Below are 81,503 nucleotides of genomic sequence, written 5' to 3' on the forward strand. Positions count from 1 at the left end.
GCAGGGCGGGCAACAGGCCGATATCGGGCAGCCGGTCCGGCCCTAAGGGCCATTTCACCACGCGCGCACCGCAGGCCTGGGCGGCCATCAGCCAGGGCACCAGGTTTGCGTGATGCTCTGCTTCGCTGACCACAATCTCGTCGCCGGGCTGTAAGCGCGGACGCAGCCAGCTGTTTGCCACCAGATTGATCGCTTCGGTGGTGCCGCGTGTCCAGACGATCTCACGATCGTCCGCGGCGTTAAGCCAGCGGGCAACCTGAGATCGCGCCTGCTCATAGCGCTGGGTCAGGGCCTGCGCGGCGGCAAACTGACTGCGGTGCACCGTGCCCGCACTCAGGCTGTAAAACTGCTGCATACTCTCAATAACAGCCTGGGGTTTCAGCGTGGTCGCTGCGCTGTCGAGATAGACACCGGCGTCGGCGAGTGCGGGAAACTGCTGGCGAAATGCGGTGGGATTAAATGCGGTCATGCCTGGCCCATAGTGTGAATAATCAGGACCACACTGAAAGCGTGGTCGGCGTCTGGCAAAGCTGGAAAAGCGCGTTATGCTGAATATTGCAAGGTTTGAACCAAACCCGCATAACGATCGGACGTTCACTGGTCGATCTCACTTATCGGCTGCCTCTGGTTAGCGTAACGCGGGTGGTTTGATGCAATCAATCTACAAGGAGATAGCAGATGAATAAACTTACCGCAGTGCTGGCCGTGTGTACTCTGGCTTTTACCCTGGCGGGCTGTTCAAGCAATTACGTGATGCATACCAATGATGGACGCACCATTGTTGCTGATGGCAAGCCTAAGGTTGATGATGATACCGGTATGATCAGCTATAAAGATGCGAATGGCAACGAGCAGCAGATTAACCGTACTGACGTCAAAGAGATGGTTGAGATGGGCCAGTAAGCAGCAAAAAAAAGCACCGCAATTTGCGGTGCTATTTAAAATCACTATGGACAGACAGGGTAAATCTACAGGAATTAAGAGTTCGATCCGCAATCGTCGGATCAAAAAATTGCAAACACAACATCACGACCACAAGCCAAAAGCTTTCAGAAAATCTGCGAACTCACTCACAAATCTAAAAACTTTTCGTTCCGGCTCAGGAAGTGCGGCAACTATAGGTATTTGCTGGTGGTTCCTCAACGGACAAATTATAATGCCTCGGATTAAAAATTCTAATACGTAAGCGCTTTGTATAAGCCCGCGTATTTTTCGCCGATCCGGATACGGAAAACCATGTCGAAACGCCTTCCTCCTCTCAACGCACTGCGTGTTTTTGACGCGGCTGCGCGTCATCTCAGCTTTACCAAAGCCGCTGAAGAGCTGTTTGTCACCCAGGCAGCTGTAAGCCATCAGATAAAGTCTCTGGAAGATTTTCTCGGGTTAAAGCTGTTCAGACGGAGGAATCGTTCGTTATTACTGACGGAAGAAGGACAAAGCTACTACCTCGATATCAAAGAGATCTTCTCGGCGATAAACGAAGCGACCCGCAAGCTGCAGGCGCGCAGCGCCAAGGGGGCGCTGACCGTCAGTTTACTGCCGAGCTTTGCCATTCAGTGGCTGGTTCCCCGTCTCTCCAGCTTTAATATGGCTTATCCGGGGATCGATGTGCGCATCCAGGCCGTAGACCGCGACGAAGAGAAACTGGCCGACGATGTTGACGTGGCGATCTTTTACGGACGCGGAAACTGGCCGGGGCTGCGGGTGGAAAAACTCTATGCCGAATATCTGCTGCCGGTCTGTTCACCGTCGCTGATGACCGGCGATAATCCGCTGAAAACCCCGATGGACCTGTCGCGCTTTACGCTGCTGCATGACGCCTCCCGCCGTGACTGGCAATCCTATATCCGGCAGCTCGGCCTGCAGCATATTAATGTGCAGCAGGGGCCGATCTTCAGCCACAGCGCCATGGTGCTGCAGGCGGCGATTCATGGTCAGGGCGTGGCGCTGGCAAATAACGTCATGGCGCAGAGCGAAATCGAAGCGGGGCGGTTAATCTGTCCGTTTAATGATGTCTTAGTCAGTAAAAATGCTTTTTATCTGGTTTGTCATGACAGTCAGGCAGAACTGGGTAAAATAGCGGCCTTCCGACAGTGGATCCTGGCAAAAGCCGCAACCGAACAAGAAAAATTCCGCTTTCGTTACCAACAATAACATCTTGATTTATTTGCATTACGATGCAAAAGCACCCTGAGGATCGGTTAATGTCCAGTCGTGCCATGTTTGTTTTTGCGGCTATCAGCGGTTTTCTGCTGGTGGCTTTTGGCGCATTTGGTGCCCATGTTTTACGTCAGTCGCTGGGCGCGGCTGAAATGGCCTGGATTCATACCGGGCTGGAATATCAGGCTTATCATACGCTCGCGGTGATGGGCCTGGGGGCGGCGATGTTGCGCCGTGCCAATATCTGGTTTTACTGGAGCAGTGCGCTGATGGCGCTCGGCACCGTGCTGTTCAGCGGCAGCCTCTATTGTCTGGCGCTGTCGCATCTGAAGTTTTGGGTTTTTATCACCCCCGTGGGCGGAATCTGTTTCCTCGCCGGTTGGGTATTGATGTTGATTGGCGCGCTGCGTCTTAAACGAAAGGCAGAACGCCATGAATAAAGTTTTACTCTATTGTCGTCCCGGTTTTGAAAAAGAGTGCGCGGCGGAAATCAGCGCCAAAGCGGCAGAACGTGAAGTTTACGGTTTTCCGCGGGTTAAAGAGGATGCCGGCTATGTGCTCTTTGAGTGCTATCAGTTTGAAGATGCTGAGCGTCTGGTGCGGGAACTGCCGTTCCAGGAGCTGATCTTTGCCCGGCAGATGCTGGTCGTGGGCGAACTGCTGCGCGACCTGCCGCAGGAGGATCGCATTACGCCGATTGTCGGTATGCTGACAGGCGTTGTTGAGAAGGGCGGTGAACTGCGTGTTGAAGTGCCGGACACCAACGAAGCCAAAGAGCTGACCAAATTCTGCCGTAAGTTTACCGTGCCGCTGCGCGCGGCCCTGCGTGAAAGTAAGATCCTGCTCAACTATGAAAGCCCGAAACGGCCGGTGGTGCATGTCTTCTTCATCGCGCCAGGTACCTGTTATGTCGGCTACTCCCTGCCGGAAAACAGCTCGCCGTTTTACATGGGGATTCCGCGCCTTAAGTTTCCATCGGATGCGCCAAGCCGCTCCACCCTGAAGCTGGAAGAGGCGTTTCACGTCTTTATTCCGGCCGATGAGTGGGATGAGCGCTTAGCCAGCGGCATGTACGCGGTCGATCTGGGTGCCTGTCCGGGCGGCTGGACCTATCAGCTGGTCAGACGCAGCATGATGGTTTACGCGGTCGACAACGGTCCGATGGCCCCGAGCCTGATGGAAACCGGTCAGGTGATGCACGAAAAAGCGGACGGTTTTAAGTTCCGTCCGCCACGCACCAATATCAGCTGGCTGGTGTGTGACATGGTGGAGAAACCGGTTCGCGTGGCAAATCTGATGGCCGACTGGCTGGTCAACGGCTGGTGCCGTGAAGCGATCTTCAACCTCAAGTTGCCAATGAAAAAGCGTTATGAAGAGGTAACGCAGAATCTGGCGATGCTTCAGGAGAGGCTGAATGAGAACGGCATCAACGCTCAGATCCAGGCGCGTCAGCTCTATCACGATCGCGAAGAGGTGACGGTGCATGTCCGTCGCATCTGGGCCGCCACAGGAGGGCGTCGCGACGAACGTTAATCACCGGGCTGAGTGTTGCGGCACTCAGCCACGATAACGCAGCGTGTTCAGATTCCCTGCCAGCAGCAGATCCCGTTTCAGCGTCGCGACCTGACGGCTGATTTCAGCCATCTGCTGTCCTTCCGCAAGCTTTTCACGCCATTTAGCCGGCACCTTATCGAGTTGCTGATAGATCCCCTCCAGCGTGTGAAACTCTGCGAGCAGCTGTTTCGCGCTTTTCGGGCCGATACCGCTGACACCCGGGATCTTACTGCTGCTGATCCCGCACAATCCCCAGAAGTCGGGCAACCGCTGCGGGGGAACGCCAAATTCGGCGTCGATAAAGGGCTGGTCGAGCCAGCGCTTCTGGAAGTAATCGCGGATGCGGATTTCCGGGGCCAGCAACTGGCAGTAGCCTTTATCCGTGGAGACAATAGTGGCCTGATGGCCAGCCTGGGCCATTTTGACCGCCAGCGTCGCCGCCAGATCATCTGCCTCATCCTCACCCGCCATCCAGCAGCTTACCCCGGCGGCACGAAAGGCTTCCTGCAGCGCCGGCATCTCCGCCTGCAAATCCTCAGGCATCGGCGGACGCCCGCTTTTGTAATCGGCTAACAGCTGATGACGCCAGCCCTGATGACGCGCGTCGCCATCAAATACGGCCACGGCGTGCGTCGGGCGGGTGTGGCCTAAGACCTGACGCAGCGCGGCGACGCAGCCTTCGACACAGGGGGAGCCCTGAACCGCATGGAGACGGCGTATCAGGTTCAGCGCATCAACAATAACAAGATGAAGAGCCATGAGAGTCCGGGCAGCCCGACGGGCTGCCTCCTGGTTTATTTAATGATTTCGTAGCAGGGGATGTAGGCGGTGCCGGGCAGTTTCATACGCTGCTGAGCAACGAAGCCCTGCAGCAGCTCGTCCATGCGGTGCATGATGTCGGCATCGCCATGCAGCCGGTAACGTCCCTTCTCACGGATTTCGCGGATCCCGATCTCTTTCACGTTACCGGCTACGATGCCTGAGAAGGCCCGGCGCAGGTCAGCAGCCAGCTTTTCAGGAGGCTGGTTGGTGTAGAGATTGAGGTTCGCCATGTTTTCATGGGTCGGCAGGAAAGGGATCTGCAGATCGGGCTCGATGCGGATGGACCAGTTGAAACTGTACGCATCGCCGGTTTCGCGACGATTCTCTTTGACCTGCGGCATCGCTTTCTTCATCAGACGCGCCACTTCGGCTGCATCATTAATGATGATCTGATAATGCTTACGCGCCTGCTCGCCCAGCGTGTTAACAATGAAATCATCCAGCACGCGGAAGTAGTCGGCACTCTCTTCCGGTCCGGTCAGGATCAGCGGCAGCACCTGGTCCTTGTTCTGCGGGTTCATCAGAATGCCCAGCAGGTAGAGCAGCTCTTCGGCGGTGCCGACCCCGCCCGGGAAAATGATAATGCCGTGGGCAATACGCACAAAGGCTTCCAGACGCTTCTCAATGTCCGGCATGATGATCAGCTCATTGACCAGCGGGTTGGGCGGTTCCGCCGCAATAATTGAGGGTTCGGTGAGACCAATAAAGCGGCTGTCACGGTAGCGCTGCTGCGCATGGCCGACGGCGGCCCCTTTCATCGGTGCTTCCATGACGCCGGGTCCGCAGCCGGTACAGATATTCAGCTCACGCAGGCCCAGCTGTGTGCCGACATTACGGCAATACTGATATTCAACCGCATTAATGGAGTGACCGCCCCAGCAGACCACGGTGTTGGGGTACTCACCGATGTGCAGTGCCCGCGCATTACGCAGAATGGAGAAAACGGTGTTGGTGATCGTGGCGGAGTCATTCTCTTCACCCGCGGTTAAGCGCCCCGGCATGGCGAGCTGGCCGCTGACAAACAGGATGTCGCGCAGTACCGCAAACAGGTTCGCCTGCAGGGACCGGATAATGCGGCCATCCACAAAGGCCTCTTCCGGTGGGTTGATCAGCTCCAGTTTGACGCCACGCTCACGGCGCAGCACGTTGATGTCGAAGTTTTCAAAGCGGGAGAGCAGTTCGTGGCTGCTGTCAGTCTGGCTGCCAGAGTTAAGCACGGCCAGAGAGCAATTGCGGAACAGCTGATAGAGGTCGCTGCTGGCGGTGCGCTTGAGCATATCGACTTCCAGCTGCGAGAGCAGATCCATTGAGCCAAGGGGGCTGATATGGGTAATCAAATGAACTCCTTTACACCCGCCTGGGTGCGTGTTGGCACTGCAACGGCAGTGACGAAAATCCCTGGTCGGCAACCCGCAGATTGCCGCCATCACCAGATTAGCCTTGTCGGCCCGCCCAGCTCAAGCGGAACTGCGCTTCCTTCATGCAGCCTGCGAGAGCTCTCGCAAACTACTGACGCACCAGACGCGAAAAACCGGGCGAGAAGGGCACATTCGTGCGCCATGGGTTGATATCCAGCCCGCCGCGCCGCGTGTAGCGCGCATAGACCGTCAGCGCTTCCGGGTGGCAGAACCGCATCACATCGTTAAAGATGCGTTCGACACACTGTTCATGAAATTCGTTGTGCTGGCGGAAGGAGACCAGATAACGCAGCAGCGCTTCGCGGTGAATGCGCGGACCTTTGTAGCGGATCATCACCGAGCCCCAGTCGGGCTGATGGGTAATCAGGCAGTTTGATTTGAGCAGATGGCTGACCAGCGTCTCTTCCACGATTTCGCTGCCTGCGGCATCGGCCAGATAGTCAGCGTTGAAGCGATAATCCTCGATGGCGATATCCTGCTCATCAATGCAGGTCCCCTCAAAATGGCCAATAGGCTGTCCTTCGATTTCATTCAGACGGAACAGCGCCACCCGCACGTCACCTTCAGCACAGGCGCGGAGATCGCGCTCCAGCGTCTGACGCACCTCACCCCAGTCGGCAAAGCGGGTCTGGTTGAAGCTGTTGAGATAGAGCTTGAAGCTTTTCGACTCGATGAGGTTGCGGCTATGCGCATCCAGCACCACTTCGCCCACGGCAACCTGCGGCAGCCCCTTGCTGTTCAGCCAGGAGAGCTCATACAGCGTCCAGATATCGCCGCCGGTAAACGGCAGACTTTCAGGAAACAGGCTAAGAGGTTCGCGGTTCAGGCTGCGCGGCACCGCCTGCAATAAGCCATTGTCATAGCGATCGTGATAGGCTGTGGGCTTGCCCAGCGTCAGGTTGCTGAGTGCCTGATCCTGTTCGTGTGTAGTCATTGCGGTTACCACCAGAATTCATCAAAGTGGCTAAGTGTAACCCATCAGAAGTGAGAATATGAATGATGCAGCAAACTGCCGCCGCGTTGCGCGACTTTACCACCCGTTACTGCCAGCACTGGCTGGCGCAGACGGGGCATGCTCCGGCCAGCTGCGATCTCGCTGGCGTCGCGTCGCCCTGCGCACTGGAGGAGCGCGAGGAGCAGGTCATCTGGCAGCCGCAGCCTTTTAGTCTGCCGCCGACACTGGATGGAGTAGAGCGGGCCGTGGATCTGCAGCTGCAGCCGTCAGTCACTGCCTTCTATACCACGCAGTTTGCCGGCGACATGTCGGCGCGTCATGGTGAGAATCAGCTGACGCTGTTGCAGGTGTGGAGTGAAGAGGATTTCCTGCGGCTTCAGGAGAACCTGATTGGGCATCTGGTTATGCAGCGCCGCCTCCGACAGTCACCGACGCTGTTTATCGCCACGACGGCGTCAGACGAGGAGATCGTCTCCCTCTCTAACCTGACTGGCGAGGTGATGCTGGAGCAGCCTGGCCGTAAACAGCGCCAGATTATTGCGGGAAATCTTGAGATGTTTCTTAAGTCATTACAACCGGTTATCATCTGAATTGCAGTGATTTGCCGCCTCGCTTGTGAGAGATCTCTTACATGTGGTGTGAGAGATCGCTATATAAAATCTGAGCCATCCGGAAGGCTGCAATGTAAAAATATTGTGAATCATAAACTTAATGGCGATTATCTGAATTTGTGCCGCACATTTTGTAAAGTTCAGCTGTAAGTCACTTGTGCGCGTAACGAGTTCTGTCAAAATATTTCCCACTGCAGGATGCTCAGGAAAAAGATATCGTCAGGATGATGATAAGCCATGAGGCAGGAACGTAACGGAGCTTACGGCACACGGAAGGTTTCAGGATGAAACAGGATCGCTCAGGATTGAGTCAGGGACACCTCCAGGATGGAGAACGGGAGCCCCTCGGACGAGGTGGCGGGCCAGGATGCTTAGGAATCATCAGGACGATGCGCGACAGGAGTTCGCACTGGACAAGTTGTCACGGAAGAGCAGGGAGCATTAACGTAGCAGGATGGCTGCAAACGAACCGGGAGCACTGTTTATACAGTGCTCCCTTTTTTTGTGCCTGTGCCAACAAGTGATATGCTTGCCGCCCATTTTTTGACGGCTAGCCGGAGGTGGCGCATGACGCCTGAACAATTGATTACGCAGCGGCTGGAGCAGCTGGAAGCGGTGATGCGTGAGTACCAGCTCTGGCAGAGCACGCCGCCTGCCGCGGAGGCGCTGGAGAGTCGTGAACCCTTCTGCCTCGATACGCTTGAGCCGCTGCAATGGCTCCAGTGGGTGCTGATTCCGCGGATGCACGCCCTGATGGCGGCCGGCCATCCACTGCCGCAAAACTTTGCCATCGCGCCCTATTATGAGGTTGCGCTGGTGCCTGACCAGCCCGGCATTGCGCCGCTGCTGCTCACGCTGCGTCAGCTGGATGCGTTGCTCAGGGATGCGGCCCACTGATGCTGGAGATACTCTATCAGGATGCGTGGCTGGTTGCGGTCAACAAGCCCAGCGGCTGGCTGGTGCATCGCAGCTGGCTGGATCGGCATGAAACCGTGTTTGTGATGCAGACTGTGCGGGATCAGATCGGCCAGCATGTCTTTACCGCCCATCGTCTGGACAAGCCGACCTCCGGGGTGCTGCTGATGGGCCTTTCGAGTGAGGTTGGCCGCCAGCTTTCTCAGCAGTTTGAACAGCATCAGATGCAGAAAACCTATCACGCCGTGGTGCGTGGCTGGCTGGAGAGCAGCGGGACGCTGGACTATCCGCTGGTTGAAGAGCGGGACAAAATCGCGGACAAGCACGCCACTGAAGCACGCGCCGCACAGCCCGCGGTCACCGACTATCAGTCGCTGGCCACGGTCGAGATGCCGGTCGCCATCAGCCGTTACCCCACCTCGCGCTACAGTCTGGTTGAGCTTTCACCTAAAACCGGTCGCAAACATCAGCTGCGCCGTCATATGTCCCACCTGCGTCATCCGATTATTGGCGATTCGGCGCATGGCGACCTGCGTCAGAACCGGGGCGCCGCGCAACATTTTGGCGCGGACCGGCTGATGCTGCACGCCAGCAGTCTGGCCCTGACCCACCCGGTGACCGGCGAGCCACTGGTGCTGCGCGCCGGGCTGGATAGCGTCTGGCAGAGGCTGATGACGCAGTTTGGCTGGCAGGATTGCATTCCTGAGGTGCCGCGGGTTGAGTTTGACGCCGCGCCAGGACAGGATAACGTTTCAGAATAAGGGAGAGATCAGATGGCAAAGATTGGCATTTTTGTGGGGACGGTTTACGGCAATGCGCTGCTGGTGGCGGAAGAGGCCGAGCCGATTCTGCAGCAGCAGGGGCACAGCGTGACCCTGTTTGATGACCCGACGCTGGCGGACTGGCAGGCCTTTGCAGGCGATGTGGCGTTAATCGTCACCTCAACGACCGGGCAGGGCGATTTTCCTGACACCATTTCCGGTCTGTTCCATGCCATAAAGGATCAGCTGGGGCACCAGCCCGCGCTGCGCTATGGCGTCATTGCGCTGGGCGACAGCAGTTACGACCACTTCTGTGGCGCGGGCAAAGCCTTTGATGCGCTGCTGCAGGAGCAGGGCGCACAGCGGGTCGGTGAGGTGCTGCTGGTGGATGCCACCGAAAATCCAGAACCGGAAGCGGTGACCTCGCCCTGGGTCGATGCCTGGGGTGCGCTGCTCTGATCGCCTCGCCCGGGCTCTCTCTGCCAGCCGACGGCAGGGAGACGCCGGGCACGGCTCACGTCACCGGTGCCGGATTAAAGACCGCCAGCTGATTACGGATGCCCCATCGATCGGACCAGGTCTGCTTCCTGCCACTGGCGATATCGAGAATCAACGCAAACAGCCGCCAGCCGACCTGCTCAATACTCTCTTCTCCGGTGGCAATCGTGCCGGCATTGATATCCATCAGATCGTGCCAGCGTTCGGCCAGCGCGTTACGGGTTGCCATCTTGATGACCGGAATGGCCGCCAGCCCGTACGGGGTGCCGCGACCGGTGGTGAAGACCTGCAGCGTAATGCCGGAGGCGAGCTGCTGGGTGCCGCAGACAAAATCGCTGGCGGGCGTTGCCGCGTAGATCAGTCCGCGGCGGGTGGGGCGCTGACCGGGGGACAGCACTTCCACAATGGCGCTGCGTCCCGATTTGGCGATGGAGCCGAGCGCTTTCTCCACCACGTTCGCCAGTCCCCCTTTTTTATTGCCCGGTGATGGATTGGCGCTGCGGTCGGTATTGCCCTGGTCGAGGTAATTGTCATACCAGGCCATCTCTTCAAGTAAACGCCTTCCGACCTCCTCATTAATGACCCGCGGCGTCAGCAGATGAATGGCATCCCGCACCTCCGTGACTTCAGAAAACATCACGGTAGCCCCGCAGCGCACCAGCAGATCCGAGGCGAACCCCACCGCCGGATTCGCCGTCACGCCGGAAAACGCATCGCTGCCGCCGCACTGCATGCCGACAATCAGTTCCGAGGCGGGACAGGTTTCGCGCTGACGCTGATTCAGCCGCTGAAGATGACGCTCTGCCACCTGCAGAATCGCCTTTACCATCGCACCAAACCCCACCAGCTTTTCATCCTGCAAACGCACGATGTCATCATCATCCAGCGAAATCGCCTGCACGTCGGGGGTGCCGGTCAGCAGACGCTCCGGCTGTAACTTTTCGCAGCCGAGGCTGATGACCATCACTTCACCGCCGAAATTCGCATTCAGCGCCAGGTTGTGAATGGTGCGAATCGGCACCACCGCTGCGGGGGCGTTGATTGCCACGCCGCAGCCGTAGAGGTGATTCAGCGCGACCACGCCATCCACATTCGGATAGCGCGGCAGTAACTCCCGTTCGATGATCTGCACCACATGATCCACCACACCCGCCACACAGTGGACGCTGGTGGTGATGCCGAGCAGGTTACGGGTACCCACGCTGCCATCCGCATTGCGGTAGCCCTCAAAGGTGTAGCCCTCCAGCGGCGGCAGGTCGGGCGGGACCTGGGTGGCTAACGGCAGGCTCGCCAGCGGCGGCGCCTCCGGCAGCGCCACCAGTGACTCATCGATCCAGCTGCCGCAGGCAATATCCCGCACGGCATAACCGATCACTTCGCCATAACGCACGATCGCCCCTCCCTGGTGAATCGTCTGCAGCGCGACTTTATGCCCCTGCGGCACATGTTCCGTCAGCGTCAGGCCATCCGCAAACTGCGTGCCAGCGGGCAGACCCAGCGTGTTGACCACAATCGCCACGTTGTCATGCTCATGGACTCTGATGCAGAGCGGCTGTTCATCTGTTGTGGGGTTCATCGCCTATCTCCTGTCGGGCGCACCGGCTTGTCCGGCTCGCATAATCTGACCTGTTACCTGCGGTGTATTAGCCAGCTTCAGTATAAAGAGGGGAAGCAGGCCACACATTGTGCAACTGACCACTATTACGCCGATCTGCCGCGCTGTTTTGGGTCGATTCTCCAGAAGCAAGTGAAACGCCTCACAAAGCGGAGGGGAAAGGGCGACCCGGCACGGTTTCGGCGGCGCTATTTGCCGCTTTCGTGAGCCATGCCGCAGGGTTTCGTGCATCCGCCAGACAATCACTTCATAACGGCCGTTATTCCAGGGCGATACGCCAATGTGCTCGCCACAGGCTGTTTTTATACTGAGCGCCGTTAGCCAAAGTCAGGTTATCTGTCACGACGTATTAGCCCGTCCTGAACCAAAGAGATCGCCGTGTTTAACCCAACTTCTCTCTGATACCCAACGCGATGTGTATGCAGTCAGAGCGAATGTAGCTCACGCTATATTTCAGGAGTGCATCATGAATAGTTTCAGCCAGACTGCGGAAGCGGTGCAGAAGCGCACCAACGCCCGTTACTGGATTGTGGTGATGTTATTCATCGTCACCTCATTCAACTACGGCGACCGCGCCACCATTTCGATAGCCGGTTCGGCGATGTCTAAAGATATCGGCCTCGATTCGGTCGGACTGGGCTACATCTTCTCTGCTTTCTCATGGGCGTACGTAATTGGTCAGATCCCAGGCGGCTGGCTGCTCGATCGTTTTGGCTCAAAGCGCGTCTACTTCTGGAGTATTTTTACCTGGTCGCTGTTTACCCTGCTGCAGGGCTTTGTCGATATCTTCAGCGGCTTCGGCATCATCGTGTCACTCTTTCTGCTGCGCTTCCTGGTGGGGCTGGCTGAAGCCCCCTCTTTCCCTGGCAACAGCCGCATCGTGGCCGCCTGGTTTCCGGCGCAGGAGCGTGGCACCGCGGTGGCGATCTTCAATTCAGCGCAATATTTCGCCACGGTGATCTTTGCGCCCATCATGGGCTGGCTAGTGTCGGAAGTGGGCTGGGCACACGTCTTCTGGTTCATGGGCGGGCTGGGGATCATCCTGAGCTTCATCTGGCTGAAAGTGATCCACGATCCCACCGATCACCCCGGCGTAAACAAAGCCGAACTGGCCTACATGGAGCAGGGCGGGGCGCTGATCAATATGGATGTCAAAAAGGAGAGCCGCAGGGTGAGCTGGAGCGAAAAGTGGTTCCAGATCAAACAGCTGCTGACCTCCCGCATGATGCTCGGCATCTATCTCGGCCAGTATTGTGTTAACGCCTTAACCTACTTTTTTATCACCTGGTTTCCGGTCTATCTGGTGCAGGCGCGCGGCATGTCGATTCTCAAAGCGGGCTTTATCGCTTCGGTGCCGGCGGTGTGTGGCTTCCTCGGCGGGGTGCTGGGTGGGGTGATCTCCGACTGGCTGATGCGCAAAACCGGCTCGCTGAATATTGCGCGTAAAACGCCGATTGTGCTCGGCATGCTGCTCTCTATCTCAATGGTGATGTGTAACTACACCGAAACCGAGTGGCTGGTGGTCTTCTTCATGGCGCTGGCGTTCTTCGGTAAAGGGATCGGCGCGCTGGGATGGGCGGTGATGGCGGATACCGCCCCCAAAGAGATCAGTGGCCTGAGCGGCGGCCTGTTCAACATGTTCGGCAACTTCTCCGGCATCGTGACGCCCATCGCCATCGGCTACATCATCGCCACCAGCGGCTCCTTTGAGGGTGCGCTGATCTATGTCGGTATCCATGCCTTCGTCGCCGCCTTCAGTTTCCTGGTGATCGCCGGTGATATCAAACGTGTTGAACTGAAAACCCGGCCGGTTAAGGACGCCTCATGACGACGCAAAGTTCACCTGTGATTACGGCGATGCAGGTTATCCCGGTCGCCGGTTACGACAGTATGCTGCTCAACATTGGCGGCGCGCACAACGCCTGTTTTACCCGCAATATCGTGGTGCTCACCGACAGCGCCGGACACACCGGCGTGGGTGAAGCGCCCGGCGGCGACACCATCTACCAGACCCTGATGGCCGCCATTCCGCAGGTCGAAGGCCAGCAGATTGCCCGCATGAATCGTCTGGTGCAGCAGGTGCACAAAGGGAATGCGTCGGCTGACTTCACCACCTTTGGCAACGGTGCCTGGACCTTTGAGCTGCGGGTCAACGCCGTGGCCGCGCTGGAAGCGGCGCTGCTCGACCTGCTGGGACAGTGTCTGGGCGTGCCGGTGGCGGAACTGCTGGGGCCGGGCAAACAGCGGGATGAAGTCACGGTGCTGGGCTATCTCTTCTATCTCGGTGACCGCCGCAAAACCGATCTGCCCTATCAGAGTGGCGAGCAGGCCAGCCACGACTGGTATCACCTGCGTCATCAGGAGGCGCTCACCAGCGAAGCGGTAGTGCGGCTGGCGGAGGCGGCGGCGGATCGCTATGGCTTTAAAGATTTCAAACTTAAAGGGGGCGTGCTGCCGGGCGAGCAGGAGATCGCCACGGCGGTGGCGCTGAAGCAGCGTTTTCCCGGCGCGCGCATCACGGTGGACCCCAACGGGGCATGGCGGCTGGATGAGGCCATCGCCCTCTGCAAGGGGATGCAGGATGTGCTGAGCTACGCCGAAGACCCCTGCGGGGCAGAGCAGGGCTATTCGGGACGTGAAGTGATGGCCGAGTTCCGGCGCGCGACCGGCCTGCCGGTCGCCACCAATATGATCGCCACCAACTGGCGGGAGATGAACCACGCGGTGATGGTTAACGCGGTCGACATCCCGCTGGCGGACCCGCACTTCTGGACGCTGAGCGGGGCCGTGCGGGTCGCCCAGCTGTGCGATGAGTGGGGCCTGACGTGGGGCTGCCATTCCAATAATCACTTCGATATTTCGCTGGCGATGTTCACCCATGTCGGTGCGGCCGCGCCTGGTAACCCGACCGCGATTGACACCCACTGGATCTGGCAGGAGGGCGATCAGCGCCTGACGAAAAACCCGCTGCAAATCCGCAACGGAAAGATTGCCGTGCCGGATGCGCCGGGCCTGGGCATCGAGCTCGACTGGGACCAGGTGCACAAAGCCAGTGAACTCTATCAGTCACTGCCCGCCGGTGCGCGCAACGACGCCACGGCGATGCAGTATCTGATCCCCGGCTGGACATTTGATCGCAAGCGCCCGGCATTCGGCCGTGCAACAGCATAAGGAGCAGGAGATGAGTTCAACACCCAAAGTGACCGCCATGCAGGTGATCCCGGTTGCCGGCTACGACAGTATGCTGCTGAATCTCAGCGGCGCGCACTCGCCATTCTTCACCCGCAACATTGTCATTATCAAAGATAACGCCGGACATACCGGCGTCGGTGAAATCCCCGGCGGGGAGAAAATTCGTCAGACGCTGGAAGATGCCGCCTCGCTGGTGGTCGGCAAAACGCTGGGCGAATATAAAAATACCCTCAGCCTGGTGCGCACGACCTTTGCCGATCGGGATGCGGCCGGTCGCGGCAACCAGACCTTTGATCTGCGCACCACAATCCATGTGGTCACCGGCATTGAGGCAGCGCTGCTGGATCTGCTGGGTCAGCACCTGGGCGTCAACGTCGCCTCGCTGCTGGGTGACGGGCAACAGCGCGACCGCGTGGAGATGCTCGGCTACCTCTTCTATATCGGCGACCGCAGAAAAACCGCCCTGCCATATCAGAGCCAGCCGGACGATCCGTGCGACTGGTATCGCCTGCGTCATGAAGAGGCGCTGACCCCCGAGGCCGTGGTGCGCCTGGCGGAGGCCGCCTATGAGAAATATGGCTTTAACGACTTCAAACTCAAAGGCGGCGTGCTGCGCGGCGGCGAAGAGGCCGAAGCGGTGACGGCGCTGGCAAAACGCTTTCCCACGGCGCGTATTACCCTCGATCCCAATGGTGCCTGGTCGCTCAATGAGGCGATCCTGCTCGGCAAACAGCTCAAGGGCGTGCTCGCCTACGCAGAAGATCCCTGTGGCGCGGAGCAGGGCTACTCCGGGCGGGAAGTGATGGCGGAGTTCCGCCGCGCGACCGGCATGCCTACCGCCACCAATATGATCGCCACCGACTGGCGGCAGATGGGACACACCCTGTCGCTGCAGTCGGTCGATATTCCGCTGGCCGACCCCCATTTCTGGACGATGCAGGGCTCGGTGCGGGTCGCACAGATGTGCCACGACTTCGGCCTGACCTGGGGCTCCCACTCCAATAATCACTTCGACATTTCGCTGGCGATGTTTACCCACGTTGCCGCGGCCGCACCGGGCGCGATCACCGCCATCGATACCCACTGGATCTGGCAGGAGGGGAATCAGCGTCTCACCAGAGAGCCGTTCCTGATCAAAGGCGGCATGGTGCAGGTGCCGCAGAAGCCCGGTCTCGGTATCGAGCTGGATATGGATCAGGTGATGCAGGCCCACGCGCTCTATCAGAAGCAGGGGCTGGGCGCGCGTGACGATGCCGAAGCGATGCAGTTTCTGGTGCCAGGCTGGACTTTCGATAACAAACGTCCGTGCCTGGTTCGTTAATCTTTCTGGCTCACGCGGAGCCGTCGTCACAGGAGTTCAACCATGAGTAATGCAGCCTGGCCCAACGGATTTCGTCGTCGCCTGTTAGCGGGTGAAACCCTGATTGGCAGCTGGTGCGCGCTGGCCAGTCCGATCTCTACCGAAATCCTTGGGCTGGCCGGTTTTGACTGGCTGGTGCTGGATGGGGAGCATGCGCCCAACGATATCACCACGTTTGTGCCACAGCTGATGGCGCTGAAAGGGAGCCACAGTGCGCCGGTCGTACGGCCGCCCTGCAACGAGCCGGTGATCATCAAGCGCCTGCTGGATATCGGGTTTAACAACTTCCTCGTGCCCTTTGTTGAGACAGAAGAGGAGGCGCGGCGCGCGGTCGCCTCAACCCGCTATCCGCCCGCCGGTATTCGCGGCGTGTCGGTCTCCCATCGCAGCAACATGTACGGCACCCTGCCGGATTACAACCAGAGCATCAATGACAACATCACCGTGCTGGTGCAGATCGAAACCCGGCAGGCGGTTGACCACATCGACGCCATAGCCGCAGTCGACGGCGTGGACGGCATCTTCGTCGGACCGGGCGATCTCTCTGCGGCGCTGGGCTACCTCGGCCAGCCCGCCCACCCGGAGGTGCTGGAGGTGATTAAACACATTTTTGACCGTGCCAGAGCGGCCGGGAAGCCGGCGGGCATTCTGGCCCCGGTGGAGGCGGACGCCCGTCGTTATCTGGAGTGGGGAGCCACCTTTGTGGCGGTCGGCAGCGATCTCGGGGTATTCCGCAGCGCCACCCAGGCGTTGTGCGACAAATTTAAGCGCTAAGCAGCAAGGAGACACGCAATGAAGATTGGATTTATTGGCCTGGGCATCATGGGTAAACCCATGAGCAAAAATCTGCTGAAAGCGGGCTACTCACTGGTGGTGCGCGATCACCACGCCAGCAACGAAGCTGAACTGGCTGAACTGGGCGCGACCGTGGCAACCTCGCCGAAAGAGGTGGCTGAGCAGTGCGAGGTGGTCATTACCATGGTGCCCAACTCGCCGCAGGTGAAAGCGGTCTGCCTGGGAGAGGGCGGCATTATCGAAGGCGCGAAGCCGGGCCTGGTGGTGATCGACATGAGCTCGATTGCGCCACTGGCGAGCCGGGAAGTGCACGATGCGCTGGCAGAAAAAGGGATCAGCATGCTGGACGCCCCGGTCAGCGGCGGGGAGCCGAAAGCGATTGAAGGCACGCTTTCCGTCATGGTCGGGGGAGAGAAAGCGGTGTTTGATCGCTGTTACGACATCATGAAGGCGATGGCGGGATCGGTAGTGCACACCGGTGACATCGGCGCAGGCAACGTCACCAAGCTGGCCAATCAGGTGATTGTGGCGCTGAACATCGCGGCGATGTCCGAAGCCCTGTCGCTGGCGACCAAAGCGGGGGTCAGTCCGGAGCTGGTGTTCCAGGCGATTCGTGGCGGCCTGGCGGGCAGCACGGTGCTGGAGGCGAAAGCGCCGATGGTGATGGATCGCAACTTCAGACCGGGCTTTCGCATCGACCTGCATATCAAGGATCTGGCGAACGCCCTGGATACCTCGCACACGCTGGGCGCGCATCTGCCGCTGACGGCGGCGGTGATGGAGATGATGCAGGCGCTGCGTAATGATGGCCAGGGAACGTCCGACCACAGTGCGCTGGCCTGCTATTATGAGAAGTTAGCGAAGGTTGAAATCGCCCGCTAAATCCCGGTGCCGGTCTCCGCGGAAACCGGCCGGGTTCAGCGCCGTTTCAATGACTCAACTGTGCTCGGATTGCCTATGAAAATCGTAATCGCACCGGATTCATATAAAGAGAGTTTATCCGCCCTGGAGGTGGCATCGGCGATTGAAGCGGGATTCCGTGACATCTTTCCCGATGCCCACTACGTGAAAATACCGGTCGCCGACGGCGGCGAAGGAACGGTAGAAGCGATGGTCGCGGCGACGAAAGGAAACATCGTCAGGCTGAAGGTGACCGGGCCACTGGGCACACAGGTCGAGGCTTTCTATGGCCTCTCCGGCGATGCGTCCACCGCCTATATCGAAATGGCGGCAGCCAGCGGACTGGAGCGGGTGCCCGCCGCCCAGCGCGATCCGCTGATCACCACCTCGTTCGGCACCGGCGAGCTGATCCGGCATGCGCTGGATAAAGGCATCGGCCACATCATTATTGGCATTGGTGGTAGTGCGACCAACGATGGCGGCGCCGGGATGATGCAGGCGCTGGGCGCCCGGCTGCTGGACGATCGCGGCCAGCAGATTGGTCACGGCGGCGGGGCGCTGCCTGACCTCGCTTCCATTGAGATTGATGCACTGGATGCCCGTCTTCGGCAGTGCCGCATTGAGGTGGCGTGTGACGTCACCAATCCGCTGACCGGAAAAGAGGGCGCTTCGGCTGTTTTCGGTCCGCAGAAAGGGGCGACACCGGCACTGGTGCAGCAGCTCGATCAGGCGCTGACCCACTACGCCGCGATTATTCAGCGCGACCTCGATATCGACGTGCTGCATATCCCCGGCGGCGGTGCGGCGGGCGGCATGGGAGCGGCGCTGCACGCCTTTTGCCAGGCAGAACTGCGGCGCGGCATCGAAATTGTCACGGAGGCGCTGGGGCTGGCGGAGCAGGTAAAAGATGCCGACCTCGTGATCACCGGGGAAGGCCGCATCGACAGCCAGAGTATCAATGGCAAGGTGCCGGTAGGGGTCGCCAGCGTAGCAAAGCGCTTCAACAAGCCGGTGATAGGCATCGCCGGCAGCCTGACGGCGGATGTGGGAGTGGTGCATCAGCATGGTATCGATGCGGTGTTCAGCGTGCTCTACAGCATCTGCACGCTGGATGAGGCGCTCGCCACGGCCGGCAAAAATGTAACGATGACGGCGCGTAACGTCGCCGCCACGCTAAAGCTGGCTGGCTTTCACTGATCCTGCGGCCAGCCCGGATTACCCGATGCCCAGCAGCTGCCGGGCTTCACGCGCCACGTTCTCCATCTCATCCTGCAGCTCCAGCAGCTCCGGCTCCAGGGCGGCGATATCGCTGGCCTGCAGCAGCTCTCTCTCCAGCTGATGGCAGAGCTGCTTCATGCGCGGCACGCCGCTGTAGCTGGCACTGCCGTGCAGCTTGTGAATGATCTCCCGCAGGGCCGTGACCTCATTGGCGGCCATAAACTGCGCCATCTTCGCGTGAACTTCCGGTAAAAACTCCAGCAGCATCCGCAGCAGATCCCGTGCCAGGTCGGGTTTATTCGCCGCCTGCCGCAGTGCCAGCTGCCAGTCCAGCGTCGGCAGTATCGGCGGCAGTTCCGGCACGGCGACCACCGGCGCGGGCGTATAGCGCGCCAGCAGCTGCCTCAACTTGCTCTCATCAATCGGTTTGGCAAGATAGTCATTCATGCCCGCTTTGATGAGCTGCTCGCGTTCGCCATCAATGGCGTGAGCGGTCACCGCCACGATGGGGGTCGTGGCGTGCAGCGGCAGACCACGGATGATTTCGCTGGCGCGAATGCCATCAATGTCAGGCATCTGAATATCCATCAGAATCACATCCAGCGACTGCTGGCGCGCCTCGCGGATAGCGTGTTCGGCGCTGCTGCACAGCAGGATATTCTGCACCTGCTCCTCCAGCAGCGCACCGATCAGCTTGAGGTTGGCAGGGTTATCATCCACTGCCATCACCGTCAGCGGCAGGCGCGGCGAGAAGGGCAGCTCGCTGATCTGGCGGGTGTGCAGATCCAGCAGCATCGGCAGGAGTCGCGTCAGGGAGATCGGCTTCGCAATGCAGCCGTCAATGCCGCGCACCTTCAGTTCATCAGCCAGCAGCATCATCGGGCTGGGCAGGGCCATCAGCACATTGTCAGCCCGATCCAGCAGCGCATTGATCCTCCCCTCGTTCAGCAGCTCGGGCTGGCTGATACTGACCGGCATCGCCATCAGCAGCAGCGGGTAGTGGGACGCCGGCAGGCCCTCCAGCGTTTCGCTGTAGTCGATCTGCAACGGCGTGGCGCTCAGCATCTCCAGCGCCGCGCGGGCGACGGTGGCATCCGCCTCGACATAGGCGATGCGGGACTGTGACAGCGCTTCCAGCACGCGCGGCATACCGGGCGCGTTGGGGTTAAGATCCAGCTGCACGCGAATCACAAAAGTAGAGCCCTGATCCGGCTGGCTGCTGAAGGTGATATCCCCGCCCATCTCCCGCACCAGTTTCTGGGTGATGACCAGCCCCAGCCCGGTGCCGCCATGACGGCGCGAAATACTGGCGTCGGCCTGGCGGAACGCCTGAAACAGCTGCGTCTGCTGCTGCTCAGAGATACCGATGCCGCTATCCTCTACCTGAATCTCCAGCTCGACGCGCGTCTGGGTCATAACGCGTTGCGTGACGCGCAGGCCGATATGGCCCTGTTCAGTAAACTTGATGGCGTTGCCAATCAGGTTGATCAGAATCTGCTGCAGGCGCAGCGCATCGCCGATGACGTTGTCCGGCACGCTGCTGTCGCACACCACCGTCAGTTCCAGCCCCTTGTCATGCGCCGACGGGGCCAGCAGCACCAGGGTCTCATCCAGGGTGGCACGCAGAGGGAAGGGGATCGCCTCCAGCATCAGCTTGCCCGCTTCCAGCTTCGAAAAATCGAGCACGTCGTTAATGATACTGAGCAGGTTGTTGGCCGAGCGCTCGATGGTCTGCATGTAGTCGCGCTGGGTCGTGCGCAGCTGAGTTTTCAGCATCTGGCGGGTAAAGCCCAGCACGCCATTAAGCGGCGTTCGCAGCTCGTGCGACATGTTTGCCAGAAACTCCGATTTGATGCGCGCCGCTTCCTGAGCGCGCTTCTTCGCCAGATCCAGTTCGACGTTCTGAATCTCCAGCTGCTCCAGCGTTTCCCGTAGATCGTACGTCGCCTGATCGATGTTGTGCTGCATCTCTTCGTGATAGGCGGTCAGCGACATCGCCATGGCGTTGATGCCGTTTTTCAGCGTGCTGAGTTCGCCCAGCATGTACCCCTCAACGCGGCTGTCGAGCTGACCGCGGCGGATGCGGTCAACGGTGGTCACCATGTTACGGATCGGGCCGGTGACATCACGCATCAGACGATAGGCAAACAGCATTGCGAGGCAGAGGCAGAATAGCAGCATCAGGGTCGCGACAAACACCTCTTTATACTGCTGCAGGCGCACCGACTGCAGATCGAGTTCAATCGCCACATAGCCCAGGGGGTTGCCCGAGGGTTTGACCTTTTCATCGGGCAATTCATCCAGATCGTAACGCTCGGCCGTGATCGGCGTGCGCAGAATCAACAGATTACCGTGACGCTCCATGGAGACATCATCGGGCAGGGCGTGGATATCCTCCTGCTGCAGCAGGCTGAGATTCTGCCGGTTATTGGAGGTGACGTAGAGCTGGTTATGATTATCGAACACCGAGATCGCCCGGACGATGCCGGAGTGGCGGCGGTGCAGTAAACTCACCAGCTCCCGCATCGCATCGCGATCGTCCCAGGTCATGCTGTATTCGCTGGAGATCGCCAGCGGTTCGATGATATTCGCCCCGGCATCGATTACCTGGCGCTGCAGTTCATTGTAGCGATGGACCACAAAAAATGAGCTGAGCAGCAGGCCAACCATCAGCGTGGGTGCCAGAATTAAAATCATCATTCGCGCCCGCAGGCTGTATTTGGTCATAATAGTCGCCTGGCTACTCCGGCATTAACCTCCCTGCACATCCTGTCGACAGCACCGTGCAGGTCGTTTCGATAAAGAGAACTGATAACACTATGGCGCAATTTTACGTTGCAAAACAGCGCGTGGCGACACAACAGCGGATCACCGTCACCATCGATGAGCTCGATCCGTTCGGTCAGGGCGTGGCGCGTCACAAAGGCAAAACGATTTTTGTCGCCGGTGCCTTGCCGGGTGAGCAGGCGGAGATCACGCTGACAGAGGATAAACGCCAGTTTGCCCGGGGGAAAGTGAAACGGCTGCTGAGCCGCAGTCCGGCACGAGTTGCACCGCGCTGTCCCCACTTTGATCGCTGCGGTGGCTGCCAGCAGCAGCATGCAGAGGTGGAGCTGCAGCAGCAGAGCAAAGCTCAGGCGCTGAGCCGGATGCTGAGCCAGGCCGCCGCGCAGACGATCGCGGTGAATGAGGTGATCGCCGGTGAACCCTGGGGCTACCGGCGTCGCGCCCGTCTGGGTCTGCAGTGGCAGAATAAAGCGCAGCGGCTGCAGATGGGGTTCCGCCAGGAGGCGAGCAACGATCTGGTCGATATTCAGCACTGCCCCGTTTTAGTGCCCGAACTTGAGGCATTGCTGGTGCCGCTGCACCACTGCCTGAGTGCACTGCACGCCGTCAGGCGTCTCGGTCATGTGGAACTGGTGCTGGCGGATAACGGCCCGCTGATGATCCTGCGCCATCTTGATGCGCTGCACCCGGACGACCGTGAAAAACTGGAACAGTTTTCGCATAAGCATCAGCTGATGCTCTTCCTGGATGCGGGTGATGAAGGGTTAACGTCGTTAACCACCCAGACACCTTTTTATCACTCTCACCAGCTTAAGCTAACCTTCAGTCCGCAGGACTTTATTCAGGTTAACGATGCGGTGAATCAGCAGATGGTGGCAAAGGCGATAGCCTGGCTCGATCTGCAACCGGAAGACCGGGTTCTGGATCTCTTTTGCGGCATGGGAAACTTCACACTTCCTATAGGAATCTTCGTACAAAATGTGGTTGGTGTGGAGGGGGTTGCAGCATTAGTGCGGCAGGCAGCGTATAATGCTGATTCGAATAATCTTAAAAACGTCAGTTTTTTTCAGCATAATCTGGAAGAGACGGTGTCGCGCCAGCCGTGGGCGGCACAGGGATTTAACAAGGTATTACTCGATCCGGCACGCGCCGGGGCTGCGGGCGTGATGGCACATGTGGTTAAACTTGCGCCAGAACACGTGGTCTATGTGTCGTGTAATCCAACAACACTCGCCCGCGACAGTCAGGTCTTGCTGTCGGCAGGCTACCAATTGGAAAGGGTCGCGATGCTGGATATGTTCCCTCATACCCGTCATCTCGAATCCATGGTGCTGTTCAGAAAAACATAAGCGATGTATGTCGTTGTGCAGGAGAGGTTATGGTTGCGGTCAGAAGTGCGCATTTAAATACTGAGGGGGAATTTGCCCTCGACCAGTGGATCGCCAGTCTCGGTATCGCCAACCCGCAATCATGTCAACGCGTTGCCGATACCTGGCGCTACTGTGAAGCGCAGACGCAGGACCATCCCGATCAGTCGCTGCTGCTGTGGCGCGGGATCGAGATGGTGGAAATCCTCTCCATGCTCAGCATGGATATCGAAAGCCTCTGTGCGGCGCTGATCTTCCCGCTGGCTAACGATGAAGTGGTGAGTGAGGAGGAGCTGGAAACCGCCGTCGGCAAAGGCATCGTCTCGCTGGTGCACGGCGTGCGCGACATGGACGCCATCCGCCAGCTGAAAGCGATTCACAACGACTCCATGGCCTCTGAACAGGTCGATAACGTCCGCCGTATGCTGCTGGCGATGGTCGAAGATTTCCGCTGCGTAGTGCTGAAGCTGGCCGAACGCATCATGAACCTGCGCGAAATGAAAGATGCGCCGGAAGATGAGCGGGTGCTGGCGGCCAAAGAGAGCACCAACATCTATGCCCCGCTGGCCAATCGTCTCGGCATCGGTCAGCTCAAATGGGAGCTGGAAGATTACTGCTTCCGCTACCTGCATCCCGACGAATACAAGCATATCGCCCGGTTACTGCATGAGCGGCGTATCGACCGCGAGCAGTATATCGACAACTTCGTCAGCAACCTGCGCAAAGAGATGGCCAAAGAGGGCGTGCGCGCCGAGGTCTACGGTCGTCCGAAACATATCTACAGCATCTGGCGTAAGATGCAGAAAAAGTCGCTGGCCTTTGATGAGCTGTTTGATGTGCGGGCGGTGCGCATCGTGGCCGATCGCCTGCAGGATTGCTACGGCGCGCTGGGCACGGTGCATACGCTCTATCGCCATCTGCCCAGCGAGTTTGATGACTACGTCGCCAACCCGAAACCCAACGGCTATCAGTCGATTCATACCGTGGTGTTAGGCCCGCAGGGCAAAACGGTGGAGATTCAGATCCGTACCCGCCAGATGCATGAAGATGCGGAGCTGGGGGTGGCGGCGCACTGGAAATACAAAGAGGGCCCAACCTCGAGCAGCGCGCGTGGCGCTGCCGGCCACGAAGAGCGCATCGCCTGGCTGCGTAAGCTGATCAGCTGGCAGGAGGAGATGGCGGACTCGGGCGAGCTGCTTGAAGAGGTGCGCAGCCAGGTGTTTGATGACCGGGTCTACGTCTTTACCCCGAAAGGGGACGTGGTGGATCTGCCTGCCGGATCGACACCGCTCGACTTTGCCTACCATATTCACAGCGACATCGGTCACCGCTGCATCGGCGCAAAAATTGGCGGCCGTATTGTGCCGTTTACCTATCAGTTGCAGATGGGCGACCAGGTTGAGGTGATTACCCAGAAGCAGCCGAACCCGAGTCGCGACTGGCTCAACCCGAACCTGGGCTACATCACCACCAGCCGCGGACGCTCGAAGATCCACAACTGGTTCCGCAAGCAGGATCGCGACAAGAACATTGCCGCCGGACGGCAGATTCTGGATAACGAGCTGAACCAGTTCGATATCAGCCTGCGCGAGGCGGAAAAACTGCTGCTGCCGCGCTATAACGTGACCTCGCTTGAAGAGCTGCTGGCGGCGATTGGCGGCGGCGATATTCGTCTCAACCAGATGGTGAACTTCCTGCAGGCGAAGCTGAACAAGCCGAGCGCCGAAGAGGAAGATCGCGAGGCGCTGCGCCAGCTGACGCAGAAAGCCTACACTCCGCCGACGCGCAAAGAGAGCGGGCGTGTGGTCGTGGAAGGGGTGGGCAATCTGATGCACCATATCGCCCGCTGCTGCCAGCCGATCCCGGGCGACGATATCGTCGGTTTCATCACCCAGGGGCGCGGCATCTCTATCCACCGCGCCGACTGCGACCAGCTGGCCGAACTGATTTCCCACGCCCCGGAACGCATCGTCGATGCGGTGTGGGGCGAAAGCTACTCCAGCGGCTATTCGCTGGTGGTGCGGGTGACGGCCAACGATCGCAGCGGGCTGCTGCGCGACATCACCACCATTCTTGCCAATGAGAAAGTGAATGTGCTGGGCGTGTCCAGCCGCAGCGACACCAAAAAACAGCTCGCCACCATCGACATGGACATCGAGATCTACAACCATCAGGTACTGGGACGTGTCCTGGCGCGTCTGAACCAGGTCTCTGATATCATTGACGCCCGTCGCCTGCACTGATTGTCAATCAGGCCCTGCGGCAACCGGCAGCGTGCGGTTGCGCGGGCGCAATCTGCACCCCGGGGCGCTGCCGGACGCGCGTTACTGCATCCGTCAGCGCCTGTCATGCGCCTCTCTGTTTCCTGTCATCTGACCATCAATCAAGGATCTACCCGAATGAACGCTATTGAGCGCCTGCTTGGCATTATGAAAACCCTGCGCGATCCAGAGCATGGCTGTCCGTGGGATCGTGAGCAGACCTTTGCCACCATCGCGCCCTATACGCTGGAAGAGACCTATGAGGTGCTGGACGCCATCCAGCGCGAAGATTTCAGCGACCTGCGCGGCGAGCTGGGCGACCTGCTGTTTCAGGTGGTCTTTTATGCTCAGATGGCGAGCGAAGCGGATCGCTTCAACTTTGAGGATGTCTGCCACGCCATCAGCGACAAGCTGGAGCGCCGTCATCCGCACATCTTTGGCGAGGCCACGGCGGAAACCAGCACGGAGGTGCTGAAAAACTGGGAAACGATTAAGAGCGCCGAACGGGCAGAGAAAGCGCAGCATTCGGCGCTGGACGACATCCCCAAAGCACTGCCTGCGCTGATGCGCGCCCATAAGATCCAGAAGCGTTGCCATAATGTCGGCTTCGACTGGACCACCCTGGGGCCGGTGGTGGCGAAAGTGCATGAAGAGATTGATGAGGTCATGCATGAGGCGCAGCAGAGCGTGGTGGACAGCGAAAAGCTGGAAGAGGAGATTGGCGATCTGCTGTTCGCCACCGTCAACCTGTCGCGCCATCTGGGTAGCAAAGCAGAAACCGCGCTGCAGAAGGCCAACGACAAGTTTGAGCGCCGCTTCCGCGCGGTGGAAGCGATAATTGCTGCGCAGGGACTGAGTATGCCGGGTGCGACGCTGGAACAGATGGAGGCCGCCTGGCAGCAGGTCAAAGCCGGGGAGAAGTGATGATTATTCCAGCGCTGTGCATAAAGTCGCCGTTTGCGCTTACACGATTCAGCGCGCCATCAACTTTGTGACGCACGTCAACATTTCTTTGGCGGCTATCCGCTATGTTAGCCGCAGCAATGCGTTGGAGGATGGCTGTGATTCATCAATTGTGGCTGATAGCGGTTTCCAGTATACTGTTTTCCCGTCCTGGTTATTCCACCGTCTTTAAACCTAAACTCTCAGGTTCAGCATGACAACGAATTATATTTTTGTGACCGGCGGGGTCGTTTCCTCTCTGGGTAAAGGCATTGCCGCAGCCTCCCTCGCAGCCATTCTCGAAGCCCGTGGTCTGAACGTGACCATCATGAAGCTGGACCCGTATATCAACGTGGATCCAGGCACCATGAGCCCGACGCAGCACGGCGAAGTTTTCGTCACTGACGATGGCGCCGAAACTGACCTGGATCTGGGTCACTACGAGCGCTTCATCCGCACCAAAATGACGCGTCGCAACAACTTCACCACGGGTCGTATCTACTCAGATGTCCTGCGCAAAGAGCGCCGGGGCGACTATCTGGGCGCAACCATTCAGGTTATCCCGCACATCACCAACGCCATCAAAGAACGCATCATTGAAGGCGGCGAAGGTCATGATGTCGTGCTGGTCGAAATCGGCGGCACGGTAGGCGATATCGAATCGCTGCCGTTCCTGGAAGCGATTCGTCAGATGGCCGTCGATGTGGGCCGCGAGCACACCATGTACATGCACCTGACGCTGGTGCCTTATATGGCGGCGGCGGGTGAAGTCAAAACCAAACCGACTCAGCACTCTGTGAAAGAGCTGCTGTCGATCGGTATTCAGCCAGACGTGCTGATTTGCCGTTCTGACCGTGCCGTACCGGCTAACGAACGCGCCAAAATCGCCCTGTTCTGTAACGTCCCTGAAAAAGCGGTGATCTCGCTGAAGGACGTCGATTCCATCTACAAGATTCCTGGCATGCTGAAATCGCAGGGCCTGGATGACTATATCTGCAAGCGCTTCAACCTGAACGCACCGGAAGCCAACCTGGCCGAGTGGGAGCAGGTGATTTACGAAGAAGCCAATCCGGGTGGCGAAGTCACCATCGGTATGGTGGGCAAGTATGTTGAGCTGCCGGATGCCTACAAGTCCGTGATCGAAGCGCTGAAACATGGCGGCCTGAAAAATCGCGTGACCGTGAACATCAAACTGATCGATTCGCAGGATGTGGAATCACGCGGTGTCGAATTGCTGAAAGATCTGGATGCGATTCTGATTCCGGGTGGCTTCGGTTACCGCGGTGTGGAAGGCAAGCTGATGACCGCGCAGTATGCGCGTGAAAACAATGTGCCGTACCTGGGTATCTGCCTGGGCATGCAGGTCGCGCTGATGGAGTTTGCGCGCAATGTCGCCGGGATGCCGGGCGCCAACTCCACCGAATTTGTGCCAGACTGTAAATACCCGGTGGTGGCGTTAATCACCGAATGGCGTGACGAAGAGGGCAACGTCGAAGTCCGCAGCGAGCAGAGCGATCTGGGCGGCACCATGCGTCTGGGCAGCCAGCAGTGTCAGTTAACGCCGGGCAGCCAGGTTCGCCAGCTCTACGGCTCTGACACCATCGTTGAGCGCCATCGCCACCGCTATGAAGTCAACAATATGCTGTTAAAGCAGATTGAAGCAGCCGGTCTGCGCGTGGCGGGTCGCTCTGGTGATGATCAGCTGGTTGAGATTATTGAGATCCCGAACCATCCGTGGTTTGTGGCTTGCCAGTTCCACCCGGAGTTCACCTCGACACCACGCGACGGCCATCCGTTGTTTGCCGGCTTTGTGAAAGCCGCGCATGAGCATCAGAAGCGTTTAGCGAAGTAAATTTCACAAACAGCGCGCGAACTTTTCGCGCGTTGTTTGTCTTAGGATTGACTAACTTGTACTGAGGAAAATCGTAATGTCCAAAATCGTAAAAGTCATCGGTCGCGAAATTATCGACTCACGTGGTAACCCGACTGTTGAAGCTGAAGTGCATCTGGAAGGCGGTTTCGTAGGCCTGGCCGCTGCGCCATCAGGTGCCTCTACCGGTTCACGCGAAGCGCTGGAACTGCGTGACGGTGACAAATCACGTTTCCTGGGCAAAGGCGTAACCAAAGCCGTTGCTGCAGTAAACGGTCCGATTGCTGAAGCGGTAAAAGGCAAAGACGCGAAAGATCAGGCGAACATCGACAAGATCATGATCGACCTGGACGGTACTGAGAACAAATCTAACTTCGGTGCAAACGCCATTCTGGCCGTTTCCCTGGCGGCGGCAAAAGCGGCGGCGGCGTCTAAAGGTCAGCCACTGTATGAGCACATCGCTGAACTGAACGGCACCCCAGGCAAATACTCTATGCCTCTGCCAATGATGAACATCATCAACGGTGGCGAACATGCTGACAACAACGTCGACATCCAGGAGTTCATGATTCAGCCGGTTGGCGCAGCTAACGTGAAAGAAGCCATCCGTATGGGTTCTGAAGTGTTCCACAACCTGGCAAAAGTGCTGAAAAGCAAAGGCATGAGCACCGCTGTCGGTGACGAAGGCGGCTACGCACCAAACCTGGGTTCCAACGCTGAAGCACTGGCTGTTATCGCAGAAGCGGTAAAAGCAGCAGGCTACGAGCTGGGCAAAGACATCACCCTGGCGATGGACTGTGCGGCATCTGAGTTCTACAAAGATGGCAAATATGTTCTGGCCGGTGAAGGCGGTAAAGCGTTCACCTCTGAAGAGTTCACCCACTTCCTGGAAGATCTGACTAAACAGTATCCGATCGTCTCTATCGAAGATGGCCTGGACGAATCTGACTGGAACGGCTTCGCTTACCAGACCAAAGTTCTGGGCGACAAAATCCAGCTGGTGGGTGATGACCTGTTCGTAACCAACACCAAAATCCTGAAAGAAGGTATCGAAAAAGGTATCGCTAACTCCATCCTGATCAAATTCAACCAGATCGGTTCTCTTACCGAAACTCTGGCTGCGATCAAAATGGCGAAAGACGCGGGCTACACTGCGGTGATCTCTCACCGTTCAGGTGAAACCGAAGATGCGACCATCGCTGACCTGGCGGTTGGTACTGCAGCAGGCCAGATCAAAACCGGTTCAATGAGCCGCTCTGACCGTGTTGCTAAGTACAACCAGCTGATCCGTATCGAAGAAGCGCTGGGTTCTAAAGCGCCATTCAACGGTCTGAAAGAAGTAAAAGGTCAGTAATGACCCGGTGCTGATGCCACGTTGCGTGGCATCGCATAAACAGAAAGCCCCGCCCTGTGCGGGGCTTTCTGTTTATGCAGTGTACAGTCACGGATGGCAGGGCCCGATCAAGCGGCATTCCTGTCGGCCCGTGCACTTCCCTGCGCGCGGAGAAAAGGCACAACGCGTGGTTGAGCTGCGCGACAAATCTGCCATAATCAGCGCCCCGATTTATCCAGGCGAGTAAAAAATGTTCTACCCGATTAACGAAATGTTCCAGACACTGCAGGGCGAAGGTTACTACACCGGCGTGCCTGCTCTCTTTATCCGCCTGCAGGGATGCCCGGTGGGCTGTAGCTGGTGCGATACCAAACATACTTGGGACAAGCGGGCAGATCGGGAGACCTCGCTGGGCGATATTTTGATCAAAACGGTGGAGAGTGACGCCTGGGGCGATGCCGACGCGGCGACCCTGCTTCGCGCCATCGAACAGCAGGGCTGGACGGCGCGGCACGTGGTGATTACCGGCGGTGAACCGGCGATATACGATCTGCGTCCGTTAACCGCTGCGCTGGAGCAGCAGGGTTTTCAGTGCCAGATTGAGACCAGTGGCACTCACGAAATCCACTGCTCTGAACGGACCTGGGTGACGGTGTCGCCGAAGGTGAACATGCGCGGCGGCTACGACGTGCTGCCGCAGGCCCTGAGCCGGGCTGATGAAATCAAACATCCGGTGGCGCGCCAGCGTGATGTCGAGGCACTGGATGCGCTACTGGCGGGCATTGAGGACAGCAAACCGCGCATCATCGCGCTTCAGCCCATCAGCCGCAAAGAGGAGGCGACCCGCCTCTGCATTGAGACCTGCATCGCCCGCAACTGGCGTCTGTCGATGCAGACCCACAAATATCTCAATATCGCCTGATTTTCATCGCAGCGGTTTCTGCGCGCGGAGGGGAGTGCAGGGCAGGGGATGGCAGAGGTGAAAAAGGGGAGCCGCGTCGGATCGAAGGATTCGATCCGACAGGGTCAGCCGCGGTAAACGCAGCCTGCAGTGCAGGTTTCTTTGATCATGACCGCGCTTAACAGCGGCAGTTGCGGCTTCATCTGATCCCAGATCCATTTCGCCAGCACTTCGCTGGTGGGATTTTCCAGGCCGGGAATATCGTTCAGGTAGTAGTGGTCCAGCCGATCGTAGACCGGCTTAAACGCCGCTTTCAGTTCAGCAAAATCCATAACCCAGCCGGTATGCGCATCCACTTCGCCGGTAATCTCCAGACGAACCAGGAACGAATGACCGTGCAGACGGCCACATTTGTGTCCGGCCGGCACATTCGGAAGATGGTGCGCGGCCTCGAACTGGAATTCTTTAAACAGGGTGGTAGACATAGTGGTTCTCAGACATTAAAAAACCGCTGGATTCTACCTGATTACCGCTTTTTTCGCACCCGCTGCGCACGAAGCGTTCTTTTTCTTCACCCCTCTTCCTCTGATGTCCAGCTAATTAACTGATATAGCGCCGCTTTGCTTACCACTTTTGCTGATTAATCCTACCTGAAAAACCATTTAGTCATTTTGGTTATTTGATATGTCGAAGGCGTATTTAATCGTTAATATACAGCCCGGTAACCTACGCACTCTTCCGCCATTTTACGGTCCGGACTTCTGATACTGGAATTTTTAACGCGATGACGACTCAGGCACCTGGTTCAATGCTTCCGCTCTCTCCGGAACAACTCGCCCGCTTACAGGCGGCGACGACAGATTATTCCCCGACTCAACTGGCGTGGCTGTCAGGCTATTTCTGGGGCAGGGTAGAACAGGCACCGGGTAGCGCCGTCGCCAGCAGCACACCGCCTGCGGCGGCCGCTGAAGCACCGGTTATCACACTGCTTTCCGCCTCACAGACCGGCAATGCCCGTCGTCTGGCCGAGCAGCTGCGTGATGACCTGCTGGCCGCGAAGCTGAATGTCAACCTGGTGAACGCCGGTGATTACAAGTTCAAACAGATTGGCCAGGAAAAGATGCTGGTCGTCGTTACCTCGACCCAGGGCGAGGGCGAACCGCCTGAAGAGGCGGTGGCGCTGCATAAGTTCCTGATGTCGAAAAAGGCACCGAAAATGGAGGGGGCCGCCTTTGCCGTGTTTGGCCTGGGCGACACCTCCTATGAATTCTTCAGTCAGGCGGGCAAAGATTTTGACAGCCGTCTGGCCGAGCTGGGCGGCGAGCGCCTGCTTGATCGCGTGGATGCGGATGTCGAGTATGCGGAGCAGGCCACGGCCTGGCGCAGTGCGCTGACAGCGATCCTCAAAGCGCGGGTGCCGACCGAATCGCCGGCGCAGGCGGCCGCGACAGTGGCAGGCAGCGTCAACGAAGTGACCACCAGCCCCTACAGCAAAGAGGCGCCGCTCAGCGCCAGCCTGGCGGTGAATCAGAAAATCACCGGACGCGATTCCGACAAAGATGTGCGCCATATCGAAATCGATCTGGGCGACTCCGGTCTGCGCTACCAGCCCGGCGATGCGCTGGGCGTCTGGTATGAAAACGACGCGGCGCTGGTCAGCGAACTGCTGGAGCTGGTCTGGCTGAAAGGCGATGAACCGGTTGAGGTTCAGGGCAGCACGCTGCCGCTGGCCGAGGCGCTGCAGAAGCATTTCGAACTGACGGTGAACACGGCGCAGATTGTTGCGCAGTACGCTCAGCTGTCGCGTAACGCCGAACTGCTGGCTCTGGTGGATGATAAAGCCAGACTGCAGCACTATGCGCAGCAGTACCCCATCGTCGACATGGTGCGCCTGGCTCCGTCTGAGCTCAGCGCAGAACAGCTGACCGGACTGCTGCGTCCGCTGACGCCGCGACTCTACTCTATCGCCTCCTCTCAGGCAGAGACCGATACCGAAGTGCATATCACCGTGGGTGCCGTTCGCTTTGATATTGAAGGTCGCCAGCGTGGCGGCGGTGCATCCACCTGGCTGGCCGATCGGATCGAAGAAGAGGGCGAGGTCCGGGTGTTCATCGAACATAACGACAACTTCCGCCTGCCGGCCGATCCGGATGCTCCGGTCATCATGATCGGGCCGGGCACCGGCATCGCCCCCTTCCGCGCCTTTATGCAGCAGCGCGATAACGACGGTGCGGGCGGCAAAAACTGGCTATTCTTTGGCAATCCCCACTTCACCGAGGATTTCCTCTATCAGGTCGAGTGGCAGAAATATGTGAAGGATGGTCTGCTGACCCATATCGACCTCGCCTGGTCACGCGATCAGGCTGAAAAGATTTACGTTCAGGATAAGATCCGCGCGAAAGGTGCCGAAGTGTGGCGCTGGATTCAGGAGGGCGCGCATCTTTATGTCTGTGGCGACGCCAATCGCATGGCAAAAGACGTCGAGCAGGCATTGCTGGATGTGGTGGTCGAACACGGCGGAATGGATCGTGAAACGGCCGACGAATTTTTAAGTGAGCTGCGCATTGAGCGCCGTTATCAGCGAGACGTTTACTAATGAGCGATAAACACCCTGGACCGCTGGTTGTAGAAGGCAAATTAACCGACGCCGAGCGTCTGAAGAAGCAGAGCAACTATCTGCGCGGCACTATTAAAGAAGATCTGGAAGAGGGTCTGACCGGTGGATTTACCGGCGATAACTTCCTGCTTATCCGTTTCCACGGCATGTACCAGCAGGACGATCGCGACATCCGTGCCGAGCGTGCTGAGCAGAAGCTGGAGCCGCGCCACGCCATGATGCTGCGCTGCCGTCTGCCGGGCGGAATTATTACGCCGACCCAGTGGCTGGCGATCGACAGATTTGCCACCGACAAAACCCTTTATGGCAGCATCCGTCTGACCAACCGTCAGACCTTCCAGTTTCACGGCATTCTGAAAAAGAACGTGAAGCCGACGCATCAGATGCTGCACGAAGTGGGGCTGGACGCGCTGGCGACCGCCAACGACGTCAACCGTAACGTGCTCTGCACCTCGAACCCGGTTGAGTCGGAGCTGCATCAGGAAGCGTATGAGTGGGCGAAGAAGCTCTCTGAGCATCTGCTGCCGCGCACCCGTGCCTATGCCGAGATCTGGTGGGATAAGGAAAAGATCGCGACCACCGATGAAGAGCCGATCCTCGGTGAAACCTATCTGCCGCGTAAGTTCAAAACGACGGTGGTGATCCCGCCGCACAACGACGTGGATCTGCACGCCAACGACCTGAACTTCGTGGCGATCGCTGAAAATGGCAAGCTGGTGGGCTTTAACCTGCTGGTAGGCGGCGGCCTGTCGATCGAGCACGGCAACAAAGCGACCTACGCACGCACCGCCAGCGAGTTTGGCTACTTCCCGGTGGATAAGATCCTCGACGTGGCTGAAGCGGTTGTCACCACCCAGCGCGACTGGGGTAACCGTACCGACCGTAAAAACGCCAAAACCAAGTACACCCTGGAGCGCGTGGGCGTCGAGACCTTTAAGGCGGAAGTGGAAAAACGTGCCGGCGTGACCTTTGAGCCGATCCGCCCGTATGAATTCACCACCCGTGGCGATCGCATTGGCTGGATTAAAGGCATCGACAATAAATGGCACCTGACGCTGTTTATCGAGAATGGTCGCCTGCTCGACTATCCAGGCCGTCCGCTGAAGAGCGGCATTGCCGAAATTGCGAAAGTCCATCAGGGCGATTTCCGCCTGACCGCCAACCAGAACCTGATTGTGGCGGGCGTGCCGGAGAGCGAGAAAGCGAAGATTGAAGCGATTGCCCGTGAACATGGTCTGATGGATCACGTCACGCCGCAGCGCGAAAACTCGATGGCCTGCGTGGCCTTCCCGACCTGTCCGCTGGCGATGGCGGAAGCAGAACGCTTCCTGCCTGCCTTCGTGACCAAAGTCGAGGGCATCATGCATGCGCACGGCGTCGGTGATGAGCACATAGTGTTACGCGTTACCGGTTGTCCGAACGGTTGTGGTCGTGCCATGCTGGCAGAGCTGGGTCTGGTGGGTAAAGCGCCAGGCCGCTATAACCTGCATCTGGGCGGAAACCGCACCGGAACGCGTATTCCCCGCATGTACCGTGAGAACATTAACGAAAGCGAAATTCTCGCCACCATTGATGAGCTGGTGGGACGCTGGGCCACCGAGCGCCAGGCCGCAGAAGGCTTTGGTGACTTCACCATCCGCGCGGGCATTGTCGCGCCGGTGCTGGACCCGGCACGCGACTTTTGGGAGGAGGCAAAATGAGTCATCCTGACCTCGCAACACTGAATGAGATGTCCAAAGTCCAGCGTGCAATGGCGCTGGCGGCGACCAATGCGCAGCTGGAGAAGGCGTCAGCAGAAGAGCGGGTCAGCTGGGCGCTGGAGCATCTGCCGGGCGCCTATGTGCTCTCCTCCAGCTTCGGTATTCAGGCCGCGGTGTCGCTGCACCTGGTGACGCGTCAGCAGCCCGATATTCCGGTGATCCTGACCGACACCGGCTATCTCTTCCCGGAGACTTACCGTTTTATTGATGAGCTGGCTGACCAGCTCAATCTCAACCTCAAAGTGTTCCGCGCCGAAACCTCCCCGGCCTGGCAGGAAGCGCGCTACGGCAAACTGTGGGAGCAGGGCGTCGAGGGGATTGAGAAGTATAACGAGATCAACAAAGTCGAACCGATGAACCGCGCGCTGGAAACCCTGGGCGCGCAGACCTGGTTTGCCGGTTTGCGCCGCGATCAGTCGGGCAGCCGGGCGAATCTGCCGGTGCTGGGCGTGCAGCGCGGCGTCTTTAAGGTGCTGCCGATTATCGACTGGGATAACCGGAAGATTCATCAGTATCTGGAACAGCACAAGCTGAAATACCATCCGCTGTGGGATGAGGGCTATCTCTCGGTGGGCGATACCCACACCACCCGCAAGTGGGAACCGGGTATGGCAGAAGAAGAGACCCGCTTCTTCGGTCTCAAGCGTGAGTGCGGCCTGCACGAAGGCTGAATCCTGCGCCTCTTTTCTCCCCCCTGGCTGGGGGGAGAGAAGGGCGTCACTGCCCGAACTCAGACGCCGGTTAAGCCACTGAAGGCTTCCGCTGCCCGCGTGACATTCACCTTTGTCACCTCATACTGCGCCACGGCGACAAAAGGATCTTCCGCTAAGATCGCCTCCAGCCGTTCACGCTCAATATCCCTCACCAGCAGCATCCCGCCGGTGCGCGGATCTTTCCGTCCCGCCGCAATAAAAATGTCCGCGTCAAAATAGCGATTGAGCCAGTCGATATGGCCAGCCAGCAGGGTTTCAACTTCCTCTACCGGCCGAATGTAATTCAGAAAGACGACGTACATGTCAGATCCTCACACGTTGGGATTGGTCAGTTCTCTGAGCAGCGGCAGCAGCACGCTGACACTGTCATGGGTTCGCCGGGCTATCTGACCCGGCAGCCAGCGGTCAAGGTAGTTCAGATTATCCAGGTCAGTCTGATGGCGGGTGACGCCCTCGGGAAAGTGGCGGCTGCGGTGACGCTGCAGCGCGCCATCTTTATTCCCCAGCGTCCAGTTACTGGCGGTCACATCCAGCAGCGGAAAGCCCGCCCTGTCAAAGGCATTCAGCCCGCTGACATCTTTGCGGGTCAGCTGATGACTGGCGGCGGGAATGCCGAGCTGGCGGGCCAGCAGCAGCGCCCGATCGCTGGTCTGCTTGCGTACCGCCCGGGGCGTATTCATGCCGCTGTTAAAATAGAGGTGATCGCCGGTGATCAGGCTGTTGAGATCGATGACCAGCAGGGTGTTCTTCTTCTCACGCGCGCTCATCCGCTCCACGTAGTCATCCATGCCGTGCAGATCGGCTTCTCCGGCGCTCAGCGCCACAAAGCGGACGCCATAGTGCAGCGGTTTCTGACTCAGCTGCTGCGCCAGCTCCAGCATCACGCCCAGCCCTGAGGCGTTATCATCCACCCCCTGCAGACGCAGGCCGCCCAGATTGCGGTGAACCTGGGCGCTGTTCAGCGGCGTCCAGGTATCCAGATGGGCCACGATCAGGATCTCCTGCGGCACGCTGCCGGCGCGTGCGGCAATGACCGAGGTGGCGGTCAGCTTGTGCCAGCGCCGCGAGCCATCCTCTTCCTGCCAGTTGTAACCGGTGTTGAACTGGCGGGTATTGGTCTGATAACCCAGCGCGGTAAATTGCTGCTGCAGATAGTCAGCCGCCATCAGCTCAGCCGGGCTGCCACTCATGCGGCCCGGGAAAAAGGTGGCGATGTGCCGGACCTGCTGCTCGGCAAACTGGCCGGGCGGCGTGGCCAGTGCCAGCGGGGAGAGGAGTGCGCCAGACAAAAGAGTGGCAACCCTCAGACGGAGGGAACAAAACATAGTGCATCCTTTTTTTTATTTGTCCGGAGCGGGCCTGTACAGGGGCCAGGGCCGCTCATGCCGGGCGTATTATACGCTTTTTGTTCCGCAATCCTGTTAGTGGAATCGGGCGCTGTCGCCTCCGGCACAGAGAGGCAGACCTTTGCGCTGGCACTTATCTGCTTTTGCAGCGCAGCAGGTGCGGAGGAATCTGTGAGCCTGTTCACGAAAAAGCCATTACATTTCATCTGTTAAGATCAAATTGTTCTGTGCTTTGCGACACCGTTATTCCATTCGGTAACTACTCATTCCAATTCGTAATTTCATCTGGATAAACTCAGCGACGTATAGTCCCGTTAATACAAAGTTAAAACATCAGGGTTAACGTGGACTATTTGCCTCTTTTTGCCGATCTCTCTGGCCGCCCGGTTCTGGTTGTCGGCGGTGGAGATATTGCGTCGCGAAAAATTGAACTGCTGCGTCGCGCGCGCGCGCGTGTTCAGATCGCCTCTCGTGAACTCTGCCCGGAACTGCAGGAACTGCTGGATAAGCAGGAGCTGGAGTGGGTGGCGACCGAATTTGATCCGGCTCAGCTGGATGGCGTTTTCCTGGTGATTGCTGCCACCGACGATAACCATCTCAACACCCAGGTTTTTGAAGCCGCTAACGCGCGGCATAAGCTGGTTAACGTGGTCGACGACCAGCCAAAATGCACCTTCATCTTCCCGTCGATTGTTGACCGCTCACCGCTGGTAGTAGCGATCTCCTCCAGCGGCACCGCGCCGGTACTGGCACGCATGCTGCGCGAAAAAATCGAAACGCTGCTGCCCGCCAGTCTGGGTCAGATGGCGGAGGTAGCCGGGCTGTGGCGCGATAAGGTCAAACAGCGCTTCAGCCGCATGTCCGATCGTCGGCGTTTCTGGGAGCGGGCCTTCGACGGTCTGTTCGCCAGTCAGATGTCCGCCGGTAACGTCGAAGAGGCGAAGCGCACGCTGGATCGTGAACTGCTGGAAGAGCCAACCCGTCAGGGCGAGATCTTTCTGGTCGGTGCCGGGCCGGGCGACAGCGGCCTGCTGACGCTGCGTGGCCTGCAGGTAATGCAGTTAGCCGATGTGGTGCTCTATGACCATCTGGTCAGCGAAGAGGTGCTGGACCTGGTGCGTCGTGACGCCGACCGCATCTGCGTCGGTAAACGCGCCAGCGCGCATACGTTGCCGCAGGAAGAGATTAATCAGTTGCTGGTCGCGCTGGCGAAGAAAGGCAAGCGGGTGGTGCGCCTCAAGGGCGGCGATCCCTTTATCTTTGGCCGCGGCGGCGAAGAGCTGCAGGCGGCACAGCAGGCGGGGATCCCGTTCCAGGTGGTGCCGGGCGTCACCGCGGCTGCCGGTGCGACGGCCTATGCCGGGATTCCGCTGACCCACCGCGACTATGCCCAGAGCGTGATGTTTATTACCGGTCACTGCCGTCCCGATGGCGATGATATTGACTGGCCATCGCTGGCGCGTGCGCGTCAGACGCTGGCGATCTACATGGGCACGGTTAAAGCGGCTGCTATCAGCGCGGCGCTGATTCAGCATGGTCGTGCACCATCAACGCCAGTGGCGGTGATCAGTCGCGGCACCCGTCAGGATCAGCAGGTGCTGACCGGCACCTTAGAACACCTTGAGGCGCTGGCCGCCTCGGCACCTACTCCGGCGCTGCTGGTGATCGGAGAGGTGGTTAATCTGCACGGGCAACTTGCCTGGTTTAAACATTCAGCACAGCAGGGGGCTCGCGAGTCCGCCGTTGTCAATCTGGCTTGAGGGAAAATCATGGACCAAAAACGACTCACTCATCTGCGTCAGCTGGAGGCGGAGAGCATCCATATCATTCGCGAAGTGGCTGCAGAGTTCAGCAACCCGGTGATGATGTACTCCATCGGCAAAGACTCTTCGGTCATGCTGCACCTGGCACGCAAAGCGTTCTATCCGGGCACGCTGCCGTTTCCGTTGCTGCATGTGGACACCGGCTGGAAATTCCGCGAGATGTATGAATTTCGTGACCGCACCGTGAAAGCGATGGGTGCCGAGCTGATCGTTCACCGCAACCCGGAAGGGGTGGCGATGGGCATTAACCCGTTTGTCCACGGCAGCGCCAAACACACCGACATCATGAAAACGGAAGGGCTGAAGCAGGCGCTGGACAAATATGGTTTTGACGCGGCCTTCGGCGGCGCACGTCGCGATGAAGAGAAGTCGCGTGCCAAAGAGCGTATCTACTCGTTCCGTGACCGCTTCCATCGCTGGGACCCGAAAAACCAGCGCCCTGAGCTGTGGCACAACTACAACGGTCAGATCAACAAGGGCGAAAGCATCCGCGTTTTCCCGCTGTCGAACTGGACCGAACTGGATATCTGGCAGTACATCTTCCTGGAAAACATCGAGATCGTGCCGCTCTATCTCGCCGCGCCGCGTCCGGTGCTGGAGCGTGACGGCATGCTGATGATGATTGACGACGATCGTATCAATCTGCAGCCGGGTGAAGAGATCACCCAACGGATGGTCCGTTTCCGTACCCTCGGCTGCTGGCCGCTGACCGGTGCAGTAGAGTCCGAAGCGCAGACGCTGCCGGAGATCATCGAAGAGATGCTGGTGTCCACCACCAGTGAGCGTCAGGGCCGCATGATCGACCGCGACCAGTCCGGTTCGATGGAACTGAAAAAACGCCAGGGTTATTTCTAAGGAGACGCCAGATGAATACCGTAATTGCACAACAGATTGCCGACCAGGGCGGCGTTGAAGCCTGGCTGACCGCTCAGCAACACAAGAGCCTGCTGCGTTTTCTGACCTGCGGCAGCGTGGACGATGGAAAAAGTACCCTGATTGGGCGTCTGCTGCACGACACCCGTCAGATCTATGAAGACCAGCTCTCTTCACTGCACAACGACAGCAAACGTCACGGCACCCAGGGCGAGAAGCTCGATCTGGCGCTGCTGGTGGACGGTCTGCAGGCGGAGCGTGAGCAGGGCATTACCATCGACGTGGCCTACCGCTACTTCTCGACCGAAAAGCGTAAATTCATTATTGCCGACACGCCGGGCCATGAGCAGTACACCCGCAACATGGCGACCGGGGCGTCCACCTGCGACCTGGCGATCCTGCTGATCGACGCGCGAAAAGGCGTGCTGGATCAGACCCGTCGTCACAGCTTTATCTCGACGCTGCTGGGCATTAAGAACCTGGTGGTGGCGATCAACAAGATGGATCTGGTGGACTACAGTCAGGATCGCTTCGAGGCGATCAAACAGGATTATCTCGATTTCGCCGCCCAGCTGCCGGACGATCTCGACATCCGCTTTGTGCCGATGTCGGCGCTGGAAGGGGATAACGTTGCGACGGCCAGCCAGACCATGCCGTGGTACACCGGCCCGACGCTGCTGGACGTGCTGGAGACCGTGGAGCTGAAGCGCGTTGTCGACCATCAGCCGATGCGCTTCCCGGTGCAGTATGTGAACCGTCCTAACCTCGATTTCCGTGGCTATGCCGGTACCCTGGCGTCAGGCAGCGTGCAGGTAGGACAGCGCGTTAAAGTGCTGCCGTCTGGCGTGGAGTCGACGATTGCCCGCATTGTGACCTTTGATGGCGATCTGCAGGACGCGGGAGCAGGGGAGGCGATTACCCTGGTGCTGCAGGATGAGATTGATATCAGCCGTGGCGATCTGCTGGTGGACGCCAGCGAAACGCTGACGGCAGTGCAGTCGGCCAGCGTAGACGTGGTGTGGATGGCGGAGCAGCCGCTGCAGGCGGGTCAGAGCTACGATCTGAAAATCGCCGGTAAGAAAACCCGTGGCCGGGTCGAAAAGGTGCTGCATCAGGTCGACATCAACTCGCTGGCGACCCATCAGGTCGATGCGCTGCCGCTGAACGGAATCGGCCGCATTGAGATCGTCTTCAATGAACCGATGGTGCTCGACAGCTATCAGCAGAACCCGGTGACCGGCGGCATGATCTTTATCGATCGCCTGAGCAACGTCACGGTCGGGGCGGGCATGATCCATCAGCCCAACCAGGATGTGCCGGCCAGTACGGGTGAGTTCAGCGCCTTTGAGCTGGAACTGAATGCGCTGGTGCGTCGTCACTTCCCGCACTGGAACGCGCGCGATCTGCTGGGCGGTCAATAATGGCGCAGCACGACGACAACGTGGTGTGGCATGACCATCCGGTCACCCGCGCGGCACGCGAACAGCAGCACGGCCATCAGGGCGTGGTGCTGTGGTTTACCGGGCTGTCGGGCTCGGGGAAATCCACGGTCGCCGGTGCGCTGGAGCAGGCGCTGCACCGCATCGGTGTCAGCACCTATCTGCTGGATGGGGATAATGTGCGTCACGGCCTGTGCCGTGACCTCGGTTTCAGCGATGACGACCGCAAAGAGAATATCCGTCGGGTCGGCGAAGTGGCGAAACTGATGGTGGATGCCGGATTAGTGGTGCTCACCGCCTTTATTTCACCGCATCGCGCCGAGCGGCAGATGGTGCGCGATCTGCTGGAACCGGGACAGTTTATCGAGGTGTTTGTCGATACGCCGTTAGCGGTGTGCGAGGCGCGCGATCCTAAAGGGTTATACCGCAAAGCCCGGGCCGGAGAACTGCGAAACTTCACCGGCATCGACAGCGTTTATGAAGCCCCGGAGAGCCCGGAAATTCAGCTGGATGGCGAACAATTGGTTACAAAACTGGCCGCCCAATTGTTAGACCTGCTGCGTGACCGCGATATCATCAGATCCTGAAGAGACAGCGGCAAATCGTCTCTGATTTGCCGCCCTCGCACCAACAGGATGCCTATGCAGAACATAACCCCACTGCTCGCTCGTAAAGATGACACCACCCCGGATGAGCCGCGCTCACTGCTGCCGGGCTGCGTGATCGGCTTTCTCGCTTACTGGTGTGCGCTGGCGATCCCGTTCCTGCTGTTCGGTTCTAACACGCTGTTTTTCTTTCTTTATACCTGGCCATTCTTTCTGGCGCTGCTGCCGGTTGCGGTGGTCGCCGGTATTGCCCTGAATACCCTGCTCAGCGGACAGTGGCTCTGGACCGCACTCGCCACCGTGATTCTGGTGGTCTCTCTCTTCTGGTTAATGTTCTCTTTTCTCTCCGGCTGGTAAGCGCTGATGCTCCTGCGCTGATGTGCAAACGCATCGGCCGGTTACAAATCTTTTCCCCCTGGAATCGCTGCTGATTCATATTTTGTGCAGACGCGCGGCAAAGCGCGCCATTTTCTCCGCTGGTGTGGAGTCCTGTGCAAAGTTATGGGATGATTGGGCCGTTTTTAGGGGGCGGGATGGGAAAACTGACGTTACTGTTACTGGTGCTGCTCGGCTGGCTGCAATATTCATTGTGGCTGGGGAAAAATGGTATCCACGACTATACGCGCGTCAATGATGATGTCGCGGTGCAACAGGCTAACAATGCCAAACTGAAATCGCGCAACGATCAGCTGTTTGCCGAAATTGATGACCTCAATGGCGGCTCGGAAGCGATCGAGGAGCGTGCACGCAATGAGCTGGGCATGATTAAGCCCGGTGAGACCTTCTATCGTCTGGTGCCTGACCAGAACAAACGCAACGCGCAACAATCAGCGCAAAACCAACAACGATAAAACATGAATACTCTGGCCTCCCTTGCGGATGTGATTGCCGTGGTGCCCGCGGCCGGGATCGGCAGCCGCATGCAGGCAACCTGTCCTAAGCAGTATCTGACGATTGGTCAGCACACCCTTCTGGAACACAGCATTGCACGTCTGTTTTCCCATCCTGCCATTAAACAGGTTATTGTCGCCCTCAGTCCCGACGATCAGCACTTCGCCTCACTGCCGCTGGCGCGCGATCCGCGCGTGCTCAGGGTTACCGGCGGAGAGACCCGCGCCGAATCGGTGCTGGCTGGCCTGCAGGCCGCGCAGGGTGCCGCGTGGGTTCTGGTTCACGATGCTGCCCGTCCCTGTCTGCATCCCGACGACCTGCAGCAGCTGCTCAACGTGCGCGAACAGAGCCACGTCGGCGGGATTCTGGCCGCACCGGTGCGCGACACCATGAAGCGGGGCGAGCCGGGCAAAGCCGCGGTGGCCCACACGGTAGAGCGTGACGATCTCTGGCACGCCTTAACCCCCCAGTTTTTCCCGCATGCGCTGCTGACAGCCTGCCTGACGCGGGCACTGACCGAGGGCGCAACCATTACGGATGAGGCCTCGGCGCTGGAGTATTGCGGCTACCATCCGCTGCTGGTCAGCGGACGCAGTGATAACATCAAAGTCACCCGGCCAGAAGATCTGGCGCTGGCGGCTTTTTATCTGAGTCAGATTCAATTAAAGGAGAGCGCATGATGCGTATCGGTCACGGTTTTGACGTTCACGCCTTTGGCGGAGAGGGTCCGTTAGTGATTGGCGGTGTGCGGATCCCGTTTGAGCAGGGGTTTATTGCCCATTCCGATGGTGATGTGGCGCTGCATGCGCTGACGGACGCGCTGCTGGGCGCGGTCGCCATGGGCGATATTGGCAAACTGTTTCCGGATACCGATCCCGCGTTTAAAGGCGCGGACAGCCGCGGCCTGCTGCGCGAGGCCTGGCGTCGTATCGAAGCCAAAGGCTATCGCATCGGTAACGTGGATGTCACCCTGATTGCCCAGGCGCCGAAAATGCTGCCGCATGTGCCGCAGATGCGCATCAACATCGCGGAAGATCTGGGATGTCACATGGATGCGGTCAATGTCAAAGCCACCACGACCGAAAAGCTGGGCTTTACCGGGCGCGGTGAAGGGATCGCCTGCGAAGCGGTGGCCCTGCTGCTGAAAGCCGACACTCAATGACGCTTCACTATCTGCACGGCACGCCCGCTGCCACCGGCGTCATCAAAGCCAGCCCGGAAGATTTTGTGGTGGTTGAAGATCTCGGTTATGGCCCGGATGGGGAAGGTGAGCATCTGCTGGTGCGCATCCGTAAAGTGGGCGCGAATACCCGCTTCGTGGCGGAGGCGCTGGCGAAATATCTCGGTGTGCATCAGCGTGACATGAGCTATGCCGGGATGAAGGATCGCCATGCCGTGACGGAGCAGACGCTCTGTTTCCGTCTGCCGGGGAATGCGATGCCCGATCTGCGCGGTTTTGCGCTGGAGGGGGTTGAGATCCTGCAGGCGGTACGCCACAAGCGCAAGCTGCGCACCGGCGCGCTGGCCGGAAATGCGTTCCGGCTGGTCATCCGCCAGATCAGCGATCGTGAGGCAGTTGAGACGCGCCTGACGCAGATTCGTGACGCGGGTGTGCCGAACTATTTCGGTGAGCAGCGTTTCGGGCGCGGCGGCAATAACCTGGTGATCGCAGAGAAGTGGGCGCGCAATGAGATTACCCTGCGCGATCGCAACAAGCGCAGCCTGATGCTCTCTGCCGCGCGCAGTGCGCTGTTTAATCAGGTGACCAGTGCGCGTCTGGCGCAGCAGGGCGGCCTGAGTCAGGTCCTTAACGGCGATGCCCTGCAGCTGACCGGGCGAGGCAGCTGGTTTGTTGCGCAGCCGGATGAGCTGGAAGCGTGCCAGCGCCGGGTTGAACAGCATGAACTGCGCATCACCGCGCCGCTGCCGGGGCGGGGCGAGCCGGGTCCGCAGGCGGATGCGCTGGCTTTTGAAGAGCAGGTGCTGGCTGGCGAAACCCTGCTGAACGGCCTGATTGAGCGCGAGCGGGTGGATGCCGCACGCCGTGCCATGCTGGTCGTGCCGCGCGATCTGCGCTGGAGCTGGTGGGATGAGGTGACGCTGGAGCTGACGTTCTGGCTGCCCGCAGGCAGCTTCGCCACCAGTGTCGTCAGAGAACTGCTGGTTCAGGCCGACGCGTCCGATCAGATTGATGAGTAATCTTCGCCGCAACCTGACCCGCTGTGTGGGGAATGTTGCGGCAACCCCCCTCTGCTGTGTGATTTACGCCTACCACTTCCTTGCGTGCCTCGCTAGAATGCAAAAATCGCCGCCCATTCCTCACCTGTTGCCATGCCGTTCAGACAGGTTCAGTCGCGGCGACCAGTCGAATAAAAAAAGGTCAGAACGAAATGCGGATATTGCTCAGCAACGATGACGGCATTCATGCGCCAGGTATTCAGACTCTGGCGAAAGCCCTGCGGCAGATTGCTGACGTGCAGGTGGTTGCCCCCGATCGTAACCGAAGCGGTGCGTCAAACTCGCTCACCCTGGAAACGCCCCTGCGAACGTTCACCCGTGAAAACGGCGATATCGCGGTGCAGATGGGTACCCCGACCGACTGTGTCTATCTGGGGGTGAATGCCCTGATGCAGCCGCGGCCCGATATTGTGGTGTCAGGCATCAATGCCGGTCCCAACCTGGGGGATGATGTGATTTACTCCGGTACGGTCGCGGCGGCGATGGAGGGGAGACACCTGGGCTTACCGGCGATCGCCGTTTCGCTCAATGGTCATCAGCACTACGAGACAGCCGCGGCGGTGACCTGTGCGCTTCTCCGGGCGCTGACGCATGAGCCGCTGCGCACCGGTCGCATTCTCAATATCAACGTGCCCGATCTGCCGCTCTCCGAGCTCCGGGGCATTCGCGTGACGCGCTGTGGCAGCCGCCATCCGGCCGATCAGGTGATTGCGCAGCAGGACCCGCGCGGCAATACCCTTTACTGGATTGGCCCGCCGGGTGAAAAACTGGATGCCGGGCCGGATACGGACTTCGCCGCCGTGGATCAGGGGTATGTCTCTGTCACCGCGCTGCACGTCGATTTAACGGCGCACAGTGCCCAGGAGGTGCTCAGCGACTGGCTGGCGAAAGCTGAGGTGAATCTGGCATGGTGAATCGGCGTATTGAGACGTTGCTGTCACAACTGCGTCAGCAGGGCATCCATGACGAAAACCTGCTGAAAGCCATCAGCGAGGTGCCACGCGAACGCTTTATCGATGAGGCGTTCGAGCACAAGGCCTGGGACAATGTCGCTCTGCCTATCGGCTCCGGTCAGACCATCTCACAGCCTTACATGGTGGCGCGGATGACCGCGCTGCTTGGGCTGAATCCCCATTCGCGGGTGCTGGAAATCGGCACCGGTTCGGGTTATCAGACCGCCATTCTGGCCCACCTGGTTGATCACGTCTATTCCGTGGAGCGGATTAAAGGGCTGCAGTGGCAGGCCAAGCGCCGGCTGAAACAGCTCGATCTGCACAATGTCTCTACCCGCCATGGCGACGGCTGGCAGGGCTGGCCATCCCGTGGCCCGTTCGATGCGATTATCGTCACGGCGGCCCCGCCGGAAATTCCGATTGCGCTGATAGCGCAGCTGGCAGAAGGCGGCATTATGGTGCTGCCGGTGGGGGAAGATCAGCAGGTACTGAAACGGCTGCGTCGTCAGGGAAAAGAGGTGACGGAAGAGACCATCGAGCCGGTGCGTTTTGTTCCGCTGGTGCAGGGCGATCTGGCCTGACCCTCTACGTATTTCTTCACAACTGTTTCATGGCACCACGTACCTGATGTTGTTACTATCCGGTTTACCTAACGAAAACACAGCTTTTATCGCGTCACGCAGAGCATTCTGCTGGCAGATACAGTGAAACAGATAGATCAGAGTTGCCATCACGGGGGATTAATGAGCACGGGAAGCACACTTTTTCAGTTACGCCGTCTGGCGGCGCTTTCACTGGTAGGTTTCTGGCTGGCAGGCTGCAGCTCCAGCGACAACTCGCAGGCGCCCATCAGTCGCGTGGGCGACAATGGCGGCATGAACAGCAGCCCGTCTGACACAGGCATGGTTTCGGGCGGCGTACCTGCCACACCTGCCCAGGGACAAATGTTAAGCACAAATTCAGGATCTGCTCCCCGTAGCGGTGGAATGATTAGTACCAGCGATAATGTTGAGACACAAAATGGCCGGATTGTGTACAACCGCAGTTATCAGAATATTCCAAAGGGTAGTTACTCCGGTGAAACATATACCGTTAAGCGCGGTGACACATTGTTTTACATTGCCTGGATTACCGGCAACGACTTCCGCGATTTAGCCCAGCGCAACAACGTTCCTGCGCCCTATAGCCTGAATGTGGGGCAAACGCTGCAGATTGGAAATGGGTCAGGTCAGCCGATTACGGGCGGAAATCCCATTACCGTTGCTGATGCAACGCAGGGCGGTGTTCCGGCGTCGCCACAAATTAAAGCGCCTGTTGTTGCACAGCAACCTGTTATTACGTATTCTGATGATTCGGGTAATTCGGGTGGCAGCAAATTGTTGCCTTCGAAAGGAGCAAATGTTGCAACGACAACAGCTCCAGTCGTTACCGCCCCCCCAACGGTGAGCAGTACCACCAACAGTTCAACGCCGGTCGGAAGCTGGCGCTGGCCGACCGATGGGAAGATTATCGATAACTTCTCTGCCGCCGAAGGTGGCAATAAAGGGATCGATATCGCCGGAACGCGCGGACAATCTGTCGTTTCCACCGCATCAGGACGCGTGGTTTACGCAGGTAACGCACTCCGGGGGTACGGTAATTTAATCATCATTAAACACAACGATGATTACCTGAGTGCCTACGCCCACAACGATACAATGCTGGTTCGGGAACAACAGGAAGTTAAGGCGGGGCAGAAGATCGCTACCATGGGTAGCACCGGAACCAGTTCAGTCAGATTACATTTTGAAATTCGTTACAAGGGGAAATCCGTAAACCCGTTGCGTTATTTACCGCAGCGATAATCCGGCAGAACAGACCCTTTTTATGTTCTGCCCTGGAATCACGGGTAGGAGCCGCTTATGAGCCAGAATACGCTGAAAGTAAACGAGTTACATGAGAACGCGGAATTCGATGAGAACGGAGCTGAAATTTTTGACGAGAAAGCACTCGTTGAAAACGAAGCCAGTGATAGCGACGTAGCGGAAGAAGAGTTGCTATCACAGGGTGCGACGCAGCGTGTTTTAGATGCGACGCAGCTCTATCTTGGGGAGATTGGCTATTCTCCGTTGTTAACGGCAGAGGAAGAAGTTTTCTTCGCTCGCCGTGCATTGCGGGGTGATATTCCTTCCCGTCGCCGTATGATCGAAAGTAACTTACGCCTGGTGGTGAAAATCGCCCGTCGTTACAGCAATCGTGGTTTAGCCCTGCTGGACCTGATTGAAGAAGGTAACCTCGGCCTGATTCGCGCCGTTGAGAAATTTGACCCGGAGCGCGGGTTCCGTTTCTCAACGTACGCCACCTGGTGGATTCGTCAGACCATTGAACGGGCGATCATGAATCAAACCCGTACTATCCGTCTGCCGATTCACATTGTTAAAGAACTGAACGTTTATCTGCGTACTGCGCGTGAACTGTCCCACAAGCTCGACCATGAGCCGAGTGCGGAAGAGATCGCGGAGCAGCTTGATAAACCGGTTGATGACGTAAGCCGTATGTTGCGTCTCAACGAACGCATTACCTCGGTTGACACGCCATTAGGCGGGGATTCTGAAAAAGCGCTGCTGGATATTCTGGCCGATGAGAAAGACAATGGCCCGGAAGACACCACGCAGGACGATGACATGAAACAAAGCATCGTCAAATGGCTGTTCGAACTGAACGCCAAGCAGCGTGAAGTGCTGGCACGTCGTTTCGGCCTGTTGGGCTATGAAGCGGCAACGCTTGAGGATGTCGGCCGTGAAATCGGCTTAACCCGTGAGCGTGTCCGTCAGATTCAGGTTGAAGGTTTGCGCCGTCTGCGCGAAATCCTGCAGGCGCAGGGCCTCAACATTGAAGCACTGTTTCGTGAATAACTGATCTGAGCATGAATGCGAAAAGCGGTGGTGAAAACCACCGCTTTTTTTATGCCTGCAGAAAAGGTCAGGCAGAAACGTAGCGGGCCGGTCCGCGCTTTTACGCGGCACGGCGAACCTTCAGACCAGCGACTTAAGGCGATAGATCCAGTCGAGCGCCTGACGCGGCGTCAGCGTATCCGGGTCCAGCGCCTCCAGGGCTTCTACCGCCGGTGAGGTCTCTTCAACCAGCAGCGGCAGCTGAGAACCATCGACCGTCGATGAGGCGGAGTGACTGGAGACGGTCTCCAGCTCTTTCAGCTTGCTGCGCGCGCGCCTGATGACCTCTTTGGGCACCCCCGCCAGCGCTGCCACGGCCAGACCATAGCTCTTGCTGGCGGCCCCCTCCTGCACGCTGTGCATAAAGGCGATGGTGTCACCGTGCTCCACCGCGTCCAGGTGAACGTTGACCACGCCTTCCATTTTCTCCGGCAGGGTGGTCAGCTCGAAGTAATGGGTCGCGAACAGCGTCATCGCTTTAATGCGGTTGGCCAGGTTTTCGGCACAGGCCCAGGCCAGCGATAAGCCGTCGTAGGTGGAGGTACCGCGTCCAATCTCATCCATCAGCACCAGACTGTTTTCGGTGGCGTTGTGCAGGATGTTGGCGGTTTCGGTCATCTCCACCATAAAGGTCGAGCGTCCGGAGGCGAGATCATCAGCGGCACCCACGCGGGTGAAAATGCGATCCAGCGGGCCAATCAGCGTCTCATCGGCGGGAACAAAACTGCCAATCCACGCCATCAGCGCAATCAGCGCCGCCTGACGCATATAAGTACTTTTACCGCCCATGTTCGGACCGGTGATGATCAGCATTCTGCGCTGGGGGGCCAGGGAGAGCGGGTTCGCAATAAACGGCTCTTTCAGCACCTGTTCGACCACCGGATGACGACCGCCGCTGATTTTGATCCCGGCTTTATCCTGCAACACCGGCCGGCAGTAGTTCAGCGTCCAGGCACGCTCAGCCAGATTGCTCAGCACATCCAGCTCTGCCAGCGCCGCAGCACTCAGCTGCAACGCTTCAAGATGCGGCAGCAGCTGATCGAACAGCGCCTCATAGAGGCTTTTTTCCAGCGACAGCGCTTTCCCCTTCGAGGTCAGTACTTTGTCTTCGTACTCTTTCAGCTCCGGGATAATATAGCGTTCCGCATTTTTCAGGGTCTGACGACGGACATAGTGCATCGGCACCTGATGGCTCTGCCCGCGGCTCACCTGGATGAAGTAGCCGTGTACGCCGTTAAAGCCAACCTTGAGGGTATCCAGTCCCAGCTTCTCGCGTTCGCGAATCTCCAGCCTGTCGAGATAGTCCGTTGCGCCATCGGCCAGCGCACGCCACTCATCCAGCTCGGCGTTATAACCGGGGGCAATCACGCCGCCGTCGCGGATCAGCACCGGCGGGGAGTCGATGATCGCCTGCTCCAGCAGCTCACGCAGCGCGGCGAACTCGCCCATCTGGGTGCGCAGCTTCTGCAGCTGTGGCGCTTCAACATCGGCCAGCAGCTGGTTAAGCTCCGGCAGCTGCTGAAAAGCGTGCCGCATGCGGGCCAGATCGCGCGGGCGGGCGGTGCGCAGCGCCAGGCGGGCCAGGATTCGTTCCAGATCGCCGACCTGACGCAGCACCGGCTGAAGCACCTCACTGAGAGGCTGCAGTTCTGCAATCGACTCCTGACGCTGGGTGATTGTGCGTACGTCGCGCAGCGGCATATGCAGCCAGCGTTTGAGCATGCGGCTTCCCATCGGGGTGACCGTTTTGTCGAGCACGGCCGCCAGGGTGTTGTCGGTGCCACCTGCCAGGTTCTGGGTGATCTCCAGATTACGGCGGGTGGCCGCATCCATAATGATGCTGTCCTGCTGCCGCTCCATGCTCAGCGAGCGGATGTGCGGCAGGGTGGTGCGCTGGGTATCTTTGGCATACTGCAGCAGACAGCCCGCCGCACTCAGTCCGAGCTGCGCATTCTCCACGCCAAACCCGTTAAGGTCACGGGTGCCGAACTGCAGATTGAGCTGCTGCCGGGCGGTGTCGATCTCAAACTCCCACAGCGGACGGCGGCGCAGGCCACGACGCTGATCGATCAGTGACATCGCCTGGAAATCTTCAGGGTAGAGCAGCTCGGCCGGGTTGGTGCGCTGCAGCTCTGCCGCCATGGTTTCAGCATCGGCAGGTTCGCTGAGGCGAAAACGGCCCGAGCTGATGTCGAGCGTGGCGTAGCCAAACCCCCGCGGGCTTTGCACAATCGCCGCCAGCAGGTTGTCGTGCCGCTCCTGCAACAGCGCCTCATCGCTGATGGTTCCCGGCGTAACGATACGCACCACTTTGCGCTCGACCGGACCTTTGCTCAGCGCCGGGTCACCGATCTGCTCGCAGATCGCCACGGATTCGCCCAGCTGCACCAGCTTAGCCAGATACCCCTCAACCGCATGATAGGGCACACCGGCCATCGGGATCGGTTCGCCCGCCGACGCGCCGCGTTTGGTCAGCGAAATCTCCAGCAGCTGTGAGGCACGTTTCGCGTCGTCATAAAACAGCTCGTAGAAGTCACCCATACGGTAAAACAGCAGAATGTCAGGGTGCTCTGCCTTGAGGCGCAGGTACTGCTGCATCATGGGCGTGTGAGAAGGAAAGTCCTTTTCGGTTGGCTCTTGCATAAGGTTTTAACTCATCTTTGATGCGGTAAATTTCTGGCGGTCAACGCCCATGAAACCGAAAGGGATTCCAGGCGCGCGGGATAATCAGATGATAACGAATAGGGCAGGGCATATGCCAGCCTGATGCGCAGACCGTGAACCTGACCGGCCAGGAGCCATCCTGGCAAATGGCAGGGCGGCTGGCGACAGAAAAGTGTCACTTTTGCACTCTCTGATGTGCTGCTGCGAGGCGGCTCGCGATTTCTGACAGGATAGCGCACCGGGGGATTGCCGATCAGGCGGCTGCGCGCGGAGCGTGCGGTTCACCGGCAGGGTCGCGCGGATTAAAGGAAATCAGTCCGCCGTGCCCGCCTGAAAAAGAGACACCGGTCAAAGAAGCGGCACGCACATCTGCGCCCGGCGGACAAAAGTGCTTGAATCAACGGGTTACATTTTCAGCGCGCAAAATTTACCCGGCGCAGTCAGGTCAGCATCACGCCGTCATAGCGGCGACCGGGAGAGTTTGCCGGGATGATGACGTCGCGCTCAGGATGGAACGGAAAGTTTGGATAACGGCTTTAATGACCTTAATTATCAGGAGGATAAATGTCACTAACCCGTCGGCATTTCTTACACTCAGGCGCGGCGCTGGCTTTCGCGGCGACGTTTCCCGCCTTCGCAAACGTGCCTTACAGTTCGGGCGAGAAAAAACCTCAGCTGATTCCGCCGCCAGGCAGCGTCGATTGCCATATGCATCTGTACGACAGCCGCTGTCCTGCCGTGCCTGGCACAAAACTGATGAACCCGGCGAACGCTTCACTGGAAGACTATCGGAAGCTTCAGCAGAGACTGGGCATCAACCGGATGGTGATTGTCACGCCCTCACGCTACGGAACCGATAACAGCGTCCTGCTGAATGGCCTGGCGGCGAGCGGGGGAAATGCGCGCGGCGTGGTGGTGCTGGATTCGTCGGTCAGCGATGATGAACTGCAGAAGCTGCATCAGGCGGGCGTCAGGGGAATCCGGTTTAATCTGCGTTACAGCGCGGTTAACCTCGATGATATGGAGAAGTTAGCAGCACGCGTGAATCCCCTGAACTGGCATATTCAGGTGGTGACCTCTGGTAAACACTTAACCGAACTGGAAAGCCGGCTGCAAAAACTCCCGACCCCGGTGGTGATCGATCATATGGGGCACGTGCCGCAGCCGGAGGGCATTACGTCGCCGGTGTTTACCACGCTGCAGCGGATGCTGGATGGCGGGAAAAGCTGGATAAAACTCTCCGGGGTTTATATCGACTCCTTAACCGGCGCGCCGGGCTATAAGGATGTGACGCCGGTGGCACAGAAACTGGTGCAGATTAACCCGGAACGGCTGCTGTGGGGCAGCGACTGGCCGCACCCGACCGAACCGGACAGCCATAAGCCGGACGATGCGGTGTTACTCGATCTGATGCAGGTCTGGGCGCCGGAGAGTCGGGATCGGCAGAGAATACTGCGTGATAACCCCGTTAAGCTCTATGACTTCTGACGCAGCATTTACAGGCAGCCAGGTCAGTTCAGCCCGTGCTGCAGCGCCCAGACCGCGGCTTCCAGCCGGGATTTAAGGTTCATCTTCTTCAGCAGATATTTGACGTGGACCTTAACGGTGCTTTCGCTGATGGTCAGCTTACGGGCGATCGCTTTATTGGTCATCCCGTCGCTGATCAGCTGCAGGATTTCGCGTTCGCGTCGGGTCAGCTGCGTGATGTCACGCGGGCGGGCAGGCCGGGCGTCGCGCAGCCGGGTGACCAGTATCGGCGTTAACGCCTCGCTCAGCACGATCTGACCGGCCGCCGCCTGATGCAGGGCTTTCAGCAGCGCTTCCGGCTCCATATCTTTCAGCAGATAGCCATCGGCGCCGCGCTGCAGTGCACTGACGACATCCTCTTCCTCATCCGACACGCTGAACACCACCACCCGCCCGGAGAGGGGGGCTTCGCGCAGTCGGGTCAGGGTATCCAGCCCATTCAGTCCCGGCATATTCAGATCCAGCAGGATCAGGTCAGGATCGTGCTGCTGCGCCAGCGCCACGCCCTGCGCACCGTTTCCCGCCTCGGCAACCACCTGCAGTCTCTCATCCAGCGCGATTAGCTGCTTCAGCCCGTTGCGCAGCATGGGGTGGTCGTCGATCAATAAAAGCGTAAATGTCTCTGCCGTCACCATGACTCCTGTTCCTGTCGCCGCTGCCCGTCCGGATCGGGCGTGGGCCTATCTTACCGGTGAGGCGGGGACGCTATATACCCCCAAAGGACTACTCCTTTATTTCCATTTTTACCTCTTCCCGGCACGCCATTTTCAGTGCAGCCGATTAACCCTATGATTTGCAATGACTCTCTGCTGCCTCTCCGCTACTTATCCCGGCTGAGACAGGATGACCACGCCCGGATAACCTGCATTGCCGTTGATTTGTATCAAGCAAGCGGGCAGGGCGGATACGCAGGATATGCCCCATTATTCTTCTGCTGATGAGAGAGTCATGACCCAATCTGCCCCTTTGCAAACCCCGACGCGCGGCGCACCGATCCAGGAGTGGCAACCGGAAAATGCGGCCTTCTGGCAGGCGCGGGGTAAACGCATCGCCAGCCGCAACCTCTGGATCTCTGTCTTCTGTCTGCTGTTGAGCTTCTGCGTCTGGATGCTGTTCAGCACCGTCGCGGTTAACCTGAATAAGGTCGGCTTCCGCTTCAGTACCGAACAGCTCTTTCTGCTGACCGCGCTGCCGTCGGTCTCCGGCGCGCTGTTGCGTGTGCCTTACTCATTTGTGATTCCCGTCTTTGGCGGACGCCGCTGGACCGCCTTCAGCACCGGCATCCTGATCGTCCCCTGCCTGTGGCTCGGTTTTGCAGTGAGGGACAGCCAGACCTCCTTCGCCACCTTTATGGCGATCGCTCTGCTGTGCGGTTTCGGGGGGGCGAACTTCGCCTCCAGCATGGGCAATATCAGCTTCTTCTTTCCCAAAGCCCGTCAGGGCGGCGCGCTGGGCATCAATGGCGGCCTGGGGAACCTCGGCGTCAGCGTCATGCAGTTTGTTGCCCCGCTGGCGATCTCCTGCGCCATTTTTGGTTTTGCCGATGGGGGGCAAGTCACCGCGAGCGGCGATAGCCTCTGGCTGGAAAATGCGGCCTGGATCTGGGTGCCGTTTCTGGCCATCGGCACGCTGGCCGCCTGGCTGGGGATGAACGATCTGGCGGCAGCGAAATCCTCGCTGCGCGAACAGCTGCCGGTGCTGAAACGTCCGCACCTCTGGATCATGGCGCTGCTCTATCTGGCGACCTTCGGCTCCTTTATCGGCTTTTCGGCCGGTTTCGCCATGCTGACAAAGACGCAGTTTCCCGGCGTGGTGATTATGCACTACGCCTTTTTTGGCCCGCTGATTGGCGCACTGGCGCGCTCAGCAGGCGGCATGATCTCGGATCGCTTCGGCGGGACCCGCGTCACTCTGATCAACTACGTGCTGATGGCGCTGTTTGCTGCGCTGCTGTTCCTCACGCTGCCGGGAGCCGGCCATCAGGGATCGTTCGTCGCCTTCTTCGCCCTGTTTATGGGCCTGTTCCTCACTTCCGGCCTCGGCAGCGGTTCCACCTACCAGATGATTGCCGTGATCTTCCGCCGGCTGACGCTGGAACGCATCAAAGCCGAAGGCGGTGACGAGGCGCTGGCACAGCGGGAAGCCGCCACAGAAACCTCCGCGGCGCTTGGCTTTATCTCCGCTATCGGCGCGCTGGGCGGCTTCTTTATTCCGCAGACCTTTGGCCTCTCGCTTGCCATGACCGGCTCTCCGGCCGGGGCGATGAAAATCTTTCTGGTCTTCTACCTCTGCTGTATCGCCGTGACCTGGCGGGTCTACGGACGAAAAGCGCGCGCCGGATAACGACAACGCCGGTGTGGCGCACCGGCAATCCCTTTATTTTCTGCATCAGCACGCATGCAGAGTGAACAATGTGACACCAGGCCTTCAGGAGCCTTCCGGATGAGCAAATTTCTCGATCGATTTCGCTATTTCAAACAGCTGGCTGAGCCCTTTTCCGGCCAGCATGGTCAGACGCTGAACAGCAACCGTGACTGGGAAGATGGCTACCGCAGTCGCTGGCAGCACGATAAAGTCGTGCGCTCCACCCACGGCGTTAACTGCACCGGCTCGTGCAGCTGGAAAATCTACGTCAAAAACGGCCTGGTCACCTGGGAAACCCAGCAGACTGACTACCCCCGCACCCGTCCCGACCTGCCGAACCATGAACCGCGCGGCTGTCCACGCGGTGCCAGCTACTCCTGGTATCTCTACAGCGCCAACCGCCTGAAATATCCGCTGATGCGTAAGACGCTAATCCAGCTCTGGCGCGAGGCGAAGGCGCAGCATAGCGATCCGGTAGAGGCCTGGGCCTCCATCATCCGCGATCCGGAAAAAGCGCGCAGCTATAAACAGGCGCGCGGACGCGGCGGGTTTGTGCGATCCAGCTGGCAGGAGGTGAATGAGCTGATTGCCGCCGCGAATATCTGCACGGCCAAAACCTACGGCCCTGATCGCGTGGTCGGCTTCTCGCCGATTCCGGCCATGTCGATGGTCTCCTATGCCGCCGGGGCGCGTTACCTGTCGTTAATTGGCGGCACCTGCCTGAGCTTCTATGACTGGTATTGTGACCTGCCACCGGCCTCACCGATGACCTGGGGCGAGCAGACCGACGTGCCGGAATCCGCCGACTGGTATAACGCTTCCTACATCATCGCCTGGGGCTCAAACGTGCCGCAGACCCGCACCCCGGATGCGCACTTCTTTACCGAAGTCCGCTACAAGGGGACGAAAACCGTGGCGATCACCCCGGACTATGCCGAAGTCGCGAAGCTGTGCGACCAGTGGCTGAGTCCGAAGCAGGGCACTGACAGCGCGCTGGCGCTGGCGATGGGCCACGTGATGCTGAAAGAGTTTCACCTCGACCGTGATGTCCCCTATTTCCGTGACTATGTGCACCGCTACACCGACATGCCGATGCTGGTGCTGCTGGAGCCGCGTGAAGGCGGATTTTATGCCGCGGGTCGCCAGCTACGCGCCAGCGATCTGGTCGATGGCCTGGGTCAGAAAAACAACCCGGAATGGAAAACGGTGGCGCTGGATCAGACCACCGGCGAGCTGGTGGCCCCTCAGGGCGCGATCGGCTTCCGCTGGGGTGAAAAAGGGAAATGGAATCTGGAGCAGCGCGATGGCCTGTCGCAAAAAGAGGTGGAGCTGCAGCTGAGTCTGCTCGGCAGCCACGATGAGGTGGTCGAGGTCGGTTTCCCTTACTTCGGCGGCATCACCAGCGACCATTTTAACAGCGTCGCGCTGGATGAGATCCTGCTGCATAAGCTGCCGGTCAGACGCCTGACGCTGGCAGATGGCAGCGAAGCCCGGGTCGCCAGCGTCTACGATCTGACCCTGGCGAACTACGGGCTGGATCGCGGTCTGGGCGATGCTCACTGCGCGCAAAACTATGATGAGATCAAAGCCTACAGTCCCGCCTGGGCGGAGCAGATCACCGGCGTCTCCCGGCAGAACATCATCCGCCTCGCGCGCGAGTTTGCCGGGAACGCGGAGAAAACCCACGGACGTTCAATGATCATTGTCGGTGCCGGTATGAACCACTGGTATCACATGGACATGAACTACCGGGGACTGATGAACCTGCTGATTTTCTGCGGCTGCGTCGGTCAGAGCGGCGGAGGCTGGGCGCATTACGTTGGTCAGGAGAAACTCCGTCCGCAGACCGGCTGGGCTCCGCTGGCCTTTGGCCTCGACTGGCAGCGTCCGCCACGCCAGATGAACAGCACCTCTTTCTTTTACAACCACTCCAGCCAGTGGCGCTATGAAACCCTGGCGACCGAAGAACTGCTCTCACCGCTGGCCGATAAAAGCCGCTTCAGCGGCAGCCTGATCGACCTTAACGTCCGATCCGAACGCATGGGCTGGCTGCCTTCCGCGCCGCAGCTTAACGTCAACCCGCTGCACATCGCCGCCCGGGCCAGCGCCGCCGGGCAGTCGGTGATTGACTATACCGTGGCGAGCCTGAAGCAGGGCACCCTGCGCTTTGCCGCTGAACAGCCGGACGATCCGCAGAACTTTCCGCGAAACCTGTTTGTCTGGCGCTCTAACCTGCTTGGCTCGTCAGGGAAAGGGCATGAGTACATGCTGAAGTATCTGCTCGGCACCGAAAACGGCATTCAGGGAAAAGATTTAGGCCAGCAGGGGCGCGTGAAGCCGGAGGAGGTCGAATGGCAGGCGCAGGGCGCCGAAGGAAAACTGGATCTGGTGGTGACCCTCGATTTCCGTATGTCGAGCACCTGCCTCTACTCCGACGTGGTGCTGCCGACCGCCACCTGGTATGAAAAAGACGACATGAATACGTCGGATATGCATCCGTTTATTCATCCGCTTTCGGCGGCGGTCGACCCCGCCTGGGAGTCAAAAAGTGACTGGGAGATCTACAAAGGCATCGCCAAAGCCTTCTCCGACCTCTGCCCCGGTCATTTAGGCGTTGAAACGGATGTGGTGACGCTGCCGGTGCTGCACGACTCGCCTGCCGAACTGGCGCAGCCGTTTGAAGTCAGAGAGTGGAAAAAAGGGGAGTGCGATCTGATCCCCGGTAAAACGGCACCGCACATCATGGTGGTGGAGCGTGACTATCCGGCGACCTGGGCGCGCTTTACCACGCTGGGGCCACTGCTGGAGGCGCAGGGCAACGGCGGCAAAGGGATTAGCTGGAACACCTGCAAAGAGGTCGATCTCCTGAAGCAGCTGAACTATGTCAAAGCGGATGGCCCGGCTGCGGGACGGCCCAATATCGACACGGCCATTGATGCGGCCGAGGTGATTCTGGCGCTGGCGCCGGAAACCAACGGTCAGGTGGCGGTAAAAGCCTGGCAGGCGCTGGGCGCGATAACCGGTCGCGATCACACTCACCTGGCGCTGAACAAAGAAGATGAGAAGATCCGCTTCCGCGATATCCAGGCGCAGCCGCGCAAAATCATCTCCAGCCCGACCTGGTCAGGGCTGGAAGATGAGCATGTCTCCTACAACGCCTGCTACACCAACGTTCATGAACTGATCCCGTGGCGCACCCTGAGTGGCCGTCAGCAGCTCTATCAGGACCATGAGTGGATGCGCGCCTTCGGCGAAAGCCTGATGGTCTACCGTCCGCCGATTGACACCCGGGCAGCGAAGCCGTTGCTCAACAGTAAACCCAACGGCAACCCGGAGAAGGCGCTGAATTTCCTGACGCCGCATCAGAAGTGGGGCATTCACTCCACCTACAGCGACAACCTGCTGATGCTGACCCTGTCGCGCGGCGGCCCGATTGTCTGGATGAGTGAAGAGGATGCCCGCGAACTGGGCATTGCGGATAACGACTGGATCGAGGCGTTCAACGCCAACGGTGCCCTGACCGCCCGCGCGGTGGTGAGCCAGCGCATCCCGGCCGGTATGACCATGATGTATCACGCTCAGGAACGCATCGTGAATATCCCCGGTTCGGAGATCACCCGCCAGCGCGGCGGGATCCACAACTCTGTGACCCGGGCCTGCCCGAAACCGACCCATATGATTGGCGGCTACGCCCAGCTCTCCTGGGGCTTTAACTACTACGGCACCGTCGGGTCGAACCGCGATGAGTTCGTGGTAGTGAGAAAAATGAATAACGTTGACTGGTTAGACGGGGAAGGGCACGACGCCTGCCAGGGCGGCCAGCAGGAGGTGAAACCATGAAAATTCGCTCACAGGTCGGCATGGTGCTGAACCTCGACAAATGTATCGGCTGCCACACCTGCTCGGTGACCTGCAAAAACGTCTGGACCAGCCGCGAGGGGATGGAATACGCCTGGTTTAACAACGTCGAGAGCAAGCCCGGCGTCGGCTATCCGCACGCCTGGGAAGATCAGCAGAAGTGGAAGGGGGGCTGGATCCGGAAGATCAACGGCAGGCTGGAGCCGCGCATGGGCAGCCGTGTCGGGCTGCTGTCGAAGATCTTTGCTAATCCGGACGTGCCCGCGCTGGATGATTACTACGAGCCGTTCGATTTCGACTACCAGCATCTGCACAATGCACCCGCCGGAAAACAGCAGCCGATCGCCCGCCCGCGCTCGCTGATCACCGGTCAGCGGATGAAAAAGATCGAGAATGGCCCGAACTGGGAGGAGATCCTTGGCGGCGAGTTTGCGAAGCGCTCGCAGGATAAGAACTTCGATAACATCCAGAAGGCGATCTATGGGCAGTTTGAGCACACCTTCATGATGTACCTGCCGCGCCTCTGTGAGCACTGCCTCAATCCGGCCTGCGTGGCAACCTGTCCCAGCGGCGCCATCTACAAGCGCGGCGAAGATGGCATCGTGCTGATCGATCAGGATAAATGCCGCGGCTGGCGCATGTGCCTCACCGGCTGTCCTTACAAGAAGATCTACTTCAACTGGAAAAGCGGCAAATCTGAGAAGTGCATCTTCTGTTATCCGCGCATTGAATCGGGCCAGCCGACCGTATGTTCGGAAACCTGTGTTGGCCGGATCCGCTATCTCGGCGTGCTGCTCTATGACGCTGACCGGATTGAACAGGCGGCGTCAGCGGAAAACGAGAAAGATCTCTACCAGCGTCAGCTGGATATCTTCCTTGATCCGCACGATCCGGCAGTGATCGCCCAGGCGCTGAACGACGGCGTGGCGCAGAGCGTAATCGACGCGGCGCAGCGTTCGCCGGTCTACAAAATGGCGATGGAGTGGAAGCTGGCGCTGCCGCTGCATCCGGAATACCGCACGCTGCCGATGGTCTGGTATGTGCCGCCGCTGTCACCGATTCAGTCGGCAGTGGATGGCGGCGCGCTGGCTCATACTGGCGTGCTGCCGGATGTGGAGAGCCTGCGCATCCCGGTTGAGTATCTGGCCAACCTGCTGACCGCAGGCGACACCGCGCCGGTGCTGCAGGCCCTGAAACGGATGCTGGCGATGCGCCACTACAAACGCGCTGAGAGCGTGGAGGGGCAGCGCGATAGCCGCGCGCTGGAACAGGTCGGCCTGACCGAGGCGCAGGCGCAGGAGATGTACCGCTATCTGGCGATTGCCAACTACGAAGATCGTTTTGTGGTGCCTTCCAGCCATCGCGAGCTGGCGCGTGAAGCCTTCCCGGAAAGTAAAGGCTGCGGCTTTAGCTTTGGCGATGGCTGTCACGGCAGCGACAGCCGGTTCAATCTGTTTAACAGCCGTCGCATTGATGCCATCGACATCGCCAGTCAAACCCGCCGCCAGGAGGATGCCTCATGATGACGTTACGGATGCTGTCACGGCTGCTGGATTACCCGGACGAGGCGCTGTTTGCTCATCACTCTGAGCTGATCGCGGCACTGGACGCGGCAGAGGAACTTGATCTGCCGCAGCGGGCAGGGCTGGAGCAGTTTATTCAGCAGCTCTGTGCGCGGCCACTGCTGGATGCGCAGGCGGACTACTGCGCCCTGTTTGATCGCGGCCGCGCCACTTCGCTGCTGCTGTTTGAGCATGTGCACGGCGAATCCCGCGATCGCGGTCAGGCGATGGTCGATCTGCTGGCGCACTACCGGGCCGCCGGTCTGGAGCTGGACAGCAGAGAGCTGCCCGATTATCTGCCGCTCTATCTGGAGTATCTCGCCTGTCAAAGTGACGAGGCGGCGCGCCAGGGACTGGAGGATATCGTGCCGATTCTGGCTCTGCTGGCGGCGCGTCTGGAAGCGCGCCAGAGTCCCTATGCCGACCTTTTCACGCTGTTACTGACGCTGGCGGGCAGCGCGGCTGACCCGGCCGCCCTCCGGCCGCAGGTGGCGAAGGAAGCGCGTGACGACACCCCGGCGGCGCTGGATGCGGTCTGGGAAGAGGAGCAGATTAAATTTCTCGGCGAGCAGGGCTGTGTCTCAGCGCAGCAGGCGATGCATCAGCGTCGCTTCGCCGATGCGGTCGCGCCGCACTATCTGGATATTGCCGCGGCGACGGCACGCCGCACAGGAGAGTCAGCATGAATGTTCTGAACACTTTCTTCTTCGATATTTACCCCTATCTTGCCGGAACGGTTTTTCTGGTGGGGAGCTGGCTGCGCTATGACTACGGGCAGTACAGCTGGCGGGCCGGTTCCAGTCAGATGCTGGATAAAAAGGGGATGCGGCTTGCCTCTAACCTGTTCCACATCGGCATTATCGGCATCTTCTTCGGGCATTTCGTCGGGATGCTGACGCCGCACTGGATGTATGAGTCGTTTCTGCCGATCGACGTGAAGCAGAAGCTGGCGATGGTGGCGGGTGGCTTGTTCGGGGCGATGACGCTGGCCGGGGGAGCGCTGCTGCTGAAGCGTCGTCTGACCCATCCGCGGGTGCGGGCGACCAGCAGCGTCGGCGATATTCTGATCCTGACCCTGCTGGTGGTGCAGGCCACGCTGGGCCTGCTGACCATTCCCTTCTCTGCTCAGCATATGGATGGCAGTGAAATGATGAAGCTGGTGGGCTGGGCACAGGCGGTGGTGACTTTCCACGGCGGTGCTTCACAGCATCTGGCCGGGGTGGCAGTGATCTACCGCGTCCATATGGTGCTGGGGATGACCCTGTTCCTGCTGTTCCCCTTCTGCCGGCTGGTGCATATCTGGAGCGCACCGGTTGAGTACCTGACCCGGCGCTATCAGTTGGTCAGAAACCGTCGCTGAATGCTGAGCCGCCGCGGGGGCAGGGCAGCCCTGCGGCGGTTTTCACCGGCGTCAGCCTTGACGTTTTTTTAAGATTTTGACCTGTATGTCGCTGCGCTGAACGTCTACTATTACCGCATCTGATTTTACCCCCTCGTTTATGGATAACCGATGCGTCTCAAGCTAGCCCTCCTTGCCCTTATTCCGCTTCTGGCCTCCTGCAGCAGCAAACCTGACGTTCCCTCCCGGCAGAAGATGCTGGCTGCGCCACAGGGCGGTTTTTTACTGCAGCCGTCGCATAACGGATCGGGCATGTCTGGCGATTTTGCCGGCAATCCGGCCGCCGAGAAATTTATCGATAAGATGGTGAAAGAGCATGACTTTGATCGTCAGCAACTGCACGACATTATCGGTCAGGCAAAACGGCTGGATTATGTGCTGCGGCTGATGGATCGTCAGGCCCCGAGCTATACGCCCGCGCCGGGTCCTAACGGGGCCTGGATCCGCTATCGCAACAAATTCATTACGCCGGATAACGTGCAAAACGGGGTAGCGTTCTGGAACCAGTATCAGGATGCGCTGCAGCGCGCGCAGCAGGTTTACGGCGTGCCGCCGGAAATTATTGTCGGCATCATCGGCGTGGAAACCCGCTGGGGGCGCGTCATGGGGAAAACGCGCATTCTGGATGCGCTGGCGACCCTGTCGTTCAACTATCCACGCCGTGCTGAGTACTTCAGCAGCGAGCTGGAAACCTTCCTGCTGATGTCGCGTAAAGAGCAGGATGACCCGCTGGCGCTGAAAGGCTCTTTCGCCGGCGCGATGGGCTATGGTCAGTTTATGCCCTCTTCTTATCAGGAGTATGCGGTTGATTTCAACGGAGACGGTCATGCCAATCTCTGGGATCCGGTGGATGCGATCGGCAGCGTGGCGCACTACTTCCAGAAACATGGCTGGCGCAGCGGTGAAAATGTTGCCGTTCCGGCCAGCGGTCAGGCACCGATGCTGGATGATGGCTTCAAAACCCGCTACAGCGTGAGCATGCTGGCGGCCTCAGGATTATCTCCTCAGGGCTCGCTGGACGGCAACGATGAGGTGAGTCTGCTGCGGCTCGATCTCGGCACCAGTTATCAGTACTGGTATGGCTTGCCCAATTTTTATGTCATCACCCGCTATAACCACAGCACCCACTATGCGATGGCGGTGTGGCAGCTGGGTGAGGCGGTCGGCAAAGCGCGACAGGGTGGTCTGTTATAAAGGCTACCCTTGTTAACTGTAAGGTTATATGATGTCGGCCTTTTCAGGCCACACAGCCACAGTTATTTCTGGAGTCGTTATGTCTTTACCTGCCTGCCCAGCCTGTCACGCCGATTATACCTGGCAAGATGGTGACAACCTCAACTGCCCCTCCTGCGGTCATATCTGGACCGAAGGAGAGGGCGACAGCAGCAACGCACAACTGGAAGTGCGTGATGCCAACGGCAATCTGCTGGCAGATGGCGACAGCGTCACGGTGATCAAAGATCTTAAGGTGAAGGGCAGCTCCTCTTCACTGAAGATCGGCACCAAAGTGAAAAGCATTCGTTTGGTTGAAGGGGACCACAACATCGATTGCAAAATCGACGGCTTTGGCCCGATGAAATTAAAATCTGAGTTTGTGAAAAAGAACTGAGATCAGGGGCGCAAGGACGCGCCCGCGCTCACTCTGCCTTATCCGGTTCCGCCTTCCTCTCCCCCCTTTTTCCGCCACCGCTGACTGTACAGTCAGTAAAACGCCGTCACGGGTCGCACTTTTTTGCCTTTCATCCGTCTCAGTAAACGAAGAGCTGATTGCTGAATGAGAGGTCAGGATGAAAGAGTGGGATCCCGTGCTGTATCGTAAATTTGAAGCGGAACGCACACGTCCGGCGCATGAGCTGCTGGCGCGTATCCGTCCGGAGCAGGTTGAGCAGGTCACCGATCTGGGATGCGGGCCGGGCAACAGCACGGAGCTGCTCGCTGATGCCTGGCCGCTGGCGCAGATTACCGGACTGGACAGTTCCGCGGCGATGTTAACGCAGGCCCGTGAACGCCTGCCACACTGCCGCTTTGTGCAGGCGGACATCCGCAGCTGGCAGGCAGAGGTCCCGCAGCAGGTCATCTACGCCAACGCTTCCCTGCAGTGGCTGGATGATCACACTGCGCTGTTCCCCCATCTGGTCAGGCAGCTGGCCCCCGGTGGTGCACTGGCGGTTCAGATGCCGGATAACCTCAATGAACCCTCGCACCAGCTGATGCGTGAGGTCGCCGCAACCGCGCGCTGGCGTTCACAGATCCGCACCGCTGATCGTGTCGCGCTGCTCTCTGCCGGCGCCTATTACGATCTGCTCACCCAGGCGGGCTGTGAGGTGGATATCTGGCGCACCACCTATTATCACGTCATGGCTGATGCGCAGGCGATTATCAGCTGGCTGCAGGCAACAGGCTTGCGCCCGTTCCTGGCGTCACTGGATGAGGCATCCCAGGCGGCGTTTCTCGCCGATTATCATCAGCAGCTGCTCAGCGCCTATCCGGCCCGGGCCGACGGTCAGGTGTTGCTCGCTTTCCCGCGTCTTTTTATGGTGGCAGTGAAAAAAGGGGCGTGAGCTGGAAACTCAGCCGCAAAAACAGGGCAATAGTGCAGAGAGCCCTTGAAAAAGTGCGCTTTCTGCACCACCTTCAATCCACACCCTAAGGGAGAGTCGCAATGGATGATCAGCAACTGCAGGCGCTTAGCGCGCAGATAGGTGAGAAGCTGAAGCAGCGCAACGCCACCGTCACCTGTGCGGAATCCTGCACCGGCGGATGGATTGCGAAGGTCTTTACCGATATCAGTGGCAGTTCCGCCTGGTTTGAACGCGGTTTTGTGACCTACAGTAATGAGGCAAAACAGCAGCTGGTGAACGTACAGGCAGCGTCGCTGGAACAGTATGGTGCGGTCAGCGAGGCGGTGGTGCGGGAGATGGCGCAGGGTGCCCGTCAGGCCGCTCAGGCAGACTATGCCATTTCAGTCAGCGGCATCGCCGGACCGGATGGCGGCAGTGAAGAAAAACCGGTCGGCACGGTGTGGTTTGGCCTGGCCGGCCCTGAAGATAAAGTGCTGACTTTTCAGCAGCATTTCAGCGGCGATCGTGATGCCGTACGCCGCCAGTCGGTGGCATGGGCCCTGCAGACACTGTATGGCGAATTTCTGACAAATTAAACTTGATACTGTATGACTATACAGTATAATTGACGGCAACAGAAAGAGTGCAGGCACCCTGAGTGCGTGTTTACCCGGCTTGATTAGGAGTTGAAATGGCGATTGATGAAAACAAACAGAAGGCTTTAGCTGCCGCGCTGGGCCAGATTGAGAAACAATTTGGTAAAGGCTCCATCATGCGCTTGGGTGAAGACCGCTCAATGGATGTGGAAACCATCTCTACCGGTTCGCTGTCGCTGGATATCGCGTTAGGCGCAGGCGGTCTGCCAATGGGTCGTATCGTTGAGATCTACGGACCAGAGTCTTCCGGTAAAACGACGCTGACCCTGCAGGTCATCGCCGCGGCTCAGCGTAAAGGCAAAACCTGTGCCTTTATCGATGCCGAGCATGCGCTTGACCCGGTCTATGCCAAGAAGCTGGGCGTTGATATCGACAACCTGCTTTGCTCGCAGCCGGACACCGGTGAGCAGGCGCTGGAGATCTGTGATGCACTGGCCCGTTCTGGCGCGGTCGATGTCATCATCGTCGACTCCGTTGCGGCGCTGACGCCGAAAGCGGAAATCGAAGGTGAGATCGGTGACTCACACATGGGCCTCGCGGCACGTATGATGAGCCAGGCGATGCGTAAGCTGGCCGGTAACCTGAAGCAGTCAAACACCCTGCTGATCTTCATCAACCAGATCCGTATGAAGATTGGTGTGATGTTTGGTAACCCGGAAACCACCACCGGCGGTAACGCGCTGAAGTTCTACGCCTCTGTCCGTCTTGATATCCGCCGTATCGGTGCGATTAAAGAGGGCGATAACGTGGTCGGCAGCGAGACCCGCGTTAAAGTGGTGAAAAACAAAATCGCCGCGCCGTTTAAACAGGCTGAATTCCAGATCATGTACGGTGAAGGGATCAATACCTTCGGTGAGCTGGTTGACCTGGGCGTGAAGCACAAGCTGATTGAAAAAGCGGGTGCATGGTACAGCTACAATGGCGACAAGATTGGTCAGGGTAAATCGAATGCCAGCAACTTCCTGAAAGAGAATGCGGCTGTGGCAAACGAAATCGATCTGAAGTTACGTGAGTTACTGCTCAACGGCGCGGATGAATCACTCGAAGCAGACAAATCTGCTGAGAATGAGAACGCAGCCAGCGAAGCGAACGAAGACTTCTGATGACTAAGACGGGAGAGGCGAAGGCCTCTCCCGTTATTTTTACTTCCCTCTGTCCCTCTCCTGCCTTCCCTCTGTCCTGTTCTGTCGCCATAATCTTTCCCCTGTTTGTACAAGGTGCGCAGTATGACTGAATCCACTCAGCCCCAATCCCAATCCAATGTTGTCTCCTACTCCCGCCTGCTTGACCGCGCGATGCGTATCCTGGGCCAGCGCGATCACAGCCGTGCAGAGCTGGCGCGTAAGCTGCAGCAATCGGCGCAGCGTGCGGCATGGGCGCAGAAAAAAGAGCCTGAGATCATCACCGACGCGCTGCTGGAGCAGGTGCTGAACTGGTGTCAGGAGAACGGCTGGCTGAACGACGCGCGTTTCACTGAAAGGTTTATTCAGAGCCGCAGCCGGAAAGGCTTTGGCTCCCAGCGTGTCCGTCTTGAACTGGCCCAGAAAGGCATTGACCGTGAAGCCATTGATATTGCGATGGAAGAAACGGAGGTGGACTGGGCTGCCTGTGCGGCGGAACTGGCCGAACGAAAATTCGGGCATCCGCTGCCTGTCGAGTGGAAAGAGAAAGCGAAAGTACTACGCTACCTGCAGTCAAAAGGGTTTATGAGCGAAGATATCCAGTCTGTTTTCAGAAATTTTGATGACTAAGGGCCGATGTAATTTTACTTCCCACTGAAGAAAATTTATCTTATTCCCACTTTTTGTTCCGCTGATCCGGCACCAGGAAAATGGGGTCGCACCGATCGGTGGGAACGTTCGTTAGCGTGATTCCAGGACATATATGAGCAAGAGCACTGCTGAGATCCGTCAGGCGTTTCTCGACTTTTTTCATAGCAAGGGACATGAGGTTGTAACCAGCAGCTCCCTCGTACCGAATAACGATCCAACGTTGTTGTTTACTAACGCCGGGATGAACCAGTTTAAAGATGTGTTCCTCGGTCAGGACAAACGTGATTACACACGGGCGACCACGTCGCAGCGCTGCGTGCGCGCGGGCGGAAAACACAACGATCTTGAAAACGTCGGCTACACCGCGCGTCACCACACCTTCTTTGAAATGCTGGGTAACTTCAGCTTTGGTGACTACTTCAAGAAAGAGGCGATTGGTTTTGCCTGGGAACTGCTGACGAGCGAACAGTGGTTCGGCCTGCCAAAAGAGCGTCTGTGGGTAACGGTTTATGAAACCGATGATGAAGCCTACGCGATCTGGGAAAAAGAGATCGGTGTGCCACGCGAGCGTATTATTCGCATCGGCGACAACAAGGGCGGTGCCTACGCGTCAGATAACTTCTGGCAGATGGGTGACACCGGTCCGTGTGGTCCGTGCAGCGAGATTTTCTACGATCATGGCGATCACATCTGGGGTGGCCCGCCAGGCAGCCCGGAAGAGGATGGTGACCGTTACATCGAGATCTGGAACATCGTCTTTATGCAGTTCAACCGCCAGGCGGATGGCACCATGCTGCCGCTGCCCAAACCTTCGGTTGATACCGGGATGGGTCTGGAGCGCATTTCTGCCGTTCTGCAACACGTCAACTCTAACTACGAAATCGACCTGTTCCAGAAACTGATTCAGGCTGTGGCGCAGGTTACCGGTGCGACTGACCTCAGCAATAAATCGCTGCGCGTGATTGCCGACCACATCCGCTCCTGCGCCTTCCTGATTGCCGATGGTGTGATCCCGTCCAATGAGAGCCGGGGCTACGTGCTGCGTCGTATCATTCGTCGTGCCGTGCGTCATGGCAACATGCTGGGTGCCAAAGAGGCCTTTTTCTATAAGCTGGTTGCGCCGCTGGTTGAGGTCATGGGTGCCGCAGGTGAAGAGTTGCAGCGCCAGCAGGCTCAGGTTGAGCAGGTGCTGAAAAGCGAAGAAGAGCAGTTTGCCCGCACGCTGGAACGCGGACTGGCGCTGCTGGACGAGGAGCTGGCAAAACTGCAGGGCGATACCCTGGATGGTGAAATCGTCTTCCGTCTCTACGACACCTTTGGTTTCCCGGCGGATTTAACCGCTGACGTCTGCCGCGAACGCAATCTGAAAATCGACGAAGCAGGCTTCGAGCAGGCGATGGAGCAGCAGCGTCAGCGCGCCCGTGAAGCGAGCGGCTTCGGCGCTGACTACAGCAACGTAATCCGCATCGATGCGGCTTCCTCCTTCAAAGGCTACGACCAGCTCGATTTAGCTGCCACCGTAAAAGCACTCTATGTTGCAGGTGAGGCGGTGGATGAAGTGTCCGCAGGTCAGGATGCCGTCGTTGTGCTGGATGAAACGCCATTCTATGGCGAATCGGGTGGTCAGGTTGGCGATACCGGTCTGCTGAAAGGGAAGAATGCTGAATTTAGCGTCCAGGATACACAAAAATATGGTCAGGCAATCGGTCATGTCGGTAAGCTGACCGCCGGGCAGTTGCGTATCGGCGACCGCCTTGAGGCGCAGGTTGATGCGGCACGTCGTGCACGCATCCGTCTTAACCACTCTGCCACCCACTTATTGCACGCCGCATTGCGCCAGGTTTTAGGTGAGCACGTGGGGCAGAAAGGCTCTCTGGTTAATGACAAATATCTGCGTTTCGACTTCTCGCATTTTGAAGCGATGAAACCTCAGGAGATTCGTCAGGTCGAAGATATCGTCAATGCACAGATTCGACGCAACCTGCCGGTGGAAACCGAGGTGATGGATCTTGATGCGGCGAAGTCTAAAGGGGCGATGGCCCTGTTCGGCGAAAAGTATGATCAGCGTGTTCGCGTGCTGACCATGGGTGACTTCTCTGTCGAACTGTGTGGGGGAACCCACGCGGCACGCACTGGCGATATCGGTCTGTTCCGCATTCAGGCTGAGTCAGGCACCGCTGCCGGCATCCGTCGTATCGAGGCGATTACCGGTGAAAGTGCGCTGGCTCAGGTCAACGCGCAGAGCAGCCAGCTGCAGGATATTGCGCAGCTGGTAAAAGCGAACAGCAGCAACCTGAACGAGAAGGTACGCGGTCTGGTTGACCACGTCCGGGCTCTGGAGAAAGAGTTGCAGCAACTGCGTGATCAGCAGGCTGCGCAGGAGAGCGCGTCACTGAGCAGCAATGCCATTGATGTCAAAGGGGCGAAGCTGCTGGTGAGCGAGCTCAGCAATGTTGACCCGAAAATGCTGCGTACCATGGTTGACGATCTCAAGAATCAGCTGGGATCGGCGATTATCGTGTTAGCGACGGTGGCGGAAGGCAAGGTATCGCTCATCGCGGGTGTGACCAAAGATCTGACCGACCGTGTTAAAGCAGGCGAGTTGATTGCCGGTCTGGCGCAGCAGGTAGGCGGGAAGGGCGGTGGTCGTCCTGATATGGCTCAGGCGGGTGGTAACGATGCTGAGGCGCTGAAAGGCGCGCTGGCAGGGGTTGAGAGATGGGTTAGCAGCCGCCTGTAATGAAATAAAACAAAGCATGGTCAGAAGCGTCAGAACCCCGGTTCCGGCGCTTTTTAATACGATGCTAAAGCAGCAAATGACAAAGTCAGGTTGATGTAGTGTATTTCGGCTAAACTAACTATCAGCAGAATGTATTGGCGCATCGATGTGCATTGGTGTATTCCTCATAGTCAATGCGCAGCGTTAAATGATGGATAATGCCGGGAGCCTGTACAAGCCCGACTCTTTTAATCTTTCAAGGAGCAAAGAATGCTTATTCTAACTCGTCGAGTTGGTGAAACCCTCATGATCGGTGATGAGGTAACGGTAACGGTGCTGGGTGTTAAGGGTAATCAGGTTCGTATAGGGGTTAACGCGCCGAAAGAAGTGTCTGTGCATCGCGAAGAGATCTATCAACGCATCCAGGCTGAAAAAACGCAACAGACCAGCGTTTAACGGATTCAGCGTCTCGCACCTGTGCGAGGCGCTACCGCTTTCTGCAAAAAATCCCGCCCTTTGTTCTCTCCCGCTGTTCTCCGTTTTGTTAACGTCCTCCTCTTTCATTGTTGATAATTCACTCTTTTTGCCGCCATTTTGTTCCAATTGTGTGTGATTTGCTCAATCAAACAAAGTTTCGGAAAAATTGTTTGACTTAAAAGTCCGGGAAAGTAATATGTGCGCCACGCAGTGCCGATGAGCAGAAACAAGTTCAGAAGCACGGTTCGAAAGAAAGCGTAAGGTGAGGTGGCCGAGAGGCTGAAGGCGCTCCCCTGCTAAGGGAGTATACGGTCAAAAGCTGTATCGAGGGTTCGAATCCCTCCCTCACCGCCATTTTCGATGCATCCATAGCTCAGCTGGATAGAGTACTCGGCTACGAACCGAGCGGTCGGAGGTTCGAATCCTCCTGGATGCACCATCGAAAATAAAGAAATAAAGCGAATTAGCAATTCCTTTCATGGTGAGTAGTCAGCACCCTGCGTTGTACAAGAATCAGATTTATGCATCCATAGCTCAGCTGGATAGAGTACTCGGCTACGAACCGAGCGGTCGGAGGTTCGAATCCTCCTGGATGCACCATTCTTTGTAACATCCTCAGGTTGATTTCTGAACGTCCATAAAAAAACGCAACACCCCAATGCATCCATAGCTCAGCTGGATAGAGTACTCGGCTACGAACCGAGCGGTCGGAGGTTCGAATCCTCCTGGATGCACCATATTCTTCAATATGGTCAGCGCCTCAGTGTGTCATGACGTAGTTAGCGTTCAGGCCGCACTAAGGAGGATAAGGTTGCATGAGCAACGGCCCGCAGGGCGAAGCGCAAGCTGAGTAATCCTCCTGGATGCACCATTCTTTGTAACATCCTCAGGTTAGTTTCTGAACGTCCATAAAAAACGCAATACCCTCAATGCATCCATAGCTCAGCTGGATAGAGTACTCGGCTACGAACCGAGCGGTCGGAGGTTCGAATCCTCCTGGATGCACCATATTCTTCAATATGGTCAGTGCCTCAGTGTGTCATGACGTAGTTAGCGTTCAGGCCGCACTAAGGAGGATAACGTTGCATCTGCAACGGCCCGCAGGGCGAAGCGCAAGCTGAGTAATCCTCCTGGATGCACCATATTCTCAAATAGGGTCAGCGCCTCAGTGTGGCATGACGTAGTTAGCGTCCAGCCCGCATTCTCGCTCTTCTCTTTTTCTCTGGCTCCATCCACGCGGCTTTTCAGCCTCATCTGCGTAACAGATTCATCATTTCATCTTAAGCAACGCCCAGCCACACCTGTCCTGCATAACCCGATGTAGTTTGCCCCTCATGCAGGTGCGCCGCCGCCCTGGCACCAGACGATTGTTAAAAAATCGCTGAAAATTCGTACTGTTATCGCTGGTCGCGCACGATCACCTTTATCTGAAAAGAAAAATTGTTAATGCTTTCAAAGCATTTGCTGTTCATCCCCCCTGGCGACAACCTGTCCACATTAGGCTAAAGTAATGTCTCATTTGATGAATGTCCGGAGTGACAATGTACGATCACTATGACGCCCTGATTTTCGATATGGACGGCACGATCCTGGATACAGAGCCGACACATCGAAAAGCGTGGCGTCAGGTACTGGCGCACTACGGATTAACGCTGGATGAAGCACGTATTATCGACTTCAATGGCGCACCCGCCTGGCGGCTTGCGCAGTTCATCATTGACACCAATCAGTCGTCTCTCGATCCCCATCTTCTTGCCGCAGAGAAAACCGCTGCCGTGAAAGCGATGCTGCTGGACAACGTCAGGCCGCTGCCTTTACTGGAAGTGGCTAAAGCGTACCACGGACGTCGTCCGATGGCGGTGGGCACCGGAAGCGAGCACAGCATGGCGGAGGCGTTACTGACGCAACTGGGCGTGCGTGAGCTGTTTTCGGCTGTGGTGGGTGCTGATGATGTGAAGCGACACAAACCCGAGCCAGAAACCTTTCTGCGCTGCGCAGCGCTGATGGGGGTGGCGCCTGAACGGTGTGTGGTCTTTGAGGATGCCGATTTTGGCATTCAGGCCGCGAAAGCGGCAGGGATGGATGTGGTGGATGTGCGCTTACTGTGAGTGACATCCTCACCTATGCCTCCATGTTCGGCAGCAGTTTTTTGAGTGCGACGCTTCTGCCTGGAAGTTCTGAAGCACTGCTGATAGCACTATTGATAGCAAAAAAGACATCAGTTTACGGATTGCTTTTAGCCGCATCACTGGGAAACACACTGGGCGGCTTAACGAACATTCTTATTGGTCGCCTGCTGCCGTTAAAAGGTCAGGGGCGATGGCATGACACAGCAATGACGTGGTTGCACCGGCTGGGACCTGCAGCGCTGCTCTTCAGCTGGCTACCGGTGATAGGTGACCTGCTCTGCGTTCTCGCGGGCTGGTTACGGTTCGCCTGGCTGCCAGTGATGCTGTTTCTCGCTGTCGGTAAAACACTGCGTTATATCGTTATCGCGATAGCCACATTACAGGGTATGGAATGGTGGCATTGATTCGCACAGATTCGAGGCTACGGTTAAGATTATGCTGAACAAAAATAAATTATTATCACAGCGGGGGGGGAATGTGATCCCGGACGTCTCTAAAGCGCTCTCCTGGCTGGAAGCGCATCCCAATGCTCTCAAAGGCATTGGCCGTGGCATCGAGCGTGAAACACTGCGCGTACAGGCAAATGGCGACCTGGCAAAAAGCGGACACCCGGCCTCGCTGGGGTCGGCGCTGAAGCATGACTGGATCACCACCGATTTTGCCGAAACGTTGCTGGAGTTTATTACCCCAGTGGATCACAGCATCAATCACATGCTGGCTTTCCTGCGCGATATCCATCGTCACGTTGCCCGTGAGCTGGGTGACGAGCGTATGTGGCCTTTCAGTATGCCGTGCGTGATTGACGATGCGGACAATATTGAGCTGGCACAGTATGGTCAATCCAACATTGGTCAGATGAAGACCCTCTATCGTCAGGGCCTGAAAAACCGCTACGGCGCGTTGATGCAGACCATCTCCGGCATTCACTACAACTTCTCACTGCCGCTTTCCTTCTGGCAGGAGTGGGCGGATGTGAAAGATGTGGAGAGCGGAAAAGAGACCATCTCGGCGGGCTACCTGCGGTTGATCCGCAACTACTATCGCTTCGGCTGGGTGATCCCTTATCTGTTTGGCGCATCGCCAGCGATTAGCTCCAGCTTCCTGCAGGGCCGTGAGAGTCCGCTGCCGTTTGAAACCAACGACAAAGATACAATGTGGCTGCCTTATGCAACCTCATTGCGTCTGAGCGATCTCGGCTACACCAATAAATCGCAGAGCTCGCTGGGCATTACGTTCAACTCGCTGGAAGGCTATGTCACGGCGCTGAAGAAAGCGATCAAAACGCCGTCAGAAGAGTTTGCGGGCATGGGCACGAAAGATGCTGGCGGCAACTGGCTGCAGCTCAATACCAACGTGCTGCAGATTGAGAATGAACTCTATGCGCCAATCCGGCCAAAACGGGTGACCCGTTCCGGTGAAGCGCCATCTGACGCGCTGCTGCGGGGTGGCATTGAGTACATTGAGGTCCGTTCACTGGATATCAACCCGTTCTCGGCTATCGGGGTCGATGAGAACCAGGTGCGCTTCCTCGACCTGTTCCTGATCTGGTGTACGCTGGCCGATGCGCCGGAGATGAGTGCAGAAGAGCTGCAGTGTACCCGTAAAAACTGGAACCGCGTGGTGCTGGAAGGCCGCAAACCGGATCAGAAAATTGCCGTGGGTTGTGGTGAAGCGGAACATTCGCTGGTTGAAGTGGGCAAAACCCTGTTTGCCGATCTGCGTCGGGTTGCTGAAGTGTTAGACAGCAACAATCAGGCGAGCACGGAATATCAGCAGGTTTGCGATCAACTGGTAGCATCGTTCGACGATCCTGAGCTAACCTACTCGGCGCGCATTCTGCAGGCCATGAAAGATAATGGTGTGACCGGAACCGGCGTAGCGCTGGCTGAACAGTATCGTCATCTGCTCTGTGAAGAGCCGCTGGATGTGCTGACCGAAGAGGATTTCACGCGTCAGGCGCAGGAATCTGTCGCGGCGCAGCAGCAGCTGGAAGCGAACGATAAGCTGGATTTTGAAGCGTATCTGGCGAGCCGGGAAGGGTAGAAAAGAAAAAGGCCACATCAATGTGGCCAAATTAACATCTCTGTTGTCAGGGATGATGATAACAAATGCGCGTCTTTCATATATTCAGACGTTGGGCGAACAGAAAAGTTTCATCGTTTTTAAAAAAATTCTCAGAACAGGAGGTGACGTATGCCACTACTGGATAGTTTTACCGTTGATCACACCATCATGGGCGCACCGGCGGTTCGCGTTGCGAAAACCATGAAGACTCCGCATGGCGATACGATTACCGTTTTTGACCTGCGTTTCTGCCGCCCGAACATTGATATCCTCACTGAGCGTGGCATTCATACGCTGGAGCATCTCTTTGCCGGGTTTATGCGTGATCACCTCAACGGTGACGGTGTGGAAATCGTCGATATTTCGCCAATGGGCTGCCGTACCGGCTTCTACATGAGCCTGATCGGTACGCCAGATGAGCAGCGCGTGGCGAAAGCGTGGAAAGGGGCGATGGAAGACGTTCTGAAAGTGAAAGATCAGAACCAGATCCCTGAGCTGAACGAATACCAGTGTGGCAGCTACAAACTGCACTCACTGGATGAAGCGCAGCAGATTGCCCGCAACGTGCTGGCGCATGAGATCGGCGTTAACCGTAACGAAGATCTGAAACTGCCTGCTGAAAAGCTGAAAGAACTGCACATCTAGTCAGAGCTGTCCGGCTAAAAAAAACGCCGCATCGTGTCGATTGCGGCGTTTTTTATGGCTTCAGGAACCGACCGATTTTTTCAGCGGTGTCTTCGGCGTGATGCGCACCTGCTTAATCATGTTGTCCTGCACGTCCAGGATATCGATATTGTAGTGACCGATCTGAACGCGGGTGTTGATAGCGGGGATCTCCTCCAGCGCTTCCAGCAGCATACCGTTGATGGTGCGGGCTTCCTGCTCTGGCAGATGCCAGTTAAACGCCTTGTTGATTTCACGCACGCTGGCACTGCCTTCGATCAGCACGGAACCATCATTCTGGGGCATCACCTCTTCGGCCAGCGACGGCGACATTGAGGTGGTAAAATCTCCCACGATCTCCTCCAGAATGTCTTCTATGGTCACCAGTCCTTTGATATCGCCATATTCATCCACCACCAGGCCCGTTTTCTTTTTGTTGCGCTGGAATTTTACCAGTTGGGTGTTGAGCGGTGTTCCTTCCGGGATGTAGTAAATCTCATCCGCAGCGCGCAGCAGCATCTCTTTGGTGAACTCTTTTTTCTCGGTCATCATGCGCCAGGCTTCACGCACCCGCAGCATGCCGACACAGTCATCCAGTGAGTCGCGGAACAGGACAATGCGGCCATGCGGTGAGTGGCTCAGCTGGCGGACGACTGATTTCCAGTCATCGCTGATGTTGATACCGACAATCTCGTTACGCGGCACCATGATGTCATCAACGCTGACCTTCTCCAGATCGAGTACCGAAAGCAGCATATCCTGATTACGGCGCGACATCAGGCTACGTGACTCATAGACGATGGTGCGAAGTTCCTCTTTGCTCAGCGCAGAACTGATTGCGCCTTCCGCCCGGATTCCCACCATCCGCATCAGCAGACGGGTAATGGTATTCAGCAGCCAGACCAGCGGCAGCATGATGTATTGCAGCGGGACCAGCAGCAGGCTGCTGGGAAAGGCGACCCGCTCCGGATAGAGCGCGGCTACCGTTTTCGGCAGCACTTCAGCAAAAACCAGCACGACGAAGGTCAGGATACCGGTCGCGACGGCGACCCCTTCGTCACCGTGCAGGCGCATGCCGACGATGGTGGCGAGGGCGGAGGCCAGAATATTCACCAGGTTATTGCCGATTAATACCAGGCTCAGCAGCCGATCGGGACGCCGCAGTAACTTTTCCACCCGGCGCGCAGCGCGACTGCCGTTTTTAACCTGATGGCGCAGCTTATAGCGATTAAGCGTCATCATGCCGGTTTCCGACCCGGCAAACCAGGCGGAGACCAGAACCATGACGCACAGAATAATAATCAGCGTGGTGGTTGAAACATGTTCCAACGCAGAACTTCCTTTTTAATGAGAGACAGGGACAAGCAGATGCTGCAGGATGCGACTGCCGAAGTAAGCCATGGTCAACAGCACCGCACCGCTGCAGTTAAACCAGACGACGCGGCGACCACGCCAGCCTTCATGATAGTGTCCCCAGAGCAAAACGATATAAACAAACCACGCGATAATCGAAAGCACGGCTTTATCGACGTTTTCGGCGCTGAAAAGATCCTGCATGTAGAACAGACCGGTGCAGAGCACCAGCGTTAACAGGACGACCCCGACCTGCGTGATATGAAACATCTTGCGTTCGATGGTCAGCAGCGGCGGCATATCCTGCGTAAACGCCAGGCGCTTGTTTTTTAACTGGTAATCGATCCATGCCAGCTGCAGCGCATAGAGGGCAGCGATAATCAGCGTTGCATAGGCGAAGAGCGACAGGCCGATATGGATCATCATCCCTGGCGTCGTTTCCAGGTGGGTGATAAAGGCATTAGGGACAAAGGTCGCAAAGGCCAGATTGATCAGCGCGAAGCTGTAGACAATCGGCAGCAGCAACCAGCCGCGATTGCGTGACGCCACAATGGTCATAATGGCGCAGATCAACAGGCTGACCAGTGAACCGATGTTGAGCAGGCTTAAATTCTGGCCGCTATCAACCGCAAATATGCGCTGCTGCAGGGCTACCGCGTGTGTCACCAGCGCCACACAGGCAGAGAGCATCGCCATTCGCCGCCAGCCGCCATTACGCTTCAGCAGGCTCGGAATGATCAGGGCAAGACTTAAGGAGTAGGCTAACAGCGCCACTATCGGGAAAACGAACATAGATCCTTTCAGGTTCAGTCAGATAAGGAAAAAGGCAGTATAGCGCCAGCCGCAGCAGGCTCCAAACGATCTGAGGGGCAATTGCAGAGATCGCGGCGGCTTCGTGTTATAATCCGCCGCATTCTGCCGATCAGGCGCCTCGCGATCTTTTTAAGTGAGAGACCATGTTTGATAATTTAACCGATCGTTTGTCGCAAACCCTGCGAAACATCAGCGGCCGCGGAAGGCTGACTGAAGAGAACATTAAAGAGACCCTGCGTGAAGTGCGCATGGCACTGCTTGAAGCTGACGTTGCGCTGCCGGTGGTGCGTGACTTCATTAACCGCGTGAAAGAGAGCGCGGTCGGCCATGATGTGAACAAAAGCCTGACGCCGGGTCAGGAGTTCATCAAAATCGTTCGTAACGAATTGGTTGCGGCGATGGGGGCAGAAAACAATGCTCTCGACCTGGCCGCTCAGCCGCCAGCCGTGGTGCTGATGGCGGGTCTGCAGGGTGCCGGTAAAACCACCAGCGTGGGTAAGCTGGGTAAATTCCTGCGCGAGAAGCACAAAAAGAAAGTGCTGGTTGTCTCTGCCGACGTTTATCGTCCGGCGGCAATCAAACAGCTGGAAACGCTGGCGCAGCAGGTTGGCGTGGATTTCTGCCCCTCTGACCTCAGCCAGAAGCCGGTGGAGATCGTCAACAATGCGCTGCGTGAAGCGCGCCTGAAATTCTACGATGTGCTGCTGGTGGATACCGCGGGTCGTCTGCACGTTGATGAAGCGATGATGGACGAAATCAAACAGGTTCATGCCGCGATTAATCCGGTAGAAACGCTGTTTGTGGTCGATGCCATGACCGGTCAGGATGCGGCCAACACGGCCAAAGCCTTCAACGAAGCGCTGCCGCTCACCGGCGTGATCCTGACCAAAGTTGACGGTGATGCACGTGGGGGGGCGGCGCTGTCGATTCGTCATATTACCGGCAAGCCAATTAAATTTATGGGTGTCGGCGAGAAAACCGAAGCCCTGGAACCGTTCTATCCGGACCGTATTGCATCACGCATCCTCGGCATGGGTGACGTGCTGTCACTGATCGAAGATATCGAAAGCAAGGTTGACCGCGATAAAGCAGAGAAGCTGGCGAAGAAGCTGAAAACCGGTGACGGTTTCGATCTCAACGACTTCCTTGAGCAGCTGAAGCAGATGCGCAACATGGGCGGCATGGCCAGCCTGATGGGTAAACTGCCCGGCATGGGACAGCTGCCTGACAATGTGAAGTCGCAGATGGATGACAAGGTTCTGGTGCGCATGGAAGCCATCATCAACTCGATGACACGCAAAGAGCGTGAGAAGCCAGAGATCATCAAAGGCTCGCGTAAGCGCCGCATCGCCACCGGCTCCGGCATGCAGGTGCAGGACGTTAACCGCTTATTAAAGCAGTTCGACGACATGCAGCGTATGATGAAGAAGATGAAGAAGGGCGGTATGGCGAAAATGATGCGCGGCATGAAAGGTATGATGCCGCCAGGATTCCCCGGCCGCTAAGGGTTCCACAAAAAAGCCCGAAAGGACGCGGTTTAGGTTGCTTTTTGCGCCAAAATGAGTAAAATTTTCGGGCTTTTTATACAGCACCCGGACCCCGTTCCTCGATGGGGGCCGGGTGTTTTATTAACTGAAGAGGATGTTATGGTAACAATTCGTTTGGCACGTCACGGCGCTAAAAAGCGTCCGTTCTATCAGGTCGTCGTTACTGACAGCCGCAATGCACGCAACGGTCGTTTCATCGAGCGCGTTGGTTTCTTCAACCCGATCGCTTCTGGTCAGGCTGAAGGTCTGCGTCTGGATATGGATCGTATCGAGCACTGGGTTGGCCAGGGCGCAACGCTTTCTGATCGCGTTAACGCGCTGGTCAAAGAAGCTAAGAAAGCAGCTTAATCTGTCACGGTGGTGAGCATGAGCAGACAAATTGCCGCACAGCCTCCTGTCAACCCGATTGTATTGGGCAAGATGGGAGCCGCCTACGGTATTCGCGGCTGGCTCAAAGTGTTTTCCTCCACTGAAGACGCTGAAAGCATCTTCAGCTACCAACCCTGGTTCATCCAGCGCGCCGGTAAATGGCAGCATGTCGAACTGGAAAGTTGGAAGCACCACAATCAGGACCTGATCATCAAAGTCAAAGGCATTGAAGATCGGGATGCGGCGGCTCAGTTAACCAATTGCGAAATTCAGGTTGACTCGACGCAGTTGCCATCGCTGGAAGAGGGTGACTACTACTGGAAAGACCTTATGGGCTGCCAGGTGGTTAACCTTGAAGGCTACGAGATGGGCAAAGTCATCGATATGATGGAAACCGGCTCGAACGACGTTCTCGTCGTTAAGGCAAACCTGAAGGATGCATTCGGTGTTCAGGAGCGGTTAATTCCGTTTCTTGATGAACAGGTTATCAGGAAAGTCGATCTCTCTACCCGCGTCATTGAGGTAGATTGGGATCCTGGTTTTTGAGCTCCGAATCGAGCGGTAACGTAACGGCGAGTACAATGTGGATTGGTGTTATTAGCCTGTTTCCAGAAATGTTTCGCGCTATTACCGACTACGGGGTAACTGGCCGGGCTGTAAAAAACGGTCTGCTCAGCATTCAAAGCTGGAGTCCGCGTGACTTCACGCACGACCGGCACCGTACCGTGGATGATCGTCCTTACGGCGGCGGACCGGGAATGCTGATGATGGTACAACCCTTACGGGATGCCATCTCCGCAGCGAAAGCAGCGGCAGGTGATGGCGCCAGGGTGATATATCTTTCACCTCAGGGGCGCAAACTGGACCAACAGGGCGTTTGCGAACTGGCGGCACGAGACAAGTTAATTCTGGTCTGTGGCCGTTATGAAGGGATAGATGAGCGCGTAATCCACGCCGAAATTGATGAAGAATGGTCAATCGGTGATTACGTTCTCAGTGGCGGGGAACTGCCAGCCATGACGATGATTGACGCAGTCGCCCGGTTTATTCCCGGCGTACTCGGCAAGCAGGCGTCAGCCGATGAGGATTCGTTCTCTGACGGCTTGCTGGATTGTCCGCACTATACCCGACCTGAAGTGTTAGAGGGCGTGGAAGTCCCGGCAGTTTTACTGTCAGGTAACCATGCCGATATTCGCCGCTGGCGTCTGAAGCAGTCGCTAGGCCGTACCTGGCTAAGAAGACCTGAACTTCTGGAAAACCTGGCTCTGACTGAAGAGCAAGCAAGGTTGCTGAATGAGTTCCAGCGGGAACATCAGCAGCAACAAAACGATGATGTGGAAGAGTAATCTTCCCCGACTATCAGTTTACCCAGGATATGAGATTTAATTATGAGCAACATTATTAAGCAAATTGAACAAGAGCAGATGAAACAGGACGTACCTTCCTTCCGCCCGGGTGATTCCGTGGAAGTGAAAGTATGGGTCGTTGAAGGTTCTAAAAAACGTCTGCAGGCATTCGAGGGCGTGGTTATCGCTATTCGTAACCGCGGTCTGCACTCTGCATTCACTGTTCGCAAAATTTCTAACGGCGAAGGCGTTGAGCGTGTATTCCAGACTCACTCGCCGGTCATTGACAGCATCGCTGTTAAACGTCGTGGCGCTGTGCGTAAAGCCAAACTGTACTACCTGCGTGAGCGTACTGGTAAGTCTGCTCGTATTAAAGAGCGTCTTAACTAAGGTATCGCTAACGCGACATCTGAAAGTTAATAGCAAACAAGGGGTTGGCATCTGCCAGCCCCTTTTTTTTGTCCTGTTGCCTGCCGTTAAGCGGTCTCTGGCCGCTGAAAATGATAAATCGCGGTATTGACCGGCCCGTCATTGAGCACGATCAGGCCGTAACGACAGCCAATAAAATCGCCGCCCGACTTCTTCGCGACGGCTCTGCTGGCGAGATTATCCTCGGCCACCAGAATCTCAATTACCCGTGTTTCAGGTCGTGAAAACCCCAGCGGCAATAAAGCGGCGACGGCACGGGTCGCAATCCCCTGACGCTGAACATCACTACGCACCCAGTAGCCAATCGCACTGGCAGCGCCGGGATGGCGGGCAAAGCGCACGCCTGCGCCTCCCAGCAGCTGATCGTGCTGATCGACAATCGCAAACTCTTCAGCTTCTTCCCGCATCCGTTGCCAGTGGGTAAAGCGAATCCAGCTTTCCGCCTCATGCGGCTGATAGTCGTGATGTGCCCAGGCCATCCAGGGGATCAGGCTGTCCAGCGAGGCGTTCACCGCAGCGGTAAACGCAGGAACATCGCTTAACAGGAAAGGTCGCAGATGCGTCGTGCGTGGTGATGAAGGCATATCATTCCCGGATGCAAACCCTTAATCGTTTCATTTTGCCTGCGCCGGCAAGAAAAACAATAAAAGCATGTGTAAAGATATAATTACACTTTAATCCTGATGCTCTCTTTTGTCTTATATTTTATATATATGATTTTATTTATTAATTTATAGAGTCCTGCGGCGGTTATTGATCTGTGGTAATTAATGTGTACATGTTATCTTGCGCTCTGTACCGGCTG

At 57.8% G+C, this 81,503-nt stretch carries 73 protein-coding genes and 5 tRNA genes; 64 read left to right on the top strand and 14 right to left on the bottom strand.

The annotated features are described in order from the left end of the window. Nucleotides 1–469, bottom strand: a 469-nt coding sequence (locus FJW00_RS16880; protein ID WP_140925030.1) for an aminotransferase class V-fold PLP-dependent enzyme, incomplete at its 3' end; no start/stop codon positions are given. A gap of 209 nt (nucleotides 470–678) precedes the next feature. Between FJW00_RS16880 and FJW00_RS16885 the strand changes: the two genes are divergently transcribed. The 4 genes from FJW00_RS16885 (at nucleotide 679) to rlmM (ending at nucleotide 3,693) form a co-directional block, all read left to right on the top strand. Then, nucleotides 679–903 (top strand): YgdI/YgdR family lipoprotein, encoded by a 225-nt coding sequence (locus tag FJW00_RS16885; RefSeq protein ID WP_009087002.1) that lies wholly within the window; start codon nucleotides 679–681, stop codon nucleotides 901–903. Nucleotides 904–1,236: 333 nt separating this feature from the next. Further along, complete coding sequence (locus tag FJW00_RS16890) at nucleotides 1,237–2,154, top strand: transcriptional regulator GcvA (RefSeq protein WP_046102471.1); 918 nt, start codon at nucleotides 1,237–1,239, stop codon at nucleotides 2,152–2,154. 50 nt (nucleotides 2,155–2,204) lie between these two features. Next, on the top strand, nucleotides 2,205–2,600 hold the full coding sequence (locus FJW00_RS16895) for a DUF423 domain-containing protein (protein WP_009087000.1): 396 nt from the start codon (nucleotides 2,205–2,207) through the stop codon (nucleotides 2,598–2,600). Next, entirely contained in the window at nucleotides 2,593–3,693 is a 1,101-nt protein-coding gene (gene rlmM, locus FJW00_RS16900; RefSeq protein ID WP_009086999.1) for a 23S rRNA (cytidine(2498)-2'-O)-methyltransferase RlmM, read from the top strand. The genes FJW00_RS16895 and rlmM overlap by 8 nt, the downstream gene beginning before the upstream one ends. A 24-nt stretch (nucleotides 3,694–3,717) precedes the next feature. Here rlmM and xni read toward each other — a convergent pair whose 3' ends face one another. The 3 genes from xni to queF form a co-directional block, all read right to left on the bottom strand. After that, nucleotides 3,718–4,473 carry a flap endonuclease Xni gene (gene xni, locus FJW00_RS16905; RefSeq protein WP_046102470.1) on the bottom strand — a complete coding sequence of 252 codons (756 nt, stop codon included), beginning with the start codon at nucleotides 4,471–4,473 and terminating at the stop codon, nucleotides 3,718–3,720. Nucleotides 4,474–4,508: 35 nt separating this feature from the next. Continuing rightward, complete coding sequence (ppnN, locus tag FJW00_RS16910) at nucleotides 4,509–5,873, bottom strand: nucleotide 5'-monophosphate nucleosidase PpnN (protein WP_009086997.1); 1,365 nt, start codon at nucleotides 5,871–5,873, stop codon at nucleotides 4,509–4,511. 169 nt (nucleotides 5,874–6,042) lie between these two features. Further along, nucleotides 6,043–6,888 (bottom strand): NADPH-dependent 7-cyano-7-deazaguanine reductase QueF, encoded by an 846-nt coding sequence (queF, locus tag FJW00_RS16915; RefSeq protein WP_046102469.1) that lies wholly within the window; start codon nucleotides 6,886–6,888, stop codon nucleotides 6,043–6,045. A gap of 62 nt (nucleotides 6,889–6,950) precedes the next feature. Here queF and syd point away from each other — a divergent pair, with 62 nt between their 5' ends. The 4 genes from syd to FJW00_RS16935 all read left to right on the top strand — a co-directional run bounded on the left by syd (nucleotide 6,951) and on the right by FJW00_RS16935 (nucleotide 9,655). Then, nucleotides 6,951–7,499 (top strand): SecY-interacting protein, encoded by a 549-nt coding sequence (syd, locus tag FJW00_RS16920; RefSeq protein WP_140925032.1) that lies wholly within the window; start codon nucleotides 6,951–6,953, stop codon nucleotides 7,497–7,499. A gap of 588 nt (nucleotides 7,500–8,087) precedes the next feature. Beyond that, nucleotides 8,088–8,417: a YqcC family protein gene (locus FJW00_RS16925; RefSeq protein WP_140925034.1), complete on the top strand. Its 330-nt coding sequence runs from the start codon at nucleotides 8,088–8,090 to the stop codon at nucleotides 8,415–8,417. Beyond that, the gene (truC, locus tag FJW00_RS16930; RefSeq protein WP_009086991.1) at nucleotides 8,417–9,196 is read left to right on the top strand and encodes a tRNA pseudouridine(65) synthase TruC; all 780 of its coding nucleotides are present in this window, start codon (nucleotides 8,417–8,419) and stop codon (nucleotides 9,194–9,196) included. The genes FJW00_RS16925 and truC overlap by 1 nt, the downstream gene beginning before the upstream one ends. 12 nt (nucleotides 9,197–9,208) lie before the next feature. Further along, nucleotides 9,209–9,655, top strand: a complete 447-nt coding sequence (locus FJW00_RS16935) for a flavodoxin (RefSeq protein WP_046102465.1) — start codon at nucleotides 9,209–9,211, stop codon at nucleotides 9,653–9,655. A gap of 55 nt (nucleotides 9,656–9,710) precedes the next feature. Here FJW00_RS16935 and garD read toward each other — a convergent pair whose 3' ends face one another. Next, on the bottom strand, nucleotides 9,711–11,270 hold the full coding sequence (gene garD / locus FJW00_RS16940) for a galactarate dehydratase (protein ID WP_009086986.1): 1,560 nt from the start codon (nucleotides 11,268–11,270) through the stop codon (nucleotides 9,711–9,713). A gap of 505 nt (nucleotides 11,271–11,775) precedes the next feature. On the opposite strand from garD, the gene FJW00_RS16945 reads away from it, so the two are divergent. The 6 genes from FJW00_RS16945 (at nucleotide 11,776) to FJW00_RS16970 (ending at nucleotide 18,753) form a co-directional block, all read left to right on the top strand. Beyond that, nucleotides 11,776–13,137: an MFS transporter gene (locus FJW00_RS16945; RefSeq protein ID WP_009086984.1), complete on the top strand. Its 1,362-nt coding sequence runs from the start codon at nucleotides 11,776–11,778 to the stop codon at nucleotides 13,135–13,137. Beyond that, on the top strand, nucleotides 13,134–14,480 hold the full coding sequence (locus FJW00_RS16950) for an enolase C-terminal domain-like protein (RefSeq protein WP_140925036.1): 1,347 nt from the start codon (nucleotides 13,134–13,136) through the stop codon (nucleotides 14,478–14,480). Before FJW00_RS16945 ends, FJW00_RS16950 begins: the two co-directional genes overlap by 4 nt. Before the next feature lie 10 nt (nucleotides 14,481–14,490). Then, a complete protein-coding gene (gene gudD, locus FJW00_RS16955; RefSeq protein ID WP_009086980.1) occupies nucleotides 14,491–15,822 on the top strand; it encodes a glucarate dehydratase in 1,332 nt (443 codons plus the stop codon). A gap of 42 nt (nucleotides 15,823–15,864) precedes the next feature. Beyond that, the gene (garL, locus tag FJW00_RS16960; RefSeq protein ID WP_046102462.1) at nucleotides 15,865–16,635 is read left to right on the top strand and encodes a 2-dehydro-3-deoxyglucarate aldolase; all 771 of its coding nucleotides are present in this window, start codon (nucleotides 15,865–15,867) and stop codon (nucleotides 16,633–16,635) included. 18 nt (nucleotides 16,636–16,653) lie between these two features. Beyond that, nucleotides 16,654–17,538 carry a 2-hydroxy-3-oxopropionate reductase gene (garR, locus tag FJW00_RS16965; protein WP_140925038.1) on the top strand — a complete coding sequence of 295 codons (885 nt, stop codon included), beginning with the start codon at nucleotides 16,654–16,656 and terminating at the stop codon, nucleotides 17,536–17,538. Nucleotides 17,539–17,613: 75 nt separating this feature from the next. Beyond that, on the top strand, nucleotides 17,614–18,753 hold the full coding sequence (locus FJW00_RS16970) for a glycerate kinase (RefSeq protein WP_140925040.1): 1,140 nt from the start codon (nucleotides 17,614–17,616) through the stop codon (nucleotides 18,751–18,753). Nucleotides 18,754–18,771: 18 nt separating this feature from the next. Here FJW00_RS16970 and barA read toward each other — a convergent pair whose 3' ends face one another. After that, a complete protein-coding gene (gene barA / locus FJW00_RS16975) occupies nucleotides 18,772–21,501 on the bottom strand; it encodes a two-component sensor histidine kinase BarA (RefSeq protein ID WP_009086972.1) in 2,730 nt (909 codons plus the stop codon). Nucleotides 21,502–21,593: 92 nt separating this feature from the next. On the opposite strand from barA, the gene rlmD reads away from it, so the two are divergent. The 6 genes from rlmD (at nucleotide 21,594) to queE (ending at nucleotide 30,256) form a co-directional block, all read left to right on the top strand. After that, complete coding sequence (gene rlmD, locus FJW00_RS16980) at nucleotides 21,594–22,910, top strand: 23S rRNA (uracil(1939)-C(5))-methyltransferase RlmD (protein WP_140925042.1); 1,317 nt, start codon at nucleotides 21,594–21,596, stop codon at nucleotides 22,908–22,910. A gap of 29 nt (nucleotides 22,911–22,939) precedes the next feature. Then, nucleotides 22,940–25,171, top strand: coding sequence for a GTP diphosphokinase (gene relA / locus FJW00_RS16985; protein WP_140925044.1), 2,232 nt, complete (start codon nucleotides 22,940–22,942; stop codon nucleotides 25,169–25,171). Between the two features lie 156 nt (nucleotides 25,172–25,327). Then, complete coding sequence (gene mazG, locus FJW00_RS16990; RefSeq protein ID WP_140925047.1) at nucleotides 25,328–26,113, top strand: nucleoside triphosphate pyrophosphohydrolase; 786 nt, start codon at nucleotides 25,328–25,330, stop codon at nucleotides 26,111–26,113. A gap of 232 nt (nucleotides 26,114–26,345) precedes the next feature. Continuing rightward, a complete protein-coding gene (pyrG, locus tag FJW00_RS16995) occupies nucleotides 26,346–27,983 on the top strand; it encodes a glutamine hydrolyzing CTP synthase (RefSeq protein ID WP_009086964.1) in 1,638 nt (545 codons plus the stop codon). Between the two features lie 76 nt (nucleotides 27,984–28,059). Then, the gene (eno, locus tag FJW00_RS17000) at nucleotides 28,060–29,355 is read left to right on the top strand and encodes a phosphopyruvate hydratase (protein WP_009086962.1); all 1,296 of its coding nucleotides are present in this window, start codon (nucleotides 28,060–28,062) and stop codon (nucleotides 29,353–29,355) included. A 229-nt stretch (nucleotides 29,356–29,584) separates the two neighbouring features. Further along, nucleotides 29,585–30,256, top strand: coding sequence for a 7-carboxy-7-deazaguanine synthase QueE (queE, locus tag FJW00_RS17005; protein ID WP_046102459.1), 672 nt, complete (start codon nucleotides 29,585–29,587; stop codon nucleotides 30,254–30,256). Between the two features lie 104 nt (nucleotides 30,257–30,360). Here queE and queD read toward each other — a convergent pair whose 3' ends face one another. After that, the gene (gene queD / locus FJW00_RS17010; protein WP_009086958.1) at nucleotides 30,361–30,720 is read right to left on the bottom strand and encodes a 6-carboxytetrahydropterin synthase QueD; all 360 of its coding nucleotides are present in this window, start codon (nucleotides 30,718–30,720) and stop codon (nucleotides 30,361–30,363) included. A 299-nt stretch (nucleotides 30,721–31,019) separates the two neighbouring features. Here queD and cysJ point away from each other — a divergent pair, with 299 nt between their 5' ends. The 3 genes from cysJ to FJW00_RS17025 are packed head-to-tail and all read left to right on the top strand — an operon-like array spanning nucleotide 31,020 to nucleotide 35,283. Then, entirely contained in the window at nucleotides 31,020–32,831 is a 1,812-nt protein-coding gene (cysJ, locus tag FJW00_RS17015; protein WP_009086955.1) for an NADPH-dependent assimilatory sulfite reductase flavoprotein subunit, read from the top strand. Continuing rightward, a complete protein-coding gene (gene cysI, locus FJW00_RS17020; protein WP_009086953.1) occupies nucleotides 32,831–34,552 on the top strand; it encodes an assimilatory sulfite reductase (NADPH) hemoprotein subunit in 1,722 nt (573 codons plus the stop codon). The genes cysJ and cysI overlap by 1 nt, the downstream gene beginning before the upstream one ends. Then, complete coding sequence (locus tag FJW00_RS17025; protein ID WP_111208212.1) at nucleotides 34,549–35,283, top strand: phosphoadenylyl-sulfate reductase; 735 nt, start codon at nucleotides 34,549–34,551, stop codon at nucleotides 35,281–35,283. The genes cysI and FJW00_RS17025 overlap by 4 nt, the downstream gene beginning before the upstream one ends. A 59-nt stretch (nucleotides 35,284–35,342) precedes the next feature. On the opposite strand, the gene FJW00_RS17030 is transcribed toward FJW00_RS17025, so the two are convergent. Together FJW00_RS17030 and FJW00_RS17035 are read right to left on the bottom strand one after the other, a co-directional pair. Continuing rightward, the gene (locus FJW00_RS17030) at nucleotides 35,343–35,627 is read right to left on the bottom strand and encodes a YciI family protein (RefSeq protein WP_009086949.1); all 285 of its coding nucleotides are present in this window, start codon (nucleotides 35,625–35,627) and stop codon (nucleotides 35,343–35,345) included. Between the two features lie 9 nt (nucleotides 35,628–35,636). Continuing rightward, nucleotides 35,637–36,650 carry an aminopeptidase gene (locus FJW00_RS17035; RefSeq protein WP_140925049.1) on the bottom strand — a complete coding sequence of 338 codons (1,014 nt, stop codon included), beginning with the start codon at nucleotides 36,648–36,650 and terminating at the stop codon, nucleotides 35,637–35,639. A 365-nt stretch (nucleotides 36,651–37,015) separates the two neighbouring features. Here FJW00_RS17035 and cysG point away from each other — a divergent pair, with 365 nt between their 5' ends. The 13 genes from cysG (at nucleotide 37,016) to rpoS (ending at nucleotide 48,387) form a co-directional block, all read left to right on the top strand. Further along, complete coding sequence (gene cysG / locus FJW00_RS17040; RefSeq protein WP_140925051.1) at nucleotides 37,016–38,431, top strand: siroheme synthase CysG; 1,416 nt, start codon at nucleotides 37,016–37,018, stop codon at nucleotides 38,429–38,431. Between the two features lie 9 nt (nucleotides 38,432–38,440). Beyond that, nucleotides 38,441–39,349, top strand: coding sequence for a sulfate adenylyltransferase subunit CysD (gene cysD / locus FJW00_RS17045; RefSeq protein ID WP_009086943.1), 909 nt, complete (start codon nucleotides 38,441–38,443; stop codon nucleotides 39,347–39,349). A gap of 11 nt (nucleotides 39,350–39,360) precedes the next feature. Next, nucleotides 39,361–40,788, top strand: coding sequence for a sulfate adenylyltransferase subunit CysN (cysN, locus tag FJW00_RS17050; protein WP_140925053.1), 1,428 nt, complete (start codon nucleotides 39,361–39,363; stop codon nucleotides 40,786–40,788). Further along, nucleotides 40,788–41,393, top strand: a complete 606-nt coding sequence (gene cysC, locus FJW00_RS17055) for an adenylyl-sulfate kinase (RefSeq protein WP_046102454.1) — start codon at nucleotides 40,788–40,790, stop codon at nucleotides 41,391–41,393. The genes cysN and cysC overlap by 1 nt, the downstream gene beginning before the upstream one ends. A gap of 54 nt (nucleotides 41,394–41,447) precedes the next feature. Beyond that, nucleotides 41,448–41,768, top strand: a complete 321-nt coding sequence (locus tag FJW00_RS17060) for a DUF3561 family protein (RefSeq protein ID WP_140925056.1) — start codon at nucleotides 41,448–41,450, stop codon at nucleotides 41,766–41,768. 176 nt (nucleotides 41,769–41,944) lie between these two features. Beyond that, entirely contained in the window at nucleotides 41,945–42,262 is a 318-nt protein-coding gene (gene ftsB / locus FJW00_RS17065) for a cell division protein FtsB (protein ID WP_009086936.1), read from the top strand. Nucleotides 42,263–42,265: 3 nt separating this feature from the next. After that, nucleotides 42,266–42,982 (top strand): 2-C-methyl-D-erythritol 4-phosphate cytidylyltransferase, encoded by a 717-nt coding sequence (gene ispD, locus FJW00_RS17070; RefSeq protein WP_046102453.1) that lies wholly within the window; start codon nucleotides 42,266–42,268, stop codon nucleotides 42,980–42,982. Further along, on the top strand, nucleotides 42,982–43,464 hold the full coding sequence (gene ispF, locus FJW00_RS17075) for a 2-C-methyl-D-erythritol 2,4-cyclodiphosphate synthase (RefSeq protein ID WP_009086933.1): 483 nt from the start codon (nucleotides 42,982–42,984) through the stop codon (nucleotides 43,462–43,464). The genes ispD and ispF overlap by 1 nt, the downstream gene beginning before the upstream one ends. Beyond that, nucleotides 43,461–44,501, top strand: a complete 1,041-nt coding sequence (gene truD / locus FJW00_RS17080) for a tRNA pseudouridine(13) synthase TruD (RefSeq protein ID WP_140925058.1) — start codon at nucleotides 43,461–43,463, stop codon at nucleotides 44,499–44,501. Before ispF ends, truD begins: the two co-directional genes overlap by 4 nt. 191 nt (nucleotides 44,502–44,692) lie before the next feature. After that, the gene (surE, locus tag FJW00_RS17085; protein WP_140925060.1) at nucleotides 44,693–45,454 is read left to right on the top strand and encodes a 5'/3'-nucleotidase SurE; all 762 of its coding nucleotides are present in this window, start codon (nucleotides 44,693–44,695) and stop codon (nucleotides 45,452–45,454) included. After that, nucleotides 45,448–46,074 (top strand): protein-L-isoaspartate(D-aspartate) O-methyltransferase, encoded by a 627-nt coding sequence (locus FJW00_RS17090; RefSeq protein ID WP_009086927.1) that lies wholly within the window; start codon nucleotides 45,448–45,450, stop codon nucleotides 46,072–46,074. Before surE ends, FJW00_RS17090 begins: the two co-directional genes overlap by 7 nt. A gap of 162 nt (nucleotides 46,075–46,236) precedes the next feature. Next, nucleotides 46,237–47,337 (top strand): murein hydrolase activator NlpD, encoded by a 1,101-nt coding sequence (gene nlpD, locus FJW00_RS17095; protein WP_009086925.1) that lies wholly within the window; start codon nucleotides 46,237–46,239, stop codon nucleotides 47,335–47,337. A gap of 57 nt (nucleotides 47,338–47,394) precedes the next feature. After that, nucleotides 47,395–48,387, top strand: coding sequence for an RNA polymerase sigma factor RpoS (rpoS, locus tag FJW00_RS17100; protein ID WP_009086923.1), 993 nt, complete (start codon nucleotides 47,395–47,397; stop codon nucleotides 48,385–48,387). Between the two features lie 120 nt (nucleotides 48,388–48,507). Here the strand turns inward: rpoS and mutS are convergent, their stop codons facing one another. Next, the gene (mutS, locus tag FJW00_RS17105; protein ID WP_140925063.1) at nucleotides 48,508–51,069 is read right to left on the bottom strand and encodes a DNA mismatch repair protein MutS; all 2,562 of its coding nucleotides are present in this window, start codon (nucleotides 51,067–51,069) and stop codon (nucleotides 48,508–48,510) included. A gap of 585 nt (nucleotides 51,070–51,654) precedes the next feature. Here mutS and FJW00_RS17110 point away from each other — a divergent pair. Beyond that, nucleotides 51,655–52,578, top strand: a complete 924-nt coding sequence (locus tag FJW00_RS17110) for an amidohydrolase family protein (RefSeq protein WP_140925065.1) — start codon at nucleotides 51,655–51,657, stop codon at nucleotides 52,576–52,578. 23 nt (nucleotides 52,579–52,601) lie between these two features. Here FJW00_RS17110 and narL read toward each other — a convergent pair whose 3' ends face one another. Next, nucleotides 52,602–53,252 carry a two-component system response regulator NarL gene (gene narL, locus FJW00_RS17115; protein ID WP_009086917.1) on the bottom strand — a complete coding sequence of 217 codons (651 nt, stop codon included), beginning with the start codon at nucleotides 53,250–53,252 and terminating at the stop codon, nucleotides 52,602–52,604. A 313-nt stretch (nucleotides 53,253–53,565) separates the two neighbouring features. Between narL and FJW00_RS17120 the strand changes: the two genes are divergently transcribed. From FJW00_RS17120 to luxS, 22 genes are all read left to right on the top strand, one after another. After that, the gene (locus tag FJW00_RS17120) at nucleotides 53,566–54,960 is read left to right on the top strand and encodes a NarK family nitrate/nitrite MFS transporter (RefSeq protein WP_140925067.1); all 1,395 of its coding nucleotides are present in this window, start codon (nucleotides 53,566–53,568) and stop codon (nucleotides 54,958–54,960) included. A gap of 99 nt (nucleotides 54,961–55,059) precedes the next feature. After that, complete coding sequence (locus tag FJW00_RS17125; RefSeq protein WP_140925069.1) at nucleotides 55,060–58,821, top strand: nitrate reductase subunit alpha; 3,762 nt, start codon at nucleotides 55,060–55,062, stop codon at nucleotides 58,819–58,821. Then, entirely contained in the window at nucleotides 58,818–60,362 is a 1,545-nt protein-coding gene (narH, locus tag FJW00_RS17130) for a nitrate reductase subunit beta (RefSeq protein WP_140925071.1), read from the top strand. The genes FJW00_RS17125 and narH overlap by 4 nt, the downstream gene beginning before the upstream one ends. Next, nucleotides 60,359–61,087 carry a nitrate reductase molybdenum cofactor assembly chaperone gene (narJ, locus tag FJW00_RS17135; RefSeq protein ID WP_140925074.1) on the top strand — a complete coding sequence of 243 codons (729 nt, stop codon included), beginning with the start codon at nucleotides 60,359–60,361 and terminating at the stop codon, nucleotides 61,085–61,087. Before narH ends, narJ begins: the two co-directional genes overlap by 4 nt. Then, nucleotides 61,084–61,761 (top strand): respiratory nitrate reductase subunit gamma, encoded by a 678-nt coding sequence (narI, locus tag FJW00_RS17140; protein WP_046102444.1) that lies wholly within the window; start codon nucleotides 61,084–61,086, stop codon nucleotides 61,759–61,761. Before narJ ends, narI begins: the two co-directional genes overlap by 4 nt. 150 nt (nucleotides 61,762–61,911) lie before the next feature. Beyond that, nucleotides 61,912–62,994, top strand: coding sequence for a lytic murein transglycosylase B (mltB, locus tag FJW00_RS17145; protein WP_033736026.1), 1,083 nt, complete (start codon nucleotides 61,912–61,914; stop codon nucleotides 62,992–62,994). A gap of 79 nt (nucleotides 62,995–63,073) precedes the next feature. Beyond that, nucleotides 63,074–63,409, top strand: coding sequence for a zinc ribbon domain-containing protein YjdM (locus FJW00_RS17150; protein WP_058958497.1), 336 nt, complete (start codon nucleotides 63,074–63,076; stop codon nucleotides 63,407–63,409). Nucleotides 63,410–63,587: 178 nt separating this feature from the next. Further along, nucleotides 63,588–64,361: a trans-aconitate 2-methyltransferase gene (gene tam / locus FJW00_RS17155; protein WP_140029467.1), complete on the top strand. Its 774-nt coding sequence runs from the start codon at nucleotides 63,588–63,590 to the stop codon at nucleotides 64,359–64,361. Between the two features lie 101 nt (nucleotides 64,362–64,462). Continuing rightward, nucleotides 64,463–64,957 (top strand): nicotinamide-nucleotide amidase, encoded by a 495-nt coding sequence (gene pncC / locus FJW00_RS17160; RefSeq protein WP_046102442.1) that lies wholly within the window; start codon nucleotides 64,463–64,465, stop codon nucleotides 64,955–64,957. A 95-nt stretch (nucleotides 64,958–65,052) separates the two neighbouring features. Continuing rightward, entirely contained in the window at nucleotides 65,053–66,120 is a 1,068-nt protein-coding gene (gene recA, locus FJW00_RS17165) for a recombinase RecA (RefSeq protein ID WP_009086899.1), read from the top strand. A 123-nt stretch (nucleotides 66,121–66,243) separates the two neighbouring features. Next, the gene (locus tag FJW00_RS17170) at nucleotides 66,244–66,768 is read left to right on the top strand and encodes a regulatory protein RecX (RefSeq protein WP_140925076.1); all 525 of its coding nucleotides are present in this window, start codon (nucleotides 66,244–66,246) and stop codon (nucleotides 66,766–66,768) included. A 133-nt stretch (nucleotides 66,769–66,901) separates the two neighbouring features. Continuing rightward, nucleotides 66,902–69,529 (top strand): alanine--tRNA ligase, encoded by a 2,628-nt coding sequence (alaS, locus tag FJW00_RS17175; protein ID WP_140925078.1) that lies wholly within the window; start codon nucleotides 66,902–66,904, stop codon nucleotides 69,527–69,529. A 249-nt stretch (nucleotides 69,530–69,778) separates the two neighbouring features. After that, the gene (gene csrA / locus FJW00_RS17180) at nucleotides 69,779–69,964 is read left to right on the top strand and encodes a carbon storage regulator CsrA (protein WP_008927091.1); all 186 of its coding nucleotides are present in this window, start codon (nucleotides 69,779–69,781) and stop codon (nucleotides 69,962–69,964) included. Between the two features lie 282 nt (nucleotides 69,965–70,246). Then, nucleotides 70,247–70,339 (top strand) — tRNA-Ser (locus FJW00_RS17185). Between the two features lie 8 nt (nucleotides 70,340–70,347). Then, nucleotides 70,348–70,424, top strand: a tRNA-Arg gene (locus FJW00_RS17190). An 84-nt stretch (nucleotides 70,425–70,508) separates the two neighbouring features. Next, nucleotides 70,509–70,585: transfer RNA gene (locus FJW00_RS17195), tRNA-Arg, on the top strand. Between the two features lie 60 nt (nucleotides 70,586–70,645). Next, a tRNA-Arg gene (locus FJW00_RS17200) sits at nucleotides 70,646–70,722 on the top strand. A 194-nt stretch (nucleotides 70,723–70,916) separates the two neighbouring features. Beyond that, a tRNA-Arg gene (locus FJW00_RS17205) sits at nucleotides 70,917–70,993 on the top strand. Nucleotides 70,994–71,526: 533 nt separating this feature from the next. Next, nucleotides 71,527–72,093 (top strand): fructose-1-phosphate/6-phosphogluconate phosphatase, encoded by a 567-nt coding sequence (yqaB, locus tag FJW00_RS17210; protein ID WP_046102440.1) that lies wholly within the window; start codon nucleotides 71,527–71,529, stop codon nucleotides 72,091–72,093. After that, complete coding sequence (locus tag FJW00_RS17215) at nucleotides 72,090–72,518, top strand: YqaA family protein (protein WP_046102439.1); 429 nt, start codon at nucleotides 72,090–72,092, stop codon at nucleotides 72,516–72,518. The genes yqaB and FJW00_RS17215 overlap by 4 nt, the downstream gene beginning before the upstream one ends. Nucleotides 72,519–72,549: 31 nt before the next feature. Then, nucleotides 72,550–74,157, top strand: coding sequence for a glutamate--cysteine ligase (gene gshA, locus FJW00_RS17220; protein ID WP_140925080.1), 1,608 nt, complete (start codon nucleotides 72,550–72,552; stop codon nucleotides 74,155–74,157). A 150-nt stretch (nucleotides 74,158–74,307) separates the two neighbouring features. Then, a complete protein-coding gene (gene luxS / locus FJW00_RS17230; RefSeq protein WP_009086888.1) occupies nucleotides 74,308–74,823 on the top strand; it encodes an S-ribosylhomocysteine lyase in 516 nt (171 codons plus the stop codon). Between the two features lie 60 nt (nucleotides 74,824–74,883). Here luxS and FJW00_RS17235 read toward each other — a convergent pair whose 3' ends face one another. Continuing rightward, nucleotides 74,884–76,170, bottom strand: coding sequence for an HlyC/CorC family transporter (locus tag FJW00_RS17235; RefSeq protein WP_033736021.1), 1,287 nt, complete (start codon nucleotides 76,168–76,170; stop codon nucleotides 74,884–74,886). Nucleotides 76,171–76,185: 15 nt separating this feature from the next. Continuing rightward, nucleotides 76,186–76,986: a cytochrome C assembly family protein gene (locus tag FJW00_RS17240; RefSeq protein ID WP_009086884.1), complete on the bottom strand. Its 801-nt coding sequence runs from the start codon at nucleotides 76,984–76,986 to the stop codon at nucleotides 76,186–76,188. A gap of 164 nt (nucleotides 76,987–77,150) precedes the next feature. Between FJW00_RS17240 and ffh the strand changes: the two genes are divergently transcribed. The 5 genes from ffh (at nucleotide 77,151) to rplS (ending at nucleotide 80,659) form a co-directional block, all read left to right on the top strand. Next, on the top strand, nucleotides 77,151–78,512 hold the full coding sequence (ffh, locus tag FJW00_RS17245) for a signal recognition particle protein (protein ID WP_009086882.1): 1,362 nt from the start codon (nucleotides 77,151–77,153) through the stop codon (nucleotides 78,510–78,512). Between the two features lie 141 nt (nucleotides 78,513–78,653). Continuing rightward, on the top strand, nucleotides 78,654–78,902 hold the full coding sequence (gene rpsP, locus FJW00_RS17250; protein ID WP_009086880.1) for a 30S ribosomal protein S16: 249 nt from the start codon (nucleotides 78,654–78,656) through the stop codon (nucleotides 78,900–78,902). An 18-nt stretch (nucleotides 78,903–78,920) separates the two neighbouring features. Next, nucleotides 78,921–79,469, top strand: a complete 549-nt coding sequence (gene rimM, locus FJW00_RS17255) for a ribosome maturation factor RimM (RefSeq protein WP_009086878.1) — start codon at nucleotides 78,921–78,923, stop codon at nucleotides 79,467–79,469. A gap of 35 nt (nucleotides 79,470–79,504) precedes the next feature. Beyond that, nucleotides 79,505–80,269, top strand: a complete 765-nt coding sequence (gene trmD, locus FJW00_RS17260) for a tRNA (guanosine(37)-N1)-methyltransferase TrmD (RefSeq protein ID WP_009086876.1) — start codon at nucleotides 79,505–79,507, stop codon at nucleotides 80,267–80,269. Between the two features lie 42 nt (nucleotides 80,270–80,311). Beyond that, entirely contained in the window at nucleotides 80,312–80,659 is a 348-nt protein-coding gene (gene rplS / locus FJW00_RS17265; protein WP_003849035.1) for a 50S ribosomal protein L19, read from the top strand. A gap of 86 nt (nucleotides 80,660–80,745) precedes the next feature. On the opposite strand, the gene FJW00_RS17270 is transcribed toward rplS, so the two are convergent. Then, on the bottom strand, nucleotides 80,746–81,282 hold the full coding sequence (locus FJW00_RS17270) for a GNAT family N-acetyltransferase (protein ID WP_140925084.1): 537 nt from the start codon (nucleotides 81,280–81,282) through the stop codon (nucleotides 80,746–80,748). Between the last annotated feature and the right edge of the window lie 221 nt (nucleotides 81,283–81,503).

It is taken from the genome of Pantoea anthophila (genome assembly GCF_006494375.1).
Lineage (GTDB): Bacteria > Pseudomonadota > Gammaproteobacteria > Enterobacterales > Enterobacteriaceae > Pantoea > Pantoea anthophila.

What these genes read in the sequence shown, in the direction of transcription:
- FJW00_RS16885 (WP_009087002.1), top strand. Translation starts at nt 679, where the DNA reads ATGAATAAACTTACCGCAGTGCTGGCCGTGTGTACTCTGGCTTTTACC.
- FJW00_RS16890 (WP_046102471.1), top strand. Translation starts at nt 1,237, where the DNA reads ATGTCGAAACGCCTTCCTCCTCTCAACGCACTGCGTGTTTTTGACGCG.
- FJW00_RS16895 (WP_009087000.1), top strand. Translation starts at nt 2,205, where the DNA reads ATGTCCAGTCGTGCCATGTTTGTTTTTGCGGCTATCAGCGGTTTTCTG.
- rlmM (WP_009086999.1), top strand. Translation starts at nt 2,593, where the DNA reads ATGAATAAAGTTTTACTCTATTGTCGTCCCGGTTTTGAAAAAGAGTGC.
- xni (WP_046102470.1), bottom strand. Translation starts at nt 4,473, where the DNA reads ATGGCTCTTCATCTTGTTATTGTTGATGCGCTGAACCTGATACGCCGT.
- queF (WP_046102469.1), bottom strand. Translation starts at nt 6,888, where the DNA reads ATGACTACACACGAACAGGATCAGGCACTCAGCAACCTGACGCTGGGC.
- syd (WP_140925032.1), top strand. Translation starts at nt 6,951, where the DNA reads ATGATGCAGCAAACTGCCGCCGCGTTGCGCGACTTTACCACCCGTTAC.
- FJW00_RS16925 (WP_140925034.1), top strand. Translation starts at nt 8,088, where the DNA reads ATGACGCCTGAACAATTGATTACGCAGCGGCTGGAGCAGCTGGAAGCG.
- truC (WP_009086991.1), top strand. Translation starts at nt 8,417, where the DNA reads ATGCTGGAGATACTCTATCAGGATGCGTGGCTGGTTGCGGTCAACAAG.
- FJW00_RS16935 (WP_046102465.1), top strand. Translation starts at nt 9,209, where the DNA reads ATGGCAAAGATTGGCATTTTTGTGGGGACGGTTTACGGCAATGCGCTG.
- garD (WP_009086986.1), bottom strand. Translation starts at nt 11,270, where the DNA reads ATGAACCCCACAACAGATGAACAGCCGCTCTGCATCAGAGTCCATGAG.
- FJW00_RS16945 (WP_009086984.1), top strand. Translation starts at nt 11,776, where the DNA reads ATGAATAGTTTCAGCCAGACTGCGGAAGCGGTGCAGAAGCGCACCAAC.
- FJW00_RS16950 (WP_140925036.1), top strand. Translation starts at nt 13,134, where the DNA reads ATGACGACGCAAAGTTCACCTGTGATTACGGCGATGCAGGTTATCCCG.
- gudD (WP_009086980.1), top strand. Translation starts at nt 14,491, where the DNA reads ATGAGTTCAACACCCAAAGTGACCGCCATGCAGGTGATCCCGGTTGCC.
- garL (WP_046102462.1), top strand. Translation starts at nt 15,865, where the DNA reads ATGAGTAATGCAGCCTGGCCCAACGGATTTCGTCGTCGCCTGTTAGCG.
- garR (WP_140925038.1), top strand. Translation starts at nt 16,654, where the DNA reads ATGAAGATTGGATTTATTGGCCTGGGCATCATGGGTAAACCCATGAGC.
- FJW00_RS16970 (WP_140925040.1), top strand. Translation starts at nt 17,614, where the DNA reads ATGAAAATCGTAATCGCACCGGATTCATATAAAGAGAGTTTATCCGCC.
- barA (WP_009086972.1), bottom strand. Translation starts at nt 21,501, where the DNA reads ATGACCAAATACAGCCTGCGGGCGCGAATGATGATTTTAATTCTGGCA.
- rlmD (WP_140925042.1), top strand. Translation starts at nt 21,594, where the DNA reads ATGGCGCAATTTTACGTTGCAAAACAGCGCGTGGCGACACAACAGCGG.
- relA (WP_140925044.1), top strand. Translation starts at nt 22,940, where the DNA reads ATGGTTGCGGTCAGAAGTGCGCATTTAAATACTGAGGGGGAATTTGCC.
- mazG (WP_140925047.1), top strand. Translation starts at nt 25,328, where the DNA reads ATGAACGCTATTGAGCGCCTGCTTGGCATTATGAAAACCCTGCGCGAT.
- pyrG (WP_009086964.1), top strand. Translation starts at nt 26,346, where the DNA reads ATGACAACGAATTATATTTTTGTGACCGGCGGGGTCGTTTCCTCTCTG.
- eno (WP_009086962.1), top strand. Translation starts at nt 28,060, where the DNA reads ATGTCCAAAATCGTAAAAGTCATCGGTCGCGAAATTATCGACTCACGT.
- queE (WP_046102459.1), top strand. Translation starts at nt 29,585, where the DNA reads ATGTTCTACCCGATTAACGAAATGTTCCAGACACTGCAGGGCGAAGGT.
- queD (WP_009086958.1), bottom strand. Translation starts at nt 30,720, where the DNA reads ATGTCTACCACCCTGTTTAAAGAATTCCAGTTCGAGGCCGCGCACCAT.
- cysJ (WP_009086955.1), top strand. Translation starts at nt 31,020, where the DNA reads ATGACGACTCAGGCACCTGGTTCAATGCTTCCGCTCTCTCCGGAACAA.
- cysI (WP_009086953.1), top strand. Translation starts at nt 32,831, where the DNA reads ATGAGCGATAAACACCCTGGACCGCTGGTTGTAGAAGGCAAATTAACC.
- FJW00_RS17025 (WP_111208212.1), top strand. Translation starts at nt 34,549, where the DNA reads ATGAGTCATCCTGACCTCGCAACACTGAATGAGATGTCCAAAGTCCAG.
- FJW00_RS17030 (WP_009086949.1), bottom strand. Translation starts at nt 35,627, where the DNA reads ATGTACGTCGTCTTTCTGAATTACATTCGGCCGGTAGAGGAAGTTGAA.
- FJW00_RS17035 (WP_140925049.1), bottom strand. Translation starts at nt 36,650, where the DNA reads ATGTTTTGTTCCCTCCGTCTGAGGGTTGCCACTCTTTTGTCTGGCGCA.
- cysD (WP_009086943.1), top strand. Translation starts at nt 38,441, where the DNA reads ATGGACCAAAAACGACTCACTCATCTGCGTCAGCTGGAGGCGGAGAGC.
- cysN (WP_140925053.1), top strand. Translation starts at nt 39,361, where the DNA reads ATGAATACCGTAATTGCACAACAGATTGCCGACCAGGGCGGCGTTGAA.
- cysC (WP_046102454.1), top strand. Translation starts at nt 40,788, where the DNA reads ATGGCGCAGCACGACGACAACGTGGTGTGGCATGACCATCCGGTCACC.
- FJW00_RS17060 (WP_140925056.1), top strand. Translation starts at nt 41,448, where the DNA reads ATGCAGAACATAACCCCACTGCTCGCTCGTAAAGATGACACCACCCCG.
- ftsB (WP_009086936.1), top strand. Translation starts at nt 41,945, where the DNA reads ATGGGAAAACTGACGTTACTGTTACTGGTGCTGCTCGGCTGGCTGCAA.
- ispD (WP_046102453.1), top strand. Translation starts at nt 42,266, where the DNA reads ATGAATACTCTGGCCTCCCTTGCGGATGTGATTGCCGTGGTGCCCGCG.
- ispF (WP_009086933.1), top strand. Translation starts at nt 42,982, where the DNA reads ATGCGTATCGGTCACGGTTTTGACGTTCACGCCTTTGGCGGAGAGGGT.
- truD (WP_140925058.1), top strand. Translation starts at nt 43,461, where the DNA reads ATGACGCTTCACTATCTGCACGGCACGCCCGCTGCCACCGGCGTCATC.
- surE (WP_140925060.1), top strand. Translation starts at nt 44,693, where the DNA reads ATGCGGATATTGCTCAGCAACGATGACGGCATTCATGCGCCAGGTATT.
- FJW00_RS17090 (WP_009086927.1), top strand. Translation starts at nt 45,448, where the DNA reads ATGGTGAATCGGCGTATTGAGACGTTGCTGTCACAACTGCGTCAGCAG.
- nlpD (WP_009086925.1), top strand. Translation starts at nt 46,237, where the DNA reads ATGAGCACGGGAAGCACACTTTTTCAGTTACGCCGTCTGGCGGCGCTT.
- rpoS (WP_009086923.1), top strand. Translation starts at nt 47,395, where the DNA reads ATGAGCCAGAATACGCTGAAAGTAAACGAGTTACATGAGAACGCGGAA.
- mutS (WP_140925063.1), bottom strand. Translation starts at nt 51,069, where the DNA reads ATGCAAGAGCCAACCGAAAAGGACTTTCCTTCTCACACGCCCATGATG.
- FJW00_RS17110 (WP_140925065.1), top strand. Translation starts at nt 51,655, where the DNA reads ATGTCACTAACCCGTCGGCATTTCTTACACTCAGGCGCGGCGCTGGCT.
- narL (WP_009086917.1), bottom strand. Translation starts at nt 53,252, where the DNA reads ATGGTGACGGCAGAGACATTTACGCTTTTATTGATCGACGACCACCCC.
- FJW00_RS17120 (WP_140925067.1), top strand. Translation starts at nt 53,566, where the DNA reads ATGACCCAATCTGCCCCTTTGCAAACCCCGACGCGCGGCGCACCGATC.
- FJW00_RS17125 (WP_140925069.1), top strand. Translation starts at nt 55,060, where the DNA reads ATGAGCAAATTTCTCGATCGATTTCGCTATTTCAAACAGCTGGCTGAG.
- narH (WP_140925071.1), top strand. Translation starts at nt 58,818, where the DNA reads ATGAAAATTCGCTCACAGGTCGGCATGGTGCTGAACCTCGACAAATGT.
- narJ (WP_140925074.1), top strand. Translation starts at nt 60,359, where the DNA reads ATGATGACGTTACGGATGCTGTCACGGCTGCTGGATTACCCGGACGAG.
- narI (WP_046102444.1), top strand. Translation starts at nt 61,084, where the DNA reads ATGAATGTTCTGAACACTTTCTTCTTCGATATTTACCCCTATCTTGCC.
- mltB (WP_033736026.1), top strand. Translation starts at nt 61,912, where the DNA reads ATGCGTCTCAAGCTAGCCCTCCTTGCCCTTATTCCGCTTCTGGCCTCC.
- FJW00_RS17150 (WP_058958497.1), top strand. Translation starts at nt 63,074, where the DNA reads ATGTCTTTACCTGCCTGCCCAGCCTGTCACGCCGATTATACCTGGCAA.
- tam (WP_140029467.1), top strand. Translation starts at nt 63,588, where the DNA reads ATGAAAGAGTGGGATCCCGTGCTGTATCGTAAATTTGAAGCGGAACGC.
- pncC (WP_046102442.1), top strand. Translation starts at nt 64,463, where the DNA reads ATGGATGATCAGCAACTGCAGGCGCTTAGCGCGCAGATAGGTGAGAAG.
- recA (WP_009086899.1), top strand. Translation starts at nt 65,053, where the DNA reads ATGGCGATTGATGAAAACAAACAGAAGGCTTTAGCTGCCGCGCTGGGC.
- FJW00_RS17170 (WP_140925076.1), top strand. Translation starts at nt 66,244, where the DNA reads ATGACTGAATCCACTCAGCCCCAATCCCAATCCAATGTTGTCTCCTAC.
- alaS (WP_140925078.1), top strand. Translation starts at nt 66,902, where the DNA reads ATGAGCAAGAGCACTGCTGAGATCCGTCAGGCGTTTCTCGACTTTTTT.
- csrA (WP_008927091.1), top strand. Translation starts at nt 69,779, where the DNA reads ATGCTTATTCTAACTCGTCGAGTTGGTGAAACCCTCATGATCGGTGAT.
- yqaB (WP_046102440.1), top strand. Translation starts at nt 71,527, where the DNA reads ATGTACGATCACTATGACGCCCTGATTTTCGATATGGACGGCACGATC.
- gshA (WP_140925080.1), top strand. Translation starts at nt 72,550, where the DNA reads ATGCTGAACAAAAATAAATTATTATCACAGCGGGGGGGGAATGTGATC.
- luxS (WP_009086888.1), top strand. Translation starts at nt 74,308, where the DNA reads ATGCCACTACTGGATAGTTTTACCGTTGATCACACCATCATGGGCGCA.
- FJW00_RS17240 (WP_009086884.1), bottom strand. Translation starts at nt 76,986, where the DNA reads ATGTTCGTTTTCCCGATAGTGGCGCTGTTAGCCTACTCCTTAAGTCTT.
- ffh (WP_009086882.1), top strand. Translation starts at nt 77,151, where the DNA reads ATGTTTGATAATTTAACCGATCGTTTGTCGCAAACCCTGCGAAACATC.
- rpsP (WP_009086880.1), top strand. Translation starts at nt 78,654, where the DNA reads ATGGTAACAATTCGTTTGGCACGTCACGGCGCTAAAAAGCGTCCGTTC.
- rimM (WP_009086878.1), top strand. Translation starts at nt 78,921, where the DNA reads ATGAGCAGACAAATTGCCGCACAGCCTCCTGTCAACCCGATTGTATTG.
- trmD (WP_009086876.1), top strand. Translation starts at nt 79,505, where the DNA reads ATGTGGATTGGTGTTATTAGCCTGTTTCCAGAAATGTTTCGCGCTATT.
- rplS (WP_003849035.1), top strand. Translation starts at nt 80,312, where the DNA reads ATGAGCAACATTATTAAGCAAATTGAACAAGAGCAGATGAAACAGGAC.
- FJW00_RS17270 (WP_140925084.1), bottom strand. Translation starts at nt 81,282, where the DNA reads ATGCCTTCATCACCACGCACGACGCATCTGCGACCTTTCCTGTTAAGC.